Origin of the sequence: Rubrivirga sp. S365, assembly GCF_032248475.1 — a bacterium.
Taxonomy (GTDB): domain Bacteria; phylum Bacteroidota; class Rhodothermia; order Rhodothermales; family Rubricoccaceae; genus Rubrivirga; species Rubrivirga litoralis.
This window is the reverse complement of sequence record NZ_JAVTTN010000001.1, coordinates 1,649,348-1,763,063: the sequence shown is the minus strand read 5'-3', so window position 1 is coordinate 1,763,063 and position 113,716 is coordinate 1,649,348. Positions and strand designations below refer to the sequence as shown.

Below are 113,716 nucleotides of genomic sequence, written 5' to 3'. Positions count from 1 at the left end.
CGCCTTCTACCGCGACATGGAGGCCGACCCCACACTCGGCACCTACTTCGCCGGGCTCGACTGGCAGGCGCACCTGCCCAAGATGATCTCGTTCTGGTCGTCGGTCGTGTTCCAGACCGGCGCGTACCGGGGCCGCCCGTTCGACCCGCACGCGCGGATGCCGGGGCTGGAGCGCCGGCACTTTGCGCACTGGGTCGAGCGGTTCCACGGCACGGTCGACGCCCTCTTCGCCGGCCCACGCGCGGACGTTATGAAGGGGCGGGCCGAGCAGATCGCCGGCGTGTTCCAGGTCAAGCTCGGGCTCTGGCCCACGCTCGACGCCGAGGCCGCATGAACCGCTCCGCCGCCCTCGAACCGCTCTCGCACGATCACCACGAGGGGCTCGCCTTCGTCGCCCGGCTCCGCCGTGCGCGGCGCGCGGGCGAGGACCCCGCCCCGCTCGCGGCCGACGTCGGCACGTTCTGGCGCGGGCACCTCGTGCCGCACTTCGAGGAGGAAGAGGCCTACGTGCTCCCGGTCCTCGAGCGGGGCGCCCCGGACCTCGCCGCGCAGATGGTCAGGGAGCACCGGGCGATCCGCGCGCTCGCCGAGGCCGCCGAGGCCGCGCCGGCGGCGTGGGACCGCTTGGACGCCTTTGCCGACGCGCTCGCCGGCCACATCCGGTTCGAGGAGCGCGAGGCGTTCCCCGCCGCCGAGCGGCTGGCGAGCGCCGACACGCTCGCCCGCCTGGGCGACGACATCCGCGCCGCCCACGACGCCCGTCCGCCCGCGCCCTGACCCGGGCGCCCGCCACCCCGCCCACGCCAACGTCGGCCGCCCCGCTCCTGCGGTGCGGGGCGGGGCGAGCTAGGCCAGCTCGACGACGGTCACGCCGTCGCCGCCCTGGTCGGGCGGGGCGGCGGCGAAGGCGGCCACGTCGGGGCGGCCGGCCAGCTGGTCGTGGATGGCCTGGCGGAGCGCGCCGGTGCCCTTGCCGTGGAGGATCTCGACGGACGGGACGCCGCCCACGAGCGCCTCGTCCACGAACCGCTGCACGCGGCCGAGCGCCTCGTCGACGCGCGCGCCGCGGAGGTCGATGCGCGTGGCGGCCGTCGAGACGGCGACGGAGCCCGTGTCCTCGCCGCGCCGCCCCCGCCCGGGCGCCCGCCGCCCCGCCCCCACGCGGACGGTCTGCTTGGTCGGGCCACCCACCTTCGTCAGCCGGTCCAGCTTGACGCGGCTCGTAAGCGCGCCCAGCGCGAGGACGGCCTCCTTCCCGTTTAGCTCCAGCACCTCGCCGATCGCGTCGGCGTCGTCCAGGCGCACGCGGTCGCCGACGGAGATCGGGCCGGCCGCCGCGGGCGGGGCGGGCTTGGCTGAGACGGGCGCCCGCTGTTTCTGCTTGCGCTGCACCTTCTTCGTGCGGCGCTCGACGCGCGCGCGGGCCTCGTCCAGCTTGGCGCGCGCCTCCTGCGTCCGCTCGCGCTCGGCGCCGGCCTCCTTGATCTCGCGGACCGTGTTCTCGACCGTCGCGTTGGCCTCGGCCAGAATCCTCTCGGCTTCCGCGAGCGCCTGGGCGCGGCGGTTGTCGGCGTCGGCGCGGAGCCGGTCGAGCCGCTGCTCGTAGTCCTTTTGGACGCGCTCGGCCTCGCGCCGCCCCGCCCGCGCCTCGTCGAGCTCGCGGGCGGCCTGCGTGGACCGCTCCTCGAACTCGGCGATCAGGTCTTCGAGCCGGCTCTTCCCCGCCCCGACGAGGTCGCGAGCGTCGCGGACGACCGGGCGGTCGATGCCCACGCGGTCGGCGATCTCGAAGGCGTACGACGAGCCCGGGACGCCGGCGCGGAAGCGGTAGGTCGGCGAGAGGGTTTCGCGGTCGAACTCCATCGACCCGTTCTCGACGCCGTCGGCGTTGTGCGCGAACGCTTTGAGCGCGCCGATGTGCGTCGTGGCGACGGTCAGCGTGCCGCGCCGCGTGAGGCGCTGGAGGACGGCCTCGGAGAGCGCCCCGCCCTCGGCCGGGTCGGTCCCGGTGCCGGCCTCGTCGATCAGGCACAGCGAGCGGTCGTCGGCCGCCTCCAGCATCCGCCGGACGTTCGTGAGGTGGCTCGTGAACGTCGACAAATCGTCCTGGATCGACTGCTGGTCGCCCAGGTCCACGAACAGGCGCGTCACGAGCGGGAGCCGCGTGCCGGGGTCGGCCGGGACCGGCAGGCCGTGCGCGGCCATGAGCGCGAGGAGCCCGACCGTCTTCATCGCGACCGACTTGCCGCCGGCGTTCGGGCCGGTGATGACGAGCGTGTTCGCCGCCCCGCCCCCCAGCTCCAGGTCGAGCGGGACGATGGCGTCGGGCACGTTCGGCGGGCGCTCGGCGTCGGGCAGCGACCGCGCCTCGCGGACGCGGAGGAGCAGGGCGGGGTGGCGCGCACGGACCAGCCGGAGCGCCCCGCCCGCGCCGACCTCGGGGACGAGCGCGTCGAGGTCGGCGGCCAGCCGCCCCACGGCGGCGAGCGCGTCGAGGTGACCGACGGCGTCGAGCGTCCGCTCGATGTCGCGGCGGTGGTGGCGGACGTGGCCGCTCAGCGCTTGCAGGATCCGCCGGACCTCGCGGCCCCGCTCCAGCTCGATCTCGCGGATCTCGTTGTTGAGGTCGAGGACCGACGCCGGCTCGATGTAGACCGTCTGCCCCGTCGAGGACACGTCGTGGACGAACCCTTCCACCTTCCGCTTGGCCTCGGCGCGGACCGGGATGACGGCGCGGCCGCCGCGGATCGTCGGCTGGTCTTCGGTCGCGTATCCCTTGGCGGTCGCGTCGCGGAGCGCCGAGAGGAGCGACGACCGGAGCCGGCTCTGCCGCGCGGCCAGCTCGCGCGAGATCCGCTGCAGCTCGGGGCTCGCGTCGTCGCGGACGCGGCCGTCGTCGCCGATCGTGTCGCCAATCCGCTCTTCGAGCGACTTCAGCACAGCGATGCGCGCCGCGATCTCCCACAGGGCTGGCGCCGCCTCGCGCCGCCGGTGGTGGTAGTCGTGGACTTGGCGCCCGGTCTCGAGCACACGGGCGACCTGGAGGAGGTCGGCGCCGTCGGCCGCGGCGTCCTTCGGCTGGACGCGCCGGAGCACGGCCTCCAGCCGGTCGACCTCGCGGAGCGGCGGGGGCTCGCCGGAGCGGACGAGCTCGGCCATCTGCCCCGACCGTTCGAGCCGCCCGCGCACGAGCGCGACGTCGGCAGACGGCGCGAGCGTTTCGAGCCGGTCGCGGCCGTAGGGCGTCCGCGCGTAGCCGACGAGGCGCTGGCGGACGGCGCCAAACCCGAGCCGGCGGTCGGCGTCGGGGGGGTGGAGCTGGACGGGGTCGGGTGGGGTGGAGCTGCTCATCCCGTCGTGAACGCACCTGGGCGGGGCGGCGTCCCCGGCACGCGCGAAGTCACTCCGAAACCGGGACGCCGCGGTCACGGCACCACGCGGCGAGCTCGGGCTCGCCGAGTTCGCCGGCGGCCACGCCGAGCATGACGGCGACGACCTCGGGCTCCACGGTCTCGATCCAGACTCCGTTCGAGCCCAAGAACGAGTAGAGCGTCATGAACGCCGTCCGTTTGTTGCCGTCGACGAACGGGTGGTTCTTCGCGATCCCAAAGCCGTAGGCCGCCGCGAGATCTGCGAGGTCCACGTCGTCCTCGTACGCCCACCGTTGCCGGGGACGGGCGAGCGCCGATTCCAGGAGGTTCTCGTCGCGGAGGCCAAACCGACCACCGTGCTCGCGGAGTTGCTCTTGGTGGATGGCTTCGGCGAGGTCTCGGGAAATCCAGATCGGCTCGGTCATCACTTCGAGAGCTCGCGGAGAGCGTTCTTGTACTGCTCGGCGCCCTTCCGGTAGGCGGCCATGCCGCGCTCGAAGTCCTCGTCGTACTTCTTTAAGAGCAAGCCGTCCGCCGTCTGGACGACGTGCCAGGTGCTCTTCTCGTCGATCCCGGCGGCCTCCACGACCTCCTTTGGGAACGTGGCGCCGATCGAGTTGCCGATCTTGCGGAACGTGATAGTAGCCGTGGCGCTTTCGGCCTTGTTTGTAGCGGGCGGGGTGGGCATGACGGCGGGGGCGGGGTGGCGTGCCTACGAACGTAACACGTGACTACAGTCGTGCCACCGCCCCGCCCTGTATTCACGCCGCCGCCCCGCCCCGCTCTTCGCGAGCGGCGCCCCAAACACAACCACCCCGCCCGACGTGCTCGGGCGGGGTGGTAGAACGAAGACGACGGGCGGACCCAAAGGGCGGGGCGGCCTACGACTCGACGCCGACCGTCGCGTGGTCGCCGATGTTGAGCTCGCCGGCGAACCCGCGGACGGCCGCGTGGTGGCCCACCATGGACCCGTCGAGCGACGAGCCCTCGACGGACGCCTCGCCAAAGACGATCGTGTTGCGGACGGCCGAGCTCTCGATGGTCGCTCCGCCGTGGACGGCCGCGTACGGGCCGACAACCGAATCACGGACGACGGCGCCCTCGGCGATAAAGACGGGATCGATGATCTGGCTGTTCTCGACGGTCCCCTCGGTGCGGGCCTCGCCCTCATGGTCGAGCACGATCTGCGACGTGCTCTTGATGGCCGGGATCGTCCCGCAGTCGAGCCACTCGGTCACGCGCGCCGTCTTGAACGTGGCGCCGTCCTTGAGCATCCGGTCGAGCGCGTCGGTAAGCTGGAACTCGCCGCCCTTGCCGCGGACGTCCTCGTCCATGAGGTGCTGGATCTCGCGGCCCAGCCGCTCGCCCTCCTTCACGTAGTAGATGCCGACGATGGCCTCGTTCGAGATCGGCGTCTCCGGCTTCTCGACGAAGTCGGTGATCTGCTCGCCGTCCTTGACCACGACCCCGAACCGGGACGGGTCCTCGACCTCCATGACCCAGACGACGGCGTCGGCGTCGAGGTCGGGGGCCTGGTCCATGGTGAAGAGCGTGTCGGCAAAGACGAGCACGCACTCGCCGTCGAGCTTGTCGCCGGCCTGGGCGATGGCGTGGGCCGTGCCCTCGGCCGTCTCTTGGACGCCGAACGAGGCCTCGATCCCGAACCGCGAGCAGATCTCCGTGAGCTGGTCGCGGACCTCGTCGCCGAAGTCCGGCCCGAGCACGAACACGGCCTCGTCGAAGTCGCGCGGGAGCGAGTCCACGAACGTCTCGACGATCCGCTCGACCATGGTCCGCCCGACGACGGGCAGGAGCGGCTTGGGGGTGACGTGGGTGTGCGGGCGGAGGCGCGTGCCGCGGCCGGCCATGGGGACGATGAGCTTCACGGGGTAGAGGGGGCGGGGTGGGGGGAACGGAGTGCCCAACCTAACTCGGACGGCGGCGCCCCGACCGCCGCCGGAGGGGCCGCCCCGCCCCGCCCACGCCCACCGGCCGCGACGGCGGTGTCTAGGGCCGAGGGCGCCGGAAGCCCCGTGCGGGCCGATTTGGCGCGTCCGGGCGGGGCGGCATGGAACTTGGCTCTGGGGCAGGTGTGAGACCCTGTTCGAGGCTCACACTTCCCCCCCGTCACCTCCCCCCACTCATGTACACGTTCCGCATCCGCTACGCGGCGCTCGCGTTTGCCCTCCTGTTGGGCATCACACAGACCGGCTGTTCCAGCCTCAACAACACCGGCAAGGGCGCCATCGGCGGCGCGGCCGCCGGCACCGTCCTCGGCGGCGTCATCGGCAAGATCACGGGCTCGACGGCCCGCGGCGCCATCATCGGAGCCGCCGTAGGCGGGGCGGCCGGCGCCGTCGTCGGTCGGCAGATGGACAAGCAGGCCGAGGAGCTCGACAACGACCTCGAAAACGCCGAAGTGACGCCGATCCCCGGCGACGATGGCGAGACGGCCGGGATCGCGGTCCGGTTCGACAACGACCTCCTGTTCGACCTCGGTGAGTCCACGCTCCGCCCGGGCGTCCAGGCCGACCTCCGCGACCTCGCCTCGAGCCTCCGTAACTACCCGGGCCACGACGCCGTCGTCGTCGGGCACGCCTCGACGGACGGGCCGACGCAGCTCAACCAGAACCTCTCGCAGGCCCGCGCCCAGGCCGTCGAGAACTTCCTGATCAGCCAGGGCCTCGCTGCCTCGCGCCTCCAGGCGTACGGCGTGGGCGAGAGCGAGCCGCTCGCCGGCATCCCGGGCACCGACCCGGCCAACCGCCGCGTCGAGATCGCGATCTACCCGAACGAGCAGTACCGCCAGCAGGTCGAGTCCGAGTACAACTAGGACCCGCCCCGCCCGCTCCGGCGGGCTAGTTTTCGCGGCCCCCGCCCTCTCCGGCGGGGGCCGCGTCTGTTTAGGTCCCCCCGCCCCGCCCCCGATGTCCGACACCACGCCCGTCCAGACCCCCTTCGACGCCGACCGGCCGATGACCCCGCGCGAGCTCGCCGAGTGGCACCAGCGCCGGTCCGAGGACACGTGGCGCGTGTTTCGGATCATGAGCGAGTTTGTCGAAGGGTTCGGGCGGCTCTCGTCGGTCGGCCCGAGCGTGTCCGTGTTCGGGTCGGCGCGGACGCCTCCGGGGACGCCGTACTACGACCTGGGCGTGGCCGTCGGGCGGACGCTCGCCGAGCGGGGCTACGCCGTCATTACCGGGGGCGGGCCGGGCATCATGGAGGCCGCGAACAAAGGCGCGCAGGAGGCGGGCGGGGCGTCGGTCGGGCTCAACATCGCGCTCCCCCACGAGCAAGGCTCGAACCCCTACGTGGACCCCGACAAGAACCTCCTGTTCGAGTTCTTCTTTGCCCGGAAGACCATGTTCGTCCGCTACGCGCAGGGCTACATCGTGCTCCCGGGCGGGTTCGGGACGATGGACGAGCTGTTTGAGAGCCTGACGCTCATCCAGACGCGGAAAACGGCCCGGTTTCCGGTCGTCCTCATGGGCACGTCCTACTGGGGCGGCCTCCTCGACTGGATCCGGAGCACGCTCCTCGACGGCGGCTACATCTCGGCCGGCGACCCCGACCTGCTCACGGTCACGGACGACCCCGACGAGGCGGTCGACGTGATCGATCGGTTCAGCGAAGAGGCCGGCATCTCGCCCAACTTCTGAGGGTTCTCGGAGGGTTGCCTTCGCTCCCCGAACCACCCCGCCCCGCCTGATCGGGCGGGGCGGGGACCAGAGGCGGTTTCTAGGGGCGGGGTGGACGCGGCCGTCTAGTGGAGCAGACACGGGAGGAGCACGAAGGGCGCGAGAACGGCCGTTCTCATCACGGTACGGTCTCTGTAGTTTCGTCCATCGCCCCCGCCCGTTTTCCCCCACCAGGATGTCCCGACTGTCTTTCCTCGCCGCCCCCGCGCTCGCGCTCGCGCTCACGGTCCCCGCCTCCGCGCAGGAGTCGACCCCGGACACGGTGGCCGTCCCGGCCGACTCGGTCGTGGCCGATTCCGTCATGGCCGACTCGGTCGCCGCCGAACCCGTCGTCGCGCCCGACCCGGACCGCGCCCGCGAGTTTTACGAAGAGGGCCGCGCGGCCCTCACCGCCCAGAACTACGACGAGGCGCTGGCCCAGTTTGACCAGGCCCTCCTCTACAACGACGCGTACGCCGTCGCCGCGCTCGGCCGCGGCCAGGCGCTCGCTCAGCTCGGCCGCCTCGAAGACTCCCGGTCGGCCCTCGAATCCGCCGTCGAGATGGCCGAGGCTTCGGACGCCGCGAACGCCGACGACGTCGTGCGGACCACGCAGCGGTACCTCGACCAGATCAACGGCGCGATCGAATCGCGCGCAGCGAACGCCGCCCAGCAGCAGCAGGAGCAGGCGGCTCAGGCCGCGGCGTCCGAAGCCGAGGCGACAAACCAGAAGGTCGAGGAGGCCATCGCCATCCTCCAGGCCAACGAGGTCACGGAGGCCCAGGCCATCGACGCCTACGCGCTCCTCGAGCAGGCCCGGCTCGCCGGCTACGACACGGACCAGATCGCGTTCTACTACGCTAAGGCCCTCAACACGATGAACCGCGGGGCCGACGCAATCCCGTACGCCGAGACCGCTCTCGCCCAGAGCGAGGGGCAGGACGACCGCTCGCTGTACTACATCCAGCTCGGCATCGCCAACATGGAGGCCGGCAACGTGGACGAGGCCCGAGCCGCCTTCGAGGCCATCGACGAAGGCCAGTCCTGGCACAGCTGGGCGCAGCATTACCTCCGCGAGCTCGACCAGAGCTAGGCGGCCGCCCCGCCCCAACCAACTGCGCGCCGCGCCTGGGACCGTCCCGGGCGCGGCGCGCGGCGTTTCTAGCCCGACGGCCGGGCGGGGCGGTCCTAGACCGTGTTCCGACTCCCGTACCACCAGATGGCGGCGAGGAGCAGGATGGGGACGAGGACGCTGAGGTAGACGAGCGGCTCGAGGCCGACGCCGTAGCCCTCGGGGGTCGGGGCGAGGAGCGCGAGGAGGAGGGCGGGCATGCGGGGGGTAGCTTGGGAACGCCCCGTCCGTACGCCCCGCCCCGCCCCGGGGTCCGCCGCCCCGCCCCGCCATGTCCGTCGCCCCCACCGCTCAGGTTCACGCTTCGGCCCACCTCGGCGCCGGCGTCGATGTCGGCCACTTTAGCGTCGTCGGACCGGGCGTCGACGTGGGGGCGGGGTGCCAGATCGGGCACCACGTCGTGCTCCACGAGGGGACCCGGCTCGGGGCCGGCGTGCGCGTCGACGACCACGCGGTCGTCGGCAAGCGGCCGATGCGGGCGGCGCGGAGCGCGACGACGGCCGAGGGCGGGGACCTCCCCCCCGCCCAGATCGGCGACGGGTGCCTCGTCGGGACCGGCGCCGTGATCTACCGCGGCTGCCGCCTGGGCGAGCGCGTCCTCGTGGCCGACCTCGCGACGGTCCGCGAGCGCGTAGCGGTGGGCGACGAGACCATCGTCGGGCGCGGCGTGGCGGTCGAGAACGACACGACGGTCGGCGCCCGGTGCAAGCTGGAGACGAACGCCTACCTCTGCGCCTACACCATGCTCGGCGACGACGTGTTCGTGGCGCCGGGCGTGCTCACGAGCAACGACGCCTTCCTCGGGCGGACCGAAGCGCGCAAGGCTCGGTTCGGCGGGCCGACGGTCCGCGACGGCGCGCGCCTGGGCGTGGGGGCCGTGCTGCTCCCCGGCCGCGAGGTCGAGGTCGAGGCCGTCGTCGGCGCCGGCGCCGTGCTCACGGGCGACGCGCGGGCGGGGCGGGTCTGGATTGGCGTGCCGGCCCGCGACGCGCGGGCGGTGGCGCCGGAGCAATTGAGGGAGAACGGCGGGTGAGCGGGCAGCGGAGCCACCCCGCCCGTACCGTGGCGGGGTGGCTGCCGTAGGGGCGACCGGCGGTCGCCCGTGGGCGAGGCGGCGCCGTTCGGGACCGCCCCGCCCGCATCGTCCGCCACCCCGCCCGCGCCTGGGCGGGGCGGAACAAAACGAGCACCGCCCCGCCCGCGCGTCCCCAGTCCCCTGCCCTCGCTACCTTTGCCCGCCCCGCCCCGGAACGCCCCGCCCTCGATGGATCTCCAGATGGTCGACCTGCGCGCGCAGGTGGCCGCGCTCCGTCCCGAGATCGACGCGGCCATCGCCGCCGTGCTCGACCGCGGCGCGTTCGTGCGGGGGCCGTTCGTGGCCGCCTTCGAGGCCGAGCTCGCCGCCTACGTCGCGGGACTGGCGGAGGGCGGGGCGGTGCACGCGCTCGGGGTCGGGAACGGGACGGACGCGCTCCAGGTCGCGCTCATGGCGCTGGGCGTCGGGCCGGGCGACGAGGTCGTGTGCCCGGCGTTCACGTTCGTCGCGACGGCCGAGGCGGCGGCGCTCTTGGGCGCGCGGCCCGTCTTCGCCGACATCGACCCCGAGACGTTCAACCTGGACCCGGAGCGGGTCGCCGACGCCGTCACGGAGCGGACGAAGGCGGTCGTGCCGGTCCACCTGTTCGGGCAGATGGCGGACCTCGCGGCCATCCGGGACGCCGCCGGTGACGTGCCCATCGTCGAGGACGCGGCGCAGGCGCTCGGGGCGACGCGCGACGGCCAGGCCGCCGGGACGGCCGGGGCCGTGGGCACGCTCTCGTTCTACCCGTCGAAAAACCTGGGCGCGTTCGGCGACGGCGGAGCAGTCCTCACGACCGATGCCGACCTCGCCGCGCGCGTGCGGGCGATCGCCAACCACGGCGCCGAGCGGAAGTACCACCACACGCGCGTCGGCGTAAACAGCCGGCTCGACGCGCTCCAGGCCGCGATCCTGTCCGTCCAGCTCCGGCACCTCCCGGCGTTCACCGACGCCCGCCGCGCCGCCGCTGCCCTGTACGACGCGCACCTCGACGGGCTAGACGAAGTCGTCCGCCCCGCCCGGGCTGCGGGCGCGTGCCACGTGTTCCACCAGTACACGGTCCGCGTGCCGGCCGCGCTCCGCAACGGGCTCCGCGCGCACCTCGCTGCGCGCGGCGTGCCGACGATGGTGTACTACCCCGAGCCGCTCCACCGGATGGCGCCCTACGCGGGCGGGGCGGCGGACCTGCCGGAGACGGATCGGGCCTGCGCCGAGGTCCTCTCGCTCCCCATGCACCCGCACCTGACGGCGAGCCAAGTCGCTTCGGTCGCCGAGGCCGTCGCGGCGTTCGTTCGCACCGCGTAGCGGGCGGGGCGGCCACCCCGCCCCGGCGCCCGTCCCTTTCCCCGTTACCCGCCCCGCCCGTGTCCTCGTTCGCGTTTTCGGAAGCCGTCCGCATCGGGCACGTCGGCGTGGGACGGTGGGGGCTGAACCTGCTCCGCAACACGGCCGCGCTGCCGGGCGCCGAGGTCGTCGCCGTGTGCGACCGGCGCGACCCCGCGCTCGCCGCCGCGGCCCGCCTCGCGCCCGGCGCCCGCGCCGTCCGCGACGTCGACGCGCTCCTGGCCGACGCCGCCGTCGAGGCCGTCGTGGTCGCCGTCGAGACGCCGCTCCACTACGAGGTGGCGCTGGCGGCGCTGGAGGCGGGGAAGCACGTGTTCGTCGAGAAGCCGCTGGCCCAGACGGCGGCCGAGGCCGAGCGGCTGGTCCGCGAGGCGCGCGAGCGGGGGCTCCGCCTCATGGTCGGGCACCTCCTCCGGTACCACCCCGCCTTCCGCCACGTCGAGCGGCTGGCGGCGGACGGCGCGCTCGGCGAGATCCGCTACGTGCACAGCATGCGCGTCAACCTGGGCGTGGTCCGCGACCGCGAGAACGCGTTCGACAGTCTGGCGCCGCACGACCTCGCCGTGGCGCAGGCGCTCCTCCCGGGCCGCCCGGTCGCCGTCGCGGCGCAGGGGCAGGCGTTCCTCCAGCCCGGCGTCGAGGACGTCGTGTTCGCGACGGTGACGTACGAGGGCGGCCAGATCGCGCACCTCCACTGCTCCTGGCTCGACCCCCACAAGGTCCGCCGGACGACGGTCGTGGGGAGCGAGAAGATGGCGACGGTCGACGACATGGAGCCGGCCGAGAAGGTCCGCGTCTACGACAAGGGGATTGACCCGAGCGCCGAGGCCGGCTACGCCTCGTTCGCCGGCGCGCTGACGGTCCGCTCGGGCGACATCGTCGTGCCGCGCATCGCGCCGGCTGAGCCGCTGCGGCTCGAAGTCGAGGAGTTCGTGGCGTCGGTCCGCGAGGGCCGCCCCGCCCTCACCGACGGCGACGACGGCCTCGCCGTCGTCCGCGTGCTGGAGGCGGCCCGTCGCTCGCTCGCCGAGGGCGGGGCGCGCGTCGAGATCCCGTAGCCGCGGGCGGGGCGGGGCATCAGGACATGGGGACTGGGGAAAGTGCCTCCGCCCCGCCCCCAGCGCTTTGGGCGGGGCGGGCTTTCTAAACCGCCCCGCCCTCTCTCGCCCAGGAGGAAGAGGACCAGCGTTACCGCCCCGCCCCGGCTCCCCTTCCGCCTTCTGCCTTCCGCCTTCCGCCTTCCGCCGCCCACTCGTCCACTGATGGCCCCACCCCGTCGCGCCAGTCGAGCGGGGCGAGGCCGAGGGCCGCGAGCGACGGGGCGATCTCCAACTCGACGCGGGCGGGGCGGCGGGCGGCCGTCGGGTAGCCGGCCGTCGCGATGGGGTCGACGGGCACGGCCGGCGTCACGCCCCGCTCGGCGCCGGCGGCGACGGCGGCCTCGGCCAGCCCGTGCCACGTCGTGAGCGGGGCGCCGGCGACGTGCCACGTCCCCCACGGCGCCCGGCCCTCGGCCGCGAGCGCCGCGGCGTGGAGGCAGGCCCGCGCGAGGGCCGTCGCCCACGTCGGGTGCCCCCACTGGTCGGCGACGACGCCAAGGCGGGGGCGCTCGGACGCCAGGCGCAGCATGGTCGACACGAACGAGCCGGGGCGGCCGCTGAAGACCCACGCCGTGCGCAGGATGAGGTGCTGGTCTAGCCTCTCGCGGACCGCCGTCTCGCCGGCCGCCTTTGACGCCCCGTACACGCCGAGCGGGGCGGGCGGGTCGTCGGGCACGTACGGCGTCCCTTTCGTCCCGTCGAACACGTAGTCCGTCGAGAGATGGACGAGCGGGACGCCCGCACGCGCGCACGCCTCAGCGACGTGGGCCGCCCCGTCACGGTTGACGGCGTACGCGCGGTCAGCCTCGGCCTCAGCGCGGTCGACGGCCGTATACGCCGCCGCGTGGACGACGACATCGGGCTCGGCTTGCTCGACGGCGCGGAGCACGGCGTCGCGGTCCGTCACGTCGAGGCCGCCCCGCCCTACGCCCACGACGCCCGCCCCGCCCAGGCGCACGGCCTCGGCGCCGACTTGGCCGCCGGCCCCGGTCACGAGCGCCCTCACGAGACCGCGACCTGCGGGAGGTCGTCGGCGCCGAGCGCGTCGAGCCGCGGGTACGCCCGGTCCTTGTCCGAGAGCAGCGGCTTGTCGACCGGCCACGGGATGGCGAGCCCGGGGTCGTCCCAGACCACCCCGCCTTCGTCGCCGGGGCGGTAGACGTCGGTGCACTTGTAGACCACGTCGGCCTGTTCCGAGAGCACGGCGAACCCGTGGCCGAAGCCGGGCGGCACCCACAGCTGGCGCGGCGCCTCGTCGGAGAGCGTGAACGCCTCCCACTCCCCGAACGTGGCCGACCCGGCCCGGAGGTCGACAACGACGTCCCAAATCGCCCCCCGCACGGCCGCGACGAGCTTCCCCTGCGGGTGCCGCTTCTGGAAGTGGAGGCCGCGAATCGCGCCCTGCCGGCTCCGACTGTGGTTGTCCTGCACGAACGGTGCAGCAATCCCGGCTTCGGCGTAGCGTGCAGCGTGGTACTGCTCGAGGAAGAACCCACGGGCGTCGGCAAACACGCGGGGCTCAATGACGAAGACGCCAGGGAGGGAGGTGTCGTGGACGGTCACGGGGCGGGGTGGAAGCCTGAGTCGGGGAAGCTAGCGGGGTCCGCCCCGCCCGCCGCACGGCGTGGCAGGCAGATCGGGGCGGGGCAGCCGTCTTTGCGTCCGCTCCACACGCCCCCGTTGCCCCCGACCCGGGACGGGGCCTACCTTGGTCGACCTGCCCGCCGGAGCCGGCGTCCGCCCTCCAGCGACTCCGTAGCTCAGTTGGCAGAGCAGCTGGCTTTTAACCAGCGGGTCGTAGGTTCGAGCCCTACCGGAGTCACCCAGGCTCATCTTCGGCCTTGTTCTTTCGCGCCTCGGCGCCCACCCCGCCCGGGTGGTGAAATTGGTAGACACGCACGCTTGAGGGGCGTGTGGCTTAACCGCCGTGCTGGTTCGAGTCCAGTCCCGGGCACCCACGCAAAGCCGCCTGGTCTTCGGACCGGGCGGCTTTCGTCGTCTTGGGCCGACGCGCGGGCAGGGCGGCTCCGGGCGAGCGGTCCCCGCCCCGCTGGCGCGGGCGGGGTGGGGACCGCCGTCAGAGCGCGCGGACGACGGGGACGCCGCGGCCCACCTGCCCGTCGCCCGAGTGCCCGCCGGCCGACGCCCCGCTCCCCGTCGGAGCCGCCGCCTCGGGGCGGTAGGTCGGGACGAGGCCGCGGAACGCCTGGCGGACGGCGTCGCCGTCGCCAGAGCGGGCGGCCTCGAACAGGGCGTCGAGGAGCGGCGTGATGTCGCCGGCCGGCCGCGACTTCCGGGCGACGAAGATCTTCTCGTGCGGGGACGGCTCCGTTCCCTCCTCTGAGAGCAGGAGCTCCTCGTAGAGCTTCTCGCCGGGGCGCGCGCCGGTGTACTCGATGTCGATGTCGCGTCCGGGCTCGAGCCCCGAGAGCAGGATGAGGTCGCGGGCGAGGTCCGCGATCCGCACCGGCTCGCCCATGTCGAGCACGTAGACGCGGCCGCTCTCGGCGACGGCGCCGGCCTGGAGCACGAGACCGGCGGCCTCGGGGATTGTCATGAAGTAGCGGACCATGTCGGGGTGCGTCACGGTCACCGGCCCGCCCCGCCGGATCTGGTCGCGGAACAGCGGGACCACGCTTCCCCGGCTTCCGAGCACGTTCCCGAACCGGACCGACACCATCGTGCACCCCGCGCACCGCCGGGCGGCGTCGGCGACGACCATCTCGGCCACGCGCTTCGAGGCGCCCATCACGTTCGTCGGGTTGACGGCCTTGTCCGTCGAGACGTTGACGAGCGTGTCGACCCCGAACTCGACGGCGAGGCGCGCGAGCGCGAGCGTGCCGCCGACGTTGTTCCACACGGCCTGCTCGGGGTTGGCCTCCATGAGCGGGACGTGCTTGTGGGCCGCGGCGTGGAACACGACCTCGGGTCGATGCGCCTCGAACACGGCCCGGAGCGACCGCTCGTCGCGGACGTCGCAGATTACCGGCCGCCGTGCGAGGGCGGGGTGGCTCCGGGCCAGCTCGCCGTCGATCCGGAACACGCTGTTCTCGCCCCGCCCGAGGAGGACGATCTCGCCGGGCGCAAACGGGGCGATCTGACGCACGACCTCGGACCCGATCGACCCGCCCGCCCCAGTCACGAGGACCGTCCGGCCTGAAACGAGCGCCTCAATGGGACCCGTCTCGAGGCGGACGGACTTCCGCCCCAGGAGGTCCTCGACGTCGACGCGGCGGATGTTCGAGACCGAGACGCGGCCGCTGACGAGGTCGAGGAGCCCCGGAACCGTCCGGTGCTGAAGGCCCGCCTTGCTCGCCCGCTCAACCACGCGCCGCACCACGCCGCCGTCGTGCGACGGCATGGCGATCAGAACTTCGTCGGCATCGACGCGGTCGGCGACGACGGCCAACTCGTCGATCTCCCCGAGCACGGGGAGGCCCGCCACCCTCTTGCGCAGCTTCGACGGATCGTCGTCAACGAACCCGACCGGCCACCGGCCGGCTTTCGGGTGGCGAAGCATCTCACGTACGACAGCGACGCCAGCGTCGCCGGCCCCGGCCACGATCACGCGCCGGCCGCGCTCACCGCGGCGGCGGCTCTGGAGAATCCCCCTTTCCTCGTAGTACAGCCGCGCCGCAAACCGGAGCCCCGCGAGGCCTAGGATCGCAAGCATGGCCTCGATCAGCGGGACGCTTCGGGGGACGAACACGTCGCCCACGCTGGCGGCGGCGGCCACGAACTCCACCAGAGCAACGGCCACGACCGCCACCAGCAGGGGGACCATGTCGCGCAGTCCAACCCGATGCCACGAGCGGACGCGCCGGTTCATCCCGATGAGGACGACCGCCTTGAGCAGCCCACCCACCGCCGTGTACGTCAGCACGTCGGCCCCGAACGCGAACGCGCCCGCGTCGAGCCGGAGCACGAACGCGAGGGGCGCGGCGAGGAGCCACACCCCGTAGTCGAGGGAGGACTTTAGAACGAGTCGTGTCATGCAGGGGACCAGAACCCAGGGACAGCGGGTCCTAATGACGGTGGGGGGGAACGCGAAAGTACCGGGGCCGCTCGGGGGCGGGGCGGCGCCACATGTGGAAACCGGGTGGACGGGGGTCCGGCGCTGGGGCCGGCGCGCTCTTGGCGCGTGGGGCAGACGCTTTTCGCACATGCGCTTGCATCTTCTCCTACACGTGCCGCACCGCTCCGCCCCGGCTTCACCAATTTATCTCTGCGCTCCCGGCCCGTAGGTCAAACAGGTGTGGCCCACGTCACACCGCCCCGCCCGGGGGGCCAGCGGGCTCCAGCTGAGGGGAATGAGACGCACCCGGCACGGGCGGCTGGGGGGGGGCGGTAGCGCGGAGCGCTGCGAAAAGAACGATGGGCACGCCCGCACCCACTCCGATCAACAACCATACCGCCCCGCCCAACCAGGCAAGTCCCGCGGCGGCCGAGACCGCACCGAGCGCGCCGTAAAGGGCGGCGACCGCGCGGTGCCCCGCACCGGTCACGACGAGGCGCTGGTAGAGGTGCGAGCGGTGCGCCGCGAACACGTTCTCTCCGCGGAGGAGGCGGCGCACGAGCGTGAACCCGCCGTCGAACACGAACGGCCACACGAACGCGAGCGCCGCTAGCGGCAGGCGTGGGTCGCTGCCGACGAGAGCCAGGGCCGCGAACGTGAAACCGAGAAAAGCGCTCCCTACGTCGCCCATGAACACCCGCGCCGGCGCCCAGTTGTGGACGAGAAAGCCCAGCGCCGCCCCGCCCATGGCCGCGCCCGTCCACCCCGCGACGAGGCCGCCCCCAAGCGCGCCGACAGCCGCCCACGCCGCACCCGCGACGACGGCCTGGAGACCGGCGATCCCGTCGATCCCGTCCATGAAGTTGTAGACGTTGGTCAGTCCGACCACCCAAAGCCCCGCGACGAGTCCGCCCGCCGCGCCGAGCGGGACGGCGCCGAGGCCAGGAAGCGTGACGGCGGTCCACGCGCCGAGCGCCCAGACGGCGGCGGCGGCGGCGGCGACCTGGACGGCCAGCCGGAGGCCCGCCCCGAGCGGCCGGACGTCGTCCGCCCCGCCCAGCGCCGCGACGGCGAGGGCGGGGAGGCCGAGCCCGAAAACCGAGCGGGGTGGGGCGCCAGCGGCGAGCGCGAGCGCCCACGCGGCGGCGGCGCAGAGCACGAGCGCGAGGCCACCGCCGCGCGGCGTCGGCGTGGTGTGTGAGCTCCGCTCGTTGGGGACGTCGAGGACGCCGCGCCGGAGCGCGAGGCGCCGCACGGCGCCAACGAGCGCCCACGACGCGGCGGCCGCGCCCGCGGCGAGGAACACGAGCGTCACGGCGCGCTCAGGAGAGTCGCCCACCCCGCCCTCAGGTCGGCGTGGGCGGGGCGGTAGGTGGTCTCATCGATCAGGCGTCGCCCGTCGACGGCCACGTCCTCGGTAATCTTGTCGACGGCCGACGCGCCTGGGACGTCCCGGCCCAGGCGCGCGGCGACGGCCGACGCCGCCGCGGCCGCCGCGCGCACGGGCGGGGCGGGCACGTAGAGCACGCTCGGCCGACGGTCAACAGCCTGCTGCATCGCCCGCACGACGGCGTTGAACGTCCAAACGCGGCCGTCCGTCAGGTTGTAGAGCGCGCTCGGGAGCGGGGTGGTGGCGGCCAGAGCGAACGCCGCCGCGGCGTCCTCGACGTGGACGAGCGTCCGCCGGTTCTGGCCCGTCCCGGGCAGCACGCGGAGCCCGCGGCGGAGAGCGCCCAAGAGCTGCCGGTAGTTTCCCCGCATGCCCGGCCCGTAGACGGCGGCGAGGCGCAGGACCACCCCGCCCGCGAGGTCGGCGACGATGCCCTCGGCCTCGCGCTTGGTGCGGGCGTAGGGCGTCTCGGGCGCCGTCGGATCGGCCTCGGTCCAGGGCGCGCGGCCGGCGCTCGGACCGTACACGTTGATCGTGCTCGCGAACGCGAACCGGGCCACGCCAGCGCGCTCGGCCGCCGCCGCCAGTCGCTCGGTCCCGCCTACGTTGACGCGCGCGTACTCGTCGGCCAGCTCGGGCGGCGGGTCGACCACGTGGAGGAGAGCCGCGAGGTGGACCACAGCGTCGGCCCCGTCGGCGCCGCGCGCGAGCGCGTCGGCATCGGCGAGCGACCCGGCCACACGCTCGGCGCCGGCCGGGAGCGGCGCCGCCGCGTCCCGCGTGAGCACGCGGACGTCCGCCCCGCCCGCGACGAGTCGGCGGACGACGGCCGGGCCGACGGCGCCAGTCCCTCCGGTCACGAAAACGGTCACCGCCCCACCCCGCCCGCGACCGGCTCGCGGACCGGCTCTCCCAGAAGAGCCCCCATGACGATCGCGTTGATCCGGCGGTAGTCGTAGCGCTCCTCGGCCAAGCGCCGCCCCTCCTCCCCCATCCGGGCCACGCGGGCGGGGCGGCCCACGAGCGACTGCATGGCGTCGGCCAGGGCGGCCGGGTCGCGGGGCGGCACGACGAGCCCGTTGACGCCGTCAGCCACGGCCTCGCGGCACCCGGGGTTGTCCGTCGTGATGACGGCGCGGCCGGTCGCCATGGCCTCCATGATGCTCCGCGGGTAGCCCTCGCGGTAGAACGACGGGAGCACGAACACGTCGGCCTCGCGGAGCCAGCCCTCGACGTCGTCGACGTGGCCCCGCCATTCGACGCCAGCGGCGTCCGTGCGCCGGCGGAGCTCCGCTTCCGAAACGGCGTCGTAGCTGTCGTCCGCCCCGCCCAGCATGACGAACCGGGTGCCCGGGTGCTCGGCCTTCACGCGGCGCGCGGCCTCGACGAAGTCCCACACCCCCTTCTGCTCTAGCATCCGACCGACGTAGAGGAACGTCGGAGCGGGGCGGCCCGGGGGCGGGGCGGGTGCGAACTGGTCGAGGTCGATGCCCATCCCCTCGACCCGCCGCAGACGGTCCGCTCGCAGCCCGACATCGTCGCGGAAGTACGCCTCGTCCTCGGCGTTGAGGACGAACAATGTGTCGTAGGCGGTGCCGGCCACGCGGTAGGCGGCTGCGAGGACCCGCCGCCGCTTCCCGTTCCCGCCACCGCTGACCCCGAGCCCCTCGATCATCGCCACCCGGCGGGGAATCCCGAGCCCGGCCGTCGCGACCGCCGTGTAGAGGACGGGCTTGACGAAGTGAGAGAAGACGGCGTCGGGGCGGAGGCCGCGGAGCGCCCGGCGGATCGAGAGGACGGAGCGGGCCTCGTAGGTGAGGCTCCCTTTCGAGCGGTCGAACGCGATCGGCGCCGTCTCGGCGCCGGCCGCCTGCAGAACGTCGCGCGACGCGGGGTCGCAGTCCCACCCCGGCGAAAACACGACGACCCGGTGCCCGGCTGTCGTCAGGTCGCGGACGAGGAGGGTCCTGAACCGGGCCAGCGCAAAAGGCTGGTTCCCAACGAAGGCAACGGTTTGCCGCCCCGCCGTAGGACGGCCGAGGCGAGGGGCGGGGTGGCGGGCGACGAACGGCGCGGTCATGGCGTAGGGTCAAGTCGGGGGGCGCCCGGCGTGAGGCCGGCGGCCTCTCGGAGCGTGGCGTCGAGCCGGGGGGCCACGCTCGCGAGAGAGTACCCGTCGCGGACGCGGGCGCGGCCCCGCTCCCCCATCGTCTGGCCCAAGGAGCGGTCGGCGCGGAGCCGATCGAACGCCGCGTGCCACGCGTCGGGGCCGTCGGCGAGGAACCCGTTCCACCCGTCCGTCACGATCTCGGCGTTAACGCCGACGGGCGAGGCGACGACCGGGCGCCCGGCGGCCATGCATTGGACGAGCTTGAACCCGCACTTCCCCCGCTCCCACGGCTCGTCCGGGAGCGGCATGATTCCGACGTGGAAGCGCCCCATCTCAGCCACCTCCGTCGCCCCGCTCCACGGCCGGACCTCGACCGGGACGTCACCGAGCGGGCGCCCCTCGACACCGACGAGGACTACGCGCGTATCGGGGCGGGCAGCCTCTCTAGCGAGGACGTCCCGGAGGACGTGGAGCACCCGCTGCGAGCCGGGGGACCCGATCCACCCGATAGTAAATGGCCCTTCGGGCAAGGGCGCTACCGGCCCGTAGCAGTCGAGGTCGACTACGCTCGGGAGCACCTCAATGTGCCGAGCTCCGGCCGTCCTCGCCCGAGCGGCAAGGTAGCCGTTTCCCGCAACGACCGTCCGTGCACCTCGCATCAAACGGTCCACCTTCCGGCCGAACACGCGGCGGACAGCCGCGCGGCGGTGGGTGTCGTACGTGTGGAATGTAGCGTCGTCGTAGTCGACTACGTAGGGCCGCCCCCTGAAAAGCGCCCGCTCGGCGGCGTACGGGACGAACGGGAGCAGTTCCTTCTCGACCCAGATCAAGTCGTGGTCCGCGCGCCCGAGGAGCCGGGCAGCCCGCCGGAGGTAGGCCCAGGCGAGCCGGTCCGGCCGGCGCCCCCCCGTCTCGTAGAGGCGGCGGACGTAGGCATCGTCGAGCAGCCCCGCCCGCTCCACCCGCCACCCCGCCCGGCGGAGGGCGGGGACGAACTGGCTCCCGCGGACCCGGCTGCTCGACCCCAGGTCGCCGTACCGCGTCAGCATCAGGAGCCGGCCCGTCGAGCGGTCCGGCGGCGGGGCGGCGGGGCTCCCCCGGTCCGCTGAGGCCGCGCCGGTCATACCACCTGAGCCACGAGAGCCGCGGGCCGTGCCTGCCGGCGCGCAGTAAGGCTCCGTCGCCTGAGCTGGGCTACCCACAGTTCGCACGCGAAGACGAGGAACACGAGCTGCATGCCAAGAACCCGGAGCCGGAGGGCCGTCCCGAGGTTGTCGTTGTAGATCGCGATCAGGCCGAACCAGGCGAGTGCGAGGAGGAGGAGGTACCGACCTCCCGGCGTCTTGCGTACCTGCCCCCGGAAGACGCGGTAAAGCGCGTACGCAATAACCGGGACTTCAAACACGAACCCAACCAGCGTCGACAGGCTGTTCACCTGGAAGGGGAGCGGCCCGACCGCATTCGACACGAAGCTGTACGCGTAGAGAGCGAGGAATCCCCAGGGAGTAGTGGCCGACGCGAAATCGATACCCAACGTCGACCCTCCCTCCATCGCCTCAAAAGTCTGCCGAAAACGGAGGTAGTGCATGAAGTCGGCAAAGAAGTTCATACGCACGAGCAAGGCAAGCATCAGGAGGCCGAGGGCCGCCCCCGAAGCCAGAATGGCCCCCTTCCGCCGGCTCTGCCGGAGCCCCACGACGCCTAACCACGCAACCGTTCCTGCGACGAACGCGACGGCCGCGTACCACCGGAACGCAAAGAGGCCGCCTAATGAGATCACGAGCCCGATGCCACCCCGCGCCCTCCGGACGAACACCTCGTACCCGTAGTACGCGCACGCGAGATAGGACGCGTAGATCATGAGGTCGCGGTAGATCGAGAACGAGCCGTAATACACAACCGTAGGGAACAGACCGAGAAGCACCAATGTGACAGCCTGAGACCGAACGGATGGCCGCTGCCGCGTAGCTTCCCACGACAGCCGGTCGAGGAGGCGGAGCCCATAGACCAGGACGAGGACCGAGGCGACAAACAGGAATGCTTTGAACAGGAACAAGCCCCGGAGGCCCATCCAGTGCATGAGAAGCCCAATGGCGAGTGGCCACACGTTCGGCGCCCCCGGAAGCCGCCCGGTCTCCGCTACGTGGCCCGCGATCCGCCGGTACGTAATTCCGTCGTCGCCTCCGAGTATGATGGGGCTCAACCCTCCCATCCCCACGTCGACCGACCATACATGGACGAAGATGACGACGGCGAGCTTCGCAAGCGCGATGAGGAGCAGGAGCAGGATGGTTTGAGTTCGCACAGCGGATTACCTGCACCAACGCCGAAGGACACCAGCAATGTAAATGGACGGCTCCGACACCAATCGGTAGGATCGGGTAAATCCGACTGCCAATCCCTAGTTGGAGTGGGCGGGGCGGACGGCATCGAACGCTCGACGATACTCGCTCGTGCTCCGGTCGAGGCTGAACCGCTCAACGCCCCGCGCTCTTGCCCGGCCGCGGTATGCTTCCCGTTTTGAGATAACGTCCGATATGATCCAGTCGGCAGCGAGCTCCATCCAGTCCCCCCGCCCCCCCGCGACGAGGAACCCCACGCCTTCGACGGCCACCCCCTCTCCAATCCCGGCAGAGGCCACCGTCGGCACCCCGCACAGGAGGTACTCAGCGATTTTGACCGGAGCCACGGCGCGCTGCGAGAAGAAGGGGGTACGTAGGGCGAGGCCGACGTCGGCTGCCGCGAGATAGCGCGGGACCTCCAGCGGAGGAACGCGCCGCACGATGGCGGCCCCGCCCACCCCGCTCGCCTCAACGAGCGGGCGGGCCAGGTCCGGCTCCCCCGTCAGGAGCAAGAACCGAGCATCGGGACGGCGGCGGCAGACGGCGCTGAACAGCGCGATCATGTCGCCAACGCGGTACTGAGGTCCCATACTGCCGGCGTAGACGAGGAGCGGGGCAGCGAGCGCCACGCCGAGTTCCTGGCGCGTCCGCGAGCGGTCGCTCTCCATTCCCGGCGCGAAGACGTTGGGGTCGCGGCCGTTCGAGACCACGAAGGCACGCCCGCCGAGGTCCCGCCCCGCCCGCTCAGCCAGGACACCGACTGCCCATTCGGTCCGCGTAACGACGGCGTCAGCCTGGGCGACCGCCCTGTCTTCGAAGGCTCGGAGGAGCCGGTACGCCTTCCCGTCCCGGCTCCAGCCCCCGAAGTCGGCACGCTCGTCGGCCATTAAGCCGTCCGCGTCGTAAAGGAGGCCTGCGGGTGGGGCGAGGCGGCGGGCGCCTAGCGCCATCCCTGCACACAGGTTGCTCCGCGGCATGACCACGTCGACCCTGTGTCGCCGCACTTCGCTAGCGACGGCGAGCGCCCCCCGCCCGACGCTCGCCAACGTGGCCGGCCCGAGCGGGCGCCGCCACACGGAGACGAACCGGAGGTCCACGCCAGCCTTGGCTGCGAGCCGCTTCGCCTCATCCTCGCGGTGCGCCTGATCCCACCCGAAGTGGAGCACGCGGAGCTGGTCGCCGCCGCGAAGGGCTCCGGTTAGGAGCGGGAGGAAGAGAGACTCGAGGTACCGTGTGTTCGGCCCCTCCCAGTTGACGAACAGTACAGTCATAGGAGCGGTTGTGACCTCACCGCCCGCAGGCCTCGGAGCCACGAACGGAGCGACGCCGGGAGCAGACCGAGCGTGAGGCTGCGGGCAGATCGGGTTACCCATTCAGCGTAGGGACGCGGACTTTTCTGGAGCCGTGCGGCCTCCCGGTAGGCCCCGAGTGCCAAAAGGCGGCGGCCTGAGCCGGCCGCTGAGCGGCCCTTCGAGAGGTACACGTTGGCGAGCGCTACAGAATACTCCTCTGCATCCAAGTGGGACTCGTATTTATGGACCGTCCTCAGGTGAGCCTCAAAGTTCCCCTCCACGTTCAGACCCAGATTGCTTCCCGTGTACGTTTTGACCACCAGAGGCTCGGGGATGTAATGGAGCTTGTGCCCGTGAAAGGCAATCGCTGCATAGAAATCGAGGTCCTCCGCAACGAGCGACTCGTCAAACCCTCCTACCTCCTCATACACCTCTCTCTTGAACAGTACGGATGGGGCGACGGCAGTGACCTGGAGCGACACGAGCTCGAAGAATTGGGCGCCCTTCGCCGCCGGATACAGCCCAGTGATGTCGATGAGCCGCCCGTCCATGTGGTCATTGTACGCTGACGTGTGGATCAGTCCGTAGTCTGGGCCAAGGGCCGCGAGGGCCGTGACCTGCTTCTCGATCTTCGAGGGGAGGAAGTAGTCATCTGACGCGAGTACAGCTACCAAGCTGCCGCGCGTCCGTGCAATTCCGTAGTTCAGCGTCGACGACACGCCCCCGTTTCCCTTCTGGAACGCTTCGAATCGCCGATTGGTCGCCTCTTGCACGCGCTGGACCTCCTCCCACGACCCATCCGTTGACCCGTCGTCGACGACGACGAGTTCGATGTGGGGATACGTCTGGTCGAGCACGCTCTGGATGGACCGTGCTACATACGCTTCGTGGTTGTACGAAGGGATCACGACGCTCACGAGGGGCAGTTCGCCCTCTCCGCCGAGGAAAGGCAGTTCGCTCATGTTTTGACTCCCCCGGTGGGGAGTCGGCTCCAGGTGCGGAGGAAAATGTAGGCAACGATGTGGCCCGGCCGCATGCGAGGCCAGTCGCGCAACTGCATGTGATGGCCCAGTTCCGTCATCAGCCCTGACATCCTCCGACGCACTTCGGACGTGCCGAGCGCGCGGCGCTGCTGGTAGGTGGCCCACCCCGTCCCGATAGCGACCTCGACTGCTCGAATGACGTCAGGACGGCTGAAGTTCTCGATCGTGAACCGAACGAGCCACCTCTGCGAGTCCAGCACGTCGACCCGGTGCCGGTGGAGGCCTACCGAGGTCGAAGAGGGGTTGAGCCGGTAGAAGTACTTTTTGTTGCACAGCCCGACAGCCGTCGCACGCAAGAGCACCCGGCGTGTGAGAAGCTCGTCCGCGTTGTAGCCGGGCTCGCGGAAGCCAGCGTATGCGTCGGCATAAAGTGATTTTCGGGCGAGGCCAAGGGGGTGCATCTGCCAACCTCCGAGCGTTCGGCGAGCCGCTTCCCGGCCCGTCATCGGAAAGTCAGCCGGGTCGAGCGGGACAAGGTGCCACAGGCGCTCACCATCAGTCTTCCACAACTGCCAGACGCATAGGTCACACCCCGTGTCGAGGACTCGGTCGAAGGCCGCGGCTACGGCTCCCTCCTCTACTGTGTCGTCAGCGTCGACGAGCGCAATCCAGTCACACGCAGCTCGTTTGACGCCGGTCCGGCGGGCCTCGACCGCCCCGCCATTCTCATCCCTCCTCACCACCTCGACGTTGCCGTACTCGGAAGCGAGGTGGCTGGCCACCTCGTCGGACCCGTCGGTAGATACGTCGTCGACGATCACGATCTGCTCCGGCCGAGTGCCTCTATTGATGGATTCGACGCACTCGACGAGGTACGCCCCCGAGTTGTAGTTCGGGATCACGACGGTGACGGGGATGGTGCGGCTCATTCGGGGCGGGGTGGTCTGCGGACCATACTGAGGAGCCGGCTGAGACGGCCTGCGACAGAGGGCATCGCATCCATCTCGCGGAAGCGGTGGATCGCGAACGAGGCCGCCAAGGCCGACAGCGCCAGCCCCACCGCAGCTGACGCCCCGTCGGATACCTGGGAGGCCCCCGCCGTTAGAATAGCCGCGCCGAGGAGGGCGGCGAGGTAGAAGGCCGGCCGACGGTGCATGGACACGCCGTGCCACGGGCGGACGCCTCCCCAGCCGATGGCGACGCTCCACACGAGATAGAGGCAGAATGCGGCCCCCACTCCGACCAATCCCACGCGGGGGACGAGGAGGTGCGTGGCACCCGCGAACACCGCCTGCCCCGTTAGCTCGAGAGCGAGGAACGCTGCAGACCGCCCCCTCGCGAGAAGGGCGAACCCGATCGTCCAAGTCGCCATCTTCAGCACGTCGGCGACCACGAGCCCACGCAGGAGGTCGTCGCCGGCGCGGAAGTCGGACGAGTAGAGGGCGGTGAGGACCCACGGGGCCAGCCCTAACACGGCGAGCAAAAGAGGTCCAGCCAGCAGCACGGCCACCTCCAGCTGCTCGTTGACGGCCGCCCGGAACGCCTCTGGGCGGTCCGCGACTTGAGCGAGGCGCGGATAGTAGTCGGCTGCCATCGCTCCTAGAATCAGCCCGAGGTACTGGATCGAGATGGCGGAGGCTGCCTGGTATTGGCCGGCCGCGTCGACGCCGAGGTGACGGGCGAGGACCGACCGGACGAAGAGATCGACCACCCCGCCCGCGACGCCGGCCACCATCAGCACCCAGCCGAGGCTGATCATGGCGCGCCACTGGGACCACACAGCCGCCCCGGGCGGGGCGGCGGCACCCCGCACCGGGCGGAGCGAGCGTGTAAACCAAAAGGCAGCCCCCATAGTGGCTACTGGGGTTGAGATCACGAACCACCGAATTCCGTCGCTCCGGAAGATCGCCAGCAGCGTCAGCCCGGCGGCAGCGGCGACGACCGCCCCGGTGACGCTCGCCCGCGCAAGGTCGCCGGTCCGCCGGAGCCCCTGGAGCAGGGCCATCTGCGCCCCAGCCACGAGAGCGGCTAACACGCCGACGCTCACCCACGCCACGTCGGCCGCCCGGGCACCCGAGCCGAAGACGTACCGCGCGATGGGGACGCTCAGCAGGGACAAGGCGGCGAGGCCTACGAGGCCGAGCAGAACATTGGACCGCCAGAGTGCACGGCGAATCGCACCGAGGGCGGCGGGGTCTCCTACTGCCGCTGCCACTGAGCGGACGCTGCTGCTGGCCAGCCCCAGCCCGAGAACGGTCGTCGCCGTCGTCATCACAGACGTCAGCAACCCGATGATCCCCAGGCCCGCCGGACCGATGAGGAGGGCGACGCCCTTTGCCCGGGCGAGCCCGACGAGGATCGTAATTAGGCTCCCCCCCCCGACGATCGATGTCGCGCGGAGGATAGACCGATACGTGGGCTCGTCCGAGAGCGGCTGGCCCTCCTCCTCAATCTGACTCGGCGCGGCCGCGGCCACCGGCTGCTCGGTGCTCATCCGAAGGACCGGACCGCCTGGACTACCCGTGCCGCACCCTCGGGACTCAGGTGGGGGCCAATCGGAAGGCTTAGGACCTCGCGGTGGACCGCCTCCGCCACAGGGAGGCTCCCCTCCCCCATTGCGAGATCCGCATACGCCGGCTGGAGATGCGGCGGGACCGGATAATGGACGAGTGTCTGAACGCCCCGCCCCGCGAGGTGGGCTGCGAGCGCGTCGCGCCGGGCGTGGCGGACGACAAACAGGTGCCATACGGGATCCACCCCGCTCAGCACATAAGGCAGGACCACCCCGCCCACGTCGCTCAAGCCGTCGAGGTAACGATCAGCGACTGCAGAGCGACGTGCGTTCCAGGCGTCCAGGTGAGCGAGCTTAACGCGGAGGAACGCCGCCTGGAGCGGGTCGAGGCGCGAGTTGAAGCCGACGACCTCGTTGCGGTATTTCTCGCGGGACCCGTAGTTACGAAGCACGCGGACACGGTCGGCGAGGTCGGCGTCGTCGGTCGTTATGGCGCCGGCATCGCCAAAGGCGCCCAGGTTCTTACCGGGGTAGAAGCTGAAGGCGGCCGCGTCGCCGAGCGCTCCGACGCGGCGGCCGTGGTAGCGAGCGCCGTGGGCCTGCGCGGCGTCTTCGATCACCGGCACGCCGTGGCGGCGGGCCACCTCCCGAATCGGGTCCATGTCCGCCGGCTGCCCATAGAGGTGCACGGCGACGATCGCCTTCGTCCGCGGCGTGATGGCGGCTTCGAGGCAGGCGGGGTCCAGGTTGTACGTGGCCGCGTCAGGCTCGACCGGAACCGGCCTCGCATTGGTGTAAGTGGCCGCGAGCCACGTCGCGATGTACGTGTTCGATGGGACGATCACTTCGTCGCCTTCCTCTACTCCGTACGCCCGGAGGAGGAGGTGAATGGCTTCGAGCCCGTTCCCGACGCCGACGCAGTACTCGGCGCCGCAGTAGGCGGCGAACTCCGCCTCGAACGTCTCGACCTCCGCCCCGCCCACGTACCACCCCGATTCCATCACGCGCCGGTAGGCGGCGTCGAGGTTGCCGCGGAGTTCGTCGTAGGCCGCGTGGAGGTCGAGAAACGGAACGTTGGAATCAATCACGGACGGCGTGGAGGAAGTTGTCGTAGTCGCGGATGTAGTCGGCCTCATCGTAATGGTCCGACGCAAGCACGAGGTAGATGGACCCGGGGTCAAAGTTGACCTCTGATGCCCAAATCATTGGAGGAATGTGGAGACCCCGCCACGGCCGGTTGATGTGGATAGTCTCCTCCGCCTCTCCATCGTCGACACGGACGTCCAGGCTGCCGGAGAGGCAGACGATGAATTGGTGGAGGCTGCGGTGTGCGTGAGCCCCTCGATTGGTCCCGGTTGGTACGTCATAGACGTAGAACACGCGCCGGATCTCGAAAGGCACGTGCCCTCCCCCCTCGATGAACGTGAGGTTCCCGCGGGGGTCCGTCATCTTAGGGAGGTCGATGAGGACGCAGTCTTGGACCGACGCATGGGGGACGGGGCGGCTCATTCCACCTCCTCTGGGCTTAGCTCGCGCACCGCCTCGCGCGAGTTGTCTAGCGCGTAGGCAGTCCCTTCTCGGTCCTGCGCGCGACCCCTCTCGTCAAACGCCAGCCGCGTTCCGTCTCGGCCCACCCAGCCCACGATGCGCGCGGGGCTCCCAACAACGAGCGCAAAGTCTGGCACGTCCCGCGTGATGAGCGCCGCCGCCCCGACAAGCGCCCACCGTCCGACCCGCCGACCCGCCAAGACTGTCGCGTTTGCGCCGATGCTGCATCCTTCGGATAAAACAGTCTGGTCGTACTGCTCGGGTCGGCGCCGGCTCCGAGGTAGGAGGTCGTTCGTAAACACAGCACTCGGACCAATAAAGACGTCGTCCTCCACGCAAACACCATCCCACAGGTACACGCCGCACTTCACCGTCACGCGGTCTCCTACGATGGCGCCGCCCTCGACAAACGTATGGTCGCACACGTTGCAGTCGGCACCGACGGCGGCTCCGGCCGCGATGTGCGCAAACGCCCACACGCGCGTACGCGCGCCAACAGTGGCACCATCGTCGACAAGGGCGTGAGAGTGGAGAGCGGCGTCAGGGTGAACGCTGGACGGGGCGGACGCGCTCATGCCACCACCTCCGCCTCGGCGGCCAAGCGCAGCAGGTACTGCCCGTACGCGTTCTTCGCGAGCGGGGCGGCCAGCCGCTCGACATCCTCGGCCGAGATCCACCCCTGCTCGAAGGCCACCTCCTCGGGGCACGCGATCTTCTGCCCCTGCCGCTGCTCGATGGTCTCGACGAAGTTGCCGGCCTGGAGTAGGCTCTCGTGCGTCCCCGTGTCGAGCCACGCGAAGCCCCGCCCCATCCGCTCGACGGCGAGGTCGCCGCGCTCGAGGTAGACCCGGTTCACGTCGGTAATCTCGTACTCGCCCCGCGCCGACGGCGCGAGCCCGGCCGCGACGTCCAGCACGTCGTTGTCGTAGAAGTAGAGCCCCGTCACGGCGTAGTGCGAGCGCGGCACGGAGGGCTTCTCCTCGATCGACACCGCCTGCCCGTCGTCGTCGAACGAGACCACTCCGTAGCGCTCGGGGTCCGAGACCCGGTACCCGAAGACCGTCGCACCCCGCTCGCGCTCGGCCGCGCGGCCGAGCATGTCCTGGAGCCCCGCCCCGTAGAAGATGTTGTCGCCCAACACCAGCGCCACGCGGTCCGCGCCCACAAAGTCACGGCCGATCGTGAACGCCTGCGCGAGCCCGTCCGGCGACGGCTGCTCGGCGTACGAGAGCGACATGCCCCACCCCGCCCCGTCGCCCAGGAGCCGCTGGAAGTGCGGGAGGTCCGTGGGCGTCGAGATCAGGAGCACGTCGCGGATGCCGGCCAGCATCAGCGTCGTCAGCGGGTAGTACACCATCGGCTTGTCGTAGACCGGGAGCAGCTGCTTGCTCACGCCCTGCGTGATGGGGTAGAGGCGAGTGCCGGAGCCTCCGGCGAGGACGATGCCTTTCATGTCGGGGTCGAGCCGTGTCGGGGGTGAGCCGCCCCGCCCGCGGGCGGGGTGGCGGGCGGGGGCGACGTTACGCCGCGGCGCCGAGGCGCTCCAGGTCGTAGCGGTCGCGGAGGACGGTCTCGCACCAGTCGGCGTGGTCGAGGTACCACCGAACCGTCCGCTCCATCCCGCTCTCGAACGTCTCGTCCGGCGTCCAGTCCAGATCCCGCCCGATCTTGCCGGCGTCGATGGCATAGCGGAAGTCGTGGCCTGGCCGGTCACGGACGTGCTCGACGAGCGAGCCGTAACCGCCGTCCGGCGCGCGCTCCGGCGCCAGCCGGTCCAGGTGCCCGCAGAGAGTCTCAACCACGTCCAGGTTCGTCCGCTCGTTGTGACCGCCCACGTTGTAGGTCTCGCCCGGCGCGCCCCGCTCGAGCACGCGGACGAGTGCACGCACGTGGTCGTCCACGAACAGCCAGTCGCGGACGTTCTGGCCGCTCCCGTAAACCGGGATGGGCCGGCCGCGCAACGCGTTCAGGATCACGACCGGGACCAGCTTCTCGGGGTACTGGTACGGCCCGTAGTTGTTGGAGCAGTTCGTGGTCACGACCGGAAGCCCGAACGTGTGGTGCCACGCCCGGGCGAGGTGGTCCGAGGCGGCCTTCGTCGCCGAGTACGGCGAGTTCGGGGCGTACGGCGTCGTCTCGGTAAACAGGTCGCTCTCGCCCAATGTCCCGTACACCTCGTCTGTCGAGACGTGGACGAAGCGGAAGGCGTCAGCCGCCCCGCCCGAGAGACGGTCGCGGTGCGCGCGGGCCGCTTCGAGGAGCGTGTAGGTCCCGACCACGTTGGTGCGCACAAAGTCGGCCGGGCCGTCGATCGAGCGGTCGACGTGGCTCTCGGCCGCGAGGTGCACGACGGCGTCTGGCGCGTGCTCGCGGAACACGCGGGCGACCTCGGCGGCGTCCGCGACGTCCACGTGCTCGAACGCGTAGCGGTCGCTGCCCGCGACCGGCGCGACGGTCGACGGGTGCCCCGCGTACGTCAGCGCGTCGACGTTGACGACCGAATGGTCGGTTTCCCGAACGAGGTGGCGGACGAGGGCCGAGCCGATAAAGCCGGCGCCGCCGGTGACGAGGATGCGCATGGGCGGGGCGGCCTAGTTGCTGCCGGAGAGCTGCGAGACGATGACGACGGCGGCAGTGACGAGCCCGGCTACGCCGCCCGCGATCCCGATCACGTCGCGGAACGTGGTCCCCGACCGCTGGCGAACCGCCACCTCGATCACGTCGCCGTCCTGGGGGGGTGGGAGGGATACCCGGCTGCGCGCAAAGGCGTCGAGCGCCCCCTCGAACAGCGGCTCCTCAAGTCCGGGACGGACGTAGCGGACGGTCACCTCCCGTTTGTCGTTGTTGAACAGAGGCGGCAGGAGCGGGCCACCCGCCAGCGACAGGATCCCCTGCGCGTCGACCTCCGGTCCGACTTCGTAGAGCCCCGGCTGCTGAACGGCCCCCCACACATCGACGCGTGCAACGGCCTCGACACCCACCGTCAGCACGTCTCCTTCGGTGAGGGCGGGGTGGGCCTCTGGCTCGACGACGAACTGCGAGACCGGCGCGTTGTAGAGCAGTCGGCCTTCACTCGGCCGGTACACGCGGACGTACACCTCGGGGTCGCCCGGCTCCTGCTCGGCCTCGACGGACAGGCCGGCCAGCGAGAGCACGCCCTGGACGTCGAACCCACTTCCTACCTCGTAGACGCCGGGATTCTGAACCCCGCCCCAGACGTAGACGCGCGTCGTGGGCTCCCCCGGACGGGCGTTCACGTAGTACCCGCCCGTCGTAGCCTCGCGACCCTCGACGCGCCCGATCGTCTGGGCGAGGGCGGGGGGGGCGGCGAGGGCCGCGGCCAAAACGAGCGCCGTGAGGGCGGGGCGGAGTAGCATGGATTAGGCAGCGGGAGAGCCGTAAGCGTAGTCGCTCCCGTAGCGGCTCGCGTACTTGCTCTTGTAGCCATACGACTTGGCAATGTCGAACCCGTTGAGGACCGACCCGATCACGCTCGCCCCCACGCCGCGAAGAGCCTCCAGCGCCGCCTCTACGTCGTGGTCGTTCGTCTGGCCCGCCCGGCACACGACCACCGTCGCGTCGCACTGCGTCGAGAGGAGCGCGGAGTCGGTCGCCGCGAGGACAGGCGGGGTGTCGAAGACGACCACGTCGAACTGGTCGCGGAGGTCCTCGATCACGTCGCGCATCCGCTTCGAACCCAAGAGCTCGGACGTGTTGGGGACGAGCTTGCCGGCCGGGAGCAGCCAGAGGTCGTCGGCCACCTCGGGGAGCGAGGCCACGTCGACCGGCCCGCTCTCGAACAGGTGCTGGACGAGGCCGGGCTCGCGCGGCACGCCGAACTTCTTGTGCGCGGTCGGCTTGCGGAGGTCGGCGTCGACGAGCAGCACGCGCCGCCCCGCTTGGGCGAGAACCACGGCGAGGTTCGCCGCCGTCGTGCTCTTCCCCTCCGACGGGTTCGAGCTCGTGACGAGGACCGTCTTGACGACCACATCGGGCCGGCTAAACTGGACCGCCGTGCGGAGCGCCCGGTACGCCTCGCTGGCCGCGGCCATCGGGTTGAGGAGCGAGACGAGGTGCGCGTCGACCTCGCGGCCTCCGACGTCCACCGCCTCCTTTCCTCCGAAGTCGCGCTGGATCAAGTCCGTCGTGCTCGGGATTGTCGCGAGGACGGGGGCACCGAGCGCCTTGAGGTCGTCCGGCCGGTGGATCCGGTGATCGAGGCGAACCTTCCCCACAGCGACGACGCACCCGATGACGAGCCCGAGGAGCCCCCCCAGCGCCACGTTGCGGAGCCGGTGGGGCGCAAACGGGTACGCCGCGACAAAGGCGGGGCGAATGACCTGGGCGTAGCCTAGCTGCGACTCCTCAGCCAGCCGGGCCTCCTGGAGGCTCACTTCGAGCCCACCGTAGAGCTGCTCCCGGGCCTCCCGCTCGCGCTCGAGCTGAGCGAGTGCGACAAGCTGCTCTGGGACCCGGCTGAGCTCGCCCTCGTAGTCGCTCAGCCGTGCCGCGAGTTGGTCGCGCTGCGCGATCGCCTCGTCGAGCGACACACGCTCGTCGGCCATCCGCGAGCGGAGCTCAGCGGCCCGCTCGAACCCTGAGCGCTGGTCGCCCGGGCCGGTCGCCGTCGCCAGCGACTGGTCCGTGAGCCGCTCCGAGATCTCGCGGATCCGGTCGCGCGCCAGGCCGACCTCGCGGCGGAGCTGCAAGACGCGCTCGCCCGGCGCGGCCGACTCGCGGAGCCGGGGGTTCTCAGAGTAGAATGTGTCGAGGTCGCCTTGGAGCTCGACGAGCCGCTCCTGCGCCGCCTCAAGCTCGGCATCAAGGCCCGATCCAAGCCGGCCGGCCAGGTTCGGCTCGATCCGCTGGAGCTCCTCTTCGAGCGCAGAGATCGATGCCCGTCGCGTTTCGACCTCAATTCCGGCCTCGTCACGCTGAGCCTGGAGGTCGGCAATCCGTTCGACGATCCGGCTCGACTCCTCGTCAAGAGCAATGCCTCCCTCGGTCTCTAGGTAGCGGCGGACGGCGGCGTCCGCGTCCTTGAGCCGGTCCTCCTGCGTGGCCACCTGCCGCTCGAGGTACTCTCGCGACTCAGTAATCCCGGACCGGCTCGACTCCTGCGTCCGGTCCTGGAAGGCGGCCGCGTAGAGGTTGGCGACGAAAGCAGCCTCCTCGGGGTCCGTGCTCTCCACCCCGACACGGATGGCGTCGGCGTCGGGCTCTTCGAGCTCGCTCGTCACGTACTCCCCCTGGAGCCGGAACGCGACCTCCCGAGCCGAGGGCGGGGCGGCGTCGCCGTCGGCCGGTTCTAAGATCGTGAGCGGCCGGTCGGTCCCCGGGATCCGCTTCTGCTGGAGGAGCCGCTCGGCGACCGAGAGCGCGAGCGGGTACGACTGCCGGAGCACGAGGAGCTCGTTGCTCAGGTTGCGCTCGCTCCCGAACGCACCGCCGCCGACGGCGTTGGGGAGCTTCGGGAGGATCGCTCCAAAGTCTCCCTCTTTTTTCTGGACCAGGAGGACGGCGTAGGAGCTGTACCGCGAGGGCGTGACTAGGCTGTAGACCCCGGCCAGTACAACGCCGATGAGGAACGCCCCCAGGACGATCCACTTGCCCCGAAGGAGGACGTCGAGCAGCCCGCGGAGGTCGACCCCGTCGTCGCCCCGGGCGTAGAACGGTTCCTCGACCGGGAGCCGTGCTCCCGGCGCGAGGTCGGCCGGCGCGATCTTGTGGGGGGGCAGCGACATGGAGACGATCGAGGGCCTTAGCAGAGACCCGGGGGCGGGGCGGCCAAGGTAGAGGACACGGTGACTTCCCTACGGGGACTCCTCCGCCAAGAGTATGTGCAGTCTCCGGGGACTCCGCGCGCCCCGCTCCGCCCCGCCCGCCCCGCCCGTTCTTTCGCCCCGCCCCGCCCCGCCCCGCCCCGCCCCGCCCCGCCTGTGCGCCTCGCCGTCCTCTCCGACACCCACGCCAACGCGGCCGCTCTCACAGCGGCCCTCGCCGAGGTCGACCGCCGGGGGGCCGACGCCGTGGTGTGCCTGGGCGACGTCGTCGGGTACGGCCCGGACCCCGGCGTGTGCGTCGACCTCGTGCGCGCGCGGTCGGCAGCGACCGTCCTCGGCAACCACGACGCGGCCTTCGCCGACGACGCGGAGCTCGCACGGCTCCCCCGCGACGGGCAGACGGCGATCCGCCTCCACCGCGAGCTCCTGAGCCCGGACCAAGCCGCGTGGCTAGCGGGCCTGCCGCTCGTGGACATGTACGAGGGGACGACCCTCGTCCACGCCGCCCCGCTGGAGCCGGCTCTGTGGACCCGGCTCGACGCGTTCGACGCCGTCCGCAACCAGTTCGCGGCGTTCGACACGGCCGTCTGCTTTGTCGGTCACTCGCACGTGCCGGCCGTCGTCTCCGACACCGTCGGGGCGTTCAAGGTGCGGCCGGGCCGGCGCTACCTCATCAACGTGGGGAGCGTGGGGCAGCCGCGCGACGGCGACCCGCGGCTGTCGTTCGGGCTCTTCGACACGGACGCGTTCACGTACGAGAACGTCCGGGCGCACTACGACGTGGCGCGGACCGTGGCGCGGGTCCGCGAGCGGGGCCTCCCCGAGAGCCTCGGCCAACGGCTCGTCCGAGGCGCCTGAGCAGAGGGCAGCCCGCGCCGCCTCCACCCCGCCCGACTGTCCTACGGGATGCGGCGGAGCTCGACGCGGTCGGCGTCGTCGGGGTCGAGGCCGAGGACGTCGGCCGCAGCCGCCGAGAGCTCGACGAGATAAGACTGACTGACCGGGCCGCGGTCGGTGACGCGGACGAACGTGCTCCGGCCGGTCGCCGGGTTCGTCACGAGGAGGACCGATCCCAGCGGGACCTCGCGGTGGCTCGCCGTAAAGGCTTCGGGGTCGTAGGGCTCGCCGCTCTCGGTCCGCCGCCCCGCCATGACGTCGGGGTAGACGAGGGCGAGGCCCTCGGCGAACGGCGGCGGGAGCGCGCGGCGGGAGGCCTCGGCCGGGTCGACGGGCCGGGTCAGGTACACGGCCGTGCCCGGCGCGAGCGGGGCGGTCGTGAGCGCGTTGCCGGCCGCGAGCTCGTCGACCGAGAGCCCGAGCGAGGCGGCGATCGAGTACAACGTCTCGCCGGGCTCGGCAAAGTGGACGAGGTCGGCCGGGACCGTCGTCTCGTTCACCGACCACGGGCGGGCGGTCCCAAAGCGGACCGGCTCGACAGGCGCCGCCCCGCCCGGAACGACGGCCGCCCCGCCCGAGGCGACCGCCCCGCCCGGAGCGGCGGCGGTCGAGGCGGCCGCCCCGTCCCCCAGGGCGAGGCGCTGGCCGACCTGGATCTGGTCGCCCTCGATCCCGTTGAGCCGCCGGAGCTCGTCGACCGTCGTGTCGTAGCGGAGGGCGATGCGGAACAGGGACTCGCCGGGCTCGACCACGTGGACGCCAGCGGCCGGAGCGGCGGCCGCGACCGCGGGCGGGGCGGCCGCGACCGCGGGCGGGGCGGCCGTCGGGAGCCGCGGCGGGGTCGCCGCCGGCTGGGGCATGGGGCGGGGCGGCGGACCGGCCTGGGCAGGCGCGCCGTCGGCCACGCGAAGCCGCTGGCCCACCGAGATGGCGTCGCCTTCGAGCCCGTTGAGCTCGCGGAGGCGCTCGACAGTCAGCCCGTACGACCGCGAGATGCGGAACAGGGTCTCGCCGGGCTCGACGACGTGGACGCCCGCCGTTTGCGCAGACGCGCCGAGCGGGGCGAGGAGGACAGCCGCGAGCGCGAGCCAGGTGCGTGTGTGCGTCATCTAGTCGTCGAATCCCAGGCCCTCGGCCTCGAGGAGAGCGCCCTGAAGCTCGGCCCGGGCATGGGGGTCGCCCGCGGCGGTCGCCACGGCGATGCCGGCGCGGAGCGTGGCGCGGGCGTCGTCGTCGCGGCCGAGGGCGCGGTAGAGCGCGCCGAGGTGGTAGTAGGTCCCGACGTAGTCGGCGTGCTCGCGGACGAGCCCCTCGTAGTAGCCCAGCGCCTCGTCGGTCTCGCCCCGCCCCGCGTGCTCCTGGGCGAGCGCGAACCGCGTGAACGGGTCGTCGGGGTCGTCCTGGAGGAAGGTGCGGAGGGCGGCGAGACGGTCCATGCCCGAAGATAGCGGCCGCGCCGGGGCGGGGCGGCGTTGTGCCCTCGCCCGCCGCGCCGTCACCACGAGCCGCCCGCACCGCCCCCGCCGCCGAAGCCGCCGCCGAAGCCGCCGAACCCGCCGCCTCCCCCGAAGCCGCCGCCGCCGAACCCGCCCCCGCCGCCGAAGCCGCCACCCCCGAACCCTCCGCCGAAGCCCGGAAGCACGATGATCCCCGGCCCGCTCCGCCGCCGCCGCCCCGCCCCGCCCGAGCCGCGCGACGACGGGGGCGGCCCCTTCCGCGACGAGATCACCACGAGGACGATGAACAGGACGAACAGGAAGCAGAGGACCGACTGGATGGCTCCGCCGTCGCCGCTCGGCTCCCGCGCCGTGGGCGCCGCGAACTGGCCCGACAGCGCGGACGCGATGGCGTCCGTCGCCGCGTCGATGCCGGCGTAGAACGCGCCCTGGCGGAACCGGGGGACGATCACGTTGCGGACGATGTCGGACGAGATCGCGTCCGTGAGCGCCGTCTCCGCCCCGTACCCCGTCGCGATAAACACGTCGCGGTCCTCGACGGCCACGAGCAGGACCACGCCGTCGTCCTCGCCGGCCCGCCCGACGCCCCACGCTCGCAGGACGTCCGTCGCGTAGTCCGCCGGCGCCACCCCGCCCGTCGTCGGCACGGCGACGACGGCGATCTGGCTCCCCGACGACTCGGCGAACGCGGTCAGCTTCCGCTCCAGGGCTTCGGCCTCCCCGCCCGAGAGCACGCCCGCAAAGTCGTTGACGAGGCGGGGCGGCGTCGGCCGCGCGGGGATGTCGTACCGGGCCTCGTAGGGCCGCCCGTTCTGCGCGCTGGCGGCGGCCGCCGCGAAAAGGACGACGGCGAATGCGAGACGGCGGATCACGGGCGGGGCGGGGTGGCGGACGAGGAGCGGTGGGCGGCGAGCCGGACCGGCCCTGCGGGCACAGCGGCCGAGGTTGGACCGCGGCGTGGCGGAGAGCGCGGTGCTCGTCAAGCCTCACGAGGGCGAGCAGCAGAGCGAGGGCGGGGCGGCGCGAGGTGAGCCGCCCGGAGGCGCTCTAGAACTGCACCTCCGGGGGACGCTCGGCGCCCTCGGTCGCCTCGAACGGCGTCCGGCGGTCGACGCCGGCGATCCCGGCGACGAGGTTGGACGGGAACGAGCGGACGCGGCCGTTGAGGTCGGCGACGGCCTGGTTATAGTCGATCCGCTCGGTCCGAATCCGGTTCTCGATCCCTTCGAGCTGGCTCTGAAGGCGGAGGAAGCCTTCGTTGGCCTGGAGCTGCGGGTACGCCTCCGACACGGCGAGGAGCCGCCCGAGCGAGGCCCCGAGCGCCGTCTGCGCCTCCTGGTAGCGCGCGAGCGCGGCAGGGTCGTCGAGGTCGTCGGGCGACACCTGGATCGACGTCGCCCGGCTCCGCGCCTCGATCACGTCCTGGAGCGTCTCGCTCTCAAAGTCGGCCTGGCCCTGGACCGTGTTGACGAGGTTGGGGACGAGGTCGGCCCGGCTCTGGTAGGCGGCCTCGACGTCGGCCCAGGCGCCGGCGACCTGCTCGTCCTCCTGGACGAGGCTGTTGTACGTGCCGCAGCCGGCGCAGCCGGCGAAACCGACGAGCAGGACGACGACGAGGAGGGCGATGGCTCCGGTGCTTCTCATGGCGGGGCGGTCGGGGGCAGGTGGGCAGAGCGCCTTCCTACGCAGTCCCGTCCAAAAGGATGCTCCCCTCCGGCACGACCCCGCCCCGCCCCGGCTAGAAGAGCGCGGGGCGGGGCGGCGATCGCGGGCGGGGCCGCAGCACCGCCTACAAACCAGCGCGGACGCCCCACTGGGGAGCGCCCGCGAAACGTACCGGCAAACACCGCGGGGCTACATCCCGGACCCGGTGGGGCGAGCGCCCGCCCCGCCCATCGCGGTCATCGGCCGCATCATGGCGTCGCGTCGGGCCGAGTAGAACCCGGCGTCCACGAGGCCCAGGCGGTCCGTGGCCTGCTGCCGAGCGGCGGCGTCGAACCCGCGCCGGCTCATGCCGCGGACGGTGCCCAGCTCGCGCTGGTACTGGTCCCGCTGGCGGCGGAGGGAGATCAGGTCGCGGGCGGCGTCGGAGCGCGCGTCGCCCGTGGCCCGGTCGTAGCGGCCGCGGAGGTCGCCGATCTGGTCGTCGTACTGGTCGAGGCGGTCGGACGCCGTGCGGAGGTAGGCGCTGCGGTTCGGGGCCGACGACAGCTGCGAGCGGTACACGTTGCCGGCGAGCTCGTCGTAGCGGCGGCCGTAGTCCTGGCGCATCCGCTGGGCGGCCTCGGGGTCCGACATCGCGGCGTCCGACGAGCCGAAGTCGGTGCGGAGCTCGTCGTAGGACCGGCGGAGATCGTCGTAATCCGCCCGCGTCTCGTCGTCCGCCGAGCGGCCGAGCACGTCGAGGTCCTGACCGAGCCGGTCCAGGTCGGACTCGTACGACGCCCGGTAGTCGTCCATCATGCCGGTCTGGTCCATCATCCCGGTCTGGGACGTCTGGGGCGGGGTGGTCGTCGGGGGCGTCTGGGCCACCGCCGGCACAGCGATGAGGCCGGCCGCGAGGAGGAGAAAGCGTTTCATAAGGGTGGGGGAAGGGAAAAGCCCTTGTACCCGCGCGGCCGCCCGCCTGGGTCCGCCGCCGCGCACGTTCCGGCCCCGCCCGACGGCGCCCCGGGCGCCCCGCCTGTGGCCTGCCTCGTCCCTCTCCCCACCCCGCCCCGGCGGAACCGCGCACGCGGGGCGGGGCGGTCGCCACCCCGCCCGCTCGTCCTCAGTACAGCCCGACCGGGTCCACGTCGAGGTTGACGCGGTGGCCGCCGGGCGCCCCGACGCGGTCGCGGACCGCGCGCACGACGGCGGCGAGCACCGACGGCGGGAGCGTCCGCGGGGCCTTGACCAGCAGGTGGTACCGCCACCACTTTTTGACGCGGCCGACGAGGGCGGGGGCCGGGCCGAGCACCTCGACGCCGGCCACCTTCTGCGCCTCCTGCCCGAGCGCCACGCCCCACCGCTCGGCGAGCGCCTCGGTCGACCGCTGCTCCGGCCCCTTCACCTCGACGCCGACCAGCCGGCCGTACGGCGGGTAGCCCAGCGCCAGCCGCTCGGCCATCTCGACGTGCGCGAACCCGTGGAAGTCGTGGGCGAGCGCGAACCGGATGGCCGCGTGGTCCGGGTTCCGCGTTTGCAGCAGCACCTCGCCCTGGAGCTCGTGCCGCCCCGCCCGCCCCGCCACCTGGGCCAAGAGCTGGAACGTCCGCTCGGACGCGCGGAAGTCGGGCAGGAGCATGCCCGTGTCGGCGTCGACCACGCCGACGAGCGTGACGCGCGGGAAGTCGAGGCCCTTGGCGACCATCTGCGTGCCCAGCAGGATGTCGGCGTCGCCCCGCCCGAAGCGGTCGAGGATCTTGCGGTGGGCGCCCTTGCGGCTCGTCGTGTCGAGGTCCATGCGGAGCACGCGGGCCTCGGGGAAGACCTCGGCGATCTCCTCCTCGACGCGCTGCGTGCCCTGCCCGAGCAGGCGGAGGTCGCGCTCGCCGCACTCGGGGCACGCGGGCTGGAGCCGCTCCGTCAGCCCGCAGTAGTGACAGCGGAGCTGGTCCGAGAGCTTCCCGTAGCGGTCGCGGTGGACGGTCAGCGAGACGGCGCAGTCGGTGCACGTGGGCGTCCACCCGCAGTCCTCGCACGTGACCACGGGCGCGTAGCCGCGCCGGTTCTGGAGGAGGATCGTCTGCTCGCCCCGCCCCAGTCGCGCCTCGATCGCGAGTCGGAGGTCGTGGCTGAGGGCGCCCTTTAGCCGGCGGACCTGCTTTTCGCGGCCCAGGTCGATCACGCGGACCGGCGGGAGCGGGGCGGGCGCGTGCGTCGTGCCGTCGGGGCCGCGGACCGGCACGCGGTCGGGCATCTCGAGCCGCGTGTACTTGCCCGCGTTCGCGTTCGCGACCGACTCCAGCGACGGCGTCGCGCTGCCCAGCACGCAGACCGCGCCGGCCCGGTGCGCCCGCATCACGGCCACGTCGCGGGCGTGGTAGCGCGGGGCGGGGTCGAACTGCTTGTAGCTCGCCTCGTGCTCCTCGTCGACCACGATCACGCCGAGGTTGTCGAGCGGGGCGAAGACGGCCGAGCGCGGGCCGATGACGATGGGGTAGCGGCCGTCGCGGATGCGCGTCCACGCGTCGAGCCGCTCGCCCGGGCTCATCCGGCTGTGGAGGACGGCCACGGCGTCGCCGAACGGCGCCCGGAAGCGGCGGACGGTCTGGGGCGTGAGCGCGATCTCGGGGACGAGCACGATGGCCGTCTTCCCCTTGTCCAGCGCCGCCCGCAGCGTGCGGAGGTAGACCTCGGTCTTGCCGCTCCCGGTCACGCCGTGGAGCAGGAACGTCCCGCCCCGCCCCGCCTGGATCGCGCCCGCGATGGCGTCGGTCGCCGCCTCCTGGGCGGGGTGGAGGTCGACGGGCGGGGCGGCCTCGGGGGCCGGCCCGTCGAGGCCGTCGGCGCGGCGCTCGACCTCGGCGTCGAACGCCTCGACCAGCCCGCGCGCCTCCAGGCTCTTGACCGTCGACGACGTGGCGCCGGTCGCGGCGAACGCCTCGGCCTGGACCGCCCCGCCCTCGCCGACGCCGGCGAGGTGCTCCAGGAGCGCCGTCTGCCGGGCGCCCCGGACCGTCCTGCTGTTGCCGCCCGCGGGCGGGGTGGCGAGGCGGAGGTGGCGGGCCGTCTTGGCGCGCGCCCGCGCCTCCTGCACCTCGTCGTCGAGGCGGACGGCGCCGGCGGCCTCCAGGCGCCGCAGGAGGTTCTGGGGAACCGTCTTACGCCCGAGCACGCCGGCCACCTGGGCGACGGGCAACCCGGCCCCGTTTTTTTCTTGGAGCGCGCGGAGCACCTTCCGCCCACGCGGCTCGTCCCAGGCGTCGGGCGGGGCGAGGCCGTGGACGACGCGGCGGCTCTCGACGCCGGTTCCGCTGGGGAGCGCGGCTTTGAGCGCCTCGCCCCAGGTGCAGAGCGTGTAGTCGGCCACCCACTTGGTCAGCGCGAGCAGGTCGGCCGGCACGGCGGGGCGGCCGTCGAGGACGTCGTACAGCGGCTTGAGCTTGGGGGTCGTCTCCGGGTCCAGGTCGTCGTCGCCGAAGCGCTCGACCACGACGCCCGTGAGCGTCCGCCGCCCGAACGGGACGACGACGCGGGCGCCGGGCACGGCCTCGGCGTCCATCTCGGACGGCACGCGGTACGTGTAGACGCCGTCGACGGGCGTGAGCGGGACGACCTGGGCGAGCGGCGCGGCGGGCGGGGCGGGCATGGCCGCAAGCTAGCGGGCGGGGCGGGGGGATTTGGGGAGGGATTGAGGGATGGGGGATGAGGGACGGGCAGAGGGTGCCCGCCGCACCCCCCTCGTGCTCCGGGGCCGCCGCCCCGCCCTCCGGCCAGCCGGCGCGCCCCACCCTGGCTGCGCCGACGCTGCGCGGTGTCCCTCTCCCGTGGCAGAGCCGCTGAGTTTTCCGCACCTGTCATCGTGAGGATCATCTTGAGGAGTAGAGCGACAGCCTGCCCCGAGTCCCCGAAGGGAAAGATTTCAACCCGAGGCTCGGGCCTAGCGGACCCGGAGGCGACGGGCGGGGCGGCCCAAGACGGCACCCTCTGCCTGCCCCTCTTCCCCCGTCCCGCATCCCTCCCACCCCGCCCCGCCCTCACAAGCGGAGCCGCCGAAGCTCGCGGGCCGTCTCGTCGTCGAGGCCGGGCGGGGCGGCGGGCACGCCGCGGAGCGCGGCCGGGACCTCAGCGCGCCGGCCCTGCCGGTCGAGCGCCCGCGCGAGGCCGACGCGCGCGCCCACGGCGTCCGGGTGGCCGGGCGGGTAGGCGGCGTCGAACCGCCGGGCGGCCTCGCGGAAGGCGGCTTCGGCGTCGGCGTCGCGGCCGGCGTCGTGGTAGAGGGCACCGAGGAGCGCCCAGTCGACGCCGACCTCGACGTGGTCGTCGCCCAGGCTGGCGCGGTCGCGGGCGAGAGCGTCCCGGTAGTACCGCTCGGCGTCGGCGTAGCGGCCGCCGTCGTGGTACGCCGACCCGATGTTGACGAGCGCGACGGCCACGTAGGGGTGACTGTCGCCGAGCGTCGTGCGCCATGTGCCGAGGGCCGCGCGGTACTCGCGGAGCGCGCCGTCCAGGTCGCCCTGCTCCTGGGCGAGCGCGCCCAGGTTGTTCCGCACGGCGGCCACGTCGTCATGAGCTTCGCCGTGGTGCGTCCGGTAGACGGCGAGCGCGCGTCGGTAGAGGGCCTCGGCCTGGGCGGGGCGGCCCCGATCCTGCTCGACGACGGCGAGGCTATTGAGCGTGAGCGCCGTGTGGAGGTGGTCCGGCCCGAGCGCCTGCTCTTTGATGCGGAGCGCCTCGCGGAGCGCGCGGGCGCCCTCGTCAGGGCGCCCGAGATCGGCCCGGAGCACGCCGACGTTGTGGAGGTCGGTCGAGAGGTGGGCCGAGTCGCCGTCTGTGCGGCGCGCGTCGAGGACGAGCGCGTAGAGGCTGTCCGACGCCGCGAGGTCGCCCTGGAGCCGGAGCACGTTGGCGAGCCCGCCCAGCGCGTGGAGCCGGTCCTCGGGCGGGGCGGCCGCGAACGCCCGCCGGTAGACGCGCTCCGCGCCGTCGTAGTCGCCCCGGATCTTGAGCACGCTGGCGAGCCCCAGGTGGGCCTCGGTCCAGAGCGGGGTGCCGGTTGGGGCAAGCGCGCCGGCGGCCCGGTACAGCGAGTCGGCGCGGCCGAAGTCGCCCAGGTTCCGGTGGATCCGGGCCAGCGCCACCTGGAGCCGGCCCCGCTCGCGCGGGTGGTCGGCGAACGCCGCGCGGACCTGGGCCGTCCCCCGGTCGAGGAGGTCGTAAACCGTCGCCGTGTCGCCGCGGGCCTCGAGCGGGTCGCCCTCCTCGAACAGGCCGATCAGGAAGTCGACCGTGGCGTCGGACGCCGCCCGGTCGGCCTCGGCTTGGGCGCGGGCGCTCGACAGGCGGAGCGTGTAGCCGGTCACGAGGGCGGCTACGAGCACGACGCCCGCCGCGGTCGCCGCCACGCCCTGCCGGTGGCGGCGGACGAACGACCGAGCGCGGTAGCTGACCGAGTCGGGCCGGGCCTCGACGGGGAGCCCAGCGAGGTGGCGTTCGAGGTCGCGCGCGAGCGCGGCCGGCCCGTCGTACCGGCGCTCGGGCTCTTTGCGGAGCGCCTTGAGCACGATCCGGTCGAGGTCGCCGCGGAGCCGGCGCCGGAGCCGGGCGGGGTCCGTCGACCGCGCGGCGGCCCGGGCCTCCGCCCCGCCCTCGGCCGTGGTCGCCGACGGCTCGGGCGGGGTGGCCTCCAGGACGGCCCGCTCGACGGCCGCCCGGGTCCGGCCGTCGGCGGCGTAGGGGCGCCGGCCCGTGAGGAGCTCGTAGAGCAGGACGCCCAGCCCGTAGACGTCGGTGGCCGTCGTGGCGTCCTCGCCGCGGACCTGCTCGGGCGCCGCGTACTGCGGCGTCATCACGCGCCGGTCGGCGGCGGTCACGGGCGCCGTGAACGGGGCGGCCTCGTCGAGCAGCTTGGCGATCCCGAAGTCGAGGAGCTTGACGCGCCCCGCCCCGCCCCCAGAGGTCTCGCTTGCCGCACCGCCCCCAGAGGCCGCGCCCTCCGGGTCCGCGCCCGGGGTCTCCTCGACGAGCACGTTCGACGGCTTGATGTCGCGGTGGACGACCAGCATCCGGTGGGCGTAAGCGACGGCCTGGCAGACCTCGCCGAACAGGGCCAGGCGCTCGGCGACGCCGAGCTGCCGGCGGTCGCAGTAGTCCGTGATCGGCTCGCCGCGGACGTAGCCCAGCGCGAGGTAGGGGCGCCCGTCCGACGCCGTGCCGCCGTCGAGGAGGCGGGCGATGGCGGGGTGGTCGAGCCGGGCGAGCACGTGGCGCTCGGCCCGGAACCGGGCGACGAGGTCGGGCGCGAGCCCGGGGCGCACCAGCTTGACGGCGGCCTCGGCGCGGTAGGCCCCGTCGGCCCGCTCGGCCCGCCACACCTCGCCCATCCCGCCCTCGCCGACGCGCTCGACGAGCCGCCACGGGCCGGCCCGCTCCGGCGGCGGGAGGGACAGGCCGTCGCCGTAGACGGGCACGCCGTCGCCCGCGTCGCCGTCGAGGTCGAGCAGTCGCTCGACCTCGGCGCGGAGCGCGGGGTCGGGGCCGCCGTCGGGAGCGCGGACCTCGCGGTCGAGGTACGCGCTCCGGTCTTGCACGTCGATGTCGGCGGCGGCGTCGAACAGGCGGGACACCCGTCGCCAGCGGTCGGGGGTCATGGGGCCACAGTCAATTGCTAGAGTGTAAGGCTTTGGCGGCCGGGTCCTCCCGTGCACGTCGCGGACACCGCCCCGCCCCCTGGCGTGGAACGGAGGACCATGCGGGATCGAGCGACGTCGGCACCGGCCACGAGGCAAACACGGGAGCCAACTCCCGCACGCGCACGTCCCGTTCCAGACGCCGCCATTCAGAAGCTAGCCTGCACCCTCTGGCGTGGTCAAAAAAGAGCGCCCGTTTGCCCCAGTTCACGGCCATGCCGCCGGGCGGGGCGGGCGCTGAAAAAGCCGCACCGCCTCGCCAGGAACCGTCTCCGCCCCGCCCTACGCCAGCGTCGAGATCGCGTCGGGCGGGGCGGCCCCGAGCTCGCCGCGGAGCCACGCCCGCGCGCGGCGCCAGTCGCGCGTGACGGTCGCCTCGGAGACGCCGAGCGCGGCGGCCGTCTCGTCGATCGAGAGCCCGCCGAAGACGCGGGACTCGACGACGCGGGCCGCCCGCTCGTCGAGCGCCGCCAGCCGCCGGAGCGCGCCGTCGACCGTCAGGATTTCCTCGATCTGGGGCTCGGTGAGGAGCGCCTCGGGCGGGGCGGCGTCGAGCGAGGCCGCCACCAGGCCGCCGCCCCGCTTGAGCGCCCGCTGCGACTCGGCGTAGCTCACGAGCACCTGCCGCATGGCCCGGCTGGCGACGCCGAGAAAGTGGCCGTGGCCCTCGAACGGGTCGGCCCCGGCGACTTTGAGGTACGCCTCGTGGACGATCGCCGTCGTGTTCAGCGTGTGGTTCCCGTGCCACCGCGCCCGGTGCGCCTTGGCGAGCCGGCGGAGGTCGTCGTAGAGCCGCCGCGTGAGGACGTCCGGCGTGCGGTCGGCGGCGCGCGAGTCGGCGCGGAGGGCGATGACGAGGTCGCGGGCTGGAGCGTCGACGTCCAGAACGGCGGGTTCCATCGGGACAGGGGTGGAACGCTCCAAAGTAGGGGCGGGCATCGGCATTCGGCATCAGGTGACTCCGCAGCTGTGGGCTGCCTGGGCGGGGCGGGCACGGGGGAGCTTCGGCGCCTCTCCCTCCTCCTCCCACGCATTCTGGCCCGACGTCGTGTCACGGCCCGCCCCGCCCCGCCCTTACGTCTCGAGAATCCCTACTGCACGGGGAAGTCGAAGTACGTGCCCGGGTGCGGCTCGCCGCGGAGCGAGAAGTGCCACCACTCCTTGGAGTAATTCTGGAACCCGCGCCGGCCCATGGCCGCCCGGAGCCGGTCGCGGTTGCGGCGGGCCTCGGCCGAGAGGCCCGGGCTGTCGGTGGCGGCGAGCGGCGAGAGGCAGTCGTAGGCCGTCCCCATATCGAGGTCGCCCTCGTCGAGCCGCTCGCCCCACGCGCCGTCGCACCGGGGGAGCGGGTCGGGCGGGGCGGGGAACGACGTGCGCACGGCGTCCTCGGCCGGGAGGCGGACGACCGTGAGGTCGACGGTCGAGCCCCGGCTGTGGCCGCTCCGGGTCGAGATGTAGCCGCGCGCGAAGAGCCACCCCTTCGGCTCCGTCGGGTAGAACGCCTCCTTCATCGTCGTGTCGCGGAGGCCGGTCCACCGGGCAAAGTGGCGGACGGCCGTCTGGGGCCGGTAGCAGTCGTAGACCTTGAGCCCGAGGTCCTGCCGCGCGAGGTCGTCGGCGACGGCGGCGAGCGCGTCGGCGGCCTCGCTCGTCAGAATGCACTCGGGGGCGTCGTAGCCGTCGATCGGCTCGCCGACGAAGTTGAACGCCGTCGTGTACCGGATTTCCTGGGCCACGCTGGGCGCCACGTCGCGGAGGCGCACGAACCCGTCCGGCAGCGGCGGCCGGGCCGCCGTGTCACGCCGGGCCGTCCCCACGTCCGCCGCCCCGCCCCGCTTCGACTCCAGCGACACGAGGGCGACGTCCGCCTCGGGCGGGGTGGCCGCCGCCCCGCCCCCGTCGGCGGGCGGGGCGGGCGTGGGGCCGCACGCGGCGAGGAGCGCGACGAGGAGCGCGGCGAGCGGGGCGGGGCGGGCGCTCAGGGGCGGGGGCATCGGTACACCGGGCGGGGACGGCGGGTAAGCTATCGCTCCGAACGCTCCGCCCCGCCCGCCCATGCCCCTCCCCCTCCCCGAGTACGACGACCTCGACGCCACGGGCCTCGCCGCCCTGGCCCGCCGCGGCGACGTTTCGGCGGCCGAGCTCGCCGACGCCGCGCTCGCGCGGGCCGAGGCCCGTGACCTGGGCGCGTTCGCGCACCTCGATCCCGCCGCCGCCGTCCGCCGCCGGGCCGAGGCCGCCCCGCCCGGGCCGTTCCAGGGCGTCCCGTTCGCCGTCAAGGACCTGTTGCACCCGGTCGCCGGGATGCCGATGCGCGAGGGGTCCGACGCGCTCCGCCACCACGTGCCCACGACCGACGCCACGCTCGTCCAGCGCTACCGGGCGGCCGGGCTCGTGCTCCTGGGCAAGACCACGACGCCGGAGTTCGGGCTGATGGGCGTGACCGAGCCCGAGGCGTACGGCCCGACGCGGAACCCGTGGGCGCCCGACCGGACACCCGGCGGGTCGAGCGGGGGCGCCGCCGCCGCCGTCGCCGCGCGCGTGCTCCCGGCCGCCGACGCGTCCGACGGGGGCGGCTCGATCCGCATCCCCAGCGGGTACTCGGGGCTGTTCGGGCTCAAGCCCTCGCGCGGGCGCGTCCCCGACGGCCCGACCGTGGGCGAGGTGTGGCACGGGGCGAACGCGAGCCTCCCCGTCACGCGGACGGTCCGCGACGCGGCCGCTTTCCTCGACGCCGTCGCCGGCCCGTCCCCGGGCGACCCCGTCGCGCTCCCCCGCCCCGCCCGCCCGTTCGCCGACGCCGTCGGCGAGGACCCGGGGCGGCTCCGGGTCGGGTTTTCCGTGCGGTCGCCGCTGGGGACCGACGTCGACCCGGCGTGCGTCGAGGCCGTCGAGGACGCCGCGGCGCTCCTCGCCGAGCTCGGACACGACGTCGAGGAGGCCGCGCCCGAGGTCGACGGGCGCGCGCTCGCCCGGAGCTACTTCATGATGTACTTCGGGCAGGTCGCCGCCTCCGTCCGCCGCGCCGAGGCGATCGCGCCCGGCGCCCGGCGGCGCGTCGAGCCGGTCACGCGGCTCTTAGCCGAGGTCGGCGAGCGCGTCTCGGCCGCCGAGTACGCCGCGTCGCTCGACGGGTGGAACGTCTACGCGCGCGCCGTCGGCCGCTTCCACAAACGGTACGACCTCTACCTCACGCCGACGACAGCCGTGCTCGCGCCGCACGTCGGGGCGCAGGCGCCGACGGCCACCGAGCGCCTCCTGGCCGGGGCCGCGGCGCGGGCGCGGGCGGGGCGGCTCCTGCTCAAGAGCGGGTTCGTCGAGCAGCTCATCATCGAGCGGCTCGCGGACACGCCGTTTACGCAACTGGCCAACCTCGCGGGCCTCCCCGCCATGTCGGTCCCGCTCACTCAGACCGCCCCGCTCCCGGGCGCCCCGCGCGGGCTCCCGGTCGGTGTCCAGTTCGTGGGCCGCCCGGCGAGCGAGGCCGGGCTCCTCCGGCTCGCGGCCCAGCTCGAGGCCGCGCGCCCGTGGGCCGACCGCCGCCCCGCCCTCGTGGGCTGACGCCGCCCCGCCCGTCCCGTTGCACGGGGGCTGGGTGGGAGCGCAACGCACCGGCGCGAGGTTGGCTCGGTCCGTGACGCGTGACGTTGCTTCTGGGGGCTCCCTCACGCACCACGAACCATGCGTCCGCTCACGCGCGGCCCCGCCTCGCGCGCCGCCCCGCCCTTCGCGCGCGGCGCAGTCCTCGGGGGCGGGGCGGGGCGGCGCAGACCGTAGCTTCTGCGGCCCGCCACCCCGCCCCCTGGGACCGCCTCATGTCCACGCCCCTCGTTACGATCGCCGCCGTCGTCGTGCTCGGCATTGGCGCGCAGTGGGTCGCGTGGCGGACCCGGCTGCCGTCGATCCTCCTGCTCCTCGGCGCCGGCTTCCTGGCCGGGCCGGTCACCGGCTTCCTGCCCCAGGAGGCGCTCCAGGGCGAGTGGCTGTTCCCGTTCGTCTCGCTGGCCGTCGGGATCATCCTGTTCGAGGGCGGGCTCACGCTCCGGTTCGACGAGTTCCGTGAGGTGGGCAAGTCGGTCATCAACCTCATCACGATCGGCGTGGGCGTGACGGGCGTGCTCGGCGCCGTCGGCGCCCACTACCTCGCCGGGTTCTCGTGGGAGGTGGCGATCGTGCTCGGCGCGCTCCTGACGGTGACGGGTCCGACGGTCGTGCTCCCGCTGCTCCGACAGGTCCGCCCGGCGGGGCGCGTGGGGACGATCGCGAAGTGGGAGGGGATCACGATCGACCCCATCGGGGCCATCCTCGCCGTCCTCGTCTTGGAGACCGTCATCCTGCTCCGCGAGCCGGCCCAGGCCGTCGGGGGCGAGCACGCGAGCCCGTGGAGCGCGCTCGCGACCGGGATCGCCTACGAGGTCGTGGTCGGCGTGGGCGTGGCGGCGCTCTCGGCGGGCCTGCTCGTCCTGCTCCTCCGGCGCCGCCTCGTGCCCGACTGGCTCCAGAACCCGGTGGCGCTCATGGTGGTCATCGCCGCGTTCGCGATCTCGAACGCGCTCCAGGAGGAGGCCGGGCTCCTCGAAGCGACGCTGCTGGGCATCTTCATGGCCAACCAGAAGTACGTCTCGGTCCGCCGGATCGTCGAGTTCAAGGAGGACCTCCGGGTGCTCCTCATCTCGCTCTTGTTCATCGTGCTCTCGGCCCGGCTCGACCCCTCGGCGTTCGAGGTCATGCTGGCGCCGGGGCCGCTCTTGTTCCTCGGCGCGCTCATGCTCGTCGTGCGCCCCCTCGCCGTCGTGCTGTCGAGCCTCGGCACGGGCCTCACGTGGAAGGAGCAGGCGTTCCTGTCGTGGCTGGCCCCGCGCGGGATCGTGGCGGCGGCGGTGGCGAGCCTGTTCGCGTTCCGGCTCGCCGAGTTTTTTCCGGCCGAGGCCGAGCGCATCGTGCCCATCGTGTTCCTCGTCATCGTGGGCACGGTGGCCGTGTACGGCCTGACGATCTCGCCGCTGGCGCGGGCGCTGGGCCTCGCGCTCCCGGACCCCCAGGGCATCCTGTTCGTGGGCGCCCAGCCGTGGGTCCGCCGCGTGGCCAAGGCGCTCCAGGACCTGGGCGTGCGGACGCTCCTTATCGACGCCAACGCGCGGAACGTGCGGCTCGCGGTCCGGGCGGGGCTCCCGGCCAAGCGGGCCAACGTGCTCGCCGAGGGCGTCATCGACGACCTCGACCTGAGCGGGCTCGGGCGGCTCCTGGCGGTCACCCCGAACGACGAGGTCAACTCGCTGGCGGCCCTCCACTTTGGCGAGGTGTTCGAGTCGAACGAGGTGTTCCAGATCCCGGTCCGCTCCGACGGCCCGCAGAGCGCGGCCAACGAGATCCCGCGCCACCTCCGCGGGCGCCCGCTGTTCTCGACCGACGCGACCTACTCGTCGCTCGACGAGCGGTTCGACGCGGGCGCCGCGATCCGCGTGCTCCGGCTCGCCGACGGCGGGGCGGGGTGGCTGCGCGAGGCGTCGGACGACGGGGCGTTCACGCCGCTGTTCGTGGTCCGCGGCGAGAAGGTCCGGGTCTACGCCGAGGACGCCGACATCACGCCGCAGCTGGGCGACGCGCTCGTGGCGCTCGTCGACCCCGACCCGGGATCGGAAGCGCTGTGGCGCGACGCGATGGAGGAGGCCGACCTCGACACGCCGACGACGAACGACCACGCGCCGTCGAACGCGGCGAGCCCGCCGGCGCCCGCCCCGCCCGGCGACGGCCAGCCGGGCGCGCCGGCCACCCCGCCCCGATCATAAGCGGCGAGCAGCGGGCGGGGCGGTCGCGCAGCCGCCCCGCCCGACAATGGCATTCGTAGGGACACGACGCGTCGTGTCCGGGCCGAGCGGACCCAGAGGGCAGGGTGGTCTTCGATAGCGCCGCCCCGCCCCGCGCTGCCCGGTGACATCCCCGCCCTGCCCGGTGCCAGGGCAACCGGCGGTCGCCCCTACGACGCCGTCCCGCCCACCGCCGGGCGGGGCGGCCGCATCATCCGTCCCGGCACCCCGCCCCGCCCGGCGCGTCCAACGCGCTCCCCCCGCCCGACCGCCCCGCCCGTGCGCATCGCCCTCTGCCAGATCAACCCGACCGTCGGCGACCTCGCCGGGAACGTCCAGCGCGTCCTCCGCGACGCCCGCCGCGCCTCCAGGGCCGGGGCCGACCTCGCCGTCTTCCCCGAGCTGTGCGTGACGGGCTACCCGCCGCAGGACCTCCTCGACCGGCCGGCGTTCCTGGACGACGTGGACGACGCCGTCGCCCTGCTCGCGCGCGAGGCGCCGGACGGGCTCGCGCTCCTCGTCGGCGCGCCGGTGCGGAACGAGACGCCCGTGGGCAAGCGGCTGTTCAACTCGGCCCTGCTGCTCGCGGGCGGGGCGGTCCGCGACGCCGTCTCCAAGACGCTGCTGCCGACGTACGACGTGTTCGATGAGGCCCGCTACTTCGAGCCGTGCCCCGAGCGCCGCGTGATCGAGCACGGCGGCGTGCGGCTGGGGGTCCACCTGTGCGAGGACATGTGGAACCACTCCGGCGGAGCCGACGGGGAGCAGGTGCCCTACCACCTCTACGCCGCCGACCCCATCGCCGAGCTGGCCGCGCTCGGCGTGGACCTGTTCGTGAACCTCTCGGCGAGCCCCTACGCGGCGGGCAAGCCGGCCGAGCGGCAGCAGCTCATCCGCGAGAGCTGCCGCGAGCGCGGCGTCCCGTTCGTCTACGTGAACCAGGTCGGCGCCAACACCGAGCTGATCTTCGACGGCAGCAGCCAGGTGCAGTCGGCCGCGGGCGGGGTGCTGTGGCACGCGCCGCTCTTCGAGGAGGCGTTCCACGTGTGGGACACCGAAGCGCCGGGCGGGGCGGTGGAGGTGCCTGTTGAAGACGCGACGGCCGAGGTCCACGACGCGCTCGTGCTCGGCGTCCGCGACTACGTGGCCAAGACGGGGCCGGGCGTGTTCGACAAGGCGCTCGTCGGGCTCTCGGGCGGGATCGACTCGGCGGTCACGTGCGCGATCGCCGTCGCGGCGCTCGGCGCCGACCGCGTGGTGGGCGTGACGATGCCCTCGGCGTACTCGTCGTCGGGCTCGGTCGACGACAGCCGGGCGCTGGCCGAGAACCTGGGCATCGCGTTCCACGAGGTCCCGATCCGCCCCGCCGTCGACGCCTTCGGCGCGATGCTCGCCCCGCTCTTCGAGGGGACCGAGGACGGCGTGGCCGAGGAGAACGTGCAGGCCCGGGCGCGGGGCGTCACGCTCATGGCGATCTCGAACAAGTTCGACCACCTCCTGCTCACGACCGGCAACAAGTCCGAGGTGGCCGTCGGCTACTCGACGCTCTACGGCGACATGGCGGGCGGGCTGGCCGTCCTCGCCGACGTGTTCAAGACCGACGTGTACCGGCTCGCCGAGCACGTCAACGCGCGGGCGGGGCGGGACGTGATCCCGCGGAGCACGATTACAAAGCCGCCGTCGGCCGAGCTCCGCCCGGGGCAGACGGACCAGGACTCGCTGCCGCCGTACGACGTGCTCGACGCGGTCCTCGTCCGCTACGTCGAGGGGCACGCCTCGCCCGCAGCGATCGCGGCCGAGACCGGCTTCGATCGGGCGCTCGTGGACCGCGTCGCGCGCCTGGTGGACCGGAGCGAGTACAAGCGGCGGCAGGCGGCGCCGGGGCTCCGCGTGAGCCCGAAGGCGTTCGGGAGCGGGCGGCGCCTCCCCATCGTCATGCAGCGCACGCGCGTGACGGAGCGGGGCGCGGCGGAGCGCGTCGAGGGCGCCCCGGCGGCGGTGGGCGTCGACGCCTAGCCGCCCCGCCCCAAACGAGGCGGTGCCGCCGGAGCCCGCCGCCCCGCCCGACCCATGACCACGACCGACACCGACATGGACCTCTTCAACATTACCCGGCTCGACCACGTCGCCTCGTGGTGGGTCCGCCTCCAGCGCGATGGCGAGAAGATCGACCGGCGGTTCCGCGACCGTGACCACGGCGGCACGGACGGGGCGCTCGCGGCGGCCCAGGCGTGGCGTGAGGCTCAGATCGAACGGCTCGGCCCCACCCCGCCCTCCAAAGCGTCGCACATGCTCACGCCCGAGGCGCGGCGCCGGAACCGGCGGGCCGTGACCCAGACCGGCGTGACCGGCATCGGCGTGACGGTCAAGGAGTTCTCGGCCTCGAGCGTCCCCTACGTCACCGCGTACTGGATCGACGGGGCGGGGCGGCGCCGGCAGACGTCGTTCTCGGCCGGCCGCCACGGCGTCGACGGCGCGCTCCGCCTAGCCGCAAAGGCCCGGGCGCAGACGACGGAGTGGCACGGCGAGCCGGCCCGGACGGCGGACGAGCTCTACGAGGCCGCCGAGGCCCGCGTCCGCGAACTGGTCGAGGCGGCGTAGGTCGGGCGGGGCGGGGCGGCCCGCCTCACACCGTCTCCGGCGCCCGCCGGCGGACGGCGAGCAGGAAGGCCGCGACGGCGAGCGCCGGTCCCCACACCCACAGGACCTCGCTCGCCAGCACCTCCAGACCGCGCGCGCTGACGAACCCGTCGATCCCGATCGGCGACACCTCGATGGGACGCCACAGGAAGAACAGCCGGTCGTTCGAGAACGGGGCCAGCAGGGCCACGCCGTGCCCGCCGTCCGTCAGCATGTCGAGGAGGCCGTGCGAGGCCGTCGCGGCGAAAAAGTAGGCGCCCAACGCCGCCCGGTGAGCCGACCGGCGGAAGAACACGGCGACGACCACGGCGGCGAGGATCGCCGCGAACACGAGGGAGTGCGAAAACCCGCGGTGGCCGAGCGGGTGCTCGTACGGGATGCCGAGCCGGAAGGCGAGCACGTCCAGGTCTGGGACGACCGCGCAGGCGGCGCCGAGCGCCCACAGCCGGAGCGGGCGGACGGCCCGCTGGACGGACGGGCCAAGCGCGAGCGCAGCGACAGCGTGGGTAAAAATGGTGGGCACGGCGTCGGAGGGGGAGCCCCAAAACGTACGGATCGGGCGGGGCGGCTGAGCCCGGCAATCGCGCCCCGCCCCGCCCGTTGGGACCGCCTGCACCGCTCCGTTTGTGTTGCCCGCCCCGCCCGTGCGCCTCATTGTCGTCCTGCTCGTCGTGTCGGCCCTCGTTGGAGCCGCCCCGCCGGCGCTCGCACAGGGCGAAGCGCCCGCGCCGGGCGGGGCGGGCGACCCCGTCCTCTTCGTGCACGGCCTGTCCTACTCCGACCTCGCGTGGCGCGACGTGGCGACGGCGCTCGCGGCCGACGGCTACGGCCTCCCCTACACGGTCCACGCCGACCTCAACGCGAGCGAGCGGACGGACACGGCGAGCGACGTCGTGGTGTCCGAGATCGTCCCCACGCGGCGGCGGCCGGACCGGACGCCCGTCGCCGTCGGGGGCGGGGCGCCGGAGCGCGTCGACTCGCGCCTGTTCTTCGTCAACTTCGAGGCCGTCGCGGACCCCGCCGCCGGCACGCTCGCGCCCTACGCGCGGCGCGGGGCGGGGCGGTCCGAGAGCAACGAGGCCGGCGTGGTGAAGCAGGGGGCGGCGCTCGGGCGGGCGGTCCGCGAGGTGCTCGCCGCCACGGGCGCCGAGCGCGTCGTGCTCGTCGGGCAGTCGATGGGCGGGCTGGCCGTCCGCGAGTACCTCCAGCGCCGCGACGCCGACGGCCGCCCGCGGTGGTGGGCCGAGCCCGACCGCCCGGACGGCCACCGCGTCTCGGCGGCCGTGACCTACGGGACGCCGCACCAGGGGAGCAACCTGGGCGCCGGGCTCTGCGACGGCGAGGGCGGCGGCTCGCTCCTCAGCGTGCTGACCGAGGCGTTCGCCGGCGCGCGCACCGAGGCCATCCGCGACCTCCGCGCCGTCTACCCGTGCTCGGCGCTCGGCGCCGGCCGCTACCTCTACGGCGGCGACGAGGCCGACACGGACGAGTTCGAGGACTTCGACGTCGACGCCGACGGCGCCGTGGGCGGGGCGGTCGTCGGGATCAACGCGGGCGACCCGGGCCTGCCGTACGCCGTCGACAACCCGGCCATGCCGCTCCCGCCGGACGTCGAGTACGTCTACGTCGTGGGCAGCGTGTTCGGGCTGGGCACGGACCTCGTGGTCGAGGCCTCGCGGCAGGTCCTCCAGCGCCGCGACGGCGCCCGCCCCGCCCTCGCACCCGAAGGTGCCCGCCGCATGGTGACGGGCCGGCCGCACCTCCAGCAGACGCGCGACGTCCAGACGATCCGCGAGGTACTGGCGTCGCTGGGCGGCTGAGGAGGGACACCGCGCAGCGTCGGCGCAGCCAGGGTGAGGGGTCTCGGGCCGGGCGGGGTGGCGCGCCTCCAGAACCGCCCCGCTCCGGCCGCCCCGCCCCGCTCAGGCGTCGCCGAAGACCTCGGCGAACTCCGCCCGCTGCGCCTCCCCGCCCAGCATCAGGAGCTCCGCGCCCGGCGCGAGCACGGTGTCGGCCGAGAGGTCCGTCGCGGCCTCGTCGCCGTGGTGAAGCGCGATCACGCTCAGCCCCGTCCGCGCCCCGATCTCCGTCTGGGCCAGCGTCTTGCCGCGGAGCGAGCGGGGGACCGGGACCGAGAACAGGTCGACGTCCTCGCCCAGCACCACGAGCTCGCGGCCCTTGAGCACCGAGAGGACGGCGCGGGTCCCCAGCGTCGCGTAGCTGAGCACGAAGTCGGCCCCGGCCCGGTGGATGGACTCGAGGTTCCGGTCGTACGTGATCCGGCTGACGATGCGGAGGTCCGGGTTCAGCTTCCGGCAGTACGACGCGAGGTAGATGTTCATCGCGTCGTCGTTGGTCGTGAGCAGGACCGACGGGGCCTCCAGGATGCCGGCCTCGCAGAGCCGGTCGTAGTCGGCCGCGTCGCCGGCGACGACGCGGCCGCACTCGGGCGCCAGCCGCGCGCACAGCTCGGGCTCGCGCTCGACGAGGTTGACCGGCACCCCGCGCCGCCGGAGCGACCGGACCGCCGCCGCCCCGACGCGGCCCCCGCCGATGACGACGACGGGGTTCGGGTTCACGCTGTAGATGACGAGGAGATCGTCGAGGGCCTCGAACTGGGCCTCGGTCCCGATCACGGCCAGCACGCTCGCGTCCGTGAGCGGCGTCTCGGGCCGGGCGGGGTGGAGGTGCCCGCGCTCCCAGACCCCGACGATGCTCACGCCCGAGACCTCGCGGAGACGGGTCTCCCGGACCGTCCGGTTCGCGAGCGGCGTCCGGTGGACCGGGAGCTCGGCGACGAGGAGGTCCTCGTAGTGGCCGATGGGGTGCGACCGGGCGTGGAGCGCGTTGACCCGGCTCGCGAGCTGCTCGCCCAGCCACTGCTTGAGCGGGAGGACGTGCGTGGCCCCGCTCAATTCGAGCACGTCGACCGACTCCTGCGCGCTCGCGATCGCGACGACCGGCTCGTCGGGGGCCACTTCCCGGACCGTCAGGATGATGTTCGTGTTGACGGTGTCCTCGCGGTTGGCGAGCACGAGGCGGGCGCGGTCGAGCGCGAGCGCCTCGTACGTCGCCCGGCTGTCCACCCCGCCCGCGACCACGGAGACCCCGTCGAGGTAGAGCTCGGCGGCCGTCGTCGGGTCCTCTTCGAGGACCACGTACGGGACGCCCTCGCCCTCCAGCCGCCGGATGAGCCCGGGCGTGATGGAGTCGTAGGCGCAGATCACGACGTGCCCTGCCAGCCCCGGCGGCACGCGGCGCGGCGCCCGCATCTGGACCTGCGACTCCAGCCACGGCGCGTAGAAAAAGCGGATGAACGCGAACGGGAGGACGATGAGCAGCAGCAGGATCCCCGAGACGAGCACGAGGATGCTGAACAGACGCCCCAGGTCGCTCTCGAACGTGATGTCGCCAAACCCGAGCGTGCTCATCACGGTCAGCGTCCAGTAAAACCCCGTGACCCACGAGTGCTCCTCGCCCTCGTGGAGCATGACGAAGTGGAACGTGATGGCGAAGACCACGACGACGGCGGCCACGAACGCGACCACCTTCATCAGCGACCGGACGTTGCGGCGGACCGACGTGTCGCGGAGGAAGTAGGAGAGGTGGGCGCCGACGGTCTTCATGCGTACCGGCTCGGGGGCTGCGGTGGGGCCGCCCCGCCCGGATCGGGCGGGGCGGGAAACGGCGGGTCGCCCCGGTGACAGGGCGCGCCACCCCGCCCGAGGGCGGCCGGGGGCGGGGCGGCTAGGGCGCGGCCGGGGCGGGGCGGTACGCGTCGGCGAGCGCGCGGATGCCGGCGGCCTCGCCGATGACCGTCAGCCGGTCGCCCGCTTCGAGGACCGTCGAGCCGCCGGGGACGGCGATCTGGCCCTCGCGGTGGACGAGCGCGACGAGCACGCCCGGCGGCAACGTCACGTCCTTCAGCGCCCGCCCGACGAGCTCCGCCGTCGGCCCCGCGGGGTCGACGGTAAGGCCGAGGTAGCGGTCGTTCTGGATGAGGACCTCCTTCAGGTCCTGCTCGGTCGCCGCGCGGCGCCACTCGCGCAGGAACGGCTCCTCGTCGATCCGGCTCGCGATGTTAGCGAGTGTTCGGAGGTGGCGGCCCGGGGGCTCCTCGGGGCTCAGCAGGAAGAACGCGGCAAAGACCCGCTCGGCCGCGTCGGGCCGCGCGTCGCCCGTCGTGTCGACCGACACGACGAGCCCGGGCCGGCTCCGCACCATGACCAGCTCGGGCCGGTCGACCTCGGGGAGCCGGAGGTGCGGGAGCGCCGCCCCGCCCGAGACCGGCGTCGAGCCCGTGCGCGAGCCGTCGAGGAAGCCCTGCACGATCCGGGCCGGCGAGAGCCGCGCGCGGTCGGCCAGGAGGACCGCCGCGTCGTGGGCCACGTCCTCGAACGACCGCTCCTCGTCGAGGTCGACGACGGCCGCGCGCGTGACGAGGTGCTCGAACGGGGTCTCGTCGGCCAGCCCCTTCTCCTTCAGGATCGTGCGGAGCTCGCCGTCGAGCCCCTCGTAGCGGCGCTGTCCGAGCCGCGCGAACAGGTGGTAGATGGCCCCCTCGCGCACGACCTCGGCGTTCGGGCGGACGTACCGGACGTACCACGCGATGCCCACGAGCACGACGGCCAGCGACAGCTCGATCGCGAGCAGCCCCAGCTCGGCGATGAGGAAGATCGGGGCCACGACCCCCACGATCTGGACGTAGGGGTAGAGAGGGCTCCGGTAGCCCGGCACGTAGCTCGGGATCCGCGACTCCCGCATCACGATCACGGCCACGTTGAGGAGCCCGAAGACGAGAAGCTGGAAGGCGCTCGCGAGCTTGGCGATCCCCTCGACGTCGAGGGCCACGATGACGAAGATCATGAGCACCGACGTGAGCACGATGGCCGGGACCGGCGTCCCGAACCGGCCGAGCGTGGCGAGCCGCGGCGTGACGAGGTGGTCGCGAGCCATCGCGAGCGGGTACCGGCTGGCCGCGAGGATGCCCGCGTTCCCGGTCGAGGCAAACGCCGCGATCGCGGCGATCACGATCAAGAGGAGCCCCCAGCGACCGGGGAGCCAGTCGAAAAAGGCCTCGGCCGCCGTCGCGACGGGCGTCAGGTCGCTCCTGAGCTCGGACGGCTCGAGGACAGCGATCATGATGAACACGCCGACGCAGTAGATGGCCGTCGCCGTCGCGAGCGAGAGGAACATCCCGAGCGGGAGGTTCCGGTCGGGGTCCTGGACCTCCTCGGCGACCGACGCCACCTTCGTGAGCCCGGCGTACGACACGAACACGAGCCCGATCGTCGCGAGCAGCCCCTCGGCCCCGAACGGGAGGAACGGCGTGAACTGCCGCGACACCTCCGCCCCGCCCAGATCCACGACCGCGCCGATCCCCTGGACCACGAAGAACGAGAGGACCACGACGAGGATGGTCACGAAGACGCGCTGGAGCCCGCTGGTCTCTTTGGCCCCGAAGATGTTGAGGAGCGCGAACGCGACCGTCAGCCCCACGGCGAGCGCCTTGATGGGGATGTCCTCGACGAAAAAGACGAGGTAGGCCCCCATGCCGACGAGCGCGAACGCGCTCTTGAGGATGAGCGCGAGCCACGTCCCCAGCCCGCCGACGGTGCCGGCGAGCGGCCCGAGGCTCCGGTCGAGGAAGTAGTACGCTCCACCCGCGCGCGGCATGGCCGTCGACAGCTCGGCGACGGAGAACATGGCGGGCAGGATGAGGACCCCGGCCAGGAAGTACGCGAGCACCGTCGCCGGTCCGGCCTTGGCCGTCGCGAGTCCGGGGAGCAGGAAGAACCCGGAGCTGAACATGGCCCCGGTGCTGATCGCGTAGACGTCGAACAGCGTGAGCGTCTTTTTGAGGCGGGCGGGCTCCGTGGACACAGGGGCGGGGTGGGCGAAGGCCGAACATACGGGATGGCCCGCCCGCCGCCCCGCCCCAGATCGCGCGGGCGGGGCGGGCGCCGAGGGCGGGGCGGGCGCCGAGGGCGGGGCGGGCGCAGGCAACCACCCCGCCCGTGTTCAGCGGCTCCGGGCGGGGCGGCGGGCGGGGCCAGTTCCCCTCCTGGACAGGAGGGGCTAGGGGTGGTGGACCGGGCAAGCACCACCGGGAGAGAATGCCTCAGCGATCGCTTCCAGCACGGCGTCCGGCGTCTGGAGGACCGCGCGGTTCTCAAACCGGAGGACGCGGACACCCCATGCTTCCAGCGCCCGCTGGCGCGCCACGTCGTGTTCCGCGCGGGCAGGGTCGGCGTGAACAGCTCCGTCCAGTTCGACGGCGAGGCATTCGGCGGGGCAGTAGAAGTCCAGCACGTAGCGTCCGACGCTGTGTTGGCGGCGGAACTTGCGCCCTTTCAGTTGCCGCCCCTTGACCATCTACCACAGAGCTCGTTCGGCAGGCGTCGCGCGGTTTCGGAGGTCCTGGCGGATGGGTTTTAGCCGTGGCCTGTTGTGCTGTCGCTCCATTGGGTGCCGTGGTTGGCGTCTTCCATGACGATACGTCTGGGCTGGCATAGGGCCGGGCACTCGCCCCGTCCACCACCCCTAGCCCCTCCTGTCCAGGAGGGGAACTGAGCCGCCGCCCCGCCCCGCCCGCGCACGAACGGGCGAGGCGGCGCGTACACTCCGGCATGCCCACCGACGCCGCCCGCCTGGAGGACTTTGCCGCCGCCGTCCGCCCCCGGATCGCGGGCAGCCTCCGCCTCGACGCCCTCAGCCGGGCGCTCTACGCCACCGACGCCTCGCTCTACCGCGAGCCCCCGCTCGGCGTCCTCGTGCCCCGCCACGCCGACGACGTCCAGGCGGCGCTGGAGGAGGCGGGGCGGTTCGGGATCCCGGTCGTCGCGCGCGGGTCGGGCTCCAGCCTCGCCGGGAGCGCCGTCTCGGCCGGACTCGTGGTCGACACGACCAAGCACCTGCGCGAGATCGTGTCGCTCGACGCCGAGGCGCGGACAGCGACGGTCCAGCCGGGCGTGGTCCTGGACGACCTCAACGCGGCGGCGCGCACGCACGGCCTCCAGGTCGGGCCGGACCCGGCGTCGTCGAACCGGGCCACGATCGGCGGCATGCTGGGCACGAACGCGACCGGCACGCACTCCATCCAGTACGGCTCGGTCGTGGACTGGACCGAGTCGGCGCGGGCGCTCCTGGCCGACGGCACGCCGGTCTCGTTCGCCCCGCTCTCGCCCGAGGCGTGGGCGGCGAAAATGCGCGCGGGCGGGGCGGAGGGCGAGGTGTACCGGCGCCTCGACGCGCTCCTGAAGGTCCACGAGCAGGCCGTCCGCCGCGACACGCCGGAGCACTGGCGCCGCGCCGGCGGCTACCGCCTGGAGCGGATGTTCGAGGCGCCCGAAGTCGACCGCGGGCCGGGGCGACCGTGGAACGGCACGCGCAACGTCGCCGCCCTCCTCGCCGGCAGCGAGGGGACGCTCGGGATCGCAACCGAGATCACGCTGGGGCTCGTCGAGCGGCCGACGCACGCGGTCCTGGGCGTCGTCCACTACGCCACGCGGCGCGAGGCGCTCGAAGCCGTCGAGGGCATTTTGGAGACCGGCCCCACGGCCGTCGAGCTGTTCGACCGGATCGCGCTGGAGCGGGCGCTGAACGTGACCGAGTACGCCCCGAAGCTCCACTTCGTCCAGCGGAACGCGGACGGGAGCCTGCCGGCGGCGCTCCTCATCGTCGAGTACAGCGGCGGCTCGGATGCCGAGACGCGCGACGGGCTCGACCGCCTGCGCCGGCACTTGGGGGGCGGGGCGGTGATCACCGAGGCCTTGGAGGACGCGCACATGGCCGACGTCTACGCCGTGCGCAAGGTGGGGCTGGGGCTGGCGATGAGCGCGCGGCTGCCGGTCCAGGCCGCGGCGATCGTCGAGGACGCGGCCGTCCCGGTCCGCCACCTGCCGGCCTACATCCGCGAGATGGAAGAGGCCATGTCGGCCGAGAACGTCGACGCGGTCGTCTACGCGCACGCGAGCGCCGGCTGCCTCCACGTGCGCCCGTTCCTGGACCTCCGCCGCCCCGCCCAGGTCGAGGCGCTGGAGGCGATCGCGCGGGCGTCGATGACGCTCGCCAAAAAGTACGGCGGCGTCATCGCGTCGGAGCACGGCGACGGCCGCGCGCGCGGCGCGCTCGCCGAGGACTTCTACACGCCGGCCCTCTACGCGGCCTACCAGGCGACCAAGCGCGCGTTCGACCCCGACGGCCGCCTCAACCCGGGCAAGATCGTCGACGTGCCACCGCTGACCGAGGCGCTGCGGATGGGGCCGGACTACCACCCCGCCCGCGTCGAGACCGGCCTCGCGTTCCACGACCCGCGCGGCGTCGACGCCGGGTTCGCGTCGGCCGTCGAGGCGTGCAACGGGTCGGCCGTGTGCCGGAAGATCGGGGCGGGGACGATGTGCCCGCCGTTCATGGTCACGCGCGAGGAGAAGGACTCGACGCGCGGCCGCGCGAACGCCTTGCGCGAAGCGCTGACCGGCGACCTCGGCCGCCTGACCGGCCCCGAGGTCGCCGAGGCGCTCGACCTGTGCGTGTCGTGCAAGGCGTGCAAGTCCGAGTGCCCGGCGTCGGTGGACATGGCGGCGCTGAAGACGGCGTGGCAAGAGCAGAAGTGGAAGGAAGAGCGGCCCGGCGCGCGGACGCGCCTGTTCGCGCACCTTCCGGTCCTCGCGCGGCGCCTGGCCGGCCCGCTCGCGCACGTCGTCAACCGCGCGAACGCGAGCCCGCTGGCCCGCCCCGCCCTCGACCGGCTCGGGATCGCGCGCGAGCGGCCGCTGCCGTCGTTCGCCACGCGCCCGTTCTCGGCCGCGCGCGACCGCCCCGCCCCCGACGGCTCGCTCGGAGCGGACCCCGACGCCCCGCGCGTGGCCCTCTACGTCGACACGTTCGGGCGCTTCCAGGAGCCCGAGATCCCGCGCGCCGCGCTCCGCGTGCTCCAGGCCGCCGGCGCGCGCGTCGAGGTGCCGGCCTACCGCTGCTGCGGGCGGACGTACCTGTCGAAGGGGTTCGTCCCGCACGCGACGCGCCTCGCCCGGCGCCTGGTCGAGACCTACGCGCCCTACGCCGAGGGCGGGGTGGCGATCGTCGGCCTGGAGCCGTCGTGCGTCCTGACGCTCCGCGACGAGATCCCGCGGCTCCTCCAAGACGACCCGCGCGCCGCCGCCGTGGCAGCCGCGGCCATGACCTTCGAGGAGTGGTGCGCGGCGCACGCCGACCGCCTCGGCGCGCTCGACTGGCAGACGGCGGGCGGGGCGGCCGACGCGGCGCTCGTCCACGGCCACTGCCACCAGAAGGCGCTCTCGTCGATGGGCGCGAGCCGCGCGTGCCTCGGCGCCGCCGGCCTCGCCGTGACCGAGAGCGGGGCGGGGTGCTGCGGCGTTGCGGGCGCCTTCGGCTACGAGGCCGAGCACTACGCCGTCTCCGTCGCGATCGCCGAGGACCGGCTGGCCCCGGCCGTCCGCGCCGCCCCGCCCGAGGGCGTGGTCGTCGCGGCGGGGACGAGCTGCCGCGAGCAGATCGAGCACACCACGGGCCGCCGGGCGCTCCACCCCGCCCAGGCGCTCGCGGCGCGGCTGTAGGGCGGGGCGGCCTCGTAGCCGCGCCACCCCGCCCCGCTCAGTAGAGGAACGTGGTGAAGCCGGCCGAGAGGCCGTAGGTCGAGGAGTTGTCGTCGAACTCGAAGTCGAACGTCCGGTAGAACGCCTGGGCACGGAGGGCCACGTTCCGGGCGACGGGGATCGAGACGCCGGCGCCCAGACCGCCGCCGACGTTGAAGTTGCTATTCGTCCCGCCGCCGAGGCCGATCTCGGGAGCAAAGCTGATGCCCTCCGTCGTCACGCTCGACCGTTGGTAGGCCAGCGACACATCGGCCTCGACGAACGGGCGGATGCCGGGGCGCCCGCCCCCGACGTAGTAGGTCACGCTCGGGCCGACACCGAGCACGGTCGACGAGAACGTGGACTCCTGGAAGCCGGAGACGGTGTAGAAGGAGGACTCGGACCGTAGGTAGCTGAGCTGGAGGTCGACGCCCAGCGCGAGCCCGTCTGCCACGAACAGGCCGACGCGCGGGGCGACGGAGGCCGTGGTAAAGTCCCCCTGCCGCGAGATCGACGCGGACCCGCCGAGCAGGCGGACGCCCCTCGCGGTCTGCGTCCACGTGGCCGGGTCGTCGGGGGCGGGGCGGGCGTCCGTCTGGGCGAGCGCGGGGGCGGCGAGGCAGAGGGCCAGGGCGGGGAGGCGCATGGGATCAGGGCGGGGTGGAAGAGTCGCCAAGCTCTGGCCGCCCCGCCCACGTCCGCCGCCCCCAACGACGTGCCCTGGCGGCGCCGACGCCGCGCGGCGTCCGGCGGGGGACTCCTCCCCCGCCCCGCCCGACGGCCCGCTCCACCCCGCCCCACGGACTCGGCCGACCCCGACCGGAACCCGTCTGCCGAGCCGGCGGCCGACGGGGACATGACGGCTTGGTGAATCCGCTGCGTTGAGCGCAGCCCGTCGGCGGTCGATACGTCTACGGGCACGCTCGCCCCCCCGCCCCGCCTCCATGTCCGCTCCGCGTCCCCCCGCCCCGCCCACCGAACCCATCGCCTGGAAGCAGGTGGCGTCGCTCGCGCTCATCGTCGCCGGCGTGTGGGCGCCGCTCGCGCTCGCGCTGCTCCTGGCGTAGAGGCCTGGTCGGGGGGATCAGCGCGCGGGCGGGGCGGTAGGGGACGCCCCTCACCACCCCGCCCTCTGGGTCCGCTCTGCTATGCCCGCTCGCCTCGGCCACCTCCGCCTCGACGTCAACGACCTCGACCGACAGACCGCGTTCTACACCGAAGCCTTGGGGCTCACGGTCCGCGAGCGGACGTCCGACGACGAGAGCCACTACGCCTTCCTCACAGACGACCAGCCGATTCCGGGCGGGGCGGACGACGGGATGCACCACCGGCTCGTCCTCCGCCAGTCGCGCGACGCGTCGAAGCAGACCCTCGGCGAGACCACGCGGCTCGACCACTTCGCGTGGGAGGTCGACGACGAGGCCGAGCTACTAACGTTCGTCGAGCGGCTCCGCGCGATGGGCGTGGAGACGGACCTCCAGGAGGCGCAGATCGCGTGGCAGTGCTACGTCCACGACCCCGAGGGCGTCAAGCTGGAGGTCTACTGCGACCGCCGCGCGCGGCCGGACGGGGCGCCGCTCTGGAAGGGCCGGCAGGAAGACCTGTCTGAGGACCGGCTGCGCGAAGCGGCGGCGCGGTAACACTGACGGCGCGGGCGGGGCGGCTCGCTGCCCGAACGCCGCGTAGAAATCCGTCCGCCCCGCCCGAGCAGGGCGGGTTGCCGTCGCTCCACCCCGCCCGCCCCGTTTCACCGTTGGGAGCGGGGCGGCTCCAGCAGGCGGGGCGGAGCGATCTTCCCCGCCCCCCTTACCGCCCCGCCCCGGGGCCTGCCCGTGTCCCGGTCCAGCGGCCTGCTCCTCCACGTCACGTCCCTGCCGTCGCCCTACGGCGTGGGCGACGTGGGTGACGGCGCGGCCCGGTTCGTCGACGCGCTCGCGGCGGCCGGCCAGCGCGTGTGGCAGGTGCTCCCGCTCGTGCCGCCCGGCGACGGCGACTCGCCCTACGCGAGCCCGTCGACGTTCGCGCTCAGCCCGCTCCTCATCAGCCCCGAGCGGCTGCGCGACGACGGGCTGCTCACGGACGCCGACCTGGCCGCCCCGCCCTCGCTCCCCGACGACCGGGTCGACTTTGCCGCCGCCCGCCAGTACAAAGAGGCGCTGCTCGCGTCGGCCTACGAGCGGTTCCAGGACGGGGCGGGCGGGGCGGCGCTGCGCGGCGCGTTCGAGGACTACGCCGAGCGCGAGGCGGCGTGGCTGGAGGACTACGCCCTGTTCGTGGCGATCAAGGCCGACCAGGGCGGGGCGGCGTGGACCGAGTGGCCCGCTGCCCTCGCGCACCGCGACGAGCGCGCGCTCGCCGAGGCCCGACGCCAGCACGCCGAGGCCGTCGACCGCGAGCGGTTCGACCAGTTCGTCGCCGAGCGCCAGTGGGCGGCCCTCCGCGAGCGGTGCCGGGCGGCCGGCGTCGAGGTCCTGGGCGACCTGCCGATCTACGTCGCCCTCGACAGCGCCGACGTGTGGGCTGACCGCGACCTTTTCGATCTGGACGAGGCGGGGCGGCCCCGCGAGGTCGCCGGCGTGCCGCCCGACTACTTTTCGGCGACGGGCCAGCGCTGGGGGAACCCGCTCTACCGCTGGGACCGGATGGCCGAGAACGGCTACCGCTGGTGGCGCCGGCGGCTTCGCCGGACACTCGCGCTCGTCGACCGCGTCCGCCTCGACCACTTCCGCGCGTTCGAGGCGTACTGGGCGATCCCCGCGAGCGAGGAAACGGCGGTCGAGGGGCGCTGGGTCGAGGGGCCGGGGAGCGCCCTTCTCGACGCGCTCGAAGCCGACGCCGGCCGCCCGCTCCCGATCGTGGCCGAGGACCTCGGCCTCATCACCGACGGCGTCCGCGACCTCATCGCGCGGCACGAATTGCCGGGCATGGCCGTGCTCCAGTTCGCGTTCGGCGGCGACGCGCAGAACGCGTACCTCCCCCACAACCACCGCCGCCGCCAGGTGGTCTACACCGGGACCCACGACAACGACACGACGGCGGGGTGGTGGGCGGCCGCCCCGCCCGAGGTCCGCGCCCACGTCGAGCGCTACCTCGGCCCGAGCGCCGAGTCTGTTCCGCGCCGCCTCGTGCGGGCCGCGTGGGCGTCGGTTGCCGACCTCGCCGTGGTTCCGGTCCAGGACATGCTCGGCTTGGGTTCGGACGCCCGGATGAACACACCGGGCGAGGCCGCGGGCAACTGGGCGTGGCGCCTCACGAGCGACCAGCTCGACGCGCTCCCGACCGAGTGGCTCCGCAACCTGACCGAGACGACGGGGCGGGGTGAGGGCGACGAGTGATGGGTGACGGGCGGGGTGGCCGCCCCGCCCTTCGCGCTTGTCTACACGCCACGCCAGCGGAGGCGTAGGGACACCATGCATGGTGTCCCCATAGGATGGCGGGGCGGTCGGCCGAGGCGCCGAGCGGGGCGGACCCAACGGGCGGACCCAACGGGCGGACCCAACGGGCGGACCCAACGGGCGGACCCAACGGGCGGACCCAACGGGCGGGGTGGCGCATTCGAGGCGGCCCCTTCCCCACCCCGCCCCGCCCGCCATGAACACGCCCCCCCGCCTTGGAGCCCTCGTCGAGCCCGACGGCGTCCGCTTTCGCGTGTGGGCGCCCGCCGCCGAGCGCGTCGACGTCGTCCTGGGCGAGCGGAGCGTGCCGCTCGATGCGACGGGCGACGGGTACCACGAGGCGTTCGTGGGCGGGGCGGCGGCCGGCGACCGCTACCGGCTCGCGCTCGACGGCGGCGACCCGTTCCCGGACCCGGCCTCGCGGTTCCAGCCCGAGGGCGTCCACGGGCCGAGCGAGGTCGTCGACCCGGGCGCGTTCGCGTGGACCGACGACAGCTGGACCCCGCCCGGCCTCGAAAGCCTCGTCGTCTACGAGCTCCACGTCGGCACGTTCACGGCGGAGGGCACGTTCGACGGCGTCCGCGAAAGGCTGGGGGCGCTCCGCGAGCTGGGCGTGACGGCCGTCGAGCTCATGCCGCTCGCCGACTTTCCCGGCGAGCGCGGGTGGGGCTACGACGGCGCCGCGCTCTACGCCCCGGCCCACGCCTACGGCCGGCCGGACGATTTGCGGCGGCTCGTCGACGCGGCCCACGCCGAGGGCTTGGCCGTCCTGCTCGACGTGGTCTACAACCACCTCGGCCCGGACGGCGCCTACGTCGCCGCCTTTGGGCCCGTGTTCACGCCTCGGCACGAGACCCCGTGGGGGCAGGCCATGAACCTGGACGACGACGGCTCGCGCGGCGTCCGCGACCTGTTTCTGGACAACGCGCGCCACTGGCTGGAGGAGTACCACCTCGACGGGTTCCGCCTCGACGCCACGCACGCGCTCGTGGACGACTCCGACCCGCACTTTCTAGCCGAGCTCTCGGCGTTCGTCGACGGCCTCACCCCGCCCCGCCTCCTCATCGCTGAGGACCATCGGAACGACGCCCGCCTCGTCACGCCCCGCCCCGCCGGCTACGGCCTCGACGCCGTCTGGGCCGACGACCTCCACCACCAAGTCCGCAACGTGCTCGCCGGCGACACCGAGGGCTACTACGCCGACTTTGCCGGCACGACGACGGCCGAGATCGCCGAGACGCTCCGCCGCGGCTGGTTCTACGACGGCCGCCCAACCCGGCGGACGGGCGAGCGGCGCGGGACGAGCGCCGAGGGCGTGCGGCGCGAGCAGTGCGTGGTGTGCGTCCAGAACCACGACCAGGTGGGCAACCGGCCGACCGGCGCGCGCCTCCACCACGAGGTATCGGCCGCCGCCTTCCGCGCGGCGACGGCGCTCCTGCTCGTGGCGCCCGAGACGCCGCTGTTGTTCATGGGGCAGGAGTGGGCCACGTCGGCGCCGTTCCCGTTCTTCTCCGACCACAACGCCGAGCTCGGCCCGCTCGTGACGGCCGGCCGCAAGCGCGAGTTCGCCGACTTCCCCGGGTTCTCCGGCGAGGTCCCCGACCCGCAGGCCGAGGGCACGTTCCGGTCCGCCGTCCTCGACTGGTCCGAGCGCGACGCGCCGGGGCACGCTCACACGCTGGCCCTCACGCGCGCGCTCCTCGCCCTCCGCCCCGCCCTCGGCGACCCGGCCGAGGCGACCGTCGAGGCCGCCGGCGACGGCGCCCTCGTCCTCCGCCGCGGCGGCCACGTCGCGCTGGTCGACCTCGTGGGCGGGGCGGCGCTGGGGCTCCCGAGCGGCGCCCACGTCGTGCTGTCGACCGAGAGCGCGGCCCACGCGCCGGACCCCGCCCCGCCCCGGCGCGAGGGCGGGGCGGTGGTGTTCTCGCGGCCGGGGGCGCTCGTGGCGCGCGTCTAGGGCGGGGCGGCCGGGCGAGGCGGCCCCGCCACTTTGACCGCCCCGCCCGCGGGACTCGCTGCGCCCGACGCGAGTACGTACGGGCTCCCCGCCGCCCCGCCCTCCAGGTTCGTCCGTTGCCCTCTCCCCCGCCCTTCTCGATGACCGCGACGTACCGGCTCCAGCTCCGCCCCGAGTTCGGGTTCGCCGACGCCGAGGCCGTCGTCCCGTACCTCGTCCGGCTCGGCGTGAGCCACCTCTACCTCTCGCCCATCACCGAAGCGCGCGCGGGCTCGACGCACGGGTACGACGTGGTCGACCACAACCGCGTCAGCGACGCGCTCGGGGGGCGGGGCGGGTTCGACCGGCTGGCCGCGACGTGCGCCGAGCACGGGCTCGGCATCGTCCTTGACTGGGTGCCCAACCACGCCGGCGTCGGGCCGCGGAACTGGGCGTGGCAGGACGTGCTCGCCTACGGCCCGCATTCGGAGTACGCGAGCACCTTCGACATCGACTGGGACCCGCTGAAGCCGGGGCTCCGGGGCAAGGTGCTCCTCCCGTTCCTCGGGGCGCCCTACGGCGAGGCGCTCGACGGCGGCGACATCGCGCTCGCCTACGACGACGGCCGGTTCTACGCGACCTACTACGACGACCGCTTCGCGCTGAGCCCGGCCACCTACGCGGCCCTCCTCGACGCCGCCCTCCCCGCCCACGAGCGCGAGGACGTCTACTTCGACCTCAAGGACCTCGCCGACGCCTACGGCGGGGTGGCGCCCGATGAGGTGGAAAAGGCTGAGGCTCTGCGCCTCCGGCTCCTCGCGCTCGCCGACCGGGCCGACGTGGCCGCCGGGCTCGCGTCGTTCGAGGGCGGGGCGCTCCACGACCTCCTGGAGCGCCAGGCGTGGCGGCTCGCGTCGTGGAAGACGGCGGGCCACGAGATCAACTACCGCCGCTTTTTCGACATCAACGGGCTCGTCGCGCTCCGCATGGAGGAGCCCGAGGTGTTCTGGGAGTCCCACCGACTGCTCGGCGAGCTGCTGGCGATGGACGCCGTCCACGGCGTCCGCGTGGACCACGTCGACGGCATGTTCGACCCGGCCGGGTACCTCGAAGCGCTCCGCGAGCTGGGCGCGCAGCACGTCTGGGTCGAGAAGATCCTGGGGCCGGGCGAGGCGCTCCCCGACGACTGGTGCACCGAGGGGACGACGGGCTACGAGGTCATGAACGACCTGGCCCACCTCGGCCTCGACGCCGACGGCCTGGCGGTCCTCGACCGCGTGTGGCGCCGGGCGGTCCCCGACGCCGAGCCGTGGGACGAGACGGTCTACGAGAGCAAGCGGATCGTGATGGACACGTCGCTGCCGGGCGAGCTCGTGCGCCTCGCCACCGGGCTCAACCGGATCTCCGAGCTCGACTACCGGACGCGCGACTTCACGCTCGGCGGGCTCCGCGAGGCGCTCGTCGAGGTCGTCGCCGCCTTCGACCGCTACCGGACGTACCTCCCCCACGACGCCGCCGAGGCCCGGGCCGTCGCGGGCGGGGCGGTCGCCCGGGCCAAGGCGCGCAACCCGGCCGCGGAGCCGTCGGTGTACGACTTCGTCGAGCGCGCGGTGTCGGGCGAGGCCGCCGAGGCCGCCCCGCCCCCGCTCGCGGAGCGGCTGTGGGCGTGGGTCGGGCGGTTCCAGCAGTACACGGCGCCGGTCGCCGCGAAAGGCGTCGAGGACACGGCGTTCTACCGCTACGCGCGGCTGCTCGCGCTCAACGAGGTCGGCGGCGAGCCCGACGAGGGCGCCCTCCCCGCCCGCGACTTCCACGCGCGCAACCGGGAGCGGGCGGGCCACTTCCCCCTCAACCTGCTCGCGACGGCCACCCACGACCACAAGCGCGGCGAGGACACGCGCGCCCGGCTCGTCGCGCTCGCGGCCGTCGCCGACGACTGGGGCGGGGCGGTCGAGGCGCTGGACCGGGCGACCGCGGGCCTCGTCGGCGCGCGCGGGCCGAGCGCGCTCGACCGCTACGTGGTGCTCCAGACGCTCGCCGCGCTCTGGGCGCCGCCGCCGTCGCAGGACGCCGAGGCGTACCGGGCCGACCTCGCGGACCGCCTCTGGGGCTACGTCCAGAAGGCGGCGCGCGAAGCCAAGCTCTCGACCAGCTGGATCAATCCGGACGCAGCCTACGAGCGCGACCTCGAAGCGTTCACTCGCAGCGCGGTCGCGGACGAGTCCGTGGCCGACGTCCTCGCCCCGCTCGCCGAGCGCCTCGCCGCGTTGGGGCTCCGGCACACGCTCACGCAGACCGTCCTCAAGCTGACGATCCCGGGCGTCCCCGACCTGTATCAGGGGACCGAGCGGCTCGACCTCTCGCTCGTCGACCCCGACAACCGCCGGCCGGTTGACTACGCCGAGCGCGCGGCCACGCTCGACCGGCTCGCGCCGCTCCTCGACCGCCCCGCCCCCGACGACGTCCGCGACCTGCTGCACACCGGCGAGGCGGACGCCAAGCCGTACGTCACGGCCCGCCTCCTCCGCCTTCGCCGCGACCGCCCCGCCTTGTTCGAAGGCGACTACCGGGGCGTCGAGGTCGAGGGCGACGGCTGGGTCGCGTTCGAGCGCGCGGGCGGCGCCCTCGCCGTCGTCGTGCCCCAGACGCCGGACCGCCCCGCCCCCGCGACCGTCCGCCTGGGCGGGGCGGCGTGGACGGACGCGCTCACGGGCGCCCGCGTCGAGGCCGAGGGCGGGGCGGTCTCGACGGACGCGCTGCCGACGTCGTGGGCCGTCCTCGTGCGGGACTAGCGGGGCGGCACGGGCGGGGCGGGCGGGCGCGTTATCCTGTGCCACCCCGCCCCGCCCGGCCATGACAACGCTTCCGATCCCTGTCCGCGACGAGACCGCCGACGCCTTCCGCAGCGCCCCACCCGCAACGCAGGAGTGGATCGCGCACTTTATCGACGCCTACTTCGAGAGGGCGGGGCGGACGAGGAGAGAAAAGGCAGAGGCGCTCAAGCGGACGATGGACGAGCTCTCGGCAGAAGCCCAAGCGAACGGGTGGACCGAGGAGATGAACGAGGTGAATCAACCCGGGTTTGCCGGAGGCTCCCATCCTTGACAACTTGGAGCCATGAGCAAGTCCACCCGCTATTCCCCCGAGGTCCGGCAGCGCGCCGTCCGCCTCGTCTTCGACCACGAGCACGACCACCCCTCGCAGTGGGCCGCCATCCGCTCGGTGGCCGAGAAGATCGGCTGCACCGCCGAGACGCTCCGCAACTGGGTTCGCCAGGCTGAGCGCGACCACGGCCGTCGCGCCGGCCCCTCCACCGACGACCGAGCGCGGCTGAAGGAGTTGGAGCGCGAGAACCGCGAGCTGCGCCGCGCCAACGAGATCCTCCGCAAGGCGTCCGCGTATTTCGCACAGGCGGAGCTCGACCGCCGACCGAGACGATGATCACGTTCATCGACGACCACCGCGAGGCCTACGGAGTCGAGCCGATCTGCAAGGTTCTGCCGATCGCTCCGTCGACCTACTACGCCGCCAAAGCCCGCCAGTCCGATCCGGCCCTGCGCTCGGCGCGGTCACAGAGCGACGAGGCCCTGCGTGCTGAGATCCAGCGCGTGTGGGACGAGAACCGCTCGGTCTACGGCGCAAAGAAGGTCTGGAAGCAGTTGAAACGCGAAGGCTTCGTGGTCGCCCGCTGCACCGTCGCCCGGCTGATGCGCACAATGGGTCTGCGCGGCGTCACGCGGGGCCGCCGTGTCCGCACGACCGTACCGGCGGATCTGGCCGAGCGCCCGCTCGATTTGGTGGAGCGCGACTTCACCGCCGAGCGCCCCAACCAGCTCTGGGTGTCGGACCTGACCTACGTCGCCACCTGGCGCGGCTTCGTCTATGTCGCCTTCGTGATCGACGTGTTCTCGCGGCGCATCGTCGGCTGGCGCGTGTCGAACTCGCTGCGGAGCGACTTGGCGCTCGACGCGCTGGAGCAGGCCATCTGCGAGCGCTCGGTCGGCGACGATCTCCTCGTTCACCATAGCGATAGGGGCGTTCAATACCTGTCCATTCGCTACACCGAGCGGCTCTCCGAGGCGGGCATCGAGCCGTCGGTCGGAAGCAAGGGAGATTCCTACGACAACGCCCTGGCTGAGACGGTGATCGGCTTGTTCAAGACCGAGGAGATCCACCGCAACGGGCCGTGGCGCGGCCTCGAAGACGTCGAACTCGCCACGCTGGAATGGGTGTGGTGGTTCAACGAGCGGCGCCTGCTCGAGCCTCTCGGCTACCTTCCGCCAGCCGAGTACGAAGACGCTTTCTACCGCCGCTTGGAGACTCAGGTCACCGAGGCGGCACTCACGTAATCCGGTCTCCGGCAAACCCGGGTTGATTCAAGGCGCTGCTGCGGGGGGACTTCGACGACGATGAGTAGCCGCCCGCGCTGCGTCGTCGACACCAACGTCCTCATCAGCGCCGGTCTCATCCAGCCGAGTACCCCCCCGCGTGGTCGATTGGATCATCGATCATGGGCGGCTCCTCGCCTCGACGAAGACGCTCGCTGAGTTCTCGTCCCGGTTTATCCAGAGGAAGAAGTTCGACCGCTACCTCCGCCCTGAGGGGCGGGAGCTGTTCACCCTTCAGATCACGGACGCCGCCGAGCTCGTCGCCGTCACCACGCGGCTGGCCGTCTGCGCCGACCCCGACGACGACCGCTTCCTCGAGCTCGCCGTCGACGGCCGGGCCGATTGCGTCGTCACCGGCAACACGCGCGACTTCCCCGCCGCGCACGGCGGCGTCCCCGTCCTAACGCCGGCCCACTTCGCCGGGCGGTACCTCGACGCGTAGCCCCACCCCGCCCGCGCGGCGAGAGCGGGGCGGGGCGGGGCGGGGCGGCTCACGCCTCGATTGCCTCGCGGACGACGGCCGCAAACTCGGCCATCATCATGGCCGTCGCCCCCCACACTTCGAGGCCGCCGACATCGAAGAACGGGACCTCGAACGTCCCGAGCGGGGCGTCCCGCCGCGACCGACGCCGGAGCGTCGGGTCGAGGAACGCGGCCACCGGCGCCTCGACGAGCGCGGCGACCTCGGCCTCGTGCGCCCGGAACGGCGGCCGCGCGTCGACCGACGCGACGACGGGCCAGACGGAAAACCGCGAGGGCGGGATGTAGAGCGGCGTGAGCCGCCCGAGCACATCGGGCGCGGCGGGGTCGACGCCGACCTCCTCCCACGCCTCACGGCGGGCGGCGTCCTCCGGCGTCTCGCCGGCGTCGAGCGAGCCGCCCGGGAGCGACACCTGCCCGCCGTGCGACGACAGCGACGCCTGGCGCACCGTGAGCACGACCGACGCCGCCCCGCCCGCGCCGGGGTAGAGCAGGACGAGCGTGGCGGCGGGGCGGCCCTCGTTGCGCTCGGTCGAAAGCGTCTCGGCCGTCGCGCGGGCCGGGAACGGGGCCATCTCGGCGTGCGCGGCGTGCCCGGGGAGCGGGGCGGCGAGCCGCGCGCGGAGGGCGGCGGCGAGGGCGGCGTGCGGGGGGAGCGTCGGCATCGGGCGTGGAACGCGGGCCGGCGCGGGCGGTGCCGCCCCGCCCGCGCTCCGCCACGTCCTCTCCCGCCCCGCTCAACTCGGGCGGGGCGGGCGGGGCGGTCCTACCGGAACGGGCGCTCGCGGCCCAGGGTCGCCATGAGGTCCGTCACGCCGACCGGGCCGTGGCGGTAGAGGAGCGGCTCGCCGTAGGTCGCCCCGATGCGGTAGCCGTAAACGCGCGCCCGGGCCTCGACCCACTCCAGGAAGCCGGGGTTCGAGATGTAGGTCTGCGGCCCGTCGTCCGCGCCCTCGCCGCCGGGCTGGTAGAACTGGCTCCTGAACGCGAGCAGCGCCTCCATCCGCCGCTCCCACACGTCCGACACGTCGACGACGAACGTGGGCTCGAAGTCGAGCGCCTGCATGTAGTGGAGGACGTGGTGCGGGCGCCACGGCTCCTGCGGGGCGCCGTCGTCGTCTGTCGTCTCGATCTTGGCGAGGCCGGAGTAGAACAGGGCGTCGACGCTGAGGCGCGTGGCGTCGCCGTGGTCGGGGTGGCGGACGGTCTCGGCCGTGGTCAGCACGACGTGCGGGCGGTACCGGCGGACGGCCCGGATCACGCGGAGCTGGTTCTCGCGCGTGTTCTGGATGTCGCCGTCGGGGAGGCCCAGGTTGTCGCGGGCGGCGAGGCCCAGGATCTCGGCGGAGGCGGCGGCCTCGGCGTCCCGCTCCTCGGGCGTCCCCCGCGTGCCCAGCTCGCCGCGCGTAAAGTCGACGATGCCGGTCCGGTAGCCCTGATCGGCGAGCACGCACATCGTGCCGCCGGCGCAGAGCTCGACGTCGTCGGGGTGGGCGGCGAGGGCAAGGACGTCGAGCGGGGCGGCAGGCACGGGCGGGGCGGGGGGATTCGGGGGCGCGGGCTACGCCGCCGCCGCCGCCGAGGTCCCAGCCCAGAGCGGGACCGGCGCCGCCCCGCCCGGCGTCCGACGCCGGCCCCCTGCCTCTGCCCGGTGCCGATCCTCCGCCCCGCCCTCGCGCTCGCCGCCCTCGTCGTCGCCGGGTGCGGACCGCCCGACCTCCCCGCCCGCTACGAGATCGACCGCGCGGTCCTCTCCCGCCGCCCGCTCCTCACCGACACGCTCAGCGTGCCGGGCGGGGCGGACACGCTGGACGTCGTCCTGAGCCTCGCCGTCGTGCGCGGCCGGACCGCGTGGGCGCTCCTCGACCCTGACGGCGCCGAGGTCTGGGGCGGGGCGGTCACACGCGGCGACACGGCCGCCCGGCACCGTGCGCTCCGCCCCGCCCCGGGCCCGTGGCGGTTCGTCCTGCGCTCCGACAGCGCCGTCGGCACGGCCGAGGTCCGGGGCAGCGCCCGCTAGCCGCCCCGCCCGCGCGTCGCTACCGGACCTGGAGCGGCACGCGGAACGCGGCGCGCGCCGGCGGCAGGCAGATCGAGTCGTCACAGACGGCGTAGAGCACCGCGCCGCGGACCTCGTGCCGACCGCGCGCGGCGGTCGCGCTCAGGCGGAGCGGCTGCACAATCCGGCCGCGCCCGGCGAAGTACGTGTAGTCGCTCCCGAACGCCTCGTCGTACCCCTCCTGCGGGCGGGCCTGGCGGAGCGGGGCGGCCTCGACGCCCGCCGGCAGCGCGCCGACGGTGACGGCGAGCGGCCGCCCGACCGGCGAGTCGACGGCGTAGAGCCGCCAGCCGGGCTCGATCTCGGCATCGAGCACGACGCGGGCCTCCCCGCCCCGCTCGGCCTGCTGCACGCGGACGCTCCAGTCGACCACGTCCTGCGTGCGGACGGGGGCGCCGAGCCGGCCCTGCGCGCTGGCCGGCGCGGCGAGGGTGACGAGCGCGAGGGCGCAGGCGGTCAGGAGGGCGCGCATAGCGGGAGGGGAAACGGGGGGCGCAGAGACGGGCTGTCCGCCGGGGCGGGGTGGCCCCTCAACGAACGCGCGGCGCGGGCCGTGCCTTACGCAGCGCGGGGCGCCCCCGGAGAGGCGCCCCGCGCTGGACTACGCCGAGGACGCGCTAGAGCGAGTCCTGGTTGGCGACGACGTTGACCGTGACCTTGGCCGAGACGTCCTGGTGGAGCCGGACCGTCGCCGGGTAGACGCCGGTCACGCGGGGGTCCTCCGACAGCGTCACCTTGCGGCGGTCGATGTCGAACCCCTGCTCCTTCAGCTCGTCGACGACCTGCTGGGTCGTGATCGTCCCGAAGATCCGGTTGTCCTCGCCCGTCTGGACGGGGATGACGATCTCGGTGCCGTCGAGGCGCTGGGCCAGCTTCTCGGCCTGCTCGCGCTGGGCCTCGACCTTGTGGGCCGACTGGCGGCGCTCCTCGGCGTACCGCTTCGTCGCGCTCTTGGTGGCGACGACGGCGAGCTGGCGCGGGATGAGGAAGTTCTGGCCGTAGCCGGGCTTGACGTCCACGAGGTCGCCCTTGATGCCGAGCGTGTCGTGGTCCTCCGTGAGGATGACTTTCATGGGGTGGGGAGGCTGGCGGGGGCGGGGCGGCGCGTTTCGTCGGCCGCCCCGCCCGCCGCTACTTGACGTTGTCGGCGGCGAACGGGAGCAGCGCGACGATGCGGGCGCGCTTGACGGCCGTCGTGAGCTGGCGCTGGAACTTGGCCGAGACGCCGGTCATGCGGCGCGGGAGCAGCTTGCCCTGCTCGTTCACGTAGCGCTTGAGGGTCTCGGTGTCCTTGTAGTCGATGTACTCGATCCCGGCGGACTTGAACGGGCACACCATCTTGGTCCCCTCGGAGCCCGGCGCGGCGATGCGCTGGAGGTCGTCGGGGTTCGAGGCGGCCACGAGGCGGGCGGCCACCTCGGGCGAGACGGCGCGCGGCGCCGGCTCGGCGCCCATCTGCTGGGCCGCCTGCTCGACGGCCGTGGGCTCCTCGGCCGAGGTCGGCACGGAGGCGCCCTCGAGGGCCGTGCTCACCTCGGTCTCGGGGAGCTGCGTGGTCTCGACGGCGGGGGCGCCGCCGGTCGCGGGGTCCTGCGCGGGGTTGCCGTCGGTCGCGGGGGCGCCGTCGGCGGCGTTCGTCTGGTCGTCTGCCATGTCGGTAGGGGGCTAGGCGGCGGCGGCCACGGCGCCGCCCTTCTGCTCGTTGTAGTACCGCTCCATCTTCGCGTCGTAGCGGAGCACGAGGTGGCGCATGATGTCGTCGTTGATCCGGAGCGCGCGGTCGACCTTGGGGAGCGCGGTGCCGTCGGCGAGGCGGAAGTAGACGACGACGTAGTAGCCGTTCCGCTTTTTCTCGATGGGGTACGCCAGCCGCTGGCTCCCGCGCTCGTCGACGCCGGCCACGACGGCGCCGTTGTCGGAGAGGTAGGCCGTCACGCGCTGGACGATGTCCTTCGTCTGCTCCTCGTTGAGGACCGGGTTGATGACGTACATCAACTCGTACATGGGCGCCGCGTTGGCGCTGGAGGCGTCGTCTGCCATAGGGGTCCCTGTGGGATACAAAAGGTGTATGCCCGCGCCGGGCCGGGATGTCTCCCCGGAACGCGCCGTGGGCAGGGCGAGGGGCGAAGTTACCCCGCCCCGCCCCCGCACGCAGCGAAGCGGGGGCGAAGACAGCCGCGGGCGGGGCGGCGCCCGGGCCGCTTCGAGACGCCGCTTCGCGCCACCCCGCCCGCGCCGCCGGCCGTTAGTCTTCCCCGCGGCCCCAGAAGTTGCGGACCCGGCGCTCGACCTCGCCGATGCCCGGCAGCGTCACGCCGCGGCGGAGCCCCTCGCGGATGATGAACGCGCGGAGCGTCTGGTCGGCCGGCGGCAGCGGGTAGAGCGCGTCCACGACGCCGGCGAGGGCGGGGCGGACAGCGGCGCCCACGAGCCCCAGCCGGAGCGCGACGAACCCGGCTACGCCGGTCCACACGGCGGCAAAGTGGCCCGCGGCGGCGAACGCGCTGAGGGCGCCCACGTAGACGAGCCCCTGCACGACGGGGTGCTCCAGCACGGCCGCCGCGCGCGCGAGCCCAGGAAAGACGAGGCCCGGGGCCGCGACGGTCCACGAGGCGTAGAGGGCGAGCGCGAGCGAGAGCGCGAACCACCACGGCACGACGGCGAGCAGCGCCGGGAGCACCCACACGGCCAGCGTCTGCGGCGACCGCAGCCACACGCCCGTCCGCCGCACGAGCACGTCGAGGCCGACGGCGTCGATCACCCCGCCCGCGTACTCGCGCAGGAGCGGCTCGGTCGTGTGGAACCGCGTGCCGTCGGCGGCGACGATGCCGCCGGGCGTGTCGACGTAAGCCGGCACCTCACGGGCGGGCCGCGAGCCGGCGCGGCGGGACCACGGCCACCTCATCGCGTCTCGGCGGGCACCGCCCGCCGCTGGCCTTCGCCGGACACGTCGAGCGTGTCGCCCGGCGCGACGACGAACCGGAAGCGGACGCCGGCGACGTCGACGCCGGCCGCTTCGAGCGGCGTCGAGAGCATGCGCGAGAGCGTCCGGGCCGTGTTCAGCGCCGGCTGGTCCGACGTCTGCAGGTGGCCCTCGGCCTGCTCGCGGAGGGCGGGGCGGACGCGCCGGAGCGTCTGCTCAAGCGTCCGCTCGGTGAGCGACGGCGTGAGCCGGGCCTGCCCGCTCAGGTCGATGTCGACGCTGGCCTCCTCGAGTTCGGGCTCGACTGAGAACACGGAGAGCGGCGGGAGCCGGACCTCGACCACCCCGCCCTCCTGGAAGTCGATGTCGCCGGGCCGGAGGTCGGTCAGCGAGAACCCGTACGTCATCGTCGCCGGCACGCGGATGCCGACCTCGGCCCGCCCGGTCTCGATGTCGAGCAGGCGGACCCTCCACCGCCGCGCGCTCGACCCCGACAGGCTCGACGTGAGCCGGCCGGTGACCAGGAACTCCTCGGACGCCTCGGACTGGAGCGTCGACAGCATGGCCGACTCGACCTCTTCCTCGTCGATCCCCCCGCCCCGCCCGAGCGCGACGCCGAGGGCCACGACGACGGCGACGAGCGCCGCGATCACGAGGCCCAGCACAAACCCGGCGAGGCGGCGGCGGGCGGGCGGGGCGGCGGGGTCGGTGGGCATGGCGCGGCGTACGAAGGGCGCGGCGGCCGGGTTCGCGCGGGCGGGGCGGGGCGAGGAGAAGAGGAACGGAGGAAGCACGCCCCCGCCTCTTCTCATCCCCGCCCCTTCTCCTCCACCCCGCCCTAGCCCGCGAGCAGGACGAGGGCCACGCCGGCGAGGGCGATGCCGGCCACGTTGGCCGCCGACAGCCGCTCGTGCCACAGGAACCGGCCGATGAGGGCGGCCCCGAACACGATCGCCACGCTGTTGGCCGGGAACGCGACCGGCCCCGGCAGCTGGTCGAGCGCGCGGAGCAGGAACTCGGCCGACCCGTAGTTCACGATGCCCAAGACGGCGCCCCAGCCCAGGACCTCGCCGCGCGGCCACCGCCCCGCCCGCACGCCGGTCCACACGACGACCGAGAGCCCGACGGCGAAGGCCACGCCGAACACGAACAGCAGGAACGTGGCCGGCGCGACGCGCCCGGCGAACGACTCCTGGAACAGCTTCATGTTGACGTCGACCACCCCGCCCGCCGCGAACAGGAGACCGAGCACGGCGACGGCCCCCATCCGCTCTGCGGGCGGGGCGGGGCGGCCAGTGTCCGCGTCGGGCGGGGCGGGCGGGCCGAGTTTTCCCGGCGGCTCGGCGGCGGGGCGGGCGACGAGGAAGAACGCCCCGCCCGAGAGCGCGAGCCCGACGAGCTGGAGCGGGCGGGGCACCTCGCCCCACACGAGCCACGACGCGACAAACGGGACGACGACCGACAGCCGCATGACGCCCGCCGCGAGCCCCATGCCGGCGTCGCGGATGGCCCGCGAGAACAACCAGAACCCGGCGATAAAGAGCACGCCCTGCACCACGCCGAGCCCAACCAGCCCGGCCGTCAGCGCCGCGGGCGGGGCGGCGCCCTGGAGGCCGAGCGCGAGCGCCGCGGCGGCCGCGTAGTTGGCCGTCAGGAGCGCGGTCCGGTCGAGGTCGCGCCGCTCGGCCACCTTGAGCAGGACGGCGATCGAGAGGCTACAGGCGACCGCGAGGGCGAGAAACAGCATGCCGGTACGTCAGCAGGTCGGGGTCGAGGAGCGCCGGGGGCTAGGCCGCACCGCCCGCCCCCTCCACCCCGCCCGCCGGCTCGTTACTCGATCCCGAACACCTCCTCCTTCAGCGTCGAAAAGTCGATGGGCTTGGTGAGGTAGCCCCGCGCGCCGCCCTGGAGCGCCGTCGTCTTGAGCTCGCCGTCGTCGTAGGCCGTGACCATGTAGACGTCGAGGTCGGGGAACTCGCCCTGGACTTCGGCGAGCAGGTCGAGCCCGCTCATCCCCGGCATGTTGATGTCCGAGAGCAGGACGACGACGTCGGCGGCCTCCCCGCCCCGGAGCTTCTCCAGGGCCTCCTCGCCGCTCTCGGCGAACACGAGCTCGAGGAGCCCCTGGCGCACCTCGCGCCGGAACTTCTGCGTGAACAGAAACTGGACGTCGGTCTCGTCGTCGACGACGAGCACGCGGAGCGGCTGGGGCATAGGCGTCAGAGGAGCGGTCCGCTAGATACACCCGCCGCGGGCGGGGCGGCCGCCCTGGACGGCGGAGGGCACGCGATCTTGACCCGATGACCCCCACCCCGCCCGTCGGCCGCCTCCACGTCCTCACGGACTTCCACTTCCAGCAGCGGTGGTCCCACGCCGAGCTCGCCCGGCAGGCCGCGGCGGGCGGGGCGGAGACGGTCCAGTTCCGCCACAAGACGGGGACGACGCGGGACCGCCTCGCGGGCCTCCTCCCGACCGTCGCCGCGTGCCGGGCCGCGGGCGTCCCGTGCCTCGTGGACGACCACCTCGACCTCGCGCTCGCGGCCGGCGCCGCCGGCGTCCACCTGGGCGCGCTCGACCTCCCCGTCGCCGACGCCCGCGCCGTCCTCGACGGGCGGGGCGGCGGCCTCATCGGGGCCACGGCGACGACGGCCGAGGCCGCGCGCGCGGCCGAAGCCGCTGGGGCGAGCTACGTCGGCTTCGGGCCGGTCTTCCCGACGGGCTCCAAGGCGAACCCGGCCAGCGTAAAAGGACTGGACGGACTCGCACGCGCGGCGGCGGCCGTCCGCATCCCGGTCATCGCGATCGCCGGCGTCACGCCCGAGCGCGTCGGGCCGTGCCTGGACGCCGGCGCCTGGGGCGTCGCCGTGATGACGGCCGTGACGACGGCGCCGGACGTGGAGGCCGCCGCCGCCCGGTTCCGCGAAGCCGTCGAACGGTGGCAGTAGGCCGGTGGACAACGTTCCCGCCCCGCCCGCGGGTCGCAAGGGGCGGGGCGGGGCGGCGCTCCCCACCCCGCCCTACGGACCGGCGGGGTCGGCTGAACGAGCGGCTTGGGCACAAAAAAGGGGAGGTGGATCGCTCCACCTCCCCAGAGTGCCGTACGGCTGTCCCGTCTAGCCTGCCGCGTTGCGGCCGCCGTAGACGTTGTTGGCCCCGTACTCGTTGTAGCGCTCCGTGACGTAGTTGTAGTCGTCCTTGTCGCGCGGGTGGACGCCGAGGACGATCCCGCCCTCGTTTACGTCGTTCTCGTACACCTTGGCCTGGTCCTCGGGGATGCCAGCGCCGACGAGCGCGCCGACGAGGCTGCCCGCCGCCCCGCCCGCACCAGCGCCAGCGAGCGCGCCGGCGAGCGGACCCGCCACGGCCCCGATGCCCGGGAGGATGACGGCGCCGCCGACACCGGCGATCGCGCCGATGATGCCGCCGGTCGTGCCGCCGATGGCCGCGCCTGCACCGGCCCCCTCCATGGCCTTCGAGCCCTGCTCGATCTTGACCTCGTCCGGGTTGCGGTCGTAGTAGCGCTCCTTCGTGTCCTCCGACATGATGACGTGGATGTCATCGTCGGTGTAGCCGCGCTGGCGGAAGTGGTCGTAGGCCTGGTCCGCGCTCTTGGAATCGCGGAAGGTGCCGGTCACGAGCGGGCGGTCGTCTGAGTATGCCATTCTGAAGGGGGGGAGGTTGTGTAGAGGGGACACGTTATAAGCGCTCACGGCCCCCCCCGTTCCTCAGAACCGGAAGTTAAGGAGACGGACGGTCCACGCCGTCTGCGTGAACCCGCTCTGGCCGGCGCCAGTACGGAGGCTCCCCTCCCACCCCACCCCGCCCCCATGCCCACCCGCTCCGCACGCGCCCACTGGTCCGGCTCGCTCTCCGACGGCTCCGGGTCGCTCTCGACCGAGACGTCCGCGCTCGACGAGGTCCCGTACTCCTTCGACACCCGGTTCGGCGACAGCACGGCGGGGACGAACCCCGAGGAGCTCCTCGGCGCCGCCCACGCCGGGTGCTTCACGATGGCCGTCTCCCACGCACTCTCCGAGGCCGGCCACCCGCCGCAGTCGGCCGACACGACGGCGGAGGTCCACGTCCGGCAGGTCGAGGGCGGGTTCGAGATCGACACGATCCACCTCACGCTTACGGCGACCGTCCCCGGCGTCTCAGACGACGAGTTCCAGCGGATCGCGGACGACGCCAAAGAAAACTGCCCGCTCTCGAAGGTGCTCCGCGCCGCCGAGATCTCGCTCGACGCAACGCTCCAGTCGTAACCAGGCGCCCCGCCCCGCCCCGCCATGCTCCGTCTTGCCGCCGTCGCGTTTCTCGTCGTCGCCCTCGTCGTCGCGTTCCGGTGGTTTACCGGCGGCGGCGGGCGGGCGGAGCCGGCTGAGGTCGCCGCCGCCGCCCGCGCTGGCGCCACGTTCCTCGACGTCCGCCGTCCCGACGAGTACGCGGGCGGCCGCGTCCGCGGCGCCCAGAACGTCGACGTCCTCGCACCCGGCTTCCGCGACCGCGTCGCCGGGCTCGACCGCGACCAGACGGTCTACGTCTACTGCGCGTCGGGCACACGGAGCGGGAGGGCAGCGAGGATCCTGGAGGACCTCGGGTTCGCGCGCGTCGTGAACGCGGGCGGGGTGAGCGCGCTCGCGCGGGCGGGCGTGCCGATGGAGTAGCCACGCCCGTGGCGTTCGCCTGCCGCCCCGCCCGCACCTGGAGCCCGTACGGGCGGGGCGGCGCCGTCTGCACACGACTCCTCCTCCTCCACCCGTTCACACTCCGCGTGCCACGGGTAGAGCAACGCCGACGGGGCGGGCGTGTCTACAGGGTATGCGGGCGCCGCGCCGTCTGATTTGTGGGGCGGCCCGTGCCACCCGCGCCGTCCGTCCCTACTTTACCCGGCGAGGCGCGCGCCCGGCCGCCCCTTCTCCCCTTTGCCATGGCCCTCTACAAAGAACCGTCCGCCGACCTCAAGCGGAAGTACCCGATCTACCTCCAGATCGGGCTCCTGCTCTCGCTCGGCCTCACGATCCTGGCCTTTACCGTCAGCCTCCCCGAGGGCGACGACGTCCAGGTGTACTCCGACCAGACCGAGGTGATCGAGCTCGAGGAGATCCCCCCGACGCAGGAGTACGTCCCGCCGCCGCCGCCGCCGCCCGCCCCGCCCCCGCCGCAGGAGGTGCCCGACGAGGTCGAGGTCGAGGACGACGTGATCGAGGAGATCGACCTCGACCTCAACGAGGCCCCGCCGCCGCCGCCGAGGACGCCGCCGCCGCCGCCGAAGGCCGCCCCGCCGCCCCCGCCGACCGCCGCCCCGCCGCCGCCGCCGCCGCCGGAGCCCGAGCCCACGGAGCCGGAGATCTTCGAGGTCGCCGAGGTGCAGCCGGAGCTGATCGGCGGTCTCGCCGACCTCCAGAGCCGGGTCGAGTACCCCGAGTTCGCCCGCCGGGCCGGCGTCGAGGGCCAGGTCGTCGTCCAGTTCGTGGTCGACGAGCGCGGCAACGTCGTCGACCCCGTCGTGCTCCGCTCGCCGAACGACCTGCTCGCCGAGGCGGCGCTGAAGGCCGTCCGCGACAGCAAGTTCAAGCCGGGTCAGCAGCGCGGCCGCCCCGTCAAGGTCCGGTTCGCCGTGCCGGTGACGTTCCGCCTCCGCTAGGCGCACACGCCCCGCAGGTTTCTCGCCGCCCCGCCCGTACCACACGGGCGGGGCGGTCTGCGTTGGTGGCTCGCCCGAGCGGGGCGGCCCGTCAGCGCCCTCGCTGGTGCACCCGGTGACGGACGCCGCCCTCCGCCTCGCCCACGAGCACGTCGGTCGCCATGCCGACGAAGAGGCCGTGGCCGAGGACGCCGGGGACGGAGCCGATGGCGGCGCCGAGCGCGGCCGGGTCGTCGATGCCGGGGAACCGGGCGTCGACGATCCACAGGCCTTGGTCGGTCACGACGGGGCCGTCCTTCCGCTCGCCCATCCGCAGCGCGGGCTCGGCGCCCAGCCCACGCAGCGCGCGCAGGACGGCCGGCTCGGCGAACGGGAGCACCTCGACGGGGACCGGTGCCGTCGTTCCCAACCGCTCGACCTCCTTGGACGGGTCCACGAGGACCACGAACCGGGCGGCGAGCGCGGCCACCACTTTCTCGCGGACGTGCGCGCCGCCCCGCCCCTTGATGAGGGCGGCGGCCGGGCTCACCTCGTCGGCCCCGTCGAGGGCGAGGTCGAGCCCGGCCTGGGCCGTTGGAAGCGTATCGAGATCGAGGTCGGCGAGGGCGAGGAGCGGGACGCCGTGGGCACGTGCCAGCCGCTCGGCGTCGTAGGACGTGGGCACGCCGGCCACGTCCAGCCCCTCGTCGCGGACGCGGCGGCCGATGGCCTCAATCGCAAACGCGGTCGTGGAGCCGGTCCCCAGCCCCAGCCGCATCCCGTCCTCGACGAGGGCGGCGGCGGCGAGGCCGGCGGCGCGCTTGGCGGCGGCGGGGTCGGGCGGGGCGGCGTCGGACACGGGCGGACTCGAAAGGGCGGGAGTGGGGCGGCAAAGCTACTCGCGCGGAGCCTCGGCCCGAGCGGGGCTCGGCCACCCCGCCCGCGCGAACTGAGCCGGGCGGGACGGGCACCGACCGCCCCGCCCCGGCGTTTAGCCGCCATGCCCCACCCCGCCCCGCCCGCTCCACACACGCCGCTCGCTCGGGCGGGGCGGGCGCTGTGGCGTCTCCCGCGGCTCGTGCTCGTCGGGCTCGTCCGCGTCTACCAGATGGGGATCTCGCCGTGGCTGGGGCCGTCGTGCCGGTACACGCCGACGTGCTCGGAGTACGCCGTGCAGGCGCTCCGCCGGTACGGGGCCGCCCGCGGCGTGGTCCTGGCCGTTTGGCGGATCGGGCGGTGCCACCCGTGGGGCGGCCACGGCTACGACCCGCCGCGGTGGTTCGGCGAGGCGCCCGCGGACGGCGCCGAGGGCGGGGCGGGGCGGAACGGCGCGTGAGGGTCGGGGGTGAGAGCGGACCCGCCCACCGCGTCCGCCCGTGTCCGCTGCCGATCACAGAGAGCTCTCCCGCGAGACGCCCGTCTCGTGCGCCGTCATCACCGTGTCCGACACGCGGAACGAGGACGACGACGCGAGCGGGGAGGCGATCAAGGCGCGGCTCCGCGACGCTGGGCACCCGGTCGAGTTCTACCGGATCGTCCCCGACGACGGGGAGGCCATCCGCCAGGTGCTCCTGCACCTCGCCGGCCAGGTCGAAGTCGTCGTAACGACGGGCGGGACGGGCGTCTCGCGCCGCGACACGACGGTCGAGGTGGCCGAGCGGCTGATCCAGAAGGCGCTCCCCGGGTTCGGAGAGCTGTTCCGCGCGCTCTCGTTCGAGACCGTCGGCGCGGCCGCTATGCTTTCGCGAGCGACGGCCGGTGTCTACGGGCACGCGGACGGTCCGGCCGAGACGCTCCTCTTCTGCTGTCCCGGCTCGACGGACGCGTGCGCGCTCGCGCTCGACCGCCTCATCCTCCCCGACCTCGCCCACGTCGTGTGGGAGGTGGTCCGGCAGGCGGCCACCCCGCCCCCGGACCACCACCTGTCCTCTCCCCTCCCCTAGCCCGGGCGGGGCGGTGTCTGATGCTGCCCCGCCCGCTCTCACCTCACCTCCACCCCGCCCCATGTCCCCCTCCGACCTTTCTGCCCGCCACGCCGACCTCGTCCAGAAGGGCGACGCCGACGCTCTCGCCGAGCTTTATGCCGAGTCCGGTCAGCTGATCTGGCTCGACGGCGTCGCCGACGGCCGCGACGCCGTCCGCGACCGCTACCGCCAGTTTTTCGACTACCACGGCACGATCTCCTCGGCCGAGCGGACGCACCAGCAGACGGCCGACGACGCCGCGTTCGACTTTCTCAAGATCGAGAGCGAGCGCGGGACGTTCACGATCGTCAACGCCTTCGTCTTCGACGGCGACCACGTCGCCCGCCACTTTTCGAACGAGACCGACGTCGAGCTGGATCGCGACGAGGTCGAGCGAGACGCCTAGCCGAGGGCGGGGCGGCCAGCCCCACCACGCTCTCGAACGCACGCCGCCCCGCCCGAGCAGATCGGGCGGGGCGGCTCTGTATCGGGGCGATTTCCGAGGGCGGGGCGGTTAGCTGCGCCCGGCCGGCTCCTGCTGCCCGCGGTTCGCGGCGTTGTCGTCGGGGTTGCGAGCGGCGAGGGCCTCGTCGAGCTTGTCGGTCGCCGGAAGCTCGTCGCGGGACGTTTCGCCGTACCAGCACGCGAGCGCGAGGGCGATCGCCACGTCGGCGTGGTCGCCCAGGTCGGGGGCCGGGCCGTTCGTGGACGCCGCCACGCGGCCCACGCGGCGCTCGGCGTCGACGGCCGCGGCGCTCGCGTCGTCCATCGTGATCGGCGTGCGGATGACCTCGGTCGAGACGTCGGCCTCGCCCCCCGACTGCTCGATGACGGCGGGCTTGGGGCCGTCGCCCTCGACCTCGGTTCCGGCCAGCGTCTCGGACTCGTCGTCGTCGGTGAGGTCGCCGTCGGGGTCGCGGTCGGAGTCGGGCGCGGCGGCGTCGAGGTCGGCGCTCGTGTAGAGCGCGTCGACGGCGTCGCTCGCGGCGTCGAAGCGGCCGGGGACGTCGACGGCGTCGGTCCGGTAGAGCCACTCGAACGTGTCGACGAGGACCTGGAGCGGGACGTCGAGGGCGTCGGCGTCGGCCGAGCCGCCGTCGAGCAGGTTCACGGCGACGCCGCTCGGGCCGCGCTCGTGGAGGGCGTCGACGGCCCGCTGCCCGCCGGTGAGCACGAACGTGGTCTGCGCCGCGTACTGAGGCTCCGACGCAACGACGTCGAGGACCGTCTGCGTGGGGTCGTCGCCGGAGAGCCGGCGGAGGTCGCGGACGGCGTACGTGGGGGCGTCGTCGCCGGGGAGCTGCTCGACGAGGGCGAACGCGCGCGGCGTGGCGTCGGGGGCGTGGACGGCGCAGAAAAAGCGGGCCATGAGGGCGGGGAAAGGGTTCGGGAGAGAAGGCGGAGTAGACGGCCGGCCGGCGGGGGCCGTTCCAGAGCGGCGAGCGGCGAGCGGCGAGCGGAAGGTGACCGCCCCGCCCGCAACGCGCGGGGCGGGGCGGCCGCCACGCGCAGCCTGACCGCCCCGCCCCTCTGAAACGGCGTCGCGCGCGGTGGGCGGGGTGGTGGACTTCGGGGGGTGCCGTCTGGGACCGCCCCGCCCTCCCCGGACACCACGCGTGGTGTCCGCATTCGGGGCAGGACACCCACCCCGCCCGCAACGCGTGGGCGGGGCGGCGTCGGGCTGAACCGCCCCGCCCGCCCGACAACCACCCCTAACCCCTCCTGACCAGAGGGGAACTGCCGCCGCCTTTCGTGGGCCTCGGCGACTTCCATGACCGCCCCGCCCAGATGTAAGCAGGCGGAGCGGAACAAAACCGACGCCACCCCGCCCGCGCGCGCCTTTCCCCTTTCCCCTTTCCCCTTTCCCCTTTCCCCTTTCCCCTTTCCCCTTTCCCCTTTCCCCTTTCCCCTTTCCCCTTTCCTCAGTTCATCCGCGCGCGCGACTGGCGGAGGGCGTCGGGCGGGGCGGGGTCGCCGGCGACGCGGTAGCCGGCGAGCGCGCCGCCCTCCACGAAAACGACGAGCCCCTCGGCCTGCGGGTCGTAGGCCTCGAGCTGGCGGGCCTCCCAGCCGTCGAAGTCCTCGCTAGAGGTGCCGGGGATGGCGTGGATCTGCGTCGTGTACCACAGCCGCTCGGGCTCGAACGGGCGCGGGCGGAACCGGCGCGGGGCCGCGTCGCGCCACAGGACGACGGCGCCGGCGCCGTGGCGGCGGTAGCCCTCGAAGGCGGCGGCCGAGAGCTCGGCCCAGTGGTCGGCCAGGAACTCGCGGTGGGCCGCCGCGCGGCGGGCGGCCCCGGCGCGGCCGGTGATGGCGACGAGCCCGCGGGGCGTCGAGAGCGTGGTCGTGTGGTCGTCGGGCACGGGCCGGGGCGGGCGTCGGGGGCGAGCCTCAGCCACGCGCCCCCGCCAGGGCAGTTCCGCGGCCCGGGACGGCCGGGGTGCGCCCTATCTTGCGCCCTCCCCACACGCCACCCCGCCCGTCCTATGGCCCGCTACAGCTCGTTCGACGACGTCCTCGCCTCGTACCCCGACCGGTTCAACGGCGACAAGGCCCAGACCATGGACGACCGCGTCCACATGCACCTGACGGGCGACGAGCCCCGCGACGTCACGCTCTACGTCCACCACGGCGAGCTCGACGTGATCGACGGCGAGGTCCCCGAGGACCCCACGCTGAAGCTGACGGCGAAGGCCGAGGACTGGGTGGCCATCGAGAACGGCGACCTCAACCCGATGATGGCCATGATGCAGGGGAAGGTGAAGATGAAGGGGTCGGTCCCCTTTGCGACCAAGTTTATGGGCCTCTTCGGCTACGGCGGCTGACGCGCGCCCACGACGACGACGCGCTCCGGGCGGGGCGGAGCCCCCGGCGGTTCCGCCCCGCCCCCGCGTTCGGCCCGCGCTCGCCACGCGGCGGGGCGGGGTGAGGTTCAGACACGATGTTCGTCCGGCCCGCGGAAGGAAGGGCGGGGTGGCGAGTTGGCCTCCGAGCCCGCCCCGCCCTCTGCGTCGGACGCGCCCGAGTCACTCCTGAACCCCATCCCCCGCCCCGCCCATGACCTACGGCGACCTTGAGATCGACGCGCTCCCCGAGGGCCGATTCACCGTTGGCCTCGACAAGCGGTTCGTGCCGTACGCCGAGGGCGACCCGCCCCGCCCGGGCACCCTGTTCGTCTCTGTCACGCCGTTCCTGGTGAGGGCGCCCGACGAGACGCTGCTCGTCGACACGGGGCTCGGGTCGTGGGCCGAGGGGCGCGGCACCGAGGTGCTCCTCGACAGCCTCGTCCGGCGCGGCGTGGCGCCCGAGGACGTCGACCGCGTTGTCCTCTCGCACCTCCACTTCGACCACACGGGCGGGGCGGTGACCCGGGCCGGCGCCGAGGGCTGGCGGCCCACGTTCCCCGCCGCCGACTACGTCGTCCAGCACGCCGAGGCGACCGCCGAGGGCTACGCCGGCGAGTCGGCCCGGGCGCGCGACCTCGTGCTCGACACGCTCGACCGGGCGGGCCAGCTCGTCTACGTCGAGGGCGACGCCGACCTCGGCCGCGTCGGGATCGAGGTGACGGGCGGCCACACGGGCGCGCACCAGCTCGTCCGCCTCCACGCCGGCGACATGCAGGCCGTGTTCGGCGGCGACGTGTTGGGCACGCCGGGCCAGGTGGGGCGGCGGTTCCAGGCCAAGTACGACGTCGACGGCGCGGCCTCGCAAGCGTGGCGCGACCGGCTCGCGGCCGAGGCCGCAGAAGCCGGCCACCTCCTCCTGTTCTACCACTCGCCTGAGGCCCCGGCCGCCTTCGTCTCCGACGGCCCCAAGGGCCAGCGCGTCGTCGAGCCCGTCGACCTTTAGCCTGCCCGGCAGACCGGGGCGGGGCGGACTGAGCGGGCGGGGCCAGCTTAAAAGGCGCTCAGGTAGGGGAGGATGCACCGTCCGTTCACGGCCAACGGCGCCGGCGGCGCGTTCAGATAGATCCACCGCCGGCCGCCCCGCTCGGGGCCGCCCCGCCCGATGCCCACCCCGCCCCCCGTCCGCCCCCGCCCGTCCGCCCACGGCGCGACCGTCGCCGCCCCGCCCTCGGGCGACGGCGCCGCCGGGCCGACGCCCGACGTGGCCAGGCTGTCCCAGGCGACGCTAGGCGTCGAGGGCATGACGTGCGCCGCATGCTCGGGCCGCGTCGAGAAGGCGCTCCAGAAGGTGCCCGGCGTCGAGGAGGCGACCGTCAACCTGGCGACGGAGCGGGCGACGGTCTCCTTCGACGCCGCCGAGACGACGCCCCTCGCGCTCGCCGAGGCCGTCCAGCGCGCGGGCTACGACGTGCGGACCGAGGAGGTCTCGTTCGGCGTGGGCGGCATGACGTGCGCGGCCTGCGTGGGCCGCGTCGAGAAGGCGCTCGCCGGCGCCGACGGCGTGGTCGAGGCGTCGGTCAACCTGGCGACCGAGCGGGCGCGCGTCCGCTACGCCGCCGGGACCGACGTCGACGCGCTCTACGAAGCCGTTCGCCGGACGGGCTACGACGTCGTCGAGGCGGCCGAGGGCGGGGCGGCGGGCGCCGAGGACGAGGCCCGCGCCCGCGCCCGGCAGACGCTCCGGCGCCGGCTGGGGTGGGCCGCCGGTCTCACGGTCCCGCTGTTCCTGCTCGAGATGGTCCCCATGGTCATCCCCGGCGGGATGGACTTTGTGGACGGGCTCGTGCCGATGCAGACGCGGTGGCTCATCGCCTTCGTCCTGGCCTCGGCCGTCCAGTTTGGGCCGGGCTGGCGGTTCTACCGGGCGGGGTGGGCGGCGGCGCGGCACGGCTCGCCCGACATGAACACGCTCGTCGCACTCGGCACGTCGGCGGCCTACGGGTACTCGGTCGTGGCCACGTTCCTGCCGGGCGTGCTGCCAGCTGGCGCCGTCCACGTCTACTACGAGGCGTCGGCGACGATCATCACGCTCATCCTGCTCGGCAAGTGGTTCGAGGCGCGGGCCAAGGGCCAGACGTCGGACGCCGTCCGCGCGCTCCTGGGGCTCCGCGCCGAGACGGCCCGTGTCGTCCGCGACGGCGCCGAGACCGAGGTGCCCATCGGCGAGGTCGCCGTTGGCGACGTCGTCCGCGTCCGCCCCGGCGAGAAGGTGCCCGTCGACGGCGTCGTGGCCGAGGGCACGAGCTACGTCGACGAGTCGATGGTGACGGGCGAGCCGGTGCCCGTCGAAAAAACCGAGGGCGGGGCGGTCGTCGGCGGGACGGTCAACCAGGCCGGCGCGCTCCTCGTCGAGACGACACACGTCGGGGCCGACACCGTCCTGGCCCAGATCGTCCAGCTCGTCGAGGAGGCGCAGGCCAGCCGCCCCGCCATCCAGGCGCTCGCCGACCGCGTGGTGGCCGTGTTCGTGCCGGTCGTGCTCGTCGTCGCCGCGCTCGTGTTCGGCGTGTGGCTGGCCGTCGGGCCGGAGCCGTCGTTGACGTACGCCCTCGTCGCGGCGGTGAGCGTGCTCATCATCGCGTGCCCGTGCGCGATGGGCCTCGCCACGCCCGTCTCGGTGATGGTGGGGACCGGCAAGGCGGCCGAGTTGGGCGTCTTGTTCCGCAAGGGCGAGGCGCTCCAGACGCTCTCCGAGGCCGACGTCGTGGCCCTCGACAAGACGGGGACGCTGACCGAAGGCCGCCCGACGCTCACCGACGTCGTCCTCGCCCCGGACGCCGACCTGGACGAAAACGCCCTGCTCCGGCTCGTCGCCGCCGTCGAGGTGCCGAGCGAGCACCCCGTCGCCGCCGCGATCGTCCGCGCCGCCGACCGGAAAAGTCTCGCCACCCCGCCCGCGTCCGATTTCGAGGCCGTCCCCGGCTTCGGCGTGAGCGGGACGGTCGAGGGCCGCCGCGTCGAGGTCGGCGCCGACCGCTACATGGAGCGCCTCGGCTACGACGCCGCCGCGCTCGCGGGCGGGGCGGGGCGGCTGGCCGCCGAGGGCAAGACGCCGCTCTACGCCGCCGTCGACGGCCGCGTCGTCGCTGCGCTCGCGGTCGCCGACCCGGTCAAGGCGACGACGCCGGCCGCCATCGATGCGCTCCACCGCGCCGGCCTCCGCGTCGCCATGGTCACGGGCGACAACCGAGCGACCGCCGAGGCCGTCGCCGCCCGCCTCGGGATCGACGAGGTGCTCGCTGAGGTCTTGCCCGCCGACAAGGCGCAGGCCGTGACCGACCTCCAGGCCGAGGCCGGGCGGGGCGGCCGCCCCGCCCGCGTCGCCTTCGTCGGCGACGGGATCAACGACGCGCCCGCGCTCGCCCAGGCCGACGTCGGCGTGGCGATCGGGACCGGCACGGACGTCGCCATCGAGGCGGCCGACGTGGTGTTGATGCGCGGCGACCTGAGCGCGCTTGTCGAGGCCCGGGCGCTGTCGGCGGCCACGCTGAAGAACGTGAAGCAGAACCTGTTCTGGGCCTTCGCCTACAACGTCGTCCTCATCCCGGTCGCCGCCGGGGCGCTCTACCCCGCCCTCGGCATCCTGCTCTCGCCCGTCTTCGGCGCCGCCGCGATGGGCCTCTCGTCGGTCTTCGTGCTGACGAACGCGCTCCGCCTCCGCCGCTTCTCCCCGCCCGCCGTGGGCGGGGCGGCGGCCTGACCACCCCGCCCGTTTTTCCTCTTCCCTACCCGTCATGAGCACGCCGACCGAAACCACCCTCCGCTTTGGCATCGACGGCATGACCTGCGGCGGCTGCGTCGCTTCGGCAACCAAGGCCCTGGACCGCACGCCCGGCGTCGAGGTCGAACAGCTCACGCTCGACGGCCCCGCCGTCGTCCGCCTCTCGGGCGGGGCGGACCGCGAGGCCGTCCGGCAGGCCGTCGAGGACGCCGGGTTCCAGCCCGTCTTCGAGGCTGCCTGACGGATCCCCGAGCCGAGCCAGCGTCTCCGCCCCGCCCAGAATCGTGGGGGCGGGGTGGTCCCTCGACGCGCCCTGCGCGGCGGCCTTAAAAGCCGCTCAGGTGCCCCTGCTTCCCGATCCCGCAGGGGGCGAGGGGAGTAGGACCCTGACGCCCTTCTGCACTCGCTCCCCCGACGCCAGCATGTCCTACAAACGCTTCTTCGGCATGATCGCCACCTCCACGGTGATCATGTTCGGACTCATGTACGCCACCATCTACACGCTCGACGACGCGTGGTGGAGCCAGACGCGGTTTTGGATGGCCGTATTTATGGGCTCGATGATGGCCATCGTGATGCTGTCGTGGATGCTCAACATGTACGACAACAAGAAAGCCAACGTCGCCATCTTTGTAGGCTCGGCGGTCTTGTTCGTGGCGGGCCTCTTTTTCGCCCGCAGCCAGACGACGGTCGACGACGTCTCATGGATGAAGGCGATGATCCCGCACCACTCCATCGCCATCCTGACGAGCGAGCGGGCCAACATCTCCGACCCCCGCGTGCGCCGCCTCGCCGACGAGATCATCCTGGCGCAGCGGCGCGAGATCGCCGAGATGGAGGCGCTTATCGGCGACCTCGAACGCTCGGACTTCGACACCGAGCCGGTCCCGCCGTCGGTCCCCCCGGTGACGGGCGGCTCAGACGCCCGGACCGGCCCCGTGCCCGGCGCCCCCGCCCTCTTCGCCGACGGCGCCCGGTTCGTCGGCGACGTCCTCATCGTGGACTCCGTGAAGGTGGCCTCCGACAGTTGGGTCGTGGTGCACCCCGAGGCCGCCGAGGGCGGGGCGGACGTCTCGCGCGTCGTCGGCCGCTCGTTCGTCCAACACGGGACGACCGAGCGCGTCCCGGTCGACCTCGACGCCGCCCCGCCCGGCCCGCTCTACGTCATGCTCCACGACGACTCCGGCGAGATCGGCCGGTTCGAGTTCCAGGGCGCCGGGTCGCCGGATCAGCCGATTGTGCGCGGGGGGAACCCGGTCGCGGTCGAGATCCTCGTCCGGTAGCCCCAGGTCGGGGAGAGCGTGGTGTTCCAGGCCCTCCCCGTTCCGCAACGGGCTAGACGACGGTCCGCCTCCACCGTGTAGAACCACGTCGTCGGCGGACCCGACGGGCGGGCTACGCCGCTGCGCCCTGGGGCATCGCCTGGAGGAGCGACCGGCAGGCGTCGGAGCACTCGCGGCAGCACTCCATGCACACGCGGCAATGGTCGTGCATATCGGCGTGCTTCTCGCACTCGTCGGCGCAGGCGTCGCATGCCATCCGGCACGCCTCGAGCTGAGCGCGGAGGAGCTGCACGTTGGGCTGGGTCTGGCGCGAGAGCGCACGGCCGGTCGTGGCGCAGATGTCGGCGCAGTCGAGGTTGGTGCGGATGCAGTACCGGAGGTCCATGTCGCCGTCCTCGTCGAGGCAGGCGTCGGCGCACGACGTGCAGCACTGCTCGCAGGCAAAGGCCGAGTTGACGAGCGCGACGATCTGGTCGAGGTTCTGGGACGGATTGGGGTGCTTGGAGAGGATGTCCTGGGTGCGCATGGAAGCGTAGGGGTGGGTTGGAAAGGCTTCCGTCTCACAAGCGCCCGGGCCGATGGTTCGGCGGGGAGCCCTTAAAACCCACTCAGGTTCGAGCGGTCAGCGGTCAGCGGTCAGCGGTCAGCGGTCAGCGGTCAGCGGTCAGCGAAGATGGCCGCCCCGCCCACACCACGGGCGGGGCGGTGTCGTGTAGCGGCGTTGCATGCAACGCCGGCGGGCCGCAGCGTCCGGGCGGGGCGGCGACGGGCCACTGAGCTGGCAGAGGCCGACGCGCGCCGCCCCGCCCCCCCGAGACCGCCCCGCCCCTAGCGTGCCCTGCGGTAGCGCCGCGACCTCTCCCGCCCCGCCCGAACGCCGAGCAGGACGATCACCACCAAAGCCCTCGGGAGGCACGAGCGGACCACGCTGAACGCGTGGCGCGGCCAGACCCGACGGTCACGGCGGCGCCGGAGGCGAGGGCGGGGAGGTCCGTAAACCAGAGGGGCCGGACCCGGCCGCCGTGCGGGACGGCGGGGTCCCACTCAGGAGGAGCCTAACGTGCCGAGGACCAGTGGACGGCCGAGATCCGCCAGCCCTCGGGCGTCTGCTTCATCACGAGGAGCTCGGCTATCTGGGCGTCGCCGACCTGCTGCGCCGAGGCGACCCACGCCGACTCGCTGGCGACGGTCGTCCGGCGGAACAGGGGCTCGGGCGGGGCGCCGGCGAGGAGGGCCGCGTCGCGGGCAAAGCGGCCGCCGAGGTACTCGTTCCGGGCCTCGGCCTGACCGCCCCCGAGGACCACGGCGTCGGGGAGCAGGAGGACCCTGACCGCCTCGCGGTCCCCGGCCGCGAGCGCGGCGTGGAAGCGGTCGGCAGTCGCGGAGGCGTCGAACGCTTCCGGCCCGACGGTCGGCGTGGCGGGGCGCTCGTCGTCGTTGCGGAGGGCGCCGGCGTTCCGGCGCTGCATGGCGACGCCCGCGGCGTGGTCCGTGCCCGCGTGGTCCGCCCCCTGCACCTGGCCGTGATTCATGCCCTTCATCGAGCCGTGGTCCATCCCGTCGTGGTCCATCGAACCCTGGTCCGCCCCGCCCATGCCCGGCATCCCGCCTGGCATGGCCTCCATCATCCGGCGCAGCTCGGGGTCGGCCATCGCGCGCATGTGGACGGCGGGGCTGGCGAGGAGGCGCCGGTGCGCGGCCTCCATCTGGGCCATGAACGCGGCGTGCTCCTCGGGCGACAGCGCCGCCATCCGCTCGCGCATCTGGCCCATCGCGGCGGCGCGGGCGTCGGCGTTCATCGGCGTCGTGTGGTCCATGCCTCCGTGGTCCGTCGCCGGCATCGTCCCGGCCATGAGCGCCTGCATCTCGGGGTCGGCCTGCATGGCGGCGTGAATCTCGGGGTCAGCCATCATGCGCATGTGGAGCGCCATGAGCGCGTCGTGATCCATCGAGCCGTGATTCGTCCCCTGCATCTGGGAATGGTCCATCTGGCTATGGTCCATTTGCGAGTGGTCCATGTCGCCGTGCTGCTGGGCGAGGGCGGCGGGCGCGGCGAGAAGGGCGGCGCCTAGGAAGAGCGTGCGGGTCATCGGCAGGGGAGTCGGGTGGGGAAAGTGGTCGGTCGGGGGGCGCTCGCTACCGCCAGAGGCGGAGGCCGAACACGACGAAGGCCTCCGACGTGGGCTCGCCCTCGGCCCGGGCGATGTCGTGGGCCTCGCCAAAACGGTTCAGCCAGCTCACGCCGACGTAGGGGGCCACCTCGCGCTGGATCTCGTAGCGGAGCCGGAGCCCGACCTCGATGTCGTTCAGGCCGGTCCCGACGCCCCAGTCCTCGACGCGCTGGATGGCCAGGTTCACCTCGGCCTCGGGCTGGAGCACGAGCCGCTGCGTGACGAGGAGGTCGTACGAGCCCTCGAGCCGGGCCGACACGTCGCCCTTGGCCGACACGAACAGGGCGGGTTCGACCTCGAAAAAGTAGGGCGCCAGCCCCTCCAGGCCGACGGCGAGCTGGGGGCGGGCGCGCACGTCGCCGTCGCCGAACTCGGTGTCGAGGCGGAGCCCGACCTGGGCCTCGAAGTACTCCGTGACGAGCCGGCTGTAGAGGACCTGCGCCTCCACCCCGCCCTCGCCCTCGGCGACCAGCCCCTCGCCCTCGGCCTTGAGGTAGACCTTGTTGTAGTCGGTCCCGATCCGGTAGAACCCCTCGACGCGGGCCGGGACGCCCTCACCGGCCGGCGCTACCTCGAACAGGTCGAGGAGCGCGAGGCTGTACAGCTTCTGGTCGGCCGCGGCGACGGCGCCGGGCCGGAAGTCGGGGTACTCGGGGAACGGCGGCGCGTTGGCCTCGCCGTCCCCCTCGGGGGTCTGGGCCGCCGCGAGCGGGGCGGCGGCGAGGAGGGCGGCGAGGGCGAGGCGTCGGGGCATGGGGCGTCGGGTCTCCCGCCCCGCCCTCGGGGGGCGGCCGGGCGGGGCGGGCGGGGCGGCTACTGGCCCGGGCGGGGTGGTCGGGCGGGGCGGCTAGCCCTGGGGCGCGTACGAGGCGGCGAGCGCCTCGGGCGGCACCTCGCCGGGCCGCTGGACCATGGCCACCCTGAACATGCCGAGGTCCATGTGGTAGAGGATGTGGCAGTGGAAGGCCCACGGCCCGAGCGCGTCCACGTCGATGAGGAGCGAGAGCCGCTCGGCCGGCTTCACGACGACGGTGTGGATGCGCGGGATCACGTCGCCGTGGCCGTTCTCGAGCTCCATCCACATGCCGTGGAGGTGCATCGGGTGGTTCATCATGGTGTCGTTCACCATCGTCAGGCGCAGGCGCTCGCCGTAGACCATCGGGATGAGCGGCTCCTCGGCGTACGTCTTCCCGTTGATCCCCCACATGTAGCGCTCCATGTTGCCCGTCAGGTGGAGCTCGACCTCGCGGTCGGGCGCCCGGCGCGGCTCGGGGTGGAGCGCCCGCAAGTCGGTGTAGACGAGCACGCGGCGGCCGTCGTCGCCCAGCCCGACGCCGGGCTCGTGGAGCCGGCTCCGCGTCTGGTCCGGGGCCATCGCATTCGCGACGCCGTGGTCGTCTGGGCCGTGCGGCGTGACCTCGGGGAGCGTGCCCGGCGGGCGGAGCCCGGTGCGGTCGAGGCCGGGCTCGGCCACGTCGCCCGCGGCCATCGCGCCCGCCGCCGCCCCGCCCATCGCCATCGCGCCGTGGCCGGCGGCGCCGTGGTCCATGCCCGCGTGCGCCGCCCCGCCCGCGGCGGCGCCCTCGTGGCCCATCGCGCCGTGGTCCATCCCCATGTCCATCATCGTGAGCGAGGGCCGCTCGCGCCGCTCGGGGACCGGCGCCGTCATGCCCGGGCGGGGCGCGAGCGTGCCGCGGGCGTAGCCCGAGCGGTCCATGGACTCGGCGAACACGGTGTAGGCCCGGTCGCCGGGCGTCACGACGACGTCGTAGGTCTCGGCGATCCCCATGCGGAACTCCTCGACCGTGACCGGCTGCACGTGCTGCCCGCTCACCTGGACGACGGTGAGGTCGAGGCCCGGGATGCGGACGTCGTAGAACGTGCCCGCGCTCGCGTTGATAAAGCGGAGGCGGACCCGCTCGCCGGGACGGAACGGACCCGACCACCCCGGGTCGGGGGCCTGCCCGTTCATGAGGAACGTGTACGTCGCCCCCGTGATGTCGGCGATGTCGGTCGGGTCCATCCGCATCCGGTCCCAGTCCAGCCGGGCGCCCGGGTCCATGCCCTCCCCGCCCACGAGGCCGGCGACGGTCTGGCGCTGGAAGTTGTAGTAGTTCGCCCGCTTCTTGAGCGTGGCGAGCACGTCGTGGGGGTCCTCGAACGTCCAGTCCGACAGGACCACGATCAGCTCGCGGTCGAAGGCGTACGGCTCCGGCCCGGCCGGGTCGATGACGAGCGGGGCGTAGTGGCCCTGCTGCTCCTGGAACGCCGAGTGGCTGTGGCACCAGTACGTCCCAAACTGGCGGATCGGGAAGCGGTACTCGAACGTCGAGCGGGCCTCGATGCCGGGGAAGTTCACCTTCGGCACGCCGTCCATGGCGTTCGGGAGGATGAGCCCGTGCCAGTGGACCGACGTCTGCTCGTCGAGCCGGTTGTGGACCCGGATCACGGCCTCGTCGCCCTCGGTGAACCGCAGCAGCGGGCCGGGCACGCTCCCGTTCATGGTCACCGCCGAGCCCGTCCGCCCGTTGAACGTGACCGGCGTCCGGTCGATCGTCAGGTCGTACTCAACCAGCCCGCCCGCGCGCCGCGTGGGCGCGAGGCCGGCGGCGCGGGCCGGACCCGGCGCGAGCGCCGGGCGCGCCCAGGCCGGCGTGAGGGCGCTCAGGCCGGCGAGCGCGCCGACGGCGGAGGCGTTGCGGAGGAAGAGGCGGCGGTCCATGCGGGCGGGGCGGGTGCGGTCCTTCCAACGGGCGCGGCGCGAGGACGTGCGGCGAACGGCCTTAAAAGGCGCTAAGGTGAACGCCCAAGACTCGGTGAAGGCGCCCACCGCGTCCTGCGGGCGGGGCGGGGCGGCCGGCCGCCCGGGGACGCCGGCGGAACGGTGGTAAGGTGCCCGACCGCCCCGCCCCCAGTCCACCCCGCCCCAGACCGCCCCGCCCATGTGGATCCTGCTCATCGAAGACGAGGCCCGCTTGGCGGGCGCCGTCCAGCGCGGGCTGGAGGAGGAGGGCTACCGCGTGGACCTCGCCGCCGACGCCGAGGCCGGCGAGCGGCTCGCGCTCGCCAACGCCTACGACGCCTTCGTCGTCGACTGGCGGCTGCCCCGCGGCGACGGCAAGACGCTCGTCGAGCGCGTCCGGGCCGCGGGCAAGGACCAGCCGGTCCTCATGCTGACAGCGCTCGCCGACGTCGAGCACCGGGTGGCCGGCCTCGACGCCGGCGCCGACGACTACCTCCCCAAGCCGTTCGCCTTCGAGGAGCTCGTGGCCCGGCTCCGTGCGCTGCTCCGCCGCCCGCCGCTCTCGGACGTCGAGCGGACCGTCTCGGTCGGCCCGCTCACGATCGACGCCGAGCGCCGCCGCGCGACAATGGACGGGCCGGGCGGCGAGGCCGTCCTCACGCTCCGCCCCAAGGAGTACGCCCTGCTTGAGGTGCTCCTGCGCAGCGCCGGCGACGCGCTCTCGCGGACGGTCCTCGCCGAGCGCGTCTGGGGCGACGCGCTCTACGTGACCGACAACGCCCTCGACGTGACGGTCAGCGGGCTCCGCCAGCGCCTCGCCGACGCCGAGGGCGCCTCGCGCGCCGCGCGCGCGCCGCGCGTCGAGACGATCCGCGGCGTGGGCTACCGGCTCGCGCCCGCAGAGGGCCGGGCGGAGCCGGCGCCCTAGCCTCGCCCCCGAACCGCCCCGCCCCCAGAGGCCGCCCCGCCCCTAAGCGCCGCCCCGCCCCGTGACCCGACTCTCCGCGCTCCCGATCTCGGCCCGGCTCGCGCTGTGGTACGCGCTGACGCTGTTCCTGCTGCTCAGCGCGTTCGCCGTGTTCTGCTACGTCGGGTTCCACGCCGCCGCGCACCGCTCGTTCGACCGCCACCTCGACCACGAGCTGGAGGCCGTCGTGCCGCTCCTGCGCGTCGGGGCCGATGGCGTGGACGCGAGCGCGCTGGGCGGGGCGGCGCCCGTCGCCACGCGGCTCGGCGGCCCCAGCGCGACGTTCGTCCGCGTGCTGACGCCGGGCGGGGCGGTCGCCTCGGCGTCGGCGAACGTGGCCTCGATGCCGCCCCTGGGCGTCGAGCTTCCGTCGGCGGGCGGCCCGCTCCGGCTCAGCCGCGAGTGGGCGGGCGAGCCGGTCCGCTCGCTCGTCGCCCCGCTCCGGGCGCCGGGCGGGGCGGTCGTGGGCTACGCCGAGGTCTCGGGCGTCGAGTGGAGCCGGCACCGCGAGCTCCGCGACTTGGGGCGGACGCTGGCGCTGGGCGTGGCGCTCAGCGTGCTGTTCGCGCTCGGGGCGGGGTGGTGGCTCGCGCGCCGGGCGCTCCGGCCCGTCGCCGTGCTCACCGACGCGGCCGGGCGGCTCGCGGCCGACGGCGCGCGGCTGGGCGGCCGGCTCCCGTCCAGCTTCCGCACGCGCGACGAGCTGACGGCGCTGGCCCAGACGTTCAACGGGCTCCTCGCGCGGCTGGAGGCGTCGGTCGAGCGCGAGCGGCGGTTCACGTCGAACGCGGCCCACGAGCTGCTCACGCCGCTGGCCACGCTGCGGAGCGAGGCCGAGGTCGCGCTCCGCCGCGACCGCGAGCCCGAGGCGTACCGCGAGACGCTGGGCCGCGTGGTCGAGGACGTGGCCGAGATGACGGGGACGGTCCGCGGGCTCCTCCAGCTCGCACGCGCCGAGTCGCTGCCGCAGCCGCCGGGCGAGCGCCTCGACCTGGGCGAACTCGTCGCGCGGCGGGCGGAGCGGGCACGCGCCGAGGCCGAGGCGAAGGGCGTCGCGCTGTCGGTCGACGTGGCCGCCGGCGTCCGCGTGCGCGCAGAGGCCGCCCCGCTCGCCGAGGTCGTCGACAACCTGGTGGGGAACGCGGTCAAGTACACGCCGCCGGGCGGGCGCGTCGCGGTCCGCCTGAGCCACGCGGGCGGGGCGGCGCGGCTGGAGGTCGCGGACACCGGGGCCGGGTTCGACGGGCCAACGTGCGAGCGGCTGTTCGACCGCTTTTTCCGAGCCGACGCGCCCGAGGTGCAGGCCGAGTCGGGCAGCGGACTGGGGCTCGCCATCGTCAAGGCCATCGTCGAGGGCTACGGCGGCACCGTCGGGTGCGCGAGCGACGGCCCAGGGCGGGGCGCGACGTTCTGGGCCGTGCTCCCGTGCCTCGGCGGCGAGTAGCGCCCCGCCCCCGGCCACCCCGGCCGGAACGCCACCGCCCCGCCCATAGCCGCGGGCGGGGCGAACTCAACGGGTGGACCCGAGGGGCGGGGCAGTCGGGCGGGGCGGTCCGCCTTCATCGACGGCCCCGCCGGCCTACGCCTCCACCGCCCGGAGCACCGCGAGCGCGTTCGGCCCGACGGTCGCCACCCCGCCCGGCGCGAAGCGGCCGCCCTCGGGCGGGGCGGTCACGGCCTCGTCGAACGGGGCCGCGGCGACCCACCCGGCGGGGTCGCCGGCCTCGGCGGTGGGGAGCGCGACGTCGACCGCCCCGCCCCCGCGGTTGAACACGACGAGGAGCGTGTCGTCGGTGCGCGGGCGGCCGCGGGCGTCGACCTCGTCGATCCGGTCGCCGCGGAGGAGGAGGCCGAACCCGTGGAGGTCCTCGTCGCCCCAGTCGTCGCCCGTCATCTCGTGGCCGGCCGGGTGCCACCAGAAGGCGCCCTTGACGCCCTCGGCGTCGGGCTCGCTGGTCAGAAACTCGCGGCGGCGGAAGAGCGGGTGGGCCTCGCGGAACGCGAGCGCGTCGCGGACAAAGTCGAGGAACTCGGCCTCGCGCGCGTCCAGGTCCCAGTCGTAGTAGTTGACCTCGTTGTCCTGGGCGTAGGCGTTGTTGTTGCCGCCCTGCGTCTTGGAGAGCTCGTCGCCGCCGAGGAGCATGGGCACACCCTGCGACAGGATCAGCGTCCCGGCAATCGCCCGCTTGAGGCGCTCGCGGCGGGCGAGCACGTCGGGGTCGTCCGTCGGCCCCTCGATACCAGAGTTTGTCGAGTGGTTGGGCTCGTGGCCGTCGCGGTTGTCCTCGCCGTTGGCCTCGTTGTGCTTGCGCTCGTAGCTCACGAGGTCTTCCAGCGTAAACCCGTCGTGGGCCGTCACGAAGTTGATCGACGCAAACGGCCGCCGCCCCGACCGCTCGTAGAGGTCGGAGGAGCCCGTGAACCGCGTCGCGAGCTCGCCGCGGTGGCCCGGGTCGCCGGCCCAGAACTGCCGCGCCACGTCGCGGTAGCGCCCGTTCCACTCGGTCCACTGCCACGGGAAGCTCCCCACCTGGTACCCGCCTGGGCCAACGTCCCACGGCTCGGCGATCAGCTTGACCTGGTTGAGGACAGGGTCCTGCTGGATGATCTGGAAGAACGACGCCAGCATGTTCACGTCGTAGAGCTCGCGGGCCAGCACGCTCGCGAGGTCGAACCGGAAGCCGTCGACGTGCATCTCGGTCGTCCAGTACCGGAGGCTGTCCATGACCTGCTGCAGGACGTGCGGGTTGCCGGCGTCGAGCGTGTTGCCGGTGCCCGTGTAGTCCATGTAGTAGCGGGTGTCGTCGGGGCTCGTCTTGTAGTAGGCGAGGTTGTCGACGCCGCGCCACGACAGCGTCGGCCCCTGCTCGCTGCCCTCGCACGTGTGGTTGTAGACCACGTCGATGACCACTTCGAGGCCGGCCTCGTGGAGCGCGCGGACCATCATCTTAAAGTCGCGCGCGGCCACGACGGGGCCGCTCGCGGCGTACTCGGGCTCGGCGGCAAAGAAGCTCAGCGTGTTGTAGCCCCAGTAGTTGGCCAGCCCGCGCTCGACGAGGTGCCGGTCCTGGAGCTTCGCGTGGACCGGGAGGAGCTGGACCGTCGTGACGCCGAGCGCCTTGAGGTGCTCGACGACGGGCTCGGACGAAACGCCGAGGTAGGTCCCCCGGAGCGCCTCGGGCACGTCGGGGTGCGTCATGGTCAGACCCTTTACGTGCGTCTCGTAGATGACCGTGTCCTCCCACGGCACCTTCGGCGGGCGGTCGGCGCCCCACTCGAACCCGCTCTCGATGACGGCCCCGAGCGGGGCGAACGGGGCGCTGTCGGCGTGGGAAAAGGAGAGGTCGTCCTCGCCGATCACGTACCCGAACAGCGAGTCGTCCCACCGGAGCGGGCGGCCGATGGCGCGGGCGTAGGGGTCGAGGAGGACCTTGTTCGGGTTGAAGCGGTGGCCCCGCTCGGGGTCGTACGGCCCGTGCACGCGGTACCCGTAGAGCTGGCCCGGGCGGAGGCCCGGCACGAACCCGTGCCACACCGGCCCCGTCCGCTCGCGGAGCCACAGCGACGCCGCCGGCGCCGGGTCGTCGGCGCTCTCGAACAGGACGAGCTCGACGGCCTCGGCGTGGGCGCTGTAGAGCGCGAAGTTGACGCCGACGCCGTCCCACGTGGCCCCGAGCGGGTACGGCCGTCCGGGGACCGTGCGGAGGTGGCCATCGACGGACGTGGCGGGCGCGAGCGCTCGGGACGGGGCAGTCTGCATACGGGCGGGGTGTGGGGGGCGGGGCGGCTCCACCCCGCCCCGACTCGGAGGCACCCCGAGGGCAGAGCGGGGGGCTCCGGCCCTCTCCACCCCGCCCGGAGCGTCCGGGTTCGCCGCCCCGCCCGCTTTTCGCCGGCTCTCGACGCAGACGGCCGCCTCGGGCGGACCCTTGCGGGCCGGCGCCGATAAGAACAAGGCGCCCCTCCCCCACCCGCCCCTCTCGCCGATGCCGCCCGCTGCCGACCCCGCCCCGCCCGCCCAAGCCGGCGCGACGGCCGAGCCCTCGCTCGCGTGGAGCCCGCCGAGCCCCGAGCCCGAGGCGTGGACGCGCGTGGCGCTCGAAACGCTGTCGCCCCGCGTCGACGGCGGCCGGTTCCCCGTAGCCCGGGCGCAGGGCGAGCGCGTCGAGGTCGTGGCCGGCGTGGTCGTGGACGGACACGAAAAGGTGGCGGCGGTCCTGGAGTGGGCCTACGACGGGCACGCGGACGCCGCAGGCGGGGCGGTGCAAACGGCGCCCATGCGGCTCCGCTACAACGACGAGTACGTGGCCGACTTCGCCTGCACCGAGCTCGGCGCCTACCGCTACCGCGTCCGCGCGTGGCTGGACACGTTCGGGACCTGGCAGGACCAGTTCCGCCGCCGCGTCGAGGGCGGGGCGGGGCGGGCGGAGCTGGAGTCCGAGCTGCTGGACGGGGCGGCGCTGCTCGACGCCCGGAACGAGGGCGGGGCGCTGGACGGCGTCATCAAGCGGTTCAAGGGCGGAGAGGTCGAGGCGGCGCTGGAGCCCGAGGTCCTGCGGCTCGCCGCCGAGCACGACCCGGCCGTCGGCGCGGTCGAGAGCGACTGGCTGGGCGTCCGCGTGGACCCCGAGTGGGCGCGGTTCGCGGCGTGGTACGAGTTCTTCCCGCGCTCGGCGGCCGACCCCGGGCCGGACGGCGAGCCCGTCCACGGGACGCTGGACGACGCAGCCGAGCGCCTGCCGCTGATCGCGGAGCGCGGGTTCGACGTGGTCTACCTCCCCCCCATCTCGCCCATCGGCGAGACGTTCCGCAAGGGGAAGGACAACGCGCCCACGGCCGAGCCCGGCGAGGTCGGCAGCCCGTGGGCCGTGGGCGGGGCGGACGGCGGCCACAAAAGCGTGCTCGCCGAACTGGGCGGCCTCGACGCGTTCCGCCGGTTCGTAAAGAAGGCGGAGGCGCTGGACCTGAAGGTCGCGCTCGACATCGCCTTCCAGACCTCGCCCGACCACCCCTACGTGACCGAGCACCCGGAGTGGTTCCGTCACCGGCCCGACGGGACGATCCGCTACGCCGAGAACCCGCCCAAAAAGTACCAGGACATCTACCCCATCGACTTCGAGTCCGATGACTGGCGCGCGCTCTGGGCCGAGCTCCGGTCCGTGTTCGAGTTCTGGATCGGCGAGGGCGTCCGCGTCTTCCGCGTGGACAACCCGCACACGAAGCCGCTCGCGTTCTGGGAGTGGTGCCTGGGCACGCTCCGCCACGAGCACCCGGACCTCGTGTTCTTGGCCGAGGCGTTCACGAAGCCGAAGACGATGTATGGGCTCGCCAAGCGCGGCTTCAACAACTCCTACACCTACTTCACGTGGCGGACGACGAAGGAGGAGCTCGTCGAGTACGGTCGCGAGCTGTTCCAGACGGACGTCGCCGAGGTCTACCGCCCGAACGTCTGGCCCAACACGCCGGACATCTTGACGGACGAGTTGCGCGACGGCGGCCGCCCCGCCCACACCGCGCGGCTGGTGTTGGCCGCCACGTTCTCGTCGGCCTACGGCGTCTACGGCCCGCCCTTCGAGCACGTCGACGGTCGCCAGCACCCGGACCGCGAGGAGTACCTCGACAGCGAGAAGTACGAGGTGCGGACGTGGGACTGGAACGATGCGTCGAGCCTCCAGCCGCTCATGAAGCGGATCAACCGGATCCGCCGCGAGAACCCGGCGCTCCAGCACATGCGGAACGTCCGGTTCCACGAGACCGACAACGCGCACCTGCTGGCGTTCTCGAAGCAGGCGCCGTTCCAGGTCGAGGACCGCGGAGACGCGCCCGCACCCGACGCGGGCGGGGCGGGCGACGGCGCCACCCCGCCCCCGGACAACCTCATCCTGACGGTCGTCAACCTGGACTACCGCGACGCGCAGGCGGGGTGGGTGACGCTCGACCTGGAGGCGCTGGGGCTGCCGGCCGACCGGCCGTTCCGCGTCCGTGATCTTCTCGGGGGGCAGTCGTTTACGTGGCAGGGCGCGGCGAACTTCGTCGAGCTCCGCCCGCACGAACAGCCCGCCCACATTTTCCGCGTGGAGACGCTGGAGTAGGGCGGGGCGGGGCGGCCAGCCGCCGACCGCCGTTCTTTCCGGCGACCGCCCCGCCCTTTCCCTCCGCCCCACCCAGACAGCCAGACGGCGTTGCGTACAGCGCCGCTACGCCGCCCCGCCCGAACGAGCGGGGGCGGGGTGGCCGACCGCCCTCCGCCCCGCTGACCGACCGACTCACCGACCCACTGCCCGTGCCCTCCGACTTCCTCACCGACCCCTCCTGGTACCGCGACGCCGTCATCTACGAGCTCCACGTCCGGTCCTTTTTCGACTCGAACGACGACGGCTACGGCGACTTCGCGGGGCTGAGGGAGAAGCTCCCGTACCTCGAACGGCTGGGCGTCAACACGCTCTGGCTGCTGCCCTTTTTGCAGAGCCCGCTCCGCGACGACGGCTACGACACGGCCGACTACTTCACGGTTCTCCCGGTGCACGGGGATCTCGACGACTTTAAGGCGTTCCTGGACGACGCACACGGGCGGGGCATGCGCGTCGTGACGGAGCTGGTGCTGAACCACACGTCCGATCAGCACCCGTGGTTCCAGGAGGCGCGGGACCCGAACAGCGACAAGCATGACTGGTACGTCTGGAGCGACACGACGGACAAGTACAGCGAGGCGCGGATCATCTTCACCGACACCGAGGTCTCGAACTGGACCTGGGACGCGAAGGCGGGCAAGTATTTTTGGCACCGCTTTTTCTCGCACCAGCCGGACCTCAACTACGACAACCCGGCGGTCCGCGAGGAGATGAAGGAGGTCATGGCCTTCTGGTTCGACCTCGGGGTCGACGGGCTCCGGCTCGACGCCGTGCCGTACCTGTTCGAGCGCGAGGGGACGAGCTGCGAGAACCTGCCCGAGACCATCGACTACATCGTCGAGCTGCGGCAGGCCATCGAGGAGCGGTTCGGGCCGGGCAAGGTCCTGCTCGCCGAGGCCAACCAGTGGCCCGAGGACACGCTCCCCTACTTCGCGGGCGGGCGGGGCGTGCAGATGTCGTTCAACTTCCCCATCATGCCGCGAATGTACATGGCGCTCCGCCGCGAGAGCCGCCGGCCGCTCGTCGAGATGCTCGAGCTCACGGCCGACATCCCCGAGGGCGCGCAGTGGGCCACGTTCCTCCGCAACCACGACGAGCTCACGCTCGAGATGGTGACGGACGAGGAGCGCGACTACATGAACCACGAGTACGCGGCCGACGCCCGGTTCCGCATCAACGTCGGCATCCGGCGGCGGCTCGCCCCGCTCCTGGGCGGCGACCGCCGGCAGATCGAACTGCTCAACGCGCTGCTCCTGTCGCTCCCCGGCAGCCCCGTCCTCTACTACGGCGACGAGATCGGGATGGGCGACGACCCGTTCCTGGGCGACCGCAACGGGGTCCGCACGCCGATGCAGTGGAGCCCGGACAAGAACGGCGGCTTTAGCCGGGCGCCGCACCACCGGCTCTTTATGCCGGCCATCGACCGCGGGCCGTACTCCTACGAGTTCGTGAACGCCGAGGACGCCGAGGCCGACCCGCACTCGCTCCTCCACGTGATGCGGCGGCTCCTGGCCGTGCGCAGCCAGCACGGCAAGACGTTCGGGCGGGGTGGGTTCCGCGTGCTCGACGTCGAGAACCAGGCGGTGCTCGCGTTCGAGCGCGAGTGGGAGGGCGAGCGCGTCCTGGTCGTCGCCAACCTGTCGCGGTTCGCGCAGTCGGCGATGCTGCCGCCCGACGCGGACTGGGCGGGGCTGGAGCCCGTCGAGCTGTTTAGCCGGTCGCGCTTCCCGGTCGTCGGCGACCAGCCGTACCACCTCCCGCTCGGGCCGTACGGCTTCTTCTGGTTCGCCCTCACACCGGCCGAGACCACCCCGCCCGCGACCGAGCGCGAGAACCGCCAGGTCGGCGCAGCCAGCGGGGCGGCGCCCGACGACCTCCCCACGCTCCGCGTGGCCGAGGGCGTCGAGAACCTGCTCGTGCGGACGATGTCGGACAAGCGGGCCGTCGAGGTGCTGGAAGGCCGGCTCGCCGACTTTCTCCAGGGCCAGCGGTGGTTCGGGTCGAAGGGCGAGCGGACGGGCGCCGCGCGCGTCGAGGACGCCGTGCGCATGGCCCGCGCGTCGGGCGGGGCGGGCCACGACGTGACCTACCTCGCGCTCGTCCAGATCGCCGTCGGCGGCGAGGGCGGGGCGCACCGCGAGCGCTACCTGCTCCCGCTGTCGACGGTCTCGGGCGACGCGGCCCAGCGCGTGCTCGACGAGCGGCCCCGGGCGGCCGTCGCCTGGGTCGAGGGGCCGAAGGGCCGCGCCCTCCTCTACGACGCGACCGTCGGGCCGGACTTCTGGCGCGACCTGGTCACGTGGCTCGGGCGGGGCGGCAAGGGCCGCTCGCTCCTGGGCCTCTACGCCGGCGAAGTGGCCGACGAGCTGAAGAACGCCAAGGCCGTCGAGGCCACGCCGCTGACGGGCGAGCAGTCCAACTCGGCCGCGATCGTGACGACCGACCGCGGCGACGCGCTGTTCGTCAAGCTGTACCGGCGGCTGGAGTCGGGGACGAACCCCGAGGTCGAGCTGCTCACAGAGCTCAGCCGAACCGGCGTCCGGTTCGTGCCGCGCGTGCTCGGCACGGCGACGTACCAGGGCGCGGGGGCGCAGCCGGCGGCGATGGCGATCGTCCAGGAGGCCGTTGCGCCGGCCGAGGACGGGTTCGCCTACGCCGTCGACAAGGCCGGGCAGACGCTCGGCCGCCTCGCCGGGACCGCCCCGCCCCCAGCCGACGACGCCGGCGCGTGGGCGGCGTGGTTCGACGATACGGCGCCGGAGCTCTTGGAGGCGGCCCGGACGCTGGGCGTCCGCACGGCCGAGCTCCACGAGGCGCTCGCAAGCGGCGAGGGCGCCGACGTCGCGCCCCGCCCCGCCCAGGCCGAGGACGCCCAGCGGTTCGTGGACCGCACGCGGACGGAACTGGCGCAGACGCGCGAGTTGCTCGACGCTTCAGACGCCGACCTCGACCGCCCCGCCCCCGACGATTGGAACCGCGCCGCCGGGCGCCTGGGCGGGGCGGGCGACCCGGCGCGGCGTGGCGAGCAGATCCGCGTCCACGGCGACTACCACCTGGGCCAGACGCTGCGCGCGGCCGACGAGTTCTACGTCCTCGACTTCGAGGGCGAGCCGGCCCGGCTCCTCGCCGAGCGCCGCCGCCGCGACGACGCACTCCGCGACGTGGCCGGCATGCTCCGCTCGTTCGGCTACGCCGTGCAGACGGCGCTCCGCCGCCGCGACGACGACGCGGACACGGCCGCCGAGGTCACCGTCTGGGCCGACGCGCTCACGCAGGCCGCCGAACGCACCTTCCTCGACGCCTACGACCACGCCGCCGGCGACGCCGCCTTCCGCCCGCCGGCGGCAGCGCGGGCCGACCTGCTGTGGGCGTACCTCGTCCAGAAGGCGGCCTACGAGGTCCGCTACGAGCTCAACAACCGCCCCGACTGGGCGCCCGTCCCGCTCGCCGGTTTCCGCCGGCTGCTCGCGGACCCGGGCGCTTAGCCGCCCCGCCCCGCCCGCCGGATCCGCCCGAGCGGGGCGGGGTGGCCCCGCTCTTTTCCTCTGCCGCCGCGCCCGTCCGCCGGTCGCCCCTACGGTGCCGCGCCTGGGCGGGGTGGCAGCACCCCTCGCCCACCCCGCCCGTACGGACACCATGCATGGTGTCCCTACCCGATGGCCGCCGAGGGCGGGGCGGTTGCCAGGACCATCGCCCCGCCCGCTGGACTGGCCCACTGACTGACCGACTTACCGACCCACTGCCCCGCCCATGCCCAAGCTCACCAAAGACGACGTCGCCCGCTGGGACAGCGGCCGGATGTCCGACGCCCAGACCCGCCTCGGCGCCCACCCCAACAAGACCGGGACGTGGTTCGCGACCTGGGCGCCCCACGCCGACTACGTCGCCGTCGTGGGCGAGTTCAACGATTGGGACCCCGGCGCCCACCCGCTCAAGGAGGTCGGCGGCGGGCTGTGGAGCGCGTTCGTGCGCGGCGCCAAGCCGGGCGCCCGCTACAAGTACCGCGTCGCGCGCGAGGGCTACGTGGCCGACAAGACGGACCCGTACGCCTTCGCCCTGGAGCCGCCGGCCGACGGCGGGAGCGGGGTGGCCGGGCTCGCGTCGGTCGTGACGACGCTGGACTTCGACTGGTCGGACGACGAGTGGATGCGCACGCGGAAGGGGCCGGAGACGCTGAACGAGCCCGTCTCGATCTACGAGGTCCACCTCGGGTCATGGCAGCACAAGGCGCACGGCGAGAGCCTGGGCTACCGCGAGATCGCGGAGCCGCTGGCCGACCACGTCGAGCGGCTGGGCTTTACGCACGTCGAGCTGATGCCCGTCATGGAGCACCCGTACTACGGGTCGTGGGGCTACCAAGTGGCCGGCTTTTTCGCGCCCACGTTCCGCTACGGCTCGCCCGAGGATTTCGCAACCCTCGTCGACACGCTGCACCGGCGCGGGATCGGCGTGCTGCTGGACTGGGTGCCGGCCCACTTTGCGGCCGACCCGCAGAGCCTCGTCCACTTCGACGGGACGCCGCTCTACGAGTACGGCGACGAGCGGATGCGCGTGCACCCGGACTGGGGGACGTACGTGTTCGACTACGCCAAGCCCGGCGTCCGCAACTTTCTGCTGTCGTCGGCGCGGCACTGGGTCGAGGCGTACCACATCGACGGGCTCCGCTTCGACGCCGTGGCGTCCATGCTCTACCGCGACTACTCGCGGACCGAGTGGACGCCGAACGCGCACGGGGGCCGCGAAAACTTCGAGGCCATCGACTTTCTCAAGACGGTCAACGAGGAGGTGTTCGCCCACAACCCGACGGCCATGACCGTCGCCGAGGAGTCGACGGCGTGGCCCGGCGTCTCGCAGCCCACGTTCAACGGCGGGCTCGGCTTCCTCTACAAGTGGAACATGGGCTGGATGCACGACACGCTGGCCTACTTCGAGGAGGACCCGGTCAACCGGACGTACCACCACCACAACCTGACCTTCCCGCTCGTCTACGCCCACGCCGAGCACTACGCGCTCCCGCTCTCGCACGACGAGGTCGTCCACGGCAAGGGCTCGCTGTGGGGGAAGATGCCCGGCGACGACTGGCAGAAGGCGGCCAACCTCCGCCTCCTCTACGGCCACCAGGTTGGGCACCCGGGCAAAAAGCTCCTGTTCATGGGCCAGGAGTGGGGCCAGCGCGGCGAGTGGAGCCACGACCACGCCCTCGACTGGTCCCAGTCTGAGCAGCCGCTCCACGCCGGCGTCCAGCGCTGGGTCGAGGACGCGTTCGCGCTCTACCGCGACCACCCCGCCCTCTGGCAGGACGAGCCCGGCGGGTTCGAGTGGGTCGACTTCGGCGACCGCGAGAACAGCGTCGTGAGCTACCTGCGTACGGGGCGGGGCGGCGAGCAACTCCTGTTCGTCCTCAACGCGACGCCGGTCCCCCGCGACAACTACCGGATCGGCGTGCCGGAGGAAGGGCGCTGGACCGAGCGCCTGAACTCGGACGCCGAGACCTACGGCGGCGGCGGGGTGGGCAACCTGGGCGGCGTCGAGTCGACGCCCGTCCCGGCGCACGGGCGCCCGGCGTCGGTTGTCCTCACGCTGCCGCCGCTGGGCGTCCTCGTGCTGGAGCACGAGGGGGCGGGGCGGACGGCGGCGGCGACGTCGGCCTAGAACACCGCCCTGCCGGAGGCGACGGCGAAGAGGGCGGCGCGGGCGCGTGAGAAGAGGACGCACGGCTAGCCGCCCCGCCCTCGGTGGGTGCCATCCTGTAGCGCCGTAGCATGCTATGGCGCTACACCGCGCGGGCCGCCCCGCCCCGCTCCCCCCGTCCGAGCGCCCATCGCCTCGGCTCAGCGGGCGCTCGGACTGTCCCTGAGCACAGCGATGGGCAGGGAGCGGGGGGAGCCCCGGGCGGGGTGGTGCATCTTGCACCGACCACCCCGCCCCGCCCCCTGGGTCCGCCCATGCACGTCTGCCTCCTCACCAACGAGTACCCGCCCCACGTCTACGGCGGCGCCGGCGTCCACGTCGAGTACCTGGCGCGCGAGCTGGCGCGGCTGGACGACAGCGCGCACCGCGTCGACGTTCTCGCGTTCGGCGAGCAGGACGTCGACGATGGGAGCCTCCACGTCCGCGGCGTAGCCGCCCCGCCCGGCCTCGGGGGCGGGGCGGCGGGCGGGGCGGGGCGGCACGGCAAGCTGTTCGACGCGCTCGGCCGCGACCTCGTGATGGCGGGGCGCGTGCCCGAGGGCGCCGACGTGGTCCACGCGCACACGTGGTACGCGCACCTCGCCGGGTGCCTCGCCGCCCCGCTCGTGGGCGCGAAGCTGGTGCTGACCACGCACTCGTTCGAGCCACACCGGCCGTGGAAGCGCGAGCAGCTGGGGTCGGCCTACGACGTGTCGTCGTGGATCGAGCGCGCGGCCTACGCCGCGGCCGACGGCGTGATCGCGGTTTCGGACGCCATGAAGGCCGACGTGGAAAGCCTGTACGACGTGGGCGGGGCGGCCGTCGAGACGATCCCTAACGGGATCGACCCGGACGAGTACCGGCCGGTCCACCGCCCCGCCCTGCTCCGCGAGCACGGGGTCGACCCGGAGCGGCCGTACGTGCTGTTCGTCGGGCGCGTGACGCGGCAGAAGGGGATCGTCCACCTCGTCCGCGCGCTCCGGCACCTGCCGAGCGACACGCAGGTCGTGCTCGCGGCCGGGGCGCCGGATACGCCCGAGATCGGCGCCGAGATGGCGGCGGCCGTCGAGGCGGCGCGCGCGCACGTGCCGGACGTCGTCTGGATCGACCAGATGCTCCCGCGCGAGACGACGATCGCCCTCTACGCCGGGGCCGCCGTGTTCGTGTGCCCGTCGGTCTACGAGCCGTTCGGGATCATCAACCTGGAGGCCATGGCGTGCGAGACAGCCGTCGTGGCCTCGGCCGTGGGCGGCATCCCCGGCATCGTGGTCGACGGCGAGACCGGCGTGCTCGTGCCCCTCGACGCCCACGCCGACAGCGCCGAGCCGCGCGACCCCGACCGCTTTGCCCGCGACCTCGCCGCGGCCATCCGCGACCTCCTCGCCCACCCCGCCCGCGCCGAGGCGATGGGCCGGGCGGGGCGGCAGCGCGTGGTCGAGCACTTTTCGTGGGCCGCCGTCGCGCGGCGCACGCTGGATTTCTACGAGCGGCTGGTCGCGGGCGGGGCGGGGCGGCCGTAAGCCGGAGGCGCCACGCGCGCGGGCGGGGCGGTTACAGAAGGAACACCCAGTTGGGGCGGCGGAACGCGCGCGCTGTGAGTAGGCTTGGGCCTCTCTCCCACCCCGCCCCCGCGTCCGCCCATGCGCCTGGCTCCTCTCGCTCGCCTCCTCCTCCTCGCCGGCACGCTCGGCCTCGGCTCTGCCCAGGCGCAGGCCGTGTTCATCAACGAGATCCACTACGACAACGCCAGCACCGACGTCGGCGAGACGATCGAGGTCGCCGGCCCGGCCGGGACCAACCTCGCCGGGTGGACGCTCGTCCTCTACAATGGCTCGAACAGCTCGGCCTACTCGACGACCGTCGTCGGCGGCGCCATCCCGAACGAGCGCGACGGGGCGGGAGTCGTCGCCGTCGAGTACGGGTCGAACGGGATCCAGAACGGGGCGCCCGACGCGATCGCGCTCGTCGACGCGGACGGCGCGGTCGTCCAGTTTCTGTCCTACGAGGGCACGTTGACCGCCGCGGACGGGCCGGCGGCGGGCCTCACGAGCACGGACATCGGCGTGTCCGAGGCGCCGTCGACGCCCATCGGCGAGAGCCTCCAGCTCATCGGGACGGGCTCGACCTACGGCGACTTCGCCTGGGTCGGCCCGACCGCGTCGTCGTTCGGGTCGCTCAACGAGGGCCAGGTGCTCCTCGGCGGCGACGGCCCGCCGCCCCCGTCGGGCGAGCCGCGTCTCGTCGTTAACGAGGTCGACTACGACCAGCCGGGGACCGACGCCGCCGAGTACGTCGAGCTGTTCAACGGCGGCGCGGCCGCCGCGAGCCTGGGCGCCTACGAGCTCGTCCTCGTCAACGGCAACGACGGCGGCGCGGCGGTCTACAAGACGATTGGGCTGCCCGCCACGGACCTCCTCCCGGGCGAGTTTTTCGTCGTCTGCGCCAACGCGGAGACCGTCGCCAACTGCGACCTCGACGTCGACCCGAGCACGAACCTGATCCAGAACGGGGCGCCCGACGCCGTCGCCCTCCGGCTCGCCGGGGGCGGGGCGGTCGTCGACGCGCTCAGCTACGAGGGCTCGGTCCCCGGCTTTACCGAGGGGAGCGGGGCGGGGACGGACCCGGGCGACGCCGACTTCGTGGCCCTTTCGCGGCTCCCCGACGGCGCCGACACCGACGACAACGCGGCCGACTTCGCGCCGCGCTGCGGGTCGCCCGGCGCGGCCAACGCCGAGGACGCCACGAACTGCCCGTCGACGGCCCCGGGCGCCATCCTCCTCACGTTCATCCACGACGTCCAGGGGAGCGGGGCGGCGACGCCGCTCGACGGGCGGACGGTGACGGTCGAGGCGGTCGTCGTGGGCGACTTCCAGCCCGACGACGGCGACGCCTTCGACCTGGGCGGGTTCTACCTCCAAGAGGAGGACGCCGACGCCGACAGCGACCCGG

At 73.6% G+C, this 113,716-nt stretch carries 98 protein-coding genes, 2 tRNA genes, 1 pseudogene and 1 other annotated feature (2 of these 102 cut by a window edge); of the genes and pseudogenes, 45 read left to right on the top strand and 56 right to left on the bottom strand.

Going from position 1 to position 113,716, the window contains the following annotated elements; genetic code table 11:
- Together RQM47_RS07695 and RQM47_RS07690 are read left to right on the top strand one after the other, a co-directional pair.
- Positions 1-334, top strand: the 3' portion of a protein-coding gene (locus RQM47_RS07695; protein WP_314008262.1) for a group III truncated hemoglobin. It extends 53 nt beyond the left edge of the window; 334 of the gene's 387 nt are visible here — the last part of the coding sequence; its start codon lies beyond the left edge, outside the window; the stop codon is at positions 332-334.
- Positions 331-777 carry a hemerythrin domain-containing protein gene (locus RQM47_RS07690; RefSeq protein WP_314008259.1) on the top strand — a complete coding sequence of 149 codons (447 nt, stop codon included), beginning with the start codon at positions 331-333 and terminating at the stop codon, positions 775-777. The genes RQM47_RS07695 and RQM47_RS07690 overlap by 4 nt, the downstream gene beginning before the upstream one ends.
- Before the next feature lie 69 nt (positions 778-846).
- Here RQM47_RS07690 and RQM47_RS07685 read toward each other — a convergent pair whose 3' ends face one another.
- The 4 genes from RQM47_RS07685 to RQM47_RS07670 form a co-directional block, all read right to left on the bottom strand.
- Positions 847-3,351: an endonuclease MutS2 gene (locus RQM47_RS07685; RefSeq protein WP_314008256.1), complete on the bottom strand. Its 2,505-nt coding sequence runs from the start codon at positions 3,349-3,351 to the stop codon at positions 847-849.
- A 49-nt stretch (positions 3,352-3,400) separates the two neighbouring features.
- A complete protein-coding gene (locus RQM47_RS07680) occupies positions 3,401-3,799 on the bottom strand; it encodes a type II toxin-antitoxin system death-on-curing family toxin (protein WP_349256308.1) in 399 nt (132 codons plus the stop codon).
- Entirely contained in the window at positions 3,796-4,059 is a 264-nt protein-coding gene (locus tag RQM47_RS07675; RefSeq protein ID WP_311663138.1) for an AbrB/MazE/SpoVT family DNA-binding domain-containing protein, read from the bottom strand. The genes RQM47_RS07680 and RQM47_RS07675 overlap by 4 nt, the downstream gene beginning before the upstream one ends.
- Positions 4,060-4,252: 193 nt before the next feature.
- On the bottom strand, positions 4,253-5,257 hold the full coding sequence (locus RQM47_RS07670; RefSeq protein WP_311663139.1) for a sugar phosphate nucleotidyltransferase: 1,005 nt from the start codon (positions 5,255-5,257) through the stop codon (positions 4,253-4,255).
- Between the two features lie 257 nt (positions 5,258-5,514).
- Here RQM47_RS07670 and RQM47_RS07665 point away from each other — a divergent pair, with 257 nt between their 5' ends.
- The 3 genes from RQM47_RS07665 to RQM47_RS07655 all read left to right on the top strand — a co-directional run bounded on the left by RQM47_RS07665 (position 5,515) and on the right by RQM47_RS07655 (position 8,141).
- Positions 5,515-6,204 carry an OmpA family protein gene (locus RQM47_RS07665; protein ID WP_311663140.1) on the top strand — a complete coding sequence of 230 codons (690 nt, stop codon included), beginning with the start codon at positions 5,515-5,517 and terminating at the stop codon, positions 6,202-6,204.
- Positions 6,205-6,298: 94 nt separating this feature from the next.
- A complete protein-coding gene (locus RQM47_RS07660) occupies positions 6,299-7,030 on the top strand; it encodes a TIGR00730 family Rossman fold protein (protein WP_311663141.1) in 732 nt (243 codons plus the stop codon).
- A gap of 214 nt (positions 7,031-7,244) precedes the next feature.
- Positions 7,245-8,141 carry a tetratricopeptide repeat protein gene (locus RQM47_RS07655; protein WP_311663142.1) on the top strand — a complete coding sequence of 299 codons (897 nt, stop codon included), beginning with the start codon at positions 7,245-7,247 and terminating at the stop codon, positions 8,139-8,141.
- Between the two features lie 95 nt (positions 8,142-8,236).
- Here RQM47_RS07655 and RQM47_RS07650 read toward each other — a convergent pair whose 3' ends face one another.
- Complete coding sequence (locus RQM47_RS07650; protein WP_311663143.1) at positions 8,237-8,380, bottom strand: hypothetical protein; 144 nt, start codon at positions 8,378-8,380, stop codon at positions 8,237-8,239.
- Positions 8,381-8,451: 71 nt separating this feature from the next.
- Between RQM47_RS07650 and RQM47_RS07645 the strand changes: the two genes are divergently transcribed.
- From RQM47_RS07645 to RQM47_RS07635, 3 genes are all read left to right on the top strand, one after another.
- Complete coding sequence (locus RQM47_RS07645; protein WP_311663144.1) at positions 8,452-9,213, top strand: acyltransferase; 762 nt, start codon at positions 8,452-8,454, stop codon at positions 9,211-9,213.
- 198 nt (positions 9,214-9,411) lie between these two features.
- The gene (locus RQM47_RS07640; protein ID WP_311663145.1) at positions 9,412-10,563 is read left to right on the top strand and encodes a DegT/DnrJ/EryC1/StrS family aminotransferase; all 1,152 of its coding nucleotides are present in this window, start codon (positions 9,412-9,414) and stop codon (positions 10,561-10,563) included.
- A gap of 59 nt (positions 10,564-10,622) precedes the next feature.
- Entirely contained in the window at positions 10,623-11,660 is a 1,038-nt protein-coding gene (locus tag RQM47_RS07635; protein WP_311663146.1) for a Gfo/Idh/MocA family oxidoreductase, read from the top strand.
- A 130-nt stretch (positions 11,661-11,790) separates the two neighbouring features.
- Here the strand turns inward: RQM47_RS07635 and rfbD are convergent, their stop codons facing one another.
- Positions 11,791-12,696 carry a dTDP-4-dehydrorhamnose reductase gene (rfbD, locus tag RQM47_RS07630; protein ID WP_311663147.1) on the bottom strand — a complete coding sequence of 302 codons (906 nt, stop codon included), beginning with the start codon at positions 12,694-12,696 and terminating at the stop codon, positions 11,791-11,793.
- A gap of 8 nt (positions 12,697-12,704) precedes the next feature.
- A complete protein-coding gene (gene rfbC / locus RQM47_RS07625; protein ID WP_311663148.1) occupies positions 12,705-13,265 on the bottom strand; it encodes a dTDP-4-dehydrorhamnose 3,5-epimerase in 561 nt (186 codons plus the stop codon).
- A gap of 186 nt (positions 13,266-13,451) precedes the next feature.
- Here rfbC and RQM47_RS07620 point away from each other — a divergent pair.
- Positions 13,452-13,524, top strand: a tRNA-Lys gene (locus RQM47_RS07620).
- Between the two features lie 48 nt (positions 13,525-13,572).
- Positions 13,573-13,656: transfer RNA gene (locus RQM47_RS07615), tRNA-Leu, on the top strand.
- Positions 13,657-13,779: 123 nt separating this feature from the next.
- Here RQM47_RS07615 and RQM47_RS07610 read toward each other — a convergent pair.
- From RQM47_RS07610 to RQM47_RS07535, 16 genes are all read right to left on the bottom strand, one after another.
- Positions 13,780-15,696, bottom strand: a complete 1,917-nt coding sequence (locus RQM47_RS07610) for a nucleoside-diphosphate sugar epimerase/dehydratase (protein ID WP_311663149.1) — start codon at positions 15,694-15,696, stop codon at positions 13,780-13,782.
- 271 nt (positions 15,697-15,967) lie between these two features.
- Positions 15,968-17,032 (bottom strand): hypothetical protein, encoded by a 1,065-nt coding sequence (locus RQM47_RS07605; protein WP_314008253.1) that lies wholly within the window; start codon positions 17,030-17,032, stop codon positions 15,968-15,970.
- Positions 17,029-17,967 carry an NAD-dependent epimerase/dehydratase family protein gene (locus RQM47_RS07600; RefSeq protein ID WP_311663151.1) on the bottom strand — a complete coding sequence of 313 codons (939 nt, stop codon included), beginning with the start codon at positions 17,965-17,967 and terminating at the stop codon, positions 17,029-17,031. Before RQM47_RS07600 ends, RQM47_RS07605 begins: the two co-directional genes overlap by 4 nt.
- 8 nt (positions 17,968-17,975) lie before the next feature.
- Positions 17,976-19,187: a glycosyltransferase family 4 protein gene (locus RQM47_RS07595; protein WP_311663152.1), complete on the bottom strand. Its 1,212-nt coding sequence runs from the start codon at positions 19,185-19,187 to the stop codon at positions 17,976-17,978.
- Positions 19,184-20,341 (bottom strand): glycosyltransferase family 4 protein, encoded by a 1,158-nt coding sequence (locus RQM47_RS07590; protein WP_311663153.1) that lies wholly within the window; start codon positions 20,339-20,341, stop codon positions 19,184-19,186. Before RQM47_RS07590 ends, RQM47_RS07595 begins: the two co-directional genes overlap by 4 nt.
- Positions 20,338-21,522: a hypothetical protein gene (locus RQM47_RS07585; RefSeq protein ID WP_311663154.1), complete on the bottom strand. Its 1,185-nt coding sequence runs from the start codon at positions 21,520-21,522 to the stop codon at positions 20,338-20,340. The genes RQM47_RS07590 and RQM47_RS07585 overlap by 4 nt, the downstream gene beginning before the upstream one ends.
- Before the next feature lie 96 nt (positions 21,523-21,618).
- Positions 21,619-22,830 (bottom strand): glycosyltransferase, encoded by a 1,212-nt coding sequence (locus RQM47_RS07580; RefSeq protein ID WP_311663155.1) that lies wholly within the window; start codon positions 22,828-22,830, stop codon positions 21,619-21,621.
- Positions 22,827-23,813, bottom strand: a complete 987-nt coding sequence (locus tag RQM47_RS07575; RefSeq protein ID WP_311663156.1) for a glycosyltransferase family 2 protein — start codon at positions 23,811-23,813, stop codon at positions 22,827-22,829. The genes RQM47_RS07580 and RQM47_RS07575 overlap by 4 nt, the downstream gene beginning before the upstream one ends.
- On the bottom strand, positions 23,810-24,763 hold the full coding sequence (locus RQM47_RS07570) for a glycosyltransferase family 2 protein (protein ID WP_311663157.1): 954 nt from the start codon (positions 24,761-24,763) through the stop codon (positions 23,810-23,812). Before RQM47_RS07570 ends, RQM47_RS07575 begins: the two co-directional genes overlap by 4 nt.
- The gene (locus RQM47_RS07565) at positions 24,760-26,328 is read right to left on the bottom strand and encodes an O-antigen translocase (RefSeq protein WP_311663158.1); all 1,569 of its coding nucleotides are present in this window, start codon (positions 26,326-26,328) and stop codon (positions 24,760-24,762) included. The genes RQM47_RS07570 and RQM47_RS07565 overlap by 4 nt, the downstream gene beginning before the upstream one ends.
- On the bottom strand, positions 26,325-27,431 hold the full coding sequence (locus RQM47_RS07560) for a DegT/DnrJ/EryC1/StrS family aminotransferase (RefSeq protein ID WP_349256310.1): 1,107 nt from the start codon (positions 27,429-27,431) through the stop codon (positions 26,325-26,327). The genes RQM47_RS07565 and RQM47_RS07560 overlap by 4 nt, the downstream gene beginning before the upstream one ends.
- Positions 27,427-27,855, bottom strand: a complete 429-nt coding sequence (locus tag RQM47_RS07555; RefSeq protein ID WP_311663160.1) for an FdtA/QdtA family cupin domain-containing protein — start codon at positions 27,853-27,855, stop codon at positions 27,427-27,429. Before RQM47_RS07555 ends, RQM47_RS07560 begins: the two co-directional genes overlap by 5 nt.
- Before the next feature lie 610 nt (positions 27,856-28,465).
- Entirely contained in the window at positions 28,466-29,347 is an 882-nt protein-coding gene (gene rfbA, locus RQM47_RS07550) for a glucose-1-phosphate thymidylyltransferase RfbA (RefSeq protein ID WP_314008249.1), read from the bottom strand.
- Positions 29,348-29,414: 67 nt separating this feature from the next.
- Positions 29,415-30,473, bottom strand: a complete 1,059-nt coding sequence (gene rfbB / locus RQM47_RS07545) for a dTDP-glucose 4,6-dehydratase (protein ID WP_311663162.1) — start codon at positions 30,471-30,473, stop codon at positions 29,415-29,417.
- Positions 30,474-30,485: 12 nt separating this feature from the next.
- Complete coding sequence (locus tag RQM47_RS07540; protein ID WP_311663163.1) at positions 30,486-31,271, bottom strand: SLBB domain-containing protein; 786 nt, start codon at positions 31,269-31,271, stop codon at positions 30,486-30,488.
- A gap of 3 nt (positions 31,272-31,274) precedes the next feature.
- A complete protein-coding gene (locus RQM47_RS07535; protein WP_311663164.1) occupies positions 31,275-33,638 on the bottom strand; it encodes a polysaccharide biosynthesis tyrosine autokinase in 2,364 nt (787 codons plus the stop codon).
- Positions 33,639-33,833: 195 nt separating this feature from the next.
- Here RQM47_RS07535 and RQM47_RS07530 point away from each other — a divergent pair, with 195 nt between their 5' ends.
- On the top strand, positions 33,834-34,535 hold the full coding sequence (locus RQM47_RS07530) for a metallophosphoesterase family protein (protein ID WP_314008246.1): 702 nt from the start codon (positions 33,834-33,836) through the stop codon (positions 34,533-34,535).
- 41 nt (positions 34,536-34,576) lie between these two features.
- Here the strand turns inward: RQM47_RS07530 and RQM47_RS07525 are convergent, their stop codons facing one another.
- The 9 genes from RQM47_RS07525 to RQM47_RS07485 form a co-directional block, all read right to left on the bottom strand.
- Positions 34,577-35,683 carry a LysM peptidoglycan-binding domain-containing protein gene (locus RQM47_RS07525; RefSeq protein WP_311663166.1) on the bottom strand — a complete coding sequence of 369 codons (1,107 nt, stop codon included), beginning with the start codon at positions 35,681-35,683 and terminating at the stop codon, positions 34,577-34,579.
- The gene (locus tag RQM47_RS07520; RefSeq protein ID WP_311663168.1) at positions 35,684-36,010 is read right to left on the bottom strand and encodes a tetratricopeptide repeat protein; all 327 of its coding nucleotides are present in this window, start codon (positions 36,008-36,010) and stop codon (positions 35,684-35,686) included. It abuts the gene before it with no gap.
- A gap of 59 nt (positions 36,011-36,069) precedes the next feature.
- Positions 36,070-36,903: a TPM domain-containing protein gene (locus RQM47_RS07515; RefSeq protein ID WP_311663170.1), complete on the bottom strand. Its 834-nt coding sequence runs from the start codon at positions 36,901-36,903 to the stop codon at positions 36,070-36,072.
- Positions 36,904-37,078: 175 nt separating this feature from the next.
- Complete coding sequence (locus tag RQM47_RS07510; RefSeq protein WP_311663172.1) at positions 37,079-37,675, bottom strand: LemA family protein; 597 nt, start codon at positions 37,673-37,675, stop codon at positions 37,079-37,081.
- A 210-nt stretch (positions 37,676-37,885) separates the two neighbouring features.
- Positions 37,886-38,611 (bottom strand): hypothetical protein, encoded by a 726-nt coding sequence (locus RQM47_RS07505; protein ID WP_311663174.1) that lies wholly within the window; start codon positions 38,609-38,611, stop codon positions 37,886-37,888.
- 190 nt (positions 38,612-38,801) lie between these two features.
- Positions 38,802-41,324 (bottom strand): primosomal protein N', encoded by a 2,523-nt coding sequence (gene priA / locus RQM47_RS07500; RefSeq protein WP_314008243.1) that lies wholly within the window; start codon positions 41,322-41,324, stop codon positions 38,802-38,804.
- A gap of 388 nt (positions 41,325-41,712) precedes the next feature.
- A complete protein-coding gene (locus RQM47_RS07495; protein ID WP_314008241.1) occupies positions 41,713-44,325 on the bottom strand; it encodes a serine/threonine-protein kinase in 2,613 nt (870 codons plus the stop codon).
- Positions 44,326-44,646: 321 nt separating this feature from the next.
- Positions 44,647-45,264 (bottom strand): ECF-type sigma factor, encoded by a 618-nt coding sequence (locus RQM47_RS07490; RefSeq protein ID WP_311663180.1) that lies wholly within the window; start codon positions 45,262-45,264, stop codon positions 44,647-44,649.
- Between the two features lie 191 nt (positions 45,265-45,455).
- Positions 45,456-46,358 carry a M15 family metallopeptidase gene (locus RQM47_RS07485; RefSeq protein ID WP_311663182.1) on the bottom strand — a complete coding sequence of 301 codons (903 nt, stop codon included), beginning with the start codon at positions 46,356-46,358 and terminating at the stop codon, positions 45,456-45,458.
- Positions 46,359-46,419: 61 nt separating this feature from the next.
- Between RQM47_RS07485 and RQM47_RS07480 the strand changes: the two genes are divergently transcribed.
- The 4 genes from RQM47_RS07480 (at position 46,420) to RQM47_RS07465 (ending at position 52,772) form a co-directional block, all read left to right on the top strand.
- Complete coding sequence (locus RQM47_RS07480; RefSeq protein WP_314008240.1) at positions 46,420-47,925, top strand: amidase; 1,506 nt, start codon at positions 46,420-46,422, stop codon at positions 47,923-47,925.
- 254 nt (positions 47,926-48,179) lie between these two features.
- Positions 48,180-50,153, top strand: a complete 1,974-nt coding sequence (locus RQM47_RS07475; protein ID WP_314008237.1) for a sodium:proton antiporter — start codon at positions 48,180-48,182, stop codon at positions 50,151-50,153.
- 297 nt (positions 50,154-50,450) lie between these two features.
- Positions 50,451-52,187, top strand: coding sequence for an NAD+ synthase (locus tag RQM47_RS07470; RefSeq protein WP_314008234.1), 1,737 nt, complete (start codon positions 50,451-50,453; stop codon positions 52,185-52,187).
- Between the two features lie 54 nt (positions 52,188-52,241).
- The gene (locus RQM47_RS07465) at positions 52,242-52,772 is read left to right on the top strand and encodes a hypothetical protein (RefSeq protein ID WP_311663191.1); all 531 of its coding nucleotides are present in this window, start codon (positions 52,242-52,244) and stop codon (positions 52,770-52,772) included.
- Positions 52,773-52,797: 25 nt separating this feature from the next.
- On the opposite strand, the gene RQM47_RS07460 is transcribed toward RQM47_RS07465, so the two are convergent.
- On the bottom strand, positions 52,798-53,334 hold the full coding sequence (locus tag RQM47_RS07460; protein WP_314008231.1) for a metal-dependent hydrolase: 537 nt from the start codon (positions 53,332-53,334) through the stop codon (positions 52,798-52,800).
- 121 nt (positions 53,335-53,455) lie between these two features.
- Between RQM47_RS07460 and RQM47_RS07455 the strand changes: the two genes are divergently transcribed.
- Positions 53,456-54,631, top strand: a complete 1,176-nt coding sequence (locus RQM47_RS07455) for a hypothetical protein (RefSeq protein WP_314008229.1) — start codon at positions 53,456-53,458, stop codon at positions 54,629-54,631.
- Between the two features lie 102 nt (positions 54,632-54,733).
- Here RQM47_RS07455 and RQM47_RS07450 read toward each other — a convergent pair whose 3' ends face one another.
- The 3 genes from RQM47_RS07450 to RQM47_RS07440 form a co-directional block, all read right to left on the bottom strand.
- Positions 54,734-56,437 carry a potassium channel family protein gene (locus RQM47_RS07450; RefSeq protein ID WP_311663198.1) on the bottom strand — a complete coding sequence of 568 codons (1,704 nt, stop codon included), beginning with the start codon at positions 56,435-56,437 and terminating at the stop codon, positions 54,734-54,736.
- A gap of 121 nt (positions 56,438-56,558) precedes the next feature.
- The gene (locus tag RQM47_RS07445) at positions 56,559-58,694 is read right to left on the bottom strand and encodes an amino acid permease (protein WP_314008226.1); all 2,136 of its coding nucleotides are present in this window, start codon (positions 58,692-58,694) and stop codon (positions 56,559-56,561) included.
- A gap of 195 nt (positions 58,695-58,889) precedes the next feature.
- Positions 58,890-59,186, bottom strand: a complete 297-nt coding sequence (locus RQM47_RS07440; RefSeq protein WP_314008223.1) for an endonuclease domain-containing protein — start codon at positions 59,184-59,186, stop codon at positions 58,890-58,892.
- A 254-nt stretch (positions 59,187-59,440) separates the two neighbouring features.
- Between RQM47_RS07440 and RQM47_RS07435 the strand changes: the two genes are divergently transcribed.
- Positions 59,441-62,389 carry an FAD-binding and (Fe-S)-binding domain-containing protein gene (locus RQM47_RS07435; protein ID WP_314008220.1) on the top strand — a complete coding sequence of 983 codons (2,949 nt, stop codon included), beginning with the start codon at positions 59,441-59,443 and terminating at the stop codon, positions 62,387-62,389.
- A 37-nt stretch (positions 62,390-62,426) separates the two neighbouring features.
- Here RQM47_RS07435 and RQM47_RS07430 read toward each other — a convergent pair whose 3' ends face one another.
- A complete protein-coding gene (locus RQM47_RS07430; protein ID WP_314008217.1) occupies positions 62,427-63,053 on the bottom strand; it encodes an outer membrane protein in 627 nt (208 codons plus the stop codon).
- A gap of 298 nt (positions 63,054-63,351) precedes the next feature.
- Between RQM47_RS07430 and RQM47_RS07425 the strand changes: the two genes are divergently transcribed.
- The 8 genes from RQM47_RS07425 (at position 63,352) to RQM47_RS07390 (ending at position 72,568) form a co-directional block, all read left to right on the top strand.
- Positions 63,352-63,474 carry a hypothetical protein gene (locus tag RQM47_RS07425; protein ID WP_311663208.1) on the top strand — a complete coding sequence of 41 codons (123 nt, stop codon included), beginning with the start codon at positions 63,352-63,354 and terminating at the stop codon, positions 63,472-63,474.
- 81 nt (positions 63,475-63,555) lie between these two features.
- Positions 63,556-64,047, top strand: a complete 492-nt coding sequence (locus tag RQM47_RS07420; protein WP_311663210.1) for a VOC family protein — start codon at positions 63,556-63,558, stop codon at positions 64,045-64,047.
- A 192-nt stretch (positions 64,048-64,239) separates the two neighbouring features.
- On the top strand, positions 64,240-65,742 hold the full coding sequence (gene malQ / locus RQM47_RS07415) for a 4-alpha-glucanotransferase (protein ID WP_311663212.1): 1,503 nt from the start codon (positions 64,240-64,242) through the stop codon (positions 65,740-65,742).
- 256 nt (positions 65,743-65,998) lie between these two features.
- On the top strand, positions 65,999-67,759 hold the full coding sequence (gene treZ, locus RQM47_RS07410; protein WP_311665977.1) for a malto-oligosyltrehalose trehalohydrolase: 1,761 nt from the start codon (positions 65,999-66,001) through the stop codon (positions 67,757-67,759).
- Between the two features lie 140 nt (positions 67,760-67,899).
- A complete protein-coding gene (gene treY, locus RQM47_RS07405; protein ID WP_314008214.1) occupies positions 67,900-70,530 on the top strand; it encodes a malto-oligosyltrehalose synthase in 2,631 nt (876 codons plus the stop codon).
- Positions 70,531-70,591: 61 nt separating this feature from the next.
- Positions 70,592-70,843 carry a hypothetical protein gene (locus tag RQM47_RS07400; protein WP_314008212.1) on the top strand — a complete coding sequence of 84 codons (252 nt, stop codon included), beginning with the start codon at positions 70,592-70,594 and terminating at the stop codon, positions 70,841-70,843.
- 12 nt (positions 70,844-70,855) lie between these two features.
- Positions 70,856-72,087, top strand: a protein-coding gene (locus tag RQM47_RS07395; RefSeq protein WP_409945472.1) for an IS3 family transposase whose coding sequence is annotated in 2 segments (ribosomal slippage) — positions 70,856-71,138 and positions 71,138-72,087 — 1,233 coding nt in all. Because the reading frame shifts where the segments join, the coding sequence is not laid out codon by codon here.
- Positions 71,134-71,250 (top strand) — a sequence feature (AL1L pseudoknot). (Overlaps the previous gene by 117 nt.)
- 139 nt (positions 72,088-72,226) lie before the next feature.
- Complete coding sequence (locus RQM47_RS07390) at positions 72,227-72,568, top strand: putative toxin-antitoxin system toxin component, PIN family (RefSeq protein WP_311662122.1); 342 nt, start codon at positions 72,227-72,229, stop codon at positions 72,566-72,568.
- 49 nt (positions 72,569-72,617) lie between these two features.
- On the opposite strand, the gene RQM47_RS07385 is transcribed toward RQM47_RS07390, so the two are convergent.
- Positions 72,618-73,271: a CoA pyrophosphatase gene (locus tag RQM47_RS07385; RefSeq protein ID WP_311662121.1), complete on the bottom strand. Its 654-nt coding sequence runs from the start codon at positions 73,269-73,271 to the stop codon at positions 72,618-72,620.
- Positions 73,272-73,372: 101 nt separating this feature from the next.
- Complete coding sequence (gene bshB1 / locus RQM47_RS07380; RefSeq protein WP_311662120.1) at positions 73,373-74,137, bottom strand: bacillithiol biosynthesis deacetylase BshB1; 765 nt, start codon at positions 74,135-74,137, stop codon at positions 73,373-73,375.
- Between the two features lie 120 nt (positions 74,138-74,257).
- Between bshB1 and RQM47_RS07375 the strand changes: the two genes are divergently transcribed.
- Complete coding sequence (locus RQM47_RS07375) at positions 74,258-74,626, top strand: hypothetical protein (protein ID WP_311662119.1); 369 nt, start codon at positions 74,258-74,260, stop codon at positions 74,624-74,626.
- 19 nt (positions 74,627-74,645) lie between these two features.
- Here RQM47_RS07375 and RQM47_RS07370 read toward each other — a convergent pair whose 3' ends face one another.
- From RQM47_RS07370 to RQM47_RS07335, 8 genes are all read right to left on the bottom strand, one after another.
- Positions 74,646-75,137, bottom strand: a complete 492-nt coding sequence (locus RQM47_RS07370; protein WP_311662118.1) for a protein-disulfide reductase DsbD domain-containing protein — start codon at positions 75,135-75,137, stop codon at positions 74,646-74,648.
- Positions 75,138-75,282: 145 nt separating this feature from the next.
- Entirely contained in the window at positions 75,283-75,738 is a 456-nt protein-coding gene (gene rplI / locus RQM47_RS07365; RefSeq protein ID WP_311662117.1) for a 50S ribosomal protein L9, read from the bottom strand.
- 58 nt (positions 75,739-75,796) lie between these two features.
- The gene (gene rpsR / locus RQM47_RS17425) at positions 75,797-76,318 is read right to left on the bottom strand and encodes a 30S ribosomal protein S18 (protein ID WP_409945681.1); all 522 of its coding nucleotides are present in this window, start codon (positions 76,316-76,318) and stop codon (positions 75,797-75,799) included.
- 12 nt (positions 76,319-76,330) lie between these two features.
- Positions 76,331-76,705, bottom strand: a complete 375-nt coding sequence (gene rpsF / locus RQM47_RS07355; protein WP_311662116.1) for a 30S ribosomal protein S6 — start codon at positions 76,703-76,705, stop codon at positions 76,331-76,333.
- 205 nt (positions 76,706-76,910) lie between these two features.
- Positions 76,911-77,522, bottom strand: coding sequence for a hypothetical protein (locus RQM47_RS07350; protein ID WP_311662115.1), 612 nt, complete (start codon positions 77,520-77,522; stop codon positions 76,911-76,913).
- A gap of 44 nt (positions 77,523-77,566) precedes the next feature.
- The gene (locus RQM47_RS07345) at positions 77,567-78,304 is read right to left on the bottom strand and encodes a DUF4230 domain-containing protein (RefSeq protein ID WP_311662114.1); all 738 of its coding nucleotides are present in this window, start codon (positions 78,302-78,304) and stop codon (positions 77,567-77,569) included.
- Positions 78,305-78,426: 122 nt separating this feature from the next.
- Positions 78,427-79,335 carry a hypothetical protein gene (locus RQM47_RS07340; RefSeq protein ID WP_311662113.1) on the bottom strand — a complete coding sequence of 303 codons (909 nt, stop codon included), beginning with the start codon at positions 79,333-79,335 and terminating at the stop codon, positions 78,427-78,429.
- 83 nt (positions 79,336-79,418) lie between these two features.
- Positions 79,419-79,802 carry a response regulator gene (locus tag RQM47_RS07335; protein WP_311662112.1) on the bottom strand — a complete coding sequence of 128 codons (384 nt, stop codon included), beginning with the start codon at positions 79,800-79,802 and terminating at the stop codon, positions 79,419-79,421.
- Between the two features lie 86 nt (positions 79,803-79,888).
- Here RQM47_RS07335 and thiE point away from each other — a divergent pair, with 86 nt between their 5' ends.
- A complete protein-coding gene (thiE, locus tag RQM47_RS07330) occupies positions 79,889-80,533 on the top strand; it encodes a thiamine phosphate synthase (RefSeq protein WP_311662111.1) in 645 nt (214 codons plus the stop codon).
- 168 nt (positions 80,534-80,701) lie between these two features.
- Here thiE and RQM47_RS07325 read toward each other — a convergent pair whose 3' ends face one another.
- Positions 80,702-81,250, bottom strand: coding sequence for a hypothetical protein (locus RQM47_RS07325; RefSeq protein WP_311662110.1), 549 nt, complete (start codon positions 81,248-81,250; stop codon positions 80,702-80,704).
- Positions 81,251-81,415: 165 nt separating this feature from the next.
- Here RQM47_RS07325 and RQM47_RS07320 point away from each other — a divergent pair, with 165 nt between their 5' ends.
- The 3 genes from RQM47_RS07320 (at position 81,416) to RQM47_RS07310 (ending at position 83,232) form a co-directional block, all read left to right on the top strand.
- Entirely contained in the window at positions 81,416-81,850 is a 435-nt protein-coding gene (locus RQM47_RS07320) for an OsmC family protein (protein ID WP_311662109.1), read from the top strand.
- A 24-nt stretch (positions 81,851-81,874) separates the two neighbouring features.
- The gene (locus RQM47_RS07315) at positions 81,875-82,252 is read left to right on the top strand and encodes a rhodanese-like domain-containing protein (protein ID WP_311662108.1); all 378 of its coding nucleotides are present in this window, start codon (positions 81,875-81,877) and stop codon (positions 82,250-82,252) included.
- Positions 82,253-82,515: 263 nt separating this feature from the next.
- Positions 82,516-83,232, top strand: coding sequence for a TonB family protein (locus RQM47_RS07310; RefSeq protein WP_311662107.1), 717 nt, complete (start codon positions 82,516-82,518; stop codon positions 83,230-83,232).
- Between the two features lie 91 nt (positions 83,233-83,323).
- Here the strand turns inward: RQM47_RS07310 and rpiA are convergent, their stop codons facing one another.
- Positions 83,324-84,070 (bottom strand): ribose-5-phosphate isomerase RpiA, encoded by a 747-nt coding sequence (rpiA, locus tag RQM47_RS07305; protein ID WP_311662106.1) that lies wholly within the window; start codon positions 84,068-84,070, stop codon positions 83,324-83,326.
- A gap of 141 nt (positions 84,071-84,211) precedes the next feature.
- Here rpiA and yidD point away from each other — a divergent pair, with 141 nt between their 5' ends.
- The 3 genes from yidD to RQM47_RS07290 all read left to right on the top strand — a co-directional run bounded on the left by yidD (position 84,212) and on the right by RQM47_RS07290 (position 85,581).
- A complete protein-coding gene (yidD, locus tag RQM47_RS07300; protein ID WP_314008209.1) occupies positions 84,212-84,547 on the top strand; it encodes a membrane protein insertion efficiency factor YidD in 336 nt (111 codons plus the stop codon).
- A gap of 40 nt (positions 84,548-84,587) precedes the next feature.
- On the top strand, positions 84,588-85,154 hold the full coding sequence (locus tag RQM47_RS07295; RefSeq protein WP_314008206.1) for a molybdenum cofactor biosynthesis protein B: 567 nt from the start codon (positions 84,588-84,590) through the stop codon (positions 85,152-85,154).
- Positions 85,155-85,215: 61 nt separating this feature from the next.
- Complete coding sequence (locus RQM47_RS07290) at positions 85,216-85,581, top strand: nuclear transport factor 2 family protein (protein ID WP_311662103.1); 366 nt, start codon at positions 85,216-85,218, stop codon at positions 85,579-85,581.
- Between the two features lie 108 nt (positions 85,582-85,689).
- Here the strand turns inward: RQM47_RS07290 and RQM47_RS07285 are convergent, their stop codons facing one another.
- Both RQM47_RS07285 and RQM47_RS07280 read right to left on the bottom strand, forming a co-directional pair.
- Positions 85,690-86,544 (bottom strand): hypothetical protein, encoded by an 855-nt coding sequence (locus RQM47_RS07285; RefSeq protein ID WP_311662102.1) that lies wholly within the window; start codon positions 86,542-86,544, stop codon positions 85,690-85,692.
- 553 nt (positions 86,545-87,097) lie between these two features.
- Positions 87,098-87,538, bottom strand: a complete 441-nt coding sequence (locus RQM47_RS07280) for a hypothetical protein (RefSeq protein WP_311662100.1) — start codon at positions 87,536-87,538, stop codon at positions 87,098-87,100.
- A gap of 123 nt (positions 87,539-87,661) precedes the next feature.
- On the opposite strand from RQM47_RS07280, the gene RQM47_RS07275 reads away from it, so the two are divergent.
- The 5 genes and pseudogenes from RQM47_RS07275 to RQM47_RS17420 all read left to right on the top strand — a co-directional run.
- Complete coding sequence (locus RQM47_RS07275; RefSeq protein ID WP_311662099.1) at positions 87,662-88,000, top strand: SCP2 sterol-binding domain-containing protein; 339 nt, start codon at positions 87,662-87,664, stop codon at positions 87,998-88,000.
- A 232-nt stretch (positions 88,001-88,232) separates the two neighbouring features.
- Entirely contained in the window at positions 88,233-89,024 is a 792-nt protein-coding gene (locus RQM47_RS07270; protein ID WP_314008203.1) for an MBL fold metallo-hydrolase, read from the top strand.
- 297 nt (positions 89,025-89,321) lie between these two features.
- Positions 89,322-91,781 carry a heavy metal translocating P-type ATPase gene (locus tag RQM47_RS07265; protein ID WP_409945965.1) on the top strand — a complete coding sequence of 820 codons (2,460 nt, stop codon included), beginning with the start codon at positions 89,322-89,324 and terminating at the stop codon, positions 91,779-91,781.
- A gap of 34 nt (positions 91,782-91,815) precedes the next feature.
- Positions 91,816-92,043, top strand: a complete 228-nt coding sequence (locus RQM47_RS07260; RefSeq protein WP_314008196.1) for a heavy metal-associated domain-containing protein — start codon at positions 91,816-91,818, stop codon at positions 92,041-92,043.
- A 181-nt stretch (positions 92,044-92,224) separates the two neighbouring features.
- Positions 92,225-92,671 (top strand): annotated as a pseudogene (locus RQM47_RS17420) (DUF305 domain-containing protein); the annotation flags it as partial.
- A 526-nt stretch (positions 92,672-93,197) separates the two neighbouring features.
- Here RQM47_RS17420 and RQM47_RS07250 read toward each other — a convergent pair.
- From RQM47_RS07250 to RQM47_RS07235, 4 genes are all read right to left on the bottom strand, one after another.
- Positions 93,198-93,611 carry a four-helix bundle copper-binding protein gene (locus RQM47_RS07250; RefSeq protein ID WP_314008188.1) on the bottom strand — a complete coding sequence of 138 codons (414 nt, stop codon included), beginning with the start codon at positions 93,609-93,611 and terminating at the stop codon, positions 93,198-93,200.
- A gap of 529 nt (positions 93,612-94,140) precedes the next feature.
- Entirely contained in the window at positions 94,141-95,175 is a 1,035-nt protein-coding gene (locus RQM47_RS07245; RefSeq protein WP_314008186.1) for a nuclear transport factor 2 family protein, read from the bottom strand.
- Positions 95,176-95,221: 46 nt separating this feature from the next.
- A complete protein-coding gene (locus RQM47_RS07240) occupies positions 95,222-96,010 on the bottom strand; it encodes a copper resistance protein B (protein WP_314008184.1) in 789 nt (262 codons plus the stop codon).
- Positions 96,011-96,103: 93 nt separating this feature from the next.
- Positions 96,104-97,978, bottom strand: a complete 1,875-nt coding sequence (locus RQM47_RS07235; protein WP_314008182.1) for a copper resistance system multicopper oxidase — start codon at positions 97,976-97,978, stop codon at positions 96,104-96,106.
- 220 nt (positions 97,979-98,198) lie between these two features.
- Between RQM47_RS07235 and RQM47_RS07230 the strand changes: the two genes are divergently transcribed.
- Entirely contained in the window at positions 98,199-98,927 is a 729-nt protein-coding gene (locus RQM47_RS07230; RefSeq protein WP_314008179.1) for a response regulator transcription factor, read from the top strand.
- Positions 98,928-98,988: 61 nt separating this feature from the next.
- The gene (locus RQM47_RS07225) at positions 98,989-100,410 is read left to right on the top strand and encodes an ATP-binding protein (RefSeq protein ID WP_314008177.1); all 1,422 of its coding nucleotides are present in this window, start codon (positions 98,989-98,991) and stop codon (positions 100,408-100,410) included.
- A gap of 135 nt (positions 100,411-100,545) precedes the next feature.
- On the opposite strand, the gene glgX is transcribed toward RQM47_RS07225, so the two are convergent.
- A complete protein-coding gene (gene glgX / locus RQM47_RS07220) occupies positions 100,546-102,726 on the bottom strand; it encodes a glycogen debranching protein GlgX (protein WP_314008174.1) in 2,181 nt (726 codons plus the stop codon).
- A 226-nt stretch (positions 102,727-102,952) separates the two neighbouring features.
- On the opposite strand from glgX, the gene RQM47_RS07215 reads away from it, so the two are divergent.
- The 5 genes from RQM47_RS07215 to RQM47_RS07195 form a co-directional block, all read left to right on the top strand.
- The gene (locus RQM47_RS07215; protein WP_311662087.1) at positions 102,953-105,058 is read left to right on the top strand and encodes a maltotransferase domain-containing protein; all 2,106 of its coding nucleotides are present in this window, start codon (positions 102,953-102,955) and stop codon (positions 105,056-105,058) included.
- Between the two features lie 191 nt (positions 105,059-105,249).
- Entirely contained in the window at positions 105,250-108,582 is a 3,333-nt protein-coding gene (treS, locus tag RQM47_RS07210) for a maltose alpha-D-glucosyltransferase (protein WP_311662085.1), read from the top strand.
- Positions 108,583-108,847: 265 nt separating this feature from the next.
- On the top strand, positions 108,848-110,749 hold the full coding sequence (gene glgB / locus RQM47_RS07205) for a 1,4-alpha-glucan branching protein GlgB (RefSeq protein WP_311662083.1): 1,902 nt from the start codon (positions 108,848-108,850) through the stop codon (positions 110,747-110,749).
- A 293-nt stretch (positions 110,750-111,042) separates the two neighbouring features.
- Positions 111,043-112,287 (top strand): glycogen synthase, encoded by a 1,245-nt coding sequence (gene glgA / locus RQM47_RS07200; protein WP_311662081.1) that lies wholly within the window; start codon positions 111,043-111,045, stop codon positions 112,285-112,287.
- A gap of 120 nt (positions 112,288-112,407) precedes the next feature.
- A protein-coding gene (locus RQM47_RS07195; RefSeq protein ID WP_314008171.1) for an ExeM/NucH family extracellular endonuclease crosses the window boundary here: on the top strand, positions 112,408-113,716 show its 5' end (the start). 2,321 nt of this gene lie beyond the right edge of the window; the window shows 1,309 of its 3,630 coding nt (coding positions 1-1,309); the start codon lies at positions 112,408-112,410; its stop codon lies off the right edge, out of view.

Coding starts and splice junctions, on each gene's coding strand:
- RQM47_RS07690 (WP_314008259.1), top strand. CDS start 331: ATGAACCGCTCCGCCGCCCTCGAACCGCTCTCGCACGATCACCACGAG.
- RQM47_RS07685 (WP_314008256.1), bottom strand. CDS start 3,351: ATGAGCAGCTCCACCCCACCCGACCCCGTCCAGCTCCACCCCCCCGAC.
- RQM47_RS07675 (WP_311663138.1), bottom strand. CDS start 4,059: ATGCCCACCCCGCCCGCTACAAACAAGGCCGAAAGCGCCACGGCTACT.
- RQM47_RS07665 (WP_311663140.1), top strand. CDS start 5,515: ATGTACACGTTCCGCATCCGCTACGCGGCGCTCGCGTTTGCCCTCCTG.
- RQM47_RS07660 (WP_311663141.1), top strand. CDS start 6,299: ATGTCCGACACCACGCCCGTCCAGACCCCCTTCGACGCCGACCGGCCG.
- RQM47_RS07655 (WP_311663142.1), top strand. CDS start 7,245: ATGTCCCGACTGTCTTTCCTCGCCGCCCCCGCGCTCGCGCTCGCGCTC.
- RQM47_RS07650 (WP_311663143.1), bottom strand. CDS start 8,380: ATGCCCGCCCTCCTCCTCGCGCTCCTCGCCCCGACCCCCGAGGGCTAC.
- RQM47_RS07645 (WP_311663144.1), top strand. CDS start 8,452: ATGTCCGTCGCCCCCACCGCTCAGGTTCACGCTTCGGCCCACCTCGGC.
- RQM47_RS07610 (WP_311663149.1), bottom strand. CDS start 15,696: ATGACACGACTCGTTCTAAAGTCCTCCCTCGACTACGGGGTGTGGCTC.
- RQM47_RS07595 (WP_311663152.1), bottom strand. CDS start 19,187: ATGACCGCGCCGTTCGTCGCCCGCCACCCCGCCCCTCGCCTCGGCCGT.
- RQM47_RS07590 (WP_311663153.1), bottom strand. CDS start 20,341: ATGACCGGCGCGGCCTCAGCGGACCGGGGGAGCCCCGCCGCCCCGCCG.
- RQM47_RS07580 (WP_311663155.1), bottom strand. CDS start 22,830: ATGACTGTACTGTTCGTCAACTGGGAGGGGCCGAACACACGGTACCTC.
- RQM47_RS07575 (WP_311663156.1), bottom strand. CDS start 23,813: ATGAGCGAACTGCCTTTCCTCGGCGGAGAGGGCGAACTGCCCCTCGTG.
- RQM47_RS07570 (WP_311663157.1), bottom strand. CDS start 24,763: ATGAGCCGCACCATCCCCGTCACCGTCGTGATCCCGAACTACAACTCG.
- RQM47_RS07565 (WP_311663158.1), bottom strand. CDS start 26,328: ATGAGCACCGAGCAGCCGGTGGCCGCGGCCGCGCCGAGTCAGATTGAG.
- RQM47_RS07555 (WP_311663160.1), bottom strand. CDS start 27,855: ATGAGCCGCCCCGTCCCCCATGCGTCGGTCCAAGACTGCGTCCTCATC.
- rfbA (WP_314008249.1), bottom strand. CDS start 29,347: ATGAAAGGCATCGTCCTCGCCGGAGGCTCCGGCACTCGCCTCTACCCC.
- rfbB (WP_311663162.1), bottom strand. CDS start 30,473: ATGCGCATCCTCGTCACCGGCGGCGCCGGCTTTATCGGCTCGGCCCTC.
- RQM47_RS07540 (WP_311663163.1), bottom strand. CDS start 31,271: ATGCTACTCCGCCCCGCCCTCACGGCGCTCGTTTTGGCCGCGGCCCTC.
- RQM47_RS07535 (WP_311663164.1), bottom strand. CDS start 33,638: ATGTCGCTGCCCCCCCACAAGATCGCGCCGGCCGACCTCGCGCCGGGA.
- RQM47_RS07525 (WP_311663166.1), bottom strand. CDS start 35,683: ATGACGCACACACGCACCTGGCTCGCGCTCGCGGCTGTCCTCCTCGCC.
- RQM47_RS07520 (WP_311663168.1), bottom strand. CDS start 36,010: ATGGACCGTCTCGCCGCCCTCCGCACCTTCCTCCAGGACGACCCCGAC.
- RQM47_RS07510 (WP_311663172.1), bottom strand. CDS start 37,675: ATGAGAAGCACCGGAGCCATCGCCCTCCTCGTCGTCGTCCTGCTCGTC.
- RQM47_RS07505 (WP_311663174.1), bottom strand. CDS start 38,611: ATGAAACGCTTTCTCCTCCTCGCGGCCGGCCTCATCGCTGTGCCGGCG.
- priA (WP_314008243.1), bottom strand. CDS start 41,324: ATGCCCGCCCCGCCCGCCGCGCCGCTCGCCCAGGTCGTCCCGCTCACG.
- RQM47_RS07495 (WP_314008241.1), bottom strand. CDS start 44,325: ATGACCCCCGACCGCTGGCGACGGGTGTCCCGCCTGTTCGACGCCGCC.
- RQM47_RS07490 (WP_311663180.1), bottom strand. CDS start 45,264: ATGGAACCCGCCGTTCTGGACGTCGACGCTCCAGCCCGCGACCTCGTC.
- RQM47_RS07485 (WP_311663182.1), bottom strand. CDS start 46,358: ATGCCCCCGCCCCTGAGCGCCCGCCCCGCCCCGCTCGCCGCGCTCCTC.
- RQM47_RS07480 (WP_314008240.1), top strand. CDS start 46,420: ATGCCCCTCCCCCTCCCCGAGTACGACGACCTCGACGCCACGGGCCTC.
- RQM47_RS07475 (WP_314008237.1), top strand. CDS start 48,180: ATGTCCACGCCCCTCGTTACGATCGCCGCCGTCGTCGTGCTCGGCATT.
- RQM47_RS07465 (WP_311663191.1), top strand. CDS start 52,242: ATGACCACGACCGACACCGACATGGACCTCTTCAACATTACCCGGCTC.
- RQM47_RS07450 (WP_311663198.1), bottom strand. CDS start 56,437: ATGAAGACCGTCGGCGCCCACCTCTCCTACTTCCTCCGCGACACGTCG.
- RQM47_RS07440 (WP_314008223.1), bottom strand. CDS start 59,186: ATGGTCAAGGGGCGGCAACTGAAAGGGCGCAAGTTCCGCCGCCAACAC.
- RQM47_RS07435 (WP_314008220.1), top strand. CDS start 59,441: ATGCCCACCGACGCCGCCCGCCTGGAGGACTTTGCCGCCGCCGTCCGC.
- RQM47_RS07430 (WP_314008217.1), bottom strand. CDS start 63,053: ATGCGCCTCCCCGCCCTGGCCCTCTGCCTCGCCGCCCCCGCGCTCGCC.
- RQM47_RS07425 (WP_311663208.1), top strand. CDS start 63,352: ATGTCCGCTCCGCGTCCCCCCGCCCCGCCCACCGAACCCATCGCCTGG.
- RQM47_RS07420 (WP_311663210.1), top strand. CDS start 63,556: ATGCCCGCTCGCCTCGGCCACCTCCGCCTCGACGTCAACGACCTCGAC.
- treZ (WP_311665977.1), top strand. CDS start 65,999: ATGAACACGCCCCCCCGCCTTGGAGCCCTCGTCGAGCCCGACGGCGTC.
- treY (WP_314008214.1), top strand. CDS start 67,900: ATGACCGCGACGTACCGGCTCCAGCTCCGCCCCGAGTTCGGGTTCGCC.
- RQM47_RS07400 (WP_314008212.1), top strand. CDS start 70,592: ATGACAACGCTTCCGATCCCTGTCCGCGACGAGACCGCCGACGCCTTC.
- RQM47_RS07385 (WP_311662121.1), bottom strand. CDS start 73,271: ATGCCGACGCTCCCCCCGCACGCCGCCCTCGCCGCCGCCCTCCGCGCG.
- RQM47_RS07370 (WP_311662118.1), bottom strand. CDS start 75,137: ATGCGCGCCCTCCTGACCGCCTGCGCCCTCGCGCTCGTCACCCTCGCC.
- rplI (WP_311662117.1), bottom strand. CDS start 75,738: ATGAAAGTCATCCTCACGGAGGACCACGACACGCTCGGCATCAAGGGC.
- rpsR (WP_409945681.1), bottom strand. CDS start 76,318: ATGGCAGACGACCAGACGAACGCCGCCGACGGCGCCCCCGCGACCGAC.
- rpsF (WP_311662116.1), bottom strand. CDS start 76,705: ATGGCAGACGACGCCTCCAGCGCCAACGCGGCGCCCATGTACGAGTTG.
- RQM47_RS07345 (WP_311662114.1), bottom strand. CDS start 78,304: ATGCCCACCGACCCCGCCGCCCCGCCCGCCCGCCGCCGCCTCGCCGGG.
- RQM47_RS07340 (WP_311662113.1), bottom strand. CDS start 79,335: ATGCTGTTTCTCGCCCTCGCGGTCGCCTGTAGCCTCTCGATCGCCGTC.
- RQM47_RS07335 (WP_311662112.1), bottom strand. CDS start 79,802: ATGCCCCAGCCGCTCCGCGTGCTCGTCGTCGACGACGAGACCGACGTC.
- thiE (WP_311662111.1), top strand. CDS start 79,889: ATGACCCCCACCCCGCCCGTCGGCCGCCTCCACGTCCTCACGGACTTC.
- RQM47_RS07325 (WP_311662110.1), bottom strand. CDS start 81,250: ATGGCATACTCAGACGACCGCCCGCTCGTGACCGGCACCTTCCGCGAT.
- RQM47_RS07320 (WP_311662109.1), top strand. CDS start 81,416: ATGCCCACCCGCTCCGCACGCGCCCACTGGTCCGGCTCGCTCTCCGAC.
- RQM47_RS07315 (WP_311662108.1), top strand. CDS start 81,875: ATGCTCCGTCTTGCCGCCGTCGCGTTTCTCGTCGTCGCCCTCGTCGTC.
- RQM47_RS07310 (WP_311662107.1), top strand. CDS start 82,516: ATGGCCCTCTACAAAGAACCGTCCGCCGACCTCAAGCGGAAGTACCCG.
- yidD (WP_314008209.1), top strand. CDS start 84,212: ATGCCCCACCCCGCCCCGCCCGCTCCACACACGCCGCTCGCTCGGGCG.
- RQM47_RS07290 (WP_311662103.1), top strand. CDS start 85,216: ATGTCCCCCTCCGACCTTTCTGCCCGCCACGCCGACCTCGTCCAGAAG.
- RQM47_RS07285 (WP_311662102.1), bottom strand. CDS start 86,544: ATGGCCCGCTTTTTCTGCGCCGTCCACGCCCCCGACGCCACGCCGCGC.
- RQM47_RS07275 (WP_311662099.1), top strand. CDS start 87,662: ATGGCCCGCTACAGCTCGTTCGACGACGTCCTCGCCTCGTACCCCGAC.
- RQM47_RS07270 (WP_314008203.1), top strand. CDS start 88,233: ATGACCTACGGCGACCTTGAGATCGACGCGCTCCCCGAGGGCCGATTC.
- RQM47_RS07265 (WP_409945965.1), top strand. CDS start 89,322: ATGACGTGCGCCGCATGCTCGGGCCGCGTCGAGAAGGCGCTCCAGAAG.
- RQM47_RS07260 (WP_314008196.1), top strand. CDS start 91,816: ATGAGCACGCCGACCGAAACCACCCTCCGCTTTGGCATCGACGGCATG.
- RQM47_RS07250 (WP_314008188.1), bottom strand. CDS start 93,611: ATGCGCACCCAGGACATCCTCTCCAAGCACCCCAATCCGTCCCAGAAC.
- RQM47_RS07245 (WP_314008186.1), bottom strand. CDS start 95,175: ATGACCCGCACGCTCTTCCTAGGCGCCGCCCTTCTCGCCGCGCCCGCC.
- RQM47_RS07240 (WP_314008184.1), bottom strand. CDS start 96,010: ATGCCCCGACGCCTCGCCCTCGCCGCCCTCCTCGCCGCCGCCCCGCTC.
- RQM47_RS07235 (WP_314008182.1), bottom strand. CDS start 97,978: ATGGACCGCCGCCTCTTCCTCCGCAACGCCTCCGCCGTCGGCGCGCTC.
- RQM47_RS07230 (WP_314008179.1), top strand. CDS start 98,199: ATGTGGATCCTGCTCATCGAAGACGAGGCCCGCTTGGCGGGCGCCGTC.
- glgX (WP_314008174.1), bottom strand. CDS start 102,726: ATGCAGACTGCCCCGTCCCGAGCGCTCGCGCCCGCCACGTCCGTCGAT.
- RQM47_RS07215 (WP_311662087.1), top strand. CDS start 102,953: ATGCCGCCCGCTGCCGACCCCGCCCCGCCCGCCCAAGCCGGCGCGACG.
- glgB (WP_311662083.1), top strand. CDS start 108,848: ATGCCCAAGCTCACCAAAGACGACGTCGCCCGCTGGGACAGCGGCCGG.
- glgA (WP_311662081.1), top strand. CDS start 111,043: ATGCACGTCTGCCTCCTCACCAACGAGTACCCGCCCCACGTCTACGGC.